Annotated in this window: 100 protein-coding genes, 3 tRNA genes and 1 pseudogene (2 of these 104 cut by a window edge); 47 read left to right on the forward strand and 57 right to left on the reverse strand. The window is 37.1% G+C overall.

Features of this window, described 5'->3' with window-relative positions; all coding sequences use genetic code 11:
* Window positions 1–236: the 5' end (the start) of a phosphoribosylaminoimidazolesuccinocarboxamide synthase gene (gene purC / locus PQG54_RS04085; protein WP_271788747.1), read on the reverse strand. It extends 535 nt beyond the left edge of the window; only the first 236 of its 771 coding nucleotides appear in the window; its start codon is at window positions 234–236; the stop codon falls past the left edge of the window.
* A 133-nt stretch (window positions 237–369) separates the two neighbouring features.
* Window positions 370–1,725 carry an adenylosuccinate lyase gene (gene purB, locus PQG54_RS04090; protein WP_271788746.1) on the reverse strand — a complete coding sequence of 452 codons (1,356 nt, stop codon included), beginning with the start codon at window positions 1,723–1,725 and terminating at the stop codon, window positions 370–372.
* A gap of 245 nt (window positions 1,726–1,970) precedes the next feature.
* On the opposite strand from purB, the gene PQG54_RS04095 reads away from it, so the two are divergent.
* Entirely contained in the window at window positions 1,971–3,980 is a 2,010-nt protein-coding gene (locus tag PQG54_RS04095) for a lytic transglycosylase domain-containing protein (RefSeq protein WP_271788745.1), read from the forward strand.
* 29 nt (window positions 3,981–4,009) lie between these two features.
* Entirely contained in the window at window positions 4,010–4,507 is a 498-nt protein-coding gene (locus tag PQG54_RS04100) for a CinA family protein (RefSeq protein WP_271788744.1), read from the forward strand.
* 67 nt (window positions 4,508–4,574) lie between these two features.
* Here the strand turns inward: PQG54_RS04100 and PQG54_RS04105 are convergent, their stop codons facing one another.
* From PQG54_RS04105 to PQG54_RS04140, 8 genes and pseudogenes are all read right to left on the reverse strand, one after another.
* On the reverse strand, window positions 4,575–5,060 hold the full coding sequence (locus PQG54_RS04105) for a hypothetical protein (RefSeq protein ID WP_271788743.1): 486 nt from the start codon (window positions 5,058–5,060) through the stop codon (window positions 4,575–4,577).
* 160 nt (window positions 5,061–5,220) lie between these two features.
* Window positions 5,221–5,673: a type II toxin-antitoxin system RatA family toxin gene (locus PQG54_RS04110; RefSeq protein WP_271788742.1), complete on the reverse strand. Its 453-nt coding sequence runs from the start codon at window positions 5,671–5,673 to the stop codon at window positions 5,221–5,223.
* Window positions 5,674–5,704: 31 nt separating this feature from the next.
* Window positions 5,705–6,640: a lipoyl synthase gene (lipA, locus tag PQG54_RS04115; protein WP_271788741.1), complete on the reverse strand. Its 936-nt coding sequence runs from the start codon at window positions 6,638–6,640 to the stop codon at window positions 5,705–5,707.
* A gap of 58 nt (window positions 6,641–6,698) precedes the next feature.
* Window positions 6,699–7,556 carry an indole-3-glycerol phosphate synthase TrpC gene (trpC, locus tag PQG54_RS04120; RefSeq protein ID WP_271788740.1) on the reverse strand — a complete coding sequence of 286 codons (858 nt, stop codon included), beginning with the start codon at window positions 7,554–7,556 and terminating at the stop codon, window positions 6,699–6,701.
* A gap of 15 nt (window positions 7,557–7,571) precedes the next feature.
* Window positions 7,572–8,669, reverse strand: coding sequence for an anthranilate phosphoribosyltransferase (gene trpD, locus PQG54_RS04125; protein ID WP_408869478.1), 1,098 nt, complete (start codon window positions 8,667–8,669; stop codon window positions 7,572–7,574).
* Window positions 8,670–8,675: 6 nt separating this feature from the next.
* A pseudogene (locus PQG54_RS04130) lies at window positions 8,676–9,257 on the reverse strand (anthranilate synthase component II); the annotation flags it as partial.
* 39 nt (window positions 9,258–9,296) lie between these two features.
* On the reverse strand, window positions 9,297–10,820 hold the full coding sequence (gene trpE / locus PQG54_RS04135; protein WP_271788739.1) for an anthranilate synthase component I: 1,524 nt from the start codon (window positions 10,818–10,820) through the stop codon (window positions 9,297–9,299).
* A gap of 17 nt (window positions 10,821–10,837) precedes the next feature.
* Window positions 10,838–12,760 (reverse strand): peptidylprolyl isomerase, encoded by a 1,923-nt coding sequence (locus PQG54_RS04140; RefSeq protein ID WP_271788738.1) that lies wholly within the window; start codon window positions 12,758–12,760, stop codon window positions 10,838–10,840.
* Window positions 12,761–12,962: 202 nt separating this feature from the next.
* On the opposite strand from PQG54_RS04140, the gene tpiA reads away from it, so the two are divergent.
* Genes tpiA through kdsA form a run of 4 tightly spaced genes read left to right on the forward strand, consistent with a single transcriptional unit; the run spans window position 12,963 to window position 16,627 of the window.
* Window positions 12,963–13,712 carry a triose-phosphate isomerase gene (tpiA, locus tag PQG54_RS04145; protein WP_271788737.1) on the forward strand — a complete coding sequence of 250 codons (750 nt, stop codon included), beginning with the start codon at window positions 12,963–12,965 and terminating at the stop codon, window positions 13,710–13,712.
* A 47-nt stretch (window positions 13,713–13,759) separates the two neighbouring features.
* The gene (gene secG, locus PQG54_RS04150) at window positions 13,760–14,113 is read left to right on the forward strand and encodes a preprotein translocase subunit SecG (protein WP_271788736.1); all 354 of its coding nucleotides are present in this window, start codon (window positions 13,760–13,762) and stop codon (window positions 14,111–14,113) included.
* Between the two features lie 55 nt (window positions 14,114–14,168).
* Window positions 14,169–15,800 carry a CTP synthase gene (locus tag PQG54_RS04155; protein ID WP_271788735.1) on the forward strand — a complete coding sequence of 544 codons (1,632 nt, stop codon included), beginning with the start codon at window positions 14,169–14,171 and terminating at the stop codon, window positions 15,798–15,800.
* Window positions 15,797–16,627, forward strand: coding sequence for a 3-deoxy-8-phosphooctulonate synthase (gene kdsA, locus PQG54_RS04160; RefSeq protein WP_271788734.1), 831 nt, complete (start codon window positions 15,797–15,799; stop codon window positions 16,625–16,627). Before PQG54_RS04155 ends, kdsA begins: the two co-directional genes overlap by 4 nt.
* Here kdsA and PQG54_RS04165 read toward each other — a convergent pair.
* The gene (locus PQG54_RS04165; RefSeq protein ID WP_271788733.1) at window positions 16,611–17,090 is read right to left on the reverse strand and encodes a DUF3429 domain-containing protein; all 480 of its coding nucleotides are present in this window, start codon (window positions 17,088–17,090) and stop codon (window positions 16,611–16,613) included. The genes kdsA and PQG54_RS04165 overlap by 17 nt on opposite strands.
* Window positions 17,091–17,305: 215 nt before the next feature.
* Here PQG54_RS04165 and eno point away from each other — a divergent pair, with 215 nt between their 5' ends.
* Both eno and PQG54_RS04175 read left to right on the forward strand, forming a co-directional pair.
* Complete coding sequence (gene eno, locus PQG54_RS04170) at window positions 17,306–18,595, forward strand: phosphopyruvate hydratase (RefSeq protein WP_271788732.1); 1,290 nt, start codon at window positions 17,306–17,308, stop codon at window positions 18,593–18,595.
* A 78-nt stretch (window positions 18,596–18,673) separates the two neighbouring features.
* Window positions 18,674–19,003 (forward strand): FtsB family cell division protein, encoded by a 330-nt coding sequence (locus PQG54_RS04175; protein ID WP_271788731.1) that lies wholly within the window; start codon window positions 18,674–18,676, stop codon window positions 19,001–19,003.
* An 86-nt stretch (window positions 19,004–19,089) separates the two neighbouring features.
* Here the strand turns inward: PQG54_RS04175 and rpmG are convergent, their stop codons facing one another.
* The 4 genes from rpmG to PQG54_RS04195 form a co-directional block, all read right to left on the reverse strand.
* Window positions 19,090–19,257 (reverse strand): 50S ribosomal protein L33, encoded by a 168-nt coding sequence (gene rpmG / locus PQG54_RS04180; protein WP_008853818.1) that lies wholly within the window; start codon window positions 19,255–19,257, stop codon window positions 19,090–19,092.
* Between the two features lie 192 nt (window positions 19,258–19,449).
* Window positions 19,450–20,844: a dethiobiotin synthase gene (gene bioD, locus PQG54_RS04185; protein WP_271788730.1), complete on the reverse strand. Its 1,395-nt coding sequence runs from the start codon at window positions 20,842–20,844 to the stop codon at window positions 19,450–19,452.
* The gene (locus PQG54_RS04190; RefSeq protein ID WP_271788729.1) at window positions 20,841–21,506 is read right to left on the reverse strand and encodes an alpha/beta fold hydrolase; all 666 of its coding nucleotides are present in this window, start codon (window positions 21,504–21,506) and stop codon (window positions 20,841–20,843) included. The genes bioD and PQG54_RS04190 overlap by 4 nt, the downstream gene beginning before the upstream one ends.
* Complete coding sequence (locus PQG54_RS04195; RefSeq protein WP_271788728.1) at window positions 21,503–22,690, reverse strand: aminotransferase class I/II-fold pyridoxal phosphate-dependent enzyme; 1,188 nt, start codon at window positions 22,688–22,690, stop codon at window positions 21,503–21,505. Before PQG54_RS04195 ends, PQG54_RS04190 begins: the two co-directional genes overlap by 4 nt.
* Window positions 22,691–22,767: 77 nt before the next feature.
* On the opposite strand from PQG54_RS04195, the gene PQG54_RS04200 reads away from it, so the two are divergent.
* Entirely contained in the window at window positions 22,768–24,015 is a 1,248-nt protein-coding gene (locus tag PQG54_RS04200) for an adenosylmethionine--8-amino-7-oxononanoate transaminase (protein ID WP_271788727.1), read from the forward strand.
* A gap of 12 nt (window positions 24,016–24,027) precedes the next feature.
* Here PQG54_RS04200 and PQG54_RS04205 read toward each other — a convergent pair whose 3' ends face one another.
* From PQG54_RS04205 to uvrC, 3 genes are all read right to left on the reverse strand, one after another.
* Window positions 24,028–24,702: a hypothetical protein gene (locus tag PQG54_RS04205; protein ID WP_271788726.1), complete on the reverse strand. Its 675-nt coding sequence runs from the start codon at window positions 24,700–24,702 to the stop codon at window positions 24,028–24,030.
* Window positions 24,703–24,799: 97 nt separating this feature from the next.
* On the reverse strand, window positions 24,800–25,372 hold the full coding sequence (pgsA, locus tag PQG54_RS04210; RefSeq protein ID WP_271788725.1) for a CDP-diacylglycerol--glycerol-3-phosphate 3-phosphatidyltransferase: 573 nt from the start codon (window positions 25,370–25,372) through the stop codon (window positions 24,800–24,802).
* A gap of 96 nt (window positions 25,373–25,468) precedes the next feature.
* Window positions 25,469–27,340: an excinuclease ABC subunit UvrC gene (gene uvrC / locus PQG54_RS04215; RefSeq protein ID WP_271788724.1), complete on the reverse strand. Its 1,872-nt coding sequence runs from the start codon at window positions 27,338–27,340 to the stop codon at window positions 25,469–25,471.
* Between the two features lie 381 nt (window positions 27,341–27,721).
* On the opposite strand from uvrC, the gene xth reads away from it, so the two are divergent.
* Complete coding sequence (gene xth, locus PQG54_RS04220) at window positions 27,722–28,528, forward strand: exodeoxyribonuclease III (RefSeq protein WP_271788723.1); 807 nt, start codon at window positions 27,722–27,724, stop codon at window positions 28,526–28,528.
* Between the two features lie 29 nt (window positions 28,529–28,557).
* Here xth and PQG54_RS04225 read toward each other — a convergent pair whose 3' ends face one another.
* Complete coding sequence (locus PQG54_RS04225; RefSeq protein WP_271788722.1) at window positions 28,558–29,277, reverse strand: response regulator transcription factor; 720 nt, start codon at window positions 29,275–29,277, stop codon at window positions 28,558–28,560.
* 170 nt (window positions 29,278–29,447) lie between these two features.
* Between PQG54_RS04225 and PQG54_RS04230 the strand changes: the two genes are divergently transcribed.
* Complete coding sequence (locus PQG54_RS04230) at window positions 29,448–30,689, forward strand: cation:proton antiporter (RefSeq protein ID WP_271788721.1); 1,242 nt, start codon at window positions 29,448–29,450, stop codon at window positions 30,687–30,689.
* Here PQG54_RS04230 and PQG54_RS04235 read toward each other — a convergent pair whose 3' ends face one another.
* From PQG54_RS04235 to PQG54_RS04250, 4 genes are all read right to left on the reverse strand, one after another.
* Window positions 30,690–31,994 carry an RsmB/NOP family class I SAM-dependent RNA methyltransferase gene (locus PQG54_RS04235; protein WP_271788720.1) on the reverse strand — a complete coding sequence of 435 codons (1,305 nt, stop codon included), beginning with the start codon at window positions 31,992–31,994 and terminating at the stop codon, window positions 30,690–30,692.
* 24 nt (window positions 31,995–32,018) lie between these two features.
* The gene (gene guaB, locus PQG54_RS04240) at window positions 32,019–33,503 is read right to left on the reverse strand and encodes an IMP dehydrogenase (protein WP_271788719.1); all 1,485 of its coding nucleotides are present in this window, start codon (window positions 33,501–33,503) and stop codon (window positions 32,019–32,021) included.
* 133 nt (window positions 33,504–33,636) lie between these two features.
* Window positions 33,637–34,359, reverse strand: a complete 723-nt coding sequence (locus tag PQG54_RS04245; RefSeq protein ID WP_271788718.1) for an RlmE family RNA methyltransferase — start codon at window positions 34,357–34,359, stop codon at window positions 33,637–33,639.
* 26 nt (window positions 34,360–34,385) lie between these two features.
* Window positions 34,386–35,396 carry a Ppx/GppA phosphatase family protein gene (locus PQG54_RS04250; protein ID WP_271788717.1) on the reverse strand — a complete coding sequence of 337 codons (1,011 nt, stop codon included), beginning with the start codon at window positions 35,394–35,396 and terminating at the stop codon, window positions 34,386–34,388.
* A 180-nt stretch (window positions 35,397–35,576) separates the two neighbouring features.
* Here PQG54_RS04250 and PQG54_RS04255 point away from each other — a divergent pair.
* Both PQG54_RS04255 and PQG54_RS04260 read left to right on the forward strand, forming a co-directional pair.
* Window positions 35,577–35,647, forward strand: a tRNA-Gln gene (locus PQG54_RS04255).
* A 37-nt stretch (window positions 35,648–35,684) separates the two neighbouring features.
* Window positions 35,685–36,371, forward strand: a complete 687-nt coding sequence (locus PQG54_RS04260) for an NUDIX hydrolase (protein ID WP_271788716.1) — start codon at window positions 35,685–35,687, stop codon at window positions 36,369–36,371.
* Between the two features lies 1 nt (window position 36,372).
* On the opposite strand, the gene PQG54_RS04265 is transcribed toward PQG54_RS04260, so the two are convergent.
* Both PQG54_RS04265 and rpsD read right to left on the reverse strand, forming a co-directional pair.
* Window positions 36,373–37,920 (reverse strand): peptide chain release factor 3, encoded by a 1,548-nt coding sequence (locus PQG54_RS04265; RefSeq protein ID WP_271788715.1) that lies wholly within the window; start codon window positions 37,918–37,920, stop codon window positions 36,373–36,375.
* A gap of 92 nt (window positions 37,921–38,012) precedes the next feature.
* Window positions 38,013–38,630: a 30S ribosomal protein S4 gene (gene rpsD / locus PQG54_RS04270; RefSeq protein WP_271788714.1), complete on the reverse strand. Its 618-nt coding sequence runs from the start codon at window positions 38,628–38,630 to the stop codon at window positions 38,013–38,015.
* Window positions 38,631–39,102: 472 nt separating this feature from the next.
* Between rpsD and PQG54_RS04275 the strand changes: the two genes are divergently transcribed.
* A complete protein-coding gene (locus PQG54_RS04275) occupies window positions 39,103–41,151 on the forward strand; it encodes a Hint domain-containing protein (protein WP_271788713.1) in 2,049 nt (682 codons plus the stop codon).
* Between the two features lie 256 nt (window positions 41,152–41,407).
* Window positions 41,408–41,941, forward strand: coding sequence for an HdeD family acid-resistance protein (locus PQG54_RS04280; protein ID WP_271788712.1), 534 nt, complete (start codon window positions 41,408–41,410; stop codon window positions 41,939–41,941).
* 12 nt (window positions 41,942–41,953) lie between these two features.
* Here the strand turns inward: PQG54_RS04280 and PQG54_RS04285 are convergent, their stop codons facing one another.
* Window positions 41,954–42,727, reverse strand: a complete 774-nt coding sequence (locus PQG54_RS04285; protein WP_271789521.1) for an RNA methyltransferase — start codon at window positions 42,725–42,727, stop codon at window positions 41,954–41,956.
* Between the two features lies 1 nt (window position 42,728).
* Window positions 42,729–44,084, reverse strand: a complete 1,356-nt coding sequence (gene cysS, locus PQG54_RS04290; RefSeq protein ID WP_271788711.1) for a cysteine--tRNA ligase — start codon at window positions 44,082–44,084, stop codon at window positions 42,729–42,731.
* 101 nt (window positions 44,085–44,185) lie between these two features.
* Here cysS and PQG54_RS04295 point away from each other — a divergent pair, with 101 nt between their 5' ends.
* Complete coding sequence (locus tag PQG54_RS04295; RefSeq protein ID WP_271788710.1) at window positions 44,186–45,568, forward strand: MATE family efflux transporter; 1,383 nt, start codon at window positions 44,186–44,188, stop codon at window positions 45,566–45,568.
* Between the two features lie 121 nt (window positions 45,569–45,689).
* On the opposite strand, the gene PQG54_RS04300 is transcribed toward PQG54_RS04295, so the two are convergent.
* The 6 genes from PQG54_RS04300 to PQG54_RS04325 all read right to left on the reverse strand — a co-directional run bounded on the left by PQG54_RS04300 (window position 45,690) and on the right by PQG54_RS04325 (window position 50,522).
* The gene (locus PQG54_RS04300) at window positions 45,690–46,715 is read right to left on the reverse strand and encodes a lipid A deacylase LpxR family protein (protein WP_271788709.1); all 1,026 of its coding nucleotides are present in this window, start codon (window positions 46,713–46,715) and stop codon (window positions 45,690–45,692) included.
* A 156-nt stretch (window positions 46,716–46,871) separates the two neighbouring features.
* Window positions 46,872–47,558, reverse strand: coding sequence for a DNA polymerase III subunit epsilon (dnaQ, locus tag PQG54_RS04305; protein WP_271788708.1), 687 nt, complete (start codon window positions 47,556–47,558; stop codon window positions 46,872–46,874).
* On the reverse strand, window positions 47,555–48,151 hold the full coding sequence (coaE, locus tag PQG54_RS04310; RefSeq protein WP_271788707.1) for a dephospho-CoA kinase: 597 nt from the start codon (window positions 48,149–48,151) through the stop codon (window positions 47,555–47,557). Before coaE ends, dnaQ begins: the two co-directional genes overlap by 4 nt.
* Window positions 48,152–48,158: 7 nt before the next feature.
* On the reverse strand, window positions 48,159–48,998 hold the full coding sequence (locus PQG54_RS04315; protein WP_271788706.1) for a shikimate dehydrogenase: 840 nt from the start codon (window positions 48,996–48,998) through the stop codon (window positions 48,159–48,161).
* Entirely contained in the window at window positions 48,986–49,762 is a 777-nt protein-coding gene (locus PQG54_RS04320; protein WP_271788705.1) for an N-formylglutamate amidohydrolase, read from the reverse strand. The genes PQG54_RS04315 and PQG54_RS04320 overlap by 13 nt, the downstream gene beginning before the upstream one ends.
* 31 nt (window positions 49,763–49,793) lie before the next feature.
* A complete protein-coding gene (locus PQG54_RS04325; RefSeq protein ID WP_271788704.1) occupies window positions 49,794–50,522 on the reverse strand; it encodes a JAB domain-containing protein in 729 nt (242 codons plus the stop codon).
* A gap of 56 nt (window positions 50,523–50,578) precedes the next feature.
* On the opposite strand from PQG54_RS04325, the gene PQG54_RS04330 reads away from it, so the two are divergent.
* From PQG54_RS04330 to PQG54_RS04355, 6 genes are all read left to right on the forward strand, one after another.
* Window positions 50,579–52,789, forward strand: coding sequence for an ATP-dependent helicase (locus tag PQG54_RS04330; protein ID WP_271788703.1), 2,211 nt, complete (start codon window positions 50,579–50,581; stop codon window positions 52,787–52,789).
* The gene (locus tag PQG54_RS04335; RefSeq protein ID WP_271788702.1) at window positions 52,786–53,691 is read left to right on the forward strand and encodes a 50S ribosomal protein L11 methyltransferase; all 906 of its coding nucleotides are present in this window, start codon (window positions 52,786–52,788) and stop codon (window positions 53,689–53,691) included. Before PQG54_RS04330 ends, PQG54_RS04335 begins: the two co-directional genes overlap by 4 nt.
* Window positions 53,688–54,194, forward strand: coding sequence for a GNAT family N-acetyltransferase (locus tag PQG54_RS04340; RefSeq protein ID WP_271788701.1), 507 nt, complete (start codon window positions 53,688–53,690; stop codon window positions 54,192–54,194). The genes PQG54_RS04335 and PQG54_RS04340 overlap by 4 nt, the downstream gene beginning before the upstream one ends.
* Before the next feature lie 25 nt (window positions 54,195–54,219).
* Window positions 54,220–55,977 carry an aminopeptidase P family protein gene (locus tag PQG54_RS04345; protein WP_271788700.1) on the forward strand — a complete coding sequence of 586 codons (1,758 nt, stop codon included), beginning with the start codon at window positions 54,220–54,222 and terminating at the stop codon, window positions 55,975–55,977.
* Between the two features lie 84 nt (window positions 55,978–56,061).
* Entirely contained in the window at window positions 56,062–57,084 is a 1,023-nt protein-coding gene (locus PQG54_RS04350) for an isocitrate/isopropylmalate dehydrogenase family protein (protein WP_271788699.1), read from the forward strand.
* Window positions 57,085–57,209: 125 nt separating this feature from the next.
* Window positions 57,210–57,551, forward strand: a complete 342-nt coding sequence (locus PQG54_RS04355) for a DoxX family protein (protein ID WP_271788698.1) — start codon at window positions 57,210–57,212, stop codon at window positions 57,549–57,551.
* Between the two features lie 65 nt (window positions 57,552–57,616).
* Here PQG54_RS04355 and PQG54_RS04360 read toward each other — a convergent pair whose 3' ends face one another.
* Both PQG54_RS04360 and PQG54_RS04365 read right to left on the reverse strand, forming a co-directional pair.
* Window positions 57,617–58,084 (reverse strand): hypothetical protein, encoded by a 468-nt coding sequence (locus tag PQG54_RS04360; protein ID WP_271788697.1) that lies wholly within the window; start codon window positions 58,082–58,084, stop codon window positions 57,617–57,619.
* Window position 58,085: 1 nt separating this feature from the next.
* The gene (locus PQG54_RS04365) at window positions 58,086–58,778 is read right to left on the reverse strand and encodes a glycine zipper domain-containing protein (RefSeq protein WP_271788696.1); all 693 of its coding nucleotides are present in this window, start codon (window positions 58,776–58,778) and stop codon (window positions 58,086–58,088) included.
* A gap of 198 nt (window positions 58,779–58,976) precedes the next feature.
* Here PQG54_RS04365 and PQG54_RS04370 point away from each other — a divergent pair, with 198 nt between their 5' ends.
* Complete coding sequence (locus PQG54_RS04370) at window positions 58,977–60,641, forward strand: carboxylesterase/lipase family protein (RefSeq protein WP_271807702.1); 1,665 nt, start codon at window positions 58,977–58,979, stop codon at window positions 60,639–60,641.
* A 12-nt stretch (window positions 60,642–60,653) separates the two neighbouring features.
* On the opposite strand, the gene PQG54_RS04375 is transcribed toward PQG54_RS04370, so the two are convergent.
* Window positions 60,654–61,913 carry a Glu/Leu/Phe/Val family dehydrogenase gene (locus PQG54_RS04375; protein ID WP_271788694.1) on the reverse strand — a complete coding sequence of 420 codons (1,260 nt, stop codon included), beginning with the start codon at window positions 61,911–61,913 and terminating at the stop codon, window positions 60,654–60,656.
* Between the two features lie 196 nt (window positions 61,914–62,109).
* Here PQG54_RS04375 and putA point away from each other — a divergent pair, with 196 nt between their 5' ends.
* The 3 genes from putA to PQG54_RS04390 all read left to right on the forward strand — a co-directional run bounded on the left by putA (window position 62,110) and on the right by PQG54_RS04390 (window position 67,033).
* Entirely contained in the window at window positions 62,110–65,751 is a 3,642-nt protein-coding gene (putA, locus tag PQG54_RS04380) for a bifunctional proline dehydrogenase/L-glutamate gamma-semialdehyde dehydrogenase PutA (RefSeq protein WP_271788693.1), read from the forward strand.
* A gap of 141 nt (window positions 65,752–65,892) precedes the next feature.
* Entirely contained in the window at window positions 65,893–66,423 is a 531-nt protein-coding gene (locus PQG54_RS04385; RefSeq protein WP_271788692.1) for a hypothetical protein, read from the forward strand.
* Window positions 66,392–67,033: an FMN-binding negative transcriptional regulator gene (locus PQG54_RS04390; protein ID WP_271788691.1), complete on the forward strand. Its 642-nt coding sequence runs from the start codon at window positions 66,392–66,394 to the stop codon at window positions 67,031–67,033. The genes PQG54_RS04385 and PQG54_RS04390 overlap by 32 nt, the downstream gene beginning before the upstream one ends.
* Here the strand turns inward: PQG54_RS04390 and PQG54_RS04395 are convergent.
* From PQG54_RS04395 to PQG54_RS04430, 8 genes are read right to left on the reverse strand one after another with little or no spacing between them, the layout of a single operon-like run.
* On the reverse strand, window positions 67,030–68,553 hold the full coding sequence (locus PQG54_RS04395) for a hypothetical protein (protein ID WP_271788690.1): 1,524 nt from the start codon (window positions 68,551–68,553) through the stop codon (window positions 67,030–67,032). The two genes, PQG54_RS04390 and PQG54_RS04395, sit on opposite strands and share 4 nt — an antisense overlap.
* A gap of 41 nt (window positions 68,554–68,594) precedes the next feature.
* Window positions 68,595–70,145, reverse strand: coding sequence for a formylglycine-generating enzyme family protein (locus tag PQG54_RS04400; protein WP_271788689.1), 1,551 nt, complete (start codon window positions 70,143–70,145; stop codon window positions 68,595–68,597).
* Window positions 70,142–71,365, reverse strand: a complete 1,224-nt coding sequence (locus PQG54_RS04405; protein ID WP_271788688.1) for an ABC transporter permease — start codon at window positions 71,363–71,365, stop codon at window positions 70,142–70,144. The genes PQG54_RS04400 and PQG54_RS04405 overlap by 4 nt, the downstream gene beginning before the upstream one ends.
* Entirely contained in the window at window positions 71,362–72,066 is a 705-nt protein-coding gene (locus PQG54_RS04410; RefSeq protein ID WP_271788687.1) for an ABC transporter ATP-binding protein, read from the reverse strand. The genes PQG54_RS04405 and PQG54_RS04410 overlap by 4 nt, the downstream gene beginning before the upstream one ends.
* Window positions 72,067–72,068: 2 nt before the next feature.
* Entirely contained in the window at window positions 72,069–74,060 is a 1,992-nt protein-coding gene (locus PQG54_RS04415) for a vWA domain-containing protein (protein ID WP_271788686.1), read from the reverse strand.
* The gene (locus PQG54_RS04420; RefSeq protein ID WP_271788685.1) at window positions 74,057–75,109 is read right to left on the reverse strand and encodes a hypothetical protein; all 1,053 of its coding nucleotides are present in this window, start codon (window positions 75,107–75,109) and stop codon (window positions 74,057–74,059) included. Before PQG54_RS04420 ends, PQG54_RS04415 begins: the two co-directional genes overlap by 4 nt.
* Window positions 75,106–77,739, reverse strand: coding sequence for a virulence factor SrfC family protein (locus PQG54_RS04425; RefSeq protein ID WP_271788684.1), 2,634 nt, complete (start codon window positions 77,737–77,739; stop codon window positions 75,106–75,108). The genes PQG54_RS04420 and PQG54_RS04425 overlap by 4 nt, the downstream gene beginning before the upstream one ends.
* A 17-nt stretch (window positions 77,740–77,756) precedes the next feature.
* Window positions 77,757–80,693, reverse strand: coding sequence for a virulence factor SrfB (locus PQG54_RS04430; RefSeq protein ID WP_271788683.1), 2,937 nt, complete (start codon window positions 80,691–80,693; stop codon window positions 77,757–77,759).
* Window positions 80,694–80,934: 241 nt separating this feature from the next.
* Here PQG54_RS04430 and PQG54_RS04435 point away from each other — a divergent pair, with 241 nt between their 5' ends.
* Window positions 80,935–82,305, forward strand: coding sequence for a DHA2 family efflux MFS transporter permease subunit (locus tag PQG54_RS04435; RefSeq protein ID WP_271788682.1), 1,371 nt, complete (start codon window positions 80,935–80,937; stop codon window positions 82,303–82,305).
* Between the two features lie 8 nt (window positions 82,306–82,313).
* Entirely contained in the window at window positions 82,314–83,063 is a 750-nt protein-coding gene (locus PQG54_RS04440) for a DUF4184 family protein (protein WP_271788681.1), read from the forward strand.
* 3 nt (window positions 83,064–83,066) lie between these two features.
* Here PQG54_RS04440 and PQG54_RS04445 read toward each other — a convergent pair whose 3' ends face one another.
* The 3 genes from PQG54_RS04445 to thiD are packed head-to-tail and all read right to left on the reverse strand — an operon-like array spanning window position 83,067 to window position 85,814.
* Complete coding sequence (locus tag PQG54_RS04445) at window positions 83,067–84,008, reverse strand: aspartyl protease family protein (RefSeq protein ID WP_271788680.1); 942 nt, start codon at window positions 84,006–84,008, stop codon at window positions 83,067–83,069.
* 1 nt (window position 84,009) lies between these two features.
* Window positions 84,010–84,987 (reverse strand): tyrosine recombinase XerC, encoded by a 978-nt coding sequence (locus tag PQG54_RS04450; RefSeq protein ID WP_271788679.1) that lies wholly within the window; start codon window positions 84,985–84,987, stop codon window positions 84,010–84,012.
* A 29-nt stretch (window positions 84,988–85,016) separates the two neighbouring features.
* On the reverse strand, window positions 85,017–85,814 hold the full coding sequence (thiD, locus tag PQG54_RS04455) for a bifunctional hydroxymethylpyrimidine kinase/phosphomethylpyrimidine kinase (RefSeq protein ID WP_271788678.1): 798 nt from the start codon (window positions 85,812–85,814) through the stop codon (window positions 85,017–85,019).
* A 139-nt stretch (window positions 85,815–85,953) separates the two neighbouring features.
* On the opposite strand from thiD, the gene PQG54_RS04460 reads away from it, so the two are divergent.
* The 3 genes from PQG54_RS04460 (at window position 85,954) to PQG54_RS04470 (ending at window position 89,645) form a co-directional block, all read left to right on the forward strand.
* Window positions 85,954–86,637, forward strand: a complete 684-nt coding sequence (locus tag PQG54_RS04460; RefSeq protein WP_271788677.1) for a DUF421 domain-containing protein — start codon at window positions 85,954–85,956, stop codon at window positions 86,635–86,637.
* A 119-nt stretch (window positions 86,638–86,756) separates the two neighbouring features.
* Entirely contained in the window at window positions 86,757–88,973 is a 2,217-nt protein-coding gene (locus tag PQG54_RS04465; protein ID WP_271788676.1) for a primosomal protein N', read from the forward strand.
* A 12-nt stretch (window positions 88,974–88,985) separates the two neighbouring features.
* Complete coding sequence (locus PQG54_RS04470; RefSeq protein WP_271788675.1) at window positions 88,986–89,645, forward strand: lysozyme inhibitor LprI family protein; 660 nt, start codon at window positions 88,986–88,988, stop codon at window positions 89,643–89,645.
* Window positions 89,646–89,652: 7 nt separating this feature from the next.
* Here the strand turns inward: PQG54_RS04470 and PQG54_RS04475 are convergent, their stop codons facing one another.
* Window positions 89,653–90,405 carry an AraC family transcriptional regulator gene (locus PQG54_RS04475; RefSeq protein ID WP_271788674.1) on the reverse strand — a complete coding sequence of 251 codons (753 nt, stop codon included), beginning with the start codon at window positions 90,403–90,405 and terminating at the stop codon, window positions 89,653–89,655.
* Between the two features lie 186 nt (window positions 90,406–90,591).
* Here PQG54_RS04475 and leuA point away from each other — a divergent pair, with 186 nt between their 5' ends.
* The gene (gene leuA, locus PQG54_RS04480; RefSeq protein ID WP_271788673.1) at window positions 90,592–92,259 is read left to right on the forward strand and encodes a 2-isopropylmalate synthase; all 1,668 of its coding nucleotides are present in this window, start codon (window positions 90,592–90,594) and stop codon (window positions 92,257–92,259) included.
* Between the two features lie 63 nt (window positions 92,260–92,322).
* On the opposite strand, the gene PQG54_RS04485 is transcribed toward leuA, so the two are convergent.
* Window positions 92,323–93,318, reverse strand: coding sequence for a 4-hydroxyproline epimerase (locus PQG54_RS04485; protein ID WP_271788672.1), 996 nt, complete (start codon window positions 93,316–93,318; stop codon window positions 92,323–92,325).
* A 79-nt stretch (window positions 93,319–93,397) separates the two neighbouring features.
* Complete coding sequence (locus PQG54_RS04490; protein WP_271788671.1) at window positions 93,398–94,303, reverse strand: dihydrodipicolinate synthase family protein; 906 nt, start codon at window positions 94,301–94,303, stop codon at window positions 93,398–93,400.
* Window positions 94,304–94,454: 151 nt separating this feature from the next.
* Between PQG54_RS04490 and PQG54_RS04495 the strand changes: the two genes are divergently transcribed.
* The 5 genes from PQG54_RS04495 to PQG54_RS04515 all read left to right on the forward strand — a co-directional run bounded on the left by PQG54_RS04495 (window position 94,455) and on the right by PQG54_RS04515 (window position 100,897).
* The gene (locus tag PQG54_RS04495; protein ID WP_271788670.1) at window positions 94,455–95,699 is read left to right on the forward strand and encodes an NAD(P)/FAD-dependent oxidoreductase; all 1,245 of its coding nucleotides are present in this window, start codon (window positions 94,455–94,457) and stop codon (window positions 95,697–95,699) included.
* Window positions 95,700–95,729: 30 nt separating this feature from the next.
* Window positions 95,730–97,307, forward strand: coding sequence for an aldehyde dehydrogenase (NADP(+)) (locus PQG54_RS04500; RefSeq protein ID WP_271788669.1), 1,578 nt, complete (start codon window positions 95,730–95,732; stop codon window positions 97,305–97,307).
* Window positions 97,308–97,374: 67 nt separating this feature from the next.
* Window positions 97,375–98,985: an APC family permease gene (locus PQG54_RS04505; protein WP_271788668.1), complete on the forward strand. Its 1,611-nt coding sequence runs from the start codon at window positions 97,375–97,377 to the stop codon at window positions 98,983–98,985.
* A 148-nt stretch (window positions 98,986–99,133) separates the two neighbouring features.
* The gene (locus tag PQG54_RS04510) at window positions 99,134–99,820 is read left to right on the forward strand and encodes a GntR family transcriptional regulator (protein ID WP_271788667.1); all 687 of its coding nucleotides are present in this window, start codon (window positions 99,134–99,136) and stop codon (window positions 99,818–99,820) included.
* Window positions 99,821–99,910: 90 nt separating this feature from the next.
* Window positions 99,911–100,897, forward strand: a complete 987-nt coding sequence (locus PQG54_RS04515; RefSeq protein WP_271788666.1) for an MYG1 family protein — start codon at window positions 99,911–99,913, stop codon at window positions 100,895–100,897.
* Between the two features lie 55 nt (window positions 100,898–100,952).
* On the opposite strand, the gene gabD is transcribed toward PQG54_RS04515, so the two are convergent.
* The gene (gabD, locus tag PQG54_RS04520; RefSeq protein WP_271788665.1) at window positions 100,953–102,401 is read right to left on the reverse strand and encodes an NADP-dependent succinate-semialdehyde dehydrogenase; all 1,449 of its coding nucleotides are present in this window, start codon (window positions 102,399–102,401) and stop codon (window positions 100,953–100,955) included.
* 341 nt (window positions 102,402–102,742) lie between these two features.
* Between gabD and PQG54_RS04525 the strand changes: the two genes are divergently transcribed.
* From PQG54_RS04525 to PQG54_RS04535, 3 genes are all read left to right on the forward strand, one after another.
* A complete protein-coding gene (locus PQG54_RS04525) occupies window positions 102,743–103,840 on the forward strand; it encodes a branched-chain amino acid aminotransferase (protein WP_271788664.1) in 1,098 nt (365 codons plus the stop codon).
* A gap of 165 nt (window positions 103,841–104,005) precedes the next feature.
* Window positions 104,006–104,455: a hypothetical protein gene (locus PQG54_RS04530; protein ID WP_271788663.1), complete on the forward strand. Its 450-nt coding sequence runs from the start codon at window positions 104,006–104,008 to the stop codon at window positions 104,453–104,455.
* Window positions 104,456–104,549: 94 nt separating this feature from the next.
* Window positions 104,550–105,029: a hypothetical protein gene (locus PQG54_RS04535; RefSeq protein ID WP_271788662.1), complete on the forward strand. Its 480-nt coding sequence runs from the start codon at window positions 104,550–104,552 to the stop codon at window positions 105,027–105,029.
* A gap of 62 nt (window positions 105,030–105,091) precedes the next feature.
* On the opposite strand, the gene PQG54_RS04540 is transcribed toward PQG54_RS04535, so the two are convergent.
* From PQG54_RS04540 to PQG54_RS04560, 5 genes are read right to left on the reverse strand one after another with little or no spacing between them, the layout of a single operon-like run.
* On the reverse strand, window positions 105,092–105,631 hold the full coding sequence (locus PQG54_RS04540; protein WP_271788661.1) for a hypothetical protein: 540 nt from the start codon (window positions 105,629–105,631) through the stop codon (window positions 105,092–105,094).
* Window positions 105,612–106,727, reverse strand: coding sequence for a hypothetical protein (locus tag PQG54_RS04545; protein ID WP_271788660.1), 1,116 nt, complete (start codon window positions 106,725–106,727; stop codon window positions 105,612–105,614). Before PQG54_RS04545 ends, PQG54_RS04540 begins: the two co-directional genes overlap by 20 nt.
* Before the next feature lie 51 nt (window positions 106,728–106,778).
* Window positions 106,779–108,011: a hypothetical protein gene (locus tag PQG54_RS04550; protein WP_271788659.1), complete on the reverse strand. Its 1,233-nt coding sequence runs from the start codon at window positions 108,009–108,011 to the stop codon at window positions 106,779–106,781.
* Window positions 108,012–108,015: 4 nt separating this feature from the next.
* Complete coding sequence (locus PQG54_RS04555) at window positions 108,016–108,756, reverse strand: hypothetical protein (protein WP_271788658.1); 741 nt, start codon at window positions 108,754–108,756, stop codon at window positions 108,016–108,018.
* The gene (locus PQG54_RS04560) at window positions 108,753–110,540 is read right to left on the reverse strand and encodes a trypsin-like peptidase domain-containing protein (RefSeq protein WP_271788657.1); all 1,788 of its coding nucleotides are present in this window, start codon (window positions 110,538–110,540) and stop codon (window positions 108,753–108,755) included. The genes PQG54_RS04555 and PQG54_RS04560 overlap by 4 nt, the downstream gene beginning before the upstream one ends.
* Before the next feature lie 377 nt (window positions 110,541–110,917).
* On the opposite strand from PQG54_RS04560, the gene PQG54_RS04565 reads away from it, so the two are divergent.
* The 6 genes from PQG54_RS04565 (at window position 110,918) to PQG54_RS04590 (ending at window position 113,565) form a co-directional block, all read left to right on the forward strand.
* Window positions 110,918–111,682, forward strand: a complete 765-nt coding sequence (locus PQG54_RS04565) for an outer membrane protein (protein ID WP_271788656.1) — start codon at window positions 110,918–110,920, stop codon at window positions 111,680–111,682.
* Window positions 111,683–112,178: 496 nt separating this feature from the next.
* Entirely contained in the window at window positions 112,179–112,508 is a 330-nt protein-coding gene (locus tag PQG54_RS04570; RefSeq protein WP_271788655.1) for a hypothetical protein, read from the forward strand.
* Entirely contained in the window at window positions 112,505–112,975 is a 471-nt protein-coding gene (gene gpt, locus PQG54_RS04575) for a xanthine phosphoribosyltransferase (protein WP_271788654.1), read from the forward strand. The genes PQG54_RS04570 and gpt overlap by 4 nt, the downstream gene beginning before the upstream one ends.
* Before the next feature lie 69 nt (window positions 112,976–113,044).
* Window positions 113,045–113,122, forward strand: a tRNA-Pro gene (locus PQG54_RS04580).
* A 54-nt stretch (window positions 113,123–113,176) separates the two neighbouring features.
* The gene (locus PQG54_RS04585) at window positions 113,177–113,482 is read left to right on the forward strand and encodes an ETC complex I subunit (protein ID WP_271788653.1); all 306 of its coding nucleotides are present in this window, start codon (window positions 113,177–113,179) and stop codon (window positions 113,480–113,482) included.
* Between the two features lie 6 nt (window positions 113,483–113,488).
* Window positions 113,489–113,565: transfer RNA gene (locus PQG54_RS04590), tRNA-Arg, on the forward strand.
* A 444-nt stretch (window positions 113,566–114,009) separates the two neighbouring features.
* On the opposite strand, the gene PQG54_RS04595 is transcribed toward PQG54_RS04590, so the two are convergent.
* A complete protein-coding gene (locus tag PQG54_RS04595; protein ID WP_271788652.1) occupies window positions 114,010–114,786 on the reverse strand; it encodes a L,D-transpeptidase family protein in 777 nt (258 codons plus the stop codon).
* Between the two features lie 142 nt (window positions 114,787–114,928).
* Between PQG54_RS04595 and galE the strand changes: the two genes are divergently transcribed.
* Window positions 114,929–115,343: the 5' end (the start) of a UDP-glucose 4-epimerase GalE gene (galE, locus tag PQG54_RS04600; protein WP_271788651.1), read on the forward strand. Its footprint extends 599 nt past the window's final position; only the first 415 of its 1,014 coding nucleotides appear in the window; its start codon is at window positions 114,929–114,931; its stop codon lies beyond the right edge, outside the window.

The following is a 115,343-nucleotide window of genomic DNA, read 5'->3' on the forward strand; positions in this document are numbered from 1 at the left end:
TGTTCGCGCATATTTAAACGACGAACAAAGTGGGTCGGAATGCCAATATCTTCGATTTGTGTCATTAAATATTCGCTGATGCGATTATTTAAAACACCTTTTCCTGTAATAGTTCCTTTTTTGGCACCATTTCCAGCAGTGGCATCATCTTTGAAATATTGAACAATTGTTCCAGGTTCTGGCCCCTCATAGAGGATTTTTGCCTTACCTTCATAAATTTGTCGACGGCGGGTCATAATCGTCCCTTAATATATCGTAATAAAGTTGTAACAATTAAATAATATCAAACGGAATATGTTCTATTATTTAATATCATAGATATCATATTGACAGAATAGCTTGATTTACAAGCTATTTTATCAAAGATAATTAATTCTGTGAGCCAGGACCAGCTTCACCAAATACATTTTGATAAATGTGATCCAGGTTTTGAACATGCATACTGCCGTCCATAGCTTTGTCTAAGATCGAAGAATCTATGCGACCCATAATTTCTGGATCGTTTTCTAAGTTCTCTCTAAAGCTTTTACCTTCAGGTTTACCCAGTTTTGTCCAAGTTTCCATCGCAGAACGTTGCACGATGCGATAAGATTGTTCTCTTGATAATCCAGCACGGGCAAGTGCTAGCAATACTTCACCAGAATGAACAACACCACCAAGGCTTTCGATATTTTCTTGCATACGTTCTGGATAAACAACCATTTTTTCAATAACGCTGGCTAATCTGTTTAAAGCGAAATCAAGCGTAATCGTGCCATCAGGACAAATCATTCGTTCTACGGAAGAATGACTAATATCGCGTTCATGCCATAAAGCAACATTTTCCATCGCAGGAACGACGTGTGAGCGGACAATACGAGCCAAGCCTGTTAAATTTTCTGTCAATACTGGATTGCGTTTATGTGGCATTGCAGAAGATCCCTTTTGATCGGGATGGAAATATTCTTCTGCTTCACGAACTTCAGAGCGTTGAAGATGTCTGATTTCGATTGCTAAACGTTCAATAGAACTGGCGATGACGCCTAATGTCGCAAAGAAAGCTGCATGACGATCACGAGGAATAACTTGGGTTGATACAGGTTCTGCGCTTAGACCAAGTTTCTTGGCAACATAAGTTTCAATTCTTGGATCAATGTGAGCGTAAGTTCCGACAGCACCAGAAATAGCACAAGTCGCAATTTCTTGACGAGCTTGTAATAAACGAGCTTTGTTGCGCGCAAATTCTGCGTAATATCCAGCCAATTTCAAACCAAAAGTCACAGGCTCTGCATGAATAGCGTGGCTACGTCCAATGGTTAACGTATATTTATGTTCGAAAGCACGATTTTTTAATGCTTCTAACACTCTATCCAAATCTTCTAATAAAATATCAGCAGCTTGTGTTAATTGCACGGATAGACATGTATCTAACACGTCAGATGAAGTCATGCCCATATGGACAAAACGACTATCTTCGCCAATATTTTCAGCAAGCCATGTTAAAAATGCAATAACATCATGACGTACTTTTGCTTCAATTGCGTCAATCTTAGCAACATCGTCAGCATTAAACTTAGCCATGGCTTTATCGCCATTTTCACGAATGTTTTTTGCTGATTCTTTAGGGATAAAGTCATATTTAGCCATGGCTTCACAGGCTAGTGCTTCGATTTCAAACCAAATACGATAACGATTTTCAGGTGCCCAAATCGCAGTCATTATAGGGCGGCTATAACGCGGTATCATCCCCGTCGTTCCTTTCTATGTCGATAGCTTAAAAAAAGGTTATATCACAATTTTTATAGCTTTCATCCAGAAATTTATATTTCAATCAATAAATATTTATGGGATAAAATTTAACAATCTTTCCTATACTTATTTTAACCATGATTTTAAAATAGTATAATCTGGACAACCTACAGGTCATATCATCATTTGTGGCACGAAGCATTTACGATCGTTATTCATTTCCATCTAGGCTGATTTTCTAAATGAACATTTCAACATTAAAGTCTTTTTTTAATTTTACCACTGTTTTGAGCGTATTTTCAATTGCTATGGTTGGATGCAGCAGCAGTGATCCTGTTAAATCTCAACCTGCGACACAACCTCAGGACACTCCTTCTTTATATTCTAAAATCCCACAAGCATTTTCAGTTAAAAGTGGAACTGCTGGTCTTGGTTTGGCTGCTGATGCGACGGTGCAGGAAAAGATTAATTTATACTTACAACTTTTGCAACCTAATGGTGGAGATGCCGAAACTTATGCTCAATTTATGAGCAAAAACCCAACCTGGCCGAATCAACCAATCTTTTCAAAAAGAATGCAACAAGCATTACTAACAGAAACAGATAAAAATATTATAGATCAAATTTGTCAAAATCAGTCCATTACGACCGCAGATGCGCTGAGTTTTTGTGCTCAACAATCGAAAATAAGCAGTCATCTTATTCAACAAGCAAAATATGCTTGGACACATACCATTACTAAAACGACTGATGCACAAACTGTAGCGTCTGTTTTTTCAAGTCATTTTACAGCCCAAGACCAATGGGAAAGATTTAATATGCTTGAATCTCGAGGCCTTTTATCCGCAGCATCGCAACAAATACAGTATTTACAACCATCCGAACAAAAAATCGCCTCAGCCATATTGTCTTTACGTAGACAACAACCCACAGCCGAAAATCTGATATCTACCTTAAGCGCTTCCGAATTAAAAAGCCCTGGTTTAGTTTATGCGCGATTGCGTTGGTTAAGAACTCAAAATCGAAATGATGAAGCTGCAAAATTATGGCAAGATGTAGGGTTACAAGTTGAACGTAATTCCGATCAGAAGCGTTTTTGGATTGAGAGAAATAGTTTAATTCACTCTTTGCTGGATAATGGTGATAATAAAACCGCCTATGCTCTGGCATCCGTTGATGCATGTAATAATAATAGCTGTGAGTATGATTCAACGTTTTTAGCAGCCTGGATCGCGTTAAGAAAATTAAATAAAGCTTCAGAATCAGTTGGTTATTTCAAGAAGTTAACACAGGCAAGTTCTGTTATTACGACCAGTCGAGGTTACTATTGGTTGGGTCGTGCTTATCAAGATATGAATAATGCATCCTCAGCAAAGCAAACTTGGCAGCAAGCAGCGCAATATCCAACCACTTTTTATGGCCAGATGGCGATTGCAGAGCTTGAAAATATTCATAATGGAAGTGTGATTTTAAATCCGTCCTTGATCTCTAACGCGATTACCAAATATCTATCAACTATAAAAGAGCCTTCATGGTCTTCGTCAGAGTTAAACTCTTTTAAAAACAATGAATTAATTAGAGCTGCTCAGATATTAGTTGAACAAAATGATTTGGCTCATGCACGGCCATTTATGCTCGCGCAAAACAAAATAAGTTCTTCAACGGTAGAACAAGCTATGAATGCCCGCATCTCTAATCAAATGGGTTTAGCCGATGATGCCGTAACAATAGCACGTTATTCAGGAGCCAAAGGGGTTGTTCTATTAAAAGATGGCTGGCCCCGTCCCTATACTATTCCAGCCTCAAGCCTGCCGTCAGGACTAGAGCTGGGTGTGATGAGACAAGAGAGCAGTTTTAATCCTGTTATCGTCAGCCCATCGAATGCTTATGGTTTAATGCAACTATTGCCTTCAACAGCCAGAGAAGTTGCAGTGCAAATCGGTTTACCAGCCAAAATGGGGGCACCCGGTAATTTAGTCGTGCCAGACAATAATATTAAATTAGGAACTGCTTATTTAGAAAAGTTACTAGTTCGTTTTAATAATGTCATTCCTTATGCTGTTGCTGGATATAATGGTGGGCCTAATCGTGTAAAACAATGGATTGCTCAATATGGTGACCCCGCCAGTAATCCTGATGCACAAAATCAATTAATTGATTGGATAGAGCAAATTCCTTATACTGAAACAAGAAATTACGTGCAAAGAGTGATCGAAAATACCATTATTTATCAAACCAAAATTAATCAGTAAAAATATGTAATATCAAGAGGATAAACATTATGAATAATGATTATTTAAAGCATCAATTATCCTCTTTATGCTCTGAATTTGCACTTTTCTGCCTAAAATCTAACCTAAAATTAGTCACAGCAGAAAGTTGCACTGCGGGTTTAATGAGCGGTTATTTAACAGATTTACCAGGATCCTCTGCTTATATAGAAGGTGGTTTTGTTACCTATTCCAACGAGATGAAAGCAGCTATTTTAGGTGTCAAACAAGAAAGTTTGGAAAAATTTGGTGCAGTCAGTGAACCAGTCGCTCTTGAAATGGTAATAGGAGCGTTGCGAAAGGCTCCGATGGCCAATATCGCTGTAGCGGTTACTGGTTTTGCTGGACCTGATCCTTCTGGTAACAGTAATATTGGGCTTGTATGGATAGCATTACAGAAAGATAAACAACAAGCCACTGCTCATCAATATCATTTTTCTGGAAATAGAGATGAGATAAGGCTGAAGACAATTATCCAGGCTATAAAATTAATGTTACGTTTGTTCTAATGATAAATAACAAGGCCTCTTCATCATTAAGATAAAGAGGCCTTTCTTATTATAGTTTTAGTAACAATTAATATTGTGCAGGAGGCATGTTATTTGGATTTACTGCACCTGGTGCTGCTGGAGGAGCAACTGTATTTCCTGTGCCTGGTGCAACAACAACGCGGCCATTATTCACACGTGTTGCATCTTGCAAACTGTCGCCGTTCAATGTTCTTGTAGTTTGATTGCCTGACAATGGCACTCTTGCGCTTGGAGGTAATTGCATTTCTGGATTTGGAACAACTTGTTGAACAGCACTAGGATTACCGCCGTTATTTACTGTTTGGACTGCTTGTAAGCTACGTGCATTCAAATCAGCTGTTTCTTGGTCACCTTGCATAGCTTGTTGGTTAGCACCATTTTTTTTGTTATGTTTTGTAACTTTTTTGCTATGACGATGCCCTTTGTAGTATTTATGAGCGTCTTGATGCTGAGCTGTCGCAGCCATTGCAATATTTGGAACAGCAAATGCCAATGCTGCAGCAAAAAGGGATAGTTTGAAACTAGAATTCATAATTAACCTCTTACTTAATATTAAGAAAAATTAATATTATAAAATGATATATACCAATTTATTCTATTGTTGAACAAAAAACGATTGTTACAGATGTAGTTATAACACTAAAAAATTACAAGTAGGTAGCTGAATATTTACCAAATATATTTTTTATGTATTACTGTGCCTTTTTGTAACTGTCAGCATAACAGAAATCAGCTCTTTTGACAAACGCAGTCACCATTTTTTGTACAGCTTCATTGAAAACAAGTCCCATCGCCTTTTGCATGATTTTGGATCTAAATTCAAAGTCCACAAAAAAATCAATCATACATCCCTGTGGATCTGGTAAAAACAGCCATTGATTGCTTAAATATTTTAATGGTCCACGATCATATGTAACAACGATCTTATTTTCTTCTCTGAATAAATCCACACGACTGCCGAATACCTCTTTGAATGGACCAAATCCTACTTTTAGATCGGCTAATAACAATCCTTTATCTTTATAACGAATACTGGCACCTGTACACCAAGGTAGGAATTCGGGATATAAATCAACTGCTGCAACCAAATCAAACATTTGTTCAGGACTATAAGTTATAATACGTTTTTCAGCATGAGTAGGCATATAAATTCTTCTTTAACTTTTTTTAATAATTCTAATTTGATAAATGCGTTGATTGTCGTTTGATTTGTAAAATTTTAAAGTCTTCATCAGCGTGATAAGATGAACGTGTTAACGGCGAAGAGCTTACCATCAAAAATCCTTTTGATTTCGCAATATGACTAAATTCTTCAAATTCATCTGGAGTAATATATTGTTTTACTTCTGCATGTTTCAATGTTGGACGTAAATATTGCCCCAGAGTTAAAAAATCTACCTGTGCACAACGTAAATCATCCATAACTTGCAGAATTTCTTCTTTACTTTCTCCTAATCCCAACATCATCCCCGATTTTGTGAAAACATTTGGTTGGTACTGTTTCATTTCATATAGAATTCGCAATGATTGAAAATACCGCGCACCAGGACGAATGGACGGGTATAATCTAGGAACTGTTTCCATATTGTGATTAAATACATCTGGCTGAGCAGAAGAAATTGTTATTAACGCCCCTTCTTTTCTTAAAAAATCTGGCGTTAAAATTTCGATTGTAATAGATGGTGATAGTTTTCTAATTTCGTTAATCACATTTGCAAAATGCTGTGCGCCACCATCTTTTAAGTCGTCTCTATCAACAGAAGTAATTACAACATGGCGAAGATTTAACTTCTTTACCATTAAGGCGGTACGAATTGGCTCCTCTAAATCGACAGGAGAAGGCTTTCCTGTCGCCACGTTGCAAAACGCGCAAGCTCTGGTACAAATACTGCCCAATATCATGATGGTTGCATGACGTTTAGTCCAACACTCACCAATATTGGGACATGCGGCTTCTGTGCAAACTGTATTAAGTTGATGTTTTTTTACTAAATCATCTGTTTCATTAAAAACAGATGATTGACTTACTTTAACTTTTATCCAGCTTGGTTTGGGTAAAAGAGTTGCCGATTGTTTTCGTTCATGTTGCACAAGAATTCGTCTGAACGTCATGTATAACTTCCTTGTAAACTATTTTTGGAACTAGTTTACAAATAATATAAAGAACAATTTAGACTAAACCAAGCAAATTCCTTACTGCTGCTCCTGCATTTTGTTGTGATAATAGACTTTCCCCTACCAATACGGCACTTGCACCCACGGCTTGAACTCTGCGAATATCATCAAAAGTTTTTAAACCACTTTCTGAAACGATAATGCGATCAGGTGGGACTAATGGGGATAAAGCCTCAGTCACGGCTATATCAGTTTGGAGCGTTCTTAAATTTCGATTATTAATACCAATCAAACATACATCCAAGGCTAATGCTCGGTTTAACTCTTCTTCATTATGAACTTCAACCAAAACATCGAGTTCAAGACATTTTGCTAGCTCAACTAATTCGCTTGCTTCTTGATCCTTTAAGGCAGCCAAAATTAACAAAATACAATCCGCATCAATGACACGGCTTTCATAGACTTGCCATGGTTCAAGTATAAAATCTTTGCGTAAAACAGGTAAAGAACAGGCATCCCTGGCGATTTTCAAATCTTCGTTATTACCGTAAAAATAACCAGTTTCTGTTAATACAGATAAACAACTTGCGCCTGCATTTTCATATTGTACAGCAATCATCGCTGGGTCATATTCTTGACGGATAACACCAGCTGAAGGAGAAGCTTTTTTACATTCAGCGATCAGCCCCATTTGTCCTTTTGCCATTTTTTCTTTTAATACGCGGGCAAATCCACGTGTTGGTGTTTTTTTAGACTTAGCTTCTTCTGCAATTTCTTTTAAAGGTTTAATTTTTGCTTTTTGCTCTGTCTCTGCTCTTGTCCTGGCGCAAATTTGAACCAAAACATCTGATAACTCACTTTCAGATTGTAAAATTGCGTTCAGAACGGGATCGGATTTGGATATGTCATTCATAATAATAACTAATGTTTAAATTGAATTTCTTTGCTGAATCTTATGTAATAGCGATAAAGCAGCACCATTATCAATCGTTTCAGCCGCTTTGGAGACTAACCCTTTTAAGATAGTTGGATCGATTTCTCCATGTGAATTGATTAAAGAATAATCTTTTACAATATGTAGTGCAATAGCCGTATTAATCAATACAGTATCACGATAAGCACCCTTTTGACCATTAAATAATGCAAGCATAGAAGCTGCATTTTCTTTTGGTGAACCCCCTGAAATAGCTGATAAAGGTGCAAGTTGTAAACCAGCAGCCTGTATGTTTTGGGTTGATAAAGTTACAGCAGTAATTTTATTATCTTCCAAAGCCATTATTTTAGAAGGTCCGGCTAAGGTGATTTCATCTACGCCTTGTTCTTGTTCTTTTTCGTCCAGAAGACCATGAACAACCCATGCTCTTTCAGACCCTAAATTTTGAAGAACTTGTGCGAAAGGTGTTAACCATTTGGAATCGTAAACGCCAATCATTTGATATTTTACATTTGCTGGGTTTGATAAAGGACCCAACAGGTTAAATATGGTTCGAATACCTAATTCTTTTCGAACGACATTTATTTTATTTAACGCTGGGTGATGCACAAAAGCCGACAGAAAAGAGAGCTTATATTCGTCAAGATGTTGTTTTAGGACGGTTAAATCTGTTTGAGGCTTAATATTTAAGGCTCCTAAGACGTCAACTCCACCTGATCTTGAAGATTGAGCACGATTGCCATGTTTTGCGACTGAAATACCCATAGCAGCCAGAACAAAGCTGACTGCTGTGGAAATATTTAATGTGCTTTGACCATCTCCACCTGTTCCACATACATCCATGGTCAATGGGTCTGATGGTATAATAGGCAACATTTGGTGCCGCATAGATCTTACTGCACCTTCAAGCTCTTCTATCGTGACCCCACGCATGCGCAATGCCATCAAAAACGCAGCAATCTGAGTATCAGAAACGGCGCCTGATAAAATAGCATCAAAAATCTCTGTTGTTTCACAAAGAGAAAAACTTTCTCCATGCAGAGATTTTTGTAAAATCGGTGTAAATAAGAAAGGTAAAGCCTCTTTCTCAATTAAGGCTTTTTTTTTATTCCATTCTTTTGCAGTATCAATAAAGTTTTGTAAAAGTTCATGTCCTTGTTCGGAAGCAATACTTTCAGGATGAAATTGTACAGCGTGTATCGGCAATTCTTTATGTTGAAAAGCCATTAAAATACGGTCTTCTGTAAAAGCTGTTGGTAAAAAGCTATCTGGCAATGTATCCATTTGCACTACTAAAGAATGATATCGGGTCACTCTCAAAGGATTTTTTAATCCTTTAAAAACACCCTCACCCGTGTGAAATATAGGGAATATTTTACCATGTGCAGGATTTTCTTTAACAACTTTTGCACCAAAAGCCTGACCAATCGCTTGATGTCCAAGGCATACGCCTAGTATAGGAATAGTTGGTGCAGCTGCTTTAATTAAATCACAACAAATTCCTGCTTCTGAAGGGCTACATGGTCCAGGTGAAATAACAATCGCTTCAGGTTTTAATTCAATCGCTTCTTTAACAGTAATCGCATCATTGCGATAAACCTGACACTCATGTCCTAAATCTCCAAAATACTGGACAAGATTATAGGTAAAACTATCATAATTATCAATAAATAAAATCATGTGGCACTGCCAATCAATAAAATCTGCATGTTAAATTATTCATTCTGTTACTATATTGGATTTATTTGCTTTGGGGTCAATATTGGGAACAAATAAATGTGCATCTTCAGCGGCACGGAACAAAGCTCTGGCTTTATGTCTTGTTTCTTCATACTCAGCTTCAGGGTCACTATCTGCAACGACACCACAGCCTGCCTGCACATACATCGTATCATCTTTGATTAAGGCGGTTCGTAGACCGATACAAGTATCCATACTGCCATCAGCTCCAAAATATCCAATACATCCCGCATAAGTTGCGCGTTGTGTATGTTCAATTTCATCCAAGATTTCCATTGCTCTAATTTTCGGAGCTCCTGTTAAAGTGCCAGCAGGAAATCCAGCAATCAAAGCGTCTAATGCAGTCAGATTTTCTTTCAGTTTTCCTTCGACATTCGAGGAAATATGCATCACGTGACTAAATCGTTCAATAACGAATTGTTCTGTTACTTTTACAGAACCAATTTCACTCACTCGACCAACATCGTTACGACCCAAATCAATAAGCATTAAATGTTCGGCCAATTCTTTTTGATCGGCTAATAAATCTTGTTCTAATTGCAAATCTTCTTCTGGAGTTTTCCCTCTTGGACGAGTGCCCGCTAATGGTCTAACGGTAACTGTTCCATCGCGAAGCCGAACGAGGATTTCAGGCGATGATCCTACCAAAGCAAAATTTTCCAATTGTAAGCAAAATAGAAATGGTGCTGGATTAATCTTTCTCAAGGAGCGATATAAAGCGATGGGCGGTAATGTAAATGGTATTGAAAAGCGTTGGCTGGGTACAACTTGGAAAGCATCCCCTTCAAAAATATATTCTTTAATTTTGTCAACGGCTTGTTTGAACTCATCTTTGGTAAAAGTCGAAATAGGTGTCTCAGAATGTTTGATTGAGGCTTTATCAATTTTTTTATCTGAAGGCAACGGCTCGTTTAGTGCTGCTTGTGCTTTTTCAAGAAGTTTTTTCGCCCGCTCTTGTTCTTCAGCTGTTTTTCCTCTTAATGGGGCTGCTAATGTCAGTTCATCAAGAACGGTGTCAAAGATTGCAAAGATAGAAGGCCTAACCATAATCCCTTCAGGTAAATTCAAATCATTCTTTGGAGGGTTCGGTAAATGCTCCATTTGTCTGACCATATCATAGCCCAAATAACCAAATATACCCCCTACCATAGGAGGAATATCTTCAGGAATATTCAGTTGACTGTCTGCAATAAAGCGTTGAAGGGATTGAATAGGATGAATATCTTGCGCTATAAATTGGTCAGGATGATTCAATGGGTCTGTATTGATAGACACCTTCCCTTGCTTACATTTCCAAATAACGTCAGGCAATAATCCAATGATAGAATAACGTGCTCTTGATACGCCCCCTTGTACACTTTCAAGCAAGAAAATATTCTTTGGATCTTCCCCTGCGATAGCAGATAATTGCAAAAAAGCAGAAACAGGCGTAATGAGATCAGCTGATTTTGCAGTATAAATTACTGTCTGTTTTTTATTTATAATAAAATCATCGTAAGACACTGAAATATAGTCCTTTTTTAATAATTACCCTGTTTAACAATTGCATCAACGGCTTTTTGATTAACGTCAACTTTGCCTTGTTTATTCACGAAAATAACAAAACTTGAATAAATATCATCCCCATTAGCTTGTATTAAATTATCTTTAAGCTCTTTATAAGCAGAAGAGTTATCTTTGGGGGCTGGTGTTGTAATATTACTTAATGACGCAACATAAAAACTGTCGGGAGATTCTACCATTGTCGTTTGTCCAATCTGCATTGAAAATGCTTGAGATTGCAATTCTGGTGGTAGAGTTTTCAATGGATTAAGGCGTGAAAAAGACTCACTCACTTTGATTGGAAATTGTTGCATTCCTAAATCTTGAATAGGTTTACGATTATCTTGGGCTTGTTTAAAGACCGCTGTTGCAGCAATATTTGCTTGTCTTTTAATATTTTGCTGTTGCCATGAATGTAATACTAAATCTTTGGCTTTATCAAATGCTTCTTGGTGTGCTGGTACAATATCCTCAACAACGAACGCATAGTAAATATTATTCTCACCTAGGATCAAAGATGCTGGAGCATTTTTTGCTTTTGAGAAAATATTAACGAGCATTGTTTTTTTAACCTTTTCATCAGAAGGAAGTGGAGCTGGATTTCCTTGTAATGTTAGGCCTTGTTCATTTAACGTTCCTGTAACAGCAATTATGCCCAAACCACCTAATTTACTCAATTGATCTTCATCAAGCCCTTGGCTTCCTGCTAATACATCTTGGATTTTTTTGATATTATTGGGGAAATCTTGTTTTGACTGGGATTGAACAAGTTCTGATTTAAGTTGATCTTTGACTTGGTCCAACGCAATTTCATGAGGCGGCACAATCCCAGTGACCTTGAAAACACTCCAACCCATAGGGGTTTTAACGGGTGCAGATACTGTATTTACAGCAGCTTTTTGTACAGCATTAGCCAACTCTACTGAGGGAGAAGATTGGGGGGTAAATTCAGGTATTGTGGTTGCAAAACCACTATTTTGCTGTGCTTGTTTTTGAATATTTTCCCAAGTTTCTTTGCCCCATGAAGCTGCAATATTTTCAGCAGCTTTTTGATCTTTGACTGTTACAATTTCAAGGTTCTTTGACTCTGCTTTTTGGAATTCTTTTTTTCTAGAATTGTAATATTGTGAAACCTGTTGGTCAGATATTTCCACCCCTTTTTGGACTGTTTCAGGTGAAATAAAAATTAATTTGATCTTTCTATACTCAGGAACAGTAAATTCTGACAAATGATTTTCATAATATCTTTTTAATACTGCATCTGATGGATTAGCATCAGGTTTATAAGTATTAAACGGCACTTGGATATAATTTAGTTGTCTTGTTTCGTTGCTGAAGGCAAAGATATTTTTAGCCATAATATCTGATGCTGAAGCTCCAGAAACGAGAGGAACTGTCAGGCCAGATATGATTAGTTGATTACGCAACATTTCCAGAAATTGAACTTCGGTCTGGTTAGTTTGTCTGATATATTGATTAAACAACTCCCGATCAAATTTGCCATCTTTTTGAAAAGCGGGAAAAGAAAATACTAGATTTCGCAGTGCTTCATCGGAAACAGCTAGTCCTGACTTTTCTGCTGTAACAATTAAATTATCTTCGATAATCAATTTTTGCAAAGCTTGATCAACCAATCTTGCTCTTACGCCGTTAGGAATTTGGGATTTATCAGAAAATCCTTGTTGTGCAGCATATTGTTGCAGTTGCATGCTTGCTGCCGAATCTAGTTGTTGCAATGTGATGGTTTTATCACCAACCCAAGCCACAACATTGTTATCTCGATGAGACCAAGTGTCGATAATAGTTTCGGCACCCCAACTGATAAATACAAGAAAGATAAGGCCAACGATGACGCGCCCAAACCATGAATCAATAAGTAAATGTCTTAACCGAGACAACATGTAACGTAACCTAAATAATTTAAAGACGAATTAAATACTCTGTAATTATGTAGCAATAACCTATATATGATTAAGCTGCAAAAAAAATGTTATAGCTTTTGAATTATACCAAAATAATATATTGTATGATAACATCTTTTGATTATAAATCGAACCTTTATAATCCAATATAAAGTAATTATTCATTTAGGGAGCATTTAATATGGCTAAACCAATCATTATTGGCAATTGGAAAATGAATGGCTTATCAGAAGAAGCAGATCATATTGTGTCTGTTTTATTGACTTATGCTGAACAAAATCAAAATTTTGCGCCAACAGTTATCTGCCCTCCCTTTACGCAACTCTATCATATTCGCAAACATGTTAAGAACACCCCTTATGCATTAGGTGCTCAGGATTGTCATATCGCTGAAAAAGGTGCTTATACGGGGGATATTTCTGCTGCCATGTTAAAAGATGTTGGCGCAGAATATGTGATATTGGGTCATTCTGAACGCAGAGCTGAACATAAAGAGAGCAATGAACTCGTTAATAAAAAAGCTGTCGCTGCTTATAAATCTGGATTATTACCGATTGTTTGTATTGGTGAAACCAAAGAAGAACGAGACTCTAATCAGTATAAAGATGTCATTGCTAATCAAATCAAAGGATCGTTGCCTGAACATTTTAACGGTCTAGTAGCATACGAGCCCGTATGGGCGATCGGCACAGGTGTATCAGCCAAAAATGAAGATATTGCCGAAGTGATTTTATTTATTCGTGAAAAACTTGTTGCTCAATACGGAGAAAATGGTAAAAAAACACCTATATTATATGGTGGATCAGTTAAACCAAATAATGTAAAAGATATTTTTGCAATTCCCGAGCTGGGTGGTGTATTAGTTGGTGGGGTCAGTTTAATTCCTGAAGACTTCTTGCAACTGGTTACAATTGCTCAAGATTTTATATAATTTAAAAACATCTCTTTCTTGACTGCTAGTGAAAGTATACTAAACACATGATGACTATTCTTCTAATTGTACAATTATTGGTTACTCTTGCATTGATTGGCGTTGTATTAATTCAACGTAGCGAAGGTGGTGGTTTAGGTATCGGAAGCAGTCAAGGAATGGGTTCTTTTATGACTGGGCGTGGTACAACAAATTTGTTAACACGTACCACAGGTATATTGGCAGCGGCTTTTATGGTGTTATGTATCGTTATTGCTATTTTATATAAAAATGAAGCACAAGATAAAAGAAAAAGTCTTTTAGATATCGTTCCACAACAAACAAGTCAATCACAACCAAAACCTGCTGCTCAACCACAACCTCAGCCTCAACAAACTGAGAAAACAACACCAAATAAATAATTTTATTTAACATCTATATAATTAACTCTAGTTAGATCAATATAAAGAAGGCTTCATGACGCGATTTGTGTTTATTACTGGTGGTGTGGTTTCCTCATTAGGGAAAGGCATCGCCTCTGCTGCGTTGGCAAGTTTATTGCAAGCACGTGGTTATTCTGTTCGTTTAAGAAAATTAGATCCTTATTTAAATGTCGATCCAGGCACCATGAGCCCTTATCAGCATGGTGAAGTTTTTGTCACGAATGATGGTGCTGAAACAGATCTAGATTTGGGGCATTATGAACGATTTACTGGGGTTGATGCAACACGTCATGATAACGCAACTTCTGGACGAATTTACTCAGATGTCATGATGCGTGAACGACGTGGGGACTATCTGGGTGCAACTGTACAAGTCATTCCTCATATTACCAATGCGATTAAATCAGTTATTTTACAAGATGCTGATGAAGTTGATTTCATGTTAGTTGAGATCGGTGGAACAGTTGGTGATATCGAAAGTCTACCCTTCCTAGAAGCTATTCGTCAACTTCGAAATGATTTAGGTAATGAGCAAACGCTTTTCATGCATTTGACTTTGGTTCCATGGATTGCTTCTGCTGGCGAATTAAAAACGAAACCAACGCAGCATTCAGTTAAAGAGCTTCAAAATGTTGGGATTCAGCCTCAAATCTTATTATGTCGCTGTGATCGTACTATACCAAAGCACGAACGACAAAAAATAGCTAATTTTTGTAATGTCAGAACTGAGTCTGTAGTCCCTGCACTCGACGTAGATACAATTTATGGTTGTCCAATCGAATATCATAAAGAAGGTTTGGATACAGAAGTTCTTCGTCATTTCAATCTTCCTTATGATAAAGAACCAGATCTGAGTAAATGGTATAAAATTCTAGATGCGCTCAGAAATCCAGAAAGCGAAGTAACCGTTTCAATTGTTGGTAAATATACTGCTTTACTCGATAGTTATAAATCTTTGATCGAGGCTTTACTTCACGGTGGCATAGCCCATAGAGTCAAAGTCAATATTAATTGGATCAAAGCTGAAGATTTAGAAGATTCAGAAGATACAAGCAGTTTTTTTGTAAATTCAAATGCGATTTTGGTTCCTGGTGGATTTGGTGAACGAGGTAGCGAAGGTAAGATCAAAGCTATTCGTTATGCTCGAGAAAACAATATTCCGTTTCTAGGTATTTGTTTTGGTATGCAAATGGCTGTGGTTGAGTGTGCAAGAAATCTTGCTGGTTTACCTAAAGCTTCATCATCGGAATTTGGCCCGACAGATGAACCTCTAGTCGGCTTATTAACAGAATGGATTGATTCTGGACAAGTTAAGCGTCGTTATTCTGGTGATAATATGGGGGGTACCATGCGTCTTGGAGCATATACTGCCGAGCTTACACCTGATTCAAAAGTTGCGGCAATGTACGGTAGTACGACCATTCATGAACGTCACCGCCATCGTTACGAAGTTAATATACATTATCAAGAACAAATTGAACGTGCTGGATTAAAGTTTTCTGGTCTCTCCCCTGATAAAGTGTTGCCAGAGGTGGTCGAATATGAAAATCATCCCTGGTTCATTGCGGTGCAATATCACCCAGAATTAAAATCAAAACCATTTGCCCCTCATCCATTATTTTCGGGCTTCATTGAAGCTGCGATTAAACAGGAAAAATCAAAATGAATTTGAATAAATCAGTTCAAGTTGGCTCTTTAACCATCGCCAATAATCTTCCTTTTACATTGATTGCAGGGCCATGTCAGATTGAATCTCTGGAGCATGCTTTAAAAACTGCACAAAGATTGAAAGAGATTTGCGAAGAGCAACATATTGGATTGATTTATAAAAGTTCTTTTGACAAAGCAAATCGCACCAGCATAAAAACTCAGCGAGGCCTTGGGATAGAACAAGGCCTTGAAATATTGAATGAAGTTAAGGTTAAATTAGGACTGCCGATTCTTACGGACATTCATTTACCTGAGCAATGCGATAAAGTGGCTTTGGTCGCTGATATTTTGCAGATCCCTGCTTTTTTGTGCCGTCAAACTGACTTATTAATCGCTGCTGCACAAACAAATAAAGTAATTAATGTTAAAAAAGGTCAGTTTTTAGCTCCATGGGATATGAGAAATGTTGCTGATAAAATTGCATCTTCAGGAAACGAGAAAATCTTGTTGTGTGATCGAGGAACTTCTTTTGGATATAATACATTAGTCAGCGATATGCGCGGTTTGCCGATTATGGCGCAAACGGGATATCCCGTTGTATTTGATGCGACTCATTCCGTTCAACAGCCTGGTGGAATGGGTAATTCTTCTGGTGGTCAACGTGAATTTGTCAGTTATCTTGCCAAAGCTGCTATGGCTGTTGGTGTGGCTGCATTATTTGTGGAAACGCATGAAGATCCGGACAATGCCCCAAGTGATGGTCCTAATATGATTAAATTAGATGACTTACCTGCACTTTTGCATAAACTGGTTCAAATTGATCGGATTACCAAGGAGTTCTAGAAATTACCGCACCGATGAGGCACAGCTGAATAACAAATGTTGTTAGCCATCTCATCGTTCGATAACCAGTGGGCTGCTCTGTCGGTAAATAGGAATTTCTTTCCAAAAATAAGGTGACTGCAAACCCGATAATAAGAAATAATATGGCCATAGACCATTTATGATAAGCAGTTAAGATAATAGCCAATTCACCAAATAAACAAGGGACCACAGCGATCGATAACCGTTTTTTATCAATCGCGTTAACATTATTATCCAACAAAATCACGGGTTTTTGCATCGAAAGAATCCAATTAATTCCTCCAATAAATGACAATATAATTGTCGCATATCCTACGAAAGCTGGTAATAATATAGGTAACATTGTTTGTGGTGAACAAAACATCATTATTAACACCATCATCACTAGTGGAATAGGTGATAATACCCCCAGTAAAAATGGTAAAAGAGGTATTTGTTTCATTATATCATTCCTCAAACTTATAATTATGTTTCTAAAATAAATTATTGACTATCTAGCAAAAAAATAATTTTTTAACTATAGTAATACTCATTTAACAAAGTTCCTTTGCTAATACATATGCTTTAATATTGCTTAATAATCAAGTTTCAGCAATATTAGATTCATGTGATTTTATTTTCGATAATTTTTAACACTTTTATACGTTAGGATAAAAAATGAGTGCAATTATTGACATCGTAGCACGTGAAATTCTCGATAGTCGTGGCACACCAACCATCGAAGTTGATGTTGAATTAGAAAGCGGTGTTGTTGGACGTGCAGCAGTACCTTCTGGTGCATCTACTGGCGTTCATGAAGCCGTTGAACTTCGTGATGATGATAAAAACCGTTATTTTGGTAAAGGTGTTTTAAAAGCTGTTAATAATGTTAATAGCGAAATCCTAGAAGCATTAGTAGGTATTGAATCACTAGATCAAATGCTTGTTGATGAAGTGATGATTGAGCTCGATGGTACACCAAACAAAGGTCGTTTGGGTGCGAATGCGACTTTGGGTGTTTCAATGGCAACTGCGAAGGCATCTGCTGAAGAATTAGGTATTCCTTTATATCGTTATCTTGGCTCTCCTTATTCTCACGTATTACCAGTTCCCATGATGAATATCGTTAATGGCGGTAAACATGCAGACAATCCTATTGATATTCAAGAATTTATGATTGTTCCTCATGGTGCATCTTCTATCGCTGAAGCTGTCAGAATGGGTGCAGAAGTTTTCCAAGCGCTTAAAAAAGATTTACATGCAGCAGGGTTAAATACGAGCGTTGGTGATGAAGGTGGTTTCGCCCCTAACCTTAAGTCTGCACATGAAGCATTAGAACATATCATGAAAGCGATTGAAAAAGCTGGCTATAAACCTGGCGAAGAAATTTCATTAGCTTTAGATCTTGCTTCATCTGAATTTTATAAAGATGGCAGATATAACATGACTGGCGAAGGAAAAATCTTCAGCTCAAGCGAAATGGTCGATTATATCGTTGGTCTTTGTAACAATTTCCCCATTATTTCAGCTGAAGATGGATGTGCTGAAGATGACTGGGAAGGTTGGGCAGAAATGACCCAAAAATTAGGAAACAAAATCCAACTTGTTGGCGATGATTTATTTGTTACCAACCCTACAAGACTTGCAAAGGGCATTAAACAAAATATTGCAAATTCTTTGTTAGTTAAAGTTAACCAAATTGGAACATTAACTGAAACATTCAGAGCGATGGAATTGGCTCATCGTCATGGTTATTCAACGGTAGTCAGCCATCGTTCAGGTGAAACAGAAGATGCAACCATTGCAGATTTAGCTGTGGCAACCAATGCAGGTCAGATCAAGACTGGTTCTTTGTCTCGTTCAGATCGTATTGCCAAATATAATCAATTGATTAGAATTGAGGAAGATTTGGGTAATGCAGCAAGATATGCTGGTCGTAACGCATTTAAAGCATTAGAAATTTTGTAATCAAATGCTTGACAAAATCGGAACAATTAGATTATTTCCGATTTTGTCACTATATAGAATCATTTAAGGGAATATCGAATGCGTTTTTTTCATTTTGTTAAAAAACTAGTTAAATCAGTTATTCCCCCTATTTTCTTTTTAAGCCTCACTGGCTTTTTTATATGGAATACCTTAAATGGCGACCATGGATTAAAAAGCTATTATGTTCAGCAAAAACTATTGGTTGAAGCTGAACAAGCTCAACAAGATGCTATCTCAGAGCAGCAAACTTGGGGTAGAAGAGTTATTGGGTTAAAAGAAGGTCATTTAGACAAAGATCTATTAGATGAACGCACTCGCGTCATGTTAAGTTTTTCACAGGAAAATGAAATTATCATACCTTATAAAGCAAATGATCATCTCTATTAAGATGCGTTATATATCCAAGGCATAAAAAAAGCTGGCGCAAATAAAATTGCCCAGCTTTTTTATTTGTTCAATTTCGTAGAGAAAAATTATTTAATTTTTGCTTCACGGAAAACAACATGTTTACGAACAACTGGATCGTATTTTTTTAATTCCATTTTACCAGTATGTGCTCTTGCATTCTTTCTGGTTACATAGAAAAAACCTGTTTCAGCAGTTGAAAGTAATTTAATTTGAATTGTGTTACTTTTAGCCATTACATCCTCGTTTTGATCAGCTTATCTTTGTATTAAAATATTGCTTTTATACTAAATGCTTATATTTTATCAAAAGATCAAGTTAAATCTTAAAATCCTATTATTTTCATACAATTTTTTTATCATTTGTCAAATGATATCAAATCATAAATCCCTGTTGATGTTCTTTATACTATAAATTATTCAATAACTCTAATAAAATAATCTGATTTCTTGTTTAAATTGAGCAATAAATTGATCGGTGATCTGATCCATTCGTGGAACCTCTGCAATCATCTTAATATTTCCATGACGTTCTATTGCTTCTTTATTAGCTAGGTTTTGATTACCGTTCAAAATTACCCCAGCAATAGGAATATGGTGATTTCTTAAGACCTCAATTGTCAAAAGGGTATGGTTTAATGTTCCTAATTCGGTTCTTGCAACTATTACAACAGGTAAATTTACTTTTTGCATCATTTGGATCATATATTGAGAGTCTGCGATAGGAACCAAAACTCCTCCTGCTCCTTCAACGATATAAGGTCTATTTTGAGTTGCTAGAAAGAAATCTAGTTTGTTAATATCTAATCGAATCTCTTCGAGTTTAGCTGCTGCTTCTGGAGATAAGGGTTCTTGTAAGGCTACTAGTGGTGGGATTATCTGATTATCACAGGTTTGTGCTAGTATTTGAACTGTTTTGCTATCACCAAAATCGCTCTTCAGCCCTGTTTGCATCGGTTTCCAATAGGTTGCGTTTAATGCTTTAGTTAAACATGCCGAGACGAAGGTTTTACCAACATCTGTATCTGTGCCTGTGACAAAAAATCCCTTTGCTGCATATCGTCTAAAACTACCCAAAGCCACTTCATAGGTCGTATATCCATAATTAAGATCAAATTGGGCAATAATCTTGCGCAATTGTCCTGCTGATAATGGTTTGTGCATGTTAGAAGAAGTATGGGCGCCAATGTTACGCAGCCCTTTAATAAAATCAATTCCATTTTCAACTGATTCTATAATGGTTTCGGCCTGCCAAAAACCACCACCAACTTTAGAAGGCCAATAAGATTCTAGGGTTTTTACATCAGGATAGGATTGAAAAGAATAATGACAATGATTCTGAGTATATAGTTGACGCCATTCTTCAAAGCTCTTTTGAGCCAATGTAGAACATACTAAATATCCATTGGGGTTTAACAATGCTGTAATTGATTGTAATGATTGTTCTAAATTCTCAAACCATTGAAACGCAAGGCTGGAAACAATGAGATCAAAAGAATGCTCCAGATCAATTGCCTCTCCATCCATCACTTTAAATTCAATATTTGGATTGTTATTATATTTTTCTTTGACCCGCTCAATCATGCGAACGGAAATATCGGTAATTAAAAATTGAGCCTTCGGAAATAATTCAGTTAAATATTGGGTTAATAAGCCAGTTCCGCAACCAATTTCTAAAATTGATATCGGTTGAGAGAAATCTATATCCATTGTTTTAATAAAGTTGACTAACCGCTTTACAACAATCTTTTGCATATGGGCTGATTGTTCATAGGACACGGCGTTGTCAAAAGAATGGATGATTTTTTGTTTATAAGAATTCATGATTTCAACGCTACATCTTTAATGATTTTGGCACAAATTTCAGGATGAGAGATAGGAAGAACGTGAGTGTTATCTTTTACCCAATAAATGGGATGGGATTTGAAAGAATCTATCGTCATATCAGAAGATACGACTGGATCACTTTTTGAGGATACTATGGTTAATCTATCCGTAATAGAAGGCAAAACATTTCTAAAATCTTCGGTTTCCAAAGTTCCCAACCCTATTTGTAATGCAGAAGCATTCATTTGATTGGGTACATTGCCAACATATTGACATTGTTGATAAAATTGGGACAGCACTGAATAAACATCTTTATCAATTCCTTTTGACATTAGATGTAAAATACGGGATGGAACACCAGATAAATAATCTTCAGCTTTAGAGAAACGTAGGAAACTATTAATTGCTATATAGTGGTGAAATGTACGTGGAAACTGTTTTAATAAATACAACAAACCCAGAGAGTGCCCTATCGCTATCGTATTAGGAATTTGTTGAGAAAGATCGTGAACGTCATTACTTAATATCGATATATTATTTACAAACCCTAGATCAATATATTCTTTCGAAAATTCATTTAATAGATAACTAACGGGTTCCCAGAAATGTTTAGAAAACCCCCATCCATGTACGAATAGTAAGTGGTATTTTTGGATCATATTCTTTTCCACGAGGATGGCTTTTGTACGATCAACATATGAATTTTCTCAAGTAAATATTGTATATCTTTAGCTTGATGTGCAGCACTCAAGGTCAATCTTAACCGACTACTATTGACAGGAACAGTAGGGGGACGGATGGGTGTGACCCATATTTTTTCTTCTCTTAACGATTGCGTGATTTCTAATGCATTTTCAGCAGATCCAACGATAAGTGGAATAATCTGAGAAACCGTATCTCCCACATCAACTCCCCATTCTGTCAATTGTTGTTTAACTAACAGACATTGTGTTTGTAAGTAGGTACGCTCAGCGTCTAATGTTGGAATCAACTCTAGGGCTGCTGAAATACTACCGCTGACTGCTGGTGGTAAGGCAGTCGTATGAATAAAACCTGAACAATAATTAATTAACCAATCACATAGTGCTTTGGAGCCTGCAATATATGCCCCAAAACTGCCCCAAGCTTTGCTGAATGTGCCCATCGTTAAATCTGCGTAGGAGGATGCTAATCCTTGCCCATGCGTCCCCAGCACTCCTGTAGCATGTGCATCATCTAAGAATAAAAAAGCTTGATATTCATTAGCTAGCCTTCTTAAACCTTGCAAGTCAGCTTGATCCCCATCCATACTAAAAATTGTTTCAGTAATAATTAATTTGCTGCCATTTTCATTTTGAATAGAATCCAATCGTTCTTGCAAATGTCGCATATCATTATGACGGAAACGAATCTGTTTTGTTTGTCCTGCTTTACAGCCATAATGAAGGCTGGCATGATTGAGTTTGTCAGTAATTACCCATACAGGCTTCGGTAAATTTTCCAATAAACATGAGATTACGGCAACATTGGCTTGCCATCCAGAGGCAAATATCAGTGCTGCTTCAGTGCCAAGGAACTTTGCCAAATCAGCTTCTATTATTTCGTGATATGAAGTATGACCAGTCACCAAACGAGAGGCAGAACAGCCGACCCCATATTGTTCAATCCATTCTTGGCTTTTTTGTTCTAAATATGGATTAATAGAAAGACCGAGATAATCATTGCTCGAAAAATTGAGATATTCTTGATTTTGATAGTTTAACCGAACGGAACTTATCGCATCAATTGGTGTCAGATTTCTAAGTATTCCCTGCTGTTTTCTTTTTAATAGAGACTCTTGAAAAAAATTGTCGAAATAATTCATAAAAATAATCTGTTTGAGTTCATGTGAAGATATCGTTAATTTTAACTTTTAATCTTTCTCTTTTATATGCAAAGAAAATGTCTGGTTCAATGCTTAAAAATATTTGGCTACCCTATACACAAATGCAAACCTGCAACAATCCTGTTATTGCTGAAAATACAAAAGGCTCTGTCATTACATTACAAGATGGTACAGAACTGATAGACGGGATCGCCTCTTGGTGGACAGCATGTCACGGATATAATCATCCCTATATTGCTAATCATGTGCAGCAACAGCTACGTAAAATGCCACATATTATGTTTGGTGGTATGGTTCACAAACCCGCAATCAATTTGTCAGCGAAACTAGCAGAATTATTGCCTGGCGATTTGAATAAAGTTTTTTTTACAGAATCTGGCTCTGTTGCGGTGGAAGTCGCGATGAAAATGGCTATTCAATTTTGGTTAAATCAAAATAAAATGGCCAAAACAAAGATTTTGTCCTTTTATGGTGGATATCATGGGGATACAATGGCAACGATGGCAGTTTGTGACCCAGAAGAAGGAATGCATCATTTATTCAAAGACGTGTTACCTCATCAACATATTATTGCTTTGCCAACAACAAAGGAACTACAACAGCAATTCAGCCATTTTTTAGAAAATCACCATCAAGAAACTGCTGCAATGTTGATTGAACCATTGGTTCAAGGGGCTGGAGGAATGTTATTTCACGATCCAGAAATTTTGTTATTTTTACGTCAACAAGCTGATCATTATAATGTTTTGCTTATTTTTGACGAAATTTTTACAGGTCTAGGACGTACAGGCAGTCTTTTTTCATGTAATCAAGCTGACATCGTTCCTGATATTATAACCTTATCCAAAGCCTTGAGCGGTGGAACCATGGCTTTGGCAGCAACAATTGCTAGAGAACGTATATTTAGTGGTTTTCTATCCGATAAAGAGAGTCATGCCTTAATGCATGGACCAACCTTTATGGCTAATCCTTTAGCGTGTTCTTGTGCTAATGCGTCTTTAGATTTATTCAATCAATATGATTGGAAAAATAATGTCAAAAAAATAGAAGCGCAATTGTCTGAAGAATTATCAATTTGCCGTCAATTAGAAGTAGTAAAAGATGTTAGAGTAAAAGGTGCTATCGGTGTTGTAGAACTCTATAAAATCGAGAATATGAATTTACTCAAAAAACAATTATTGCAACATAAGGTTTGGATTAGACCTTTCAGAAATATTCTCTATCTAACCCCATCTTTTACGATCACAACTGCCGAGTTAAGTCAATTAACTCGTGCAATATATGAAGTCTTGATTCAATTATAATAATTAAAATATTTATTTAATAATTTTTTTTTCTTTTTGATCATTTGAATGGTCAGAGTTTGCTTTTGAAGTAGACTCTGATTTATCTTTATTGTTTTTGCTTTTAGACGTTTTTGAATCTGGAACAATTGAGACTTTACCCATTGAGTTAATAACCGTATTTGTTCCATCACCATTTGGAATAATAATTGGAGCATCATTCATATTTTTTTCAATATATTTTGGTGCGTGGTCATCAATATGGTCAGGTAGAGCCCCTTCGTCAATTTTAAGTGTATTAATTGCGGCACCATGCTTAATTAAATTCTTCTCACCAGCACTTAAGTCACCATCTTCTGGGAAGTCAGAGGGTAGAGAATGATTTTGACCTTGTTCATGTTTCACAACGTCTTCATCCGCACCAAAGGCATGGCTGTAATCTGACAAAGAAAAAGATTGTTCATCATTTGCAACGTCACTTAGTGTTGGTAAAGCCGGAGGACGAGATGGCCAAATATTTTCGCCTTGCGGAAGAATCGGTGTCGAAGCAACAGTTTCACCACGAACTTTCATCATGTTTTCAGAATTACCTTGAGGAGCTTCAGGATTACTCCCTGGTAATCTTACCGTATCATCTAAAAATCTATCAAATCCAGAGCAACCACTAAGCAGTAACATCGTTGCCATAAGAGCAGCATAACTCCGCATCTATAGCCTCCAACTTATAATAAAATCAAAACAGACTGCAATTTGCCTGTAATGCAAAAAAATCTCAAGAAAAAAATTACTAGATGAATATCGTATCTTATGATTTACTAACAAATCTTAATCCAGTTTGAATATATTCCCATCCAGTAATCATCGTAAGAATAGCTGAAATCCACAATAAAACAGCCCCTATCATGCTGACGGGAAACCAAGAAATACCAAGCATTTGCGCTGAAGTATCTCCTGCTAAAAGAAATCCCAACGCAATCATTTGTAAGGTTGTTTTCCATTTAGATAATTGTGTTACTGGTAAGCCAATTTGAGATGAGGCTAAAAATTCTCTAAGGCCACTAACCAGAATTTCACGCGCTAATATAATCATTGCAGGAATTAACCCACCATAAGGTAAACGGTCATAACCTGCCATTACAATCAGTAATACACCCACCAATAATTTATCTGCTATTGGATCCATCATTCGACCAAGATCGGATAACTGTTGCCATGCACGAGCAAGCTTGCCATCAAGATAATCTGTTATTCCTGCAAAAATAAATAAAATGCAAGCAAGAAAATCGGTCAATGGGCAGTGGATCATTACCAATACAGCCAATATGGGAATGACTATGATACGAGATAAGGTCAAACAATTAGGTAAATTAAAAAGCATAATTTTCGCAATGCAGACTGGGGATTAATTAGACGAACTTAACGAAACATTTTATTTGTTATACGTTATTTACAAGAAAAATCCTATATCAAAACTTTATTTTTCCTCTCTGTGCCAATTTGGTCGAAAATGACCATAAATAACCTCGGCCATTGCTTGATTAAACCCAGGGATTGCTTGAATATCAGATAGACTTGCACTCTTGACTGCTTTTGCTGATCCAAAATGATTTAAAAGTAGACGTTTACGATGAGATCCTACACCAGGAATATCGTCTAGTTCAGAACGTTGTATGGCTTTTGAACGCCCACTTCTGTGTGTGGTAATTGCAAAGCGATGCGCTTCATCCCTTAATCTTTGTAAATAATATAAAACAGGATCCTGAATAGGCAATTGAAAAGGCTCTTGATCTTGAGTGAAAAACCATTCACGTCCAGCATTACGATCTTTCCCCTTGGCAATACAAATTAATTTTACATTTGTAATTTCTAATTCTGTCAAAATTGAATCAACAGCTGAAAATTGACCTGCCCCACCATCGATTAATAAAATATCAGGCCAATTTTCAGGATCGGTATGTTTGCCTTTGGCAAATCTTCGAGTGAAAACTTCTCGCATCATACCAAAATCATCCCCTGGAGTGATAGACGATTTGATGCTAAATTTCCGATAAGCCGATTTATTAAAACCTTCTGGACCAGCAACAACCATCACACCGTAAGCATGAGTACCCATTAAATGACTATTATCATATATTTCAATTCGTTGAGGCGTTTTAGGTAAGTTAAAAAGATCTCTCACTTGCTCAAGTAATTTTTGTTGAGAGCCTGTTTCTGCAAGTTTACGTTCAAGTGCACCTTTGGCATTTTCAATAGCGTGGTCAATAACGGCTTTTTTTTCACCTTTTTGAGGAATTGATATATTTACTTTATATCCTGCTTTAAGGCTTAAAGCTTTGCGCATTAATGTCATTTCCGATAAAGGAATATTGAGTAAAATCTGTGACGGTGGTGGCTTATTTTCGTAAAACTGACCCATAAATGCAGAAATAATTTCTTCATCAGATTGTCCTTCTATCTGTGTAGGGAAAAAAGCTCTATTTCCATTATTTCTTCCACCTCTAATGAAAAATACTTGGATGCAGCATTGGTTGCCGATTTGGTAAACAGCAATAACATCTGCGTCGCCAATCGATCCTGGATTGATGACGCCATTGCTCTGCACATAAGTAAAAGCGCGAATACGATCCCTTAGCGCGGCTGCACGTTCATATTCCATTTCTGCTGCAGCTTTTTCCATTTGTTGGGCTAAGTCTTGTTGAATTGTTATTGTTTGTCCTGATAAAAAAGCTTTAGCTTGTTCAACCAAATGGGCATATTCTTCTGGCGCTATACGGTCATCACAAGGGCCAGCACAGCGTTTTATTTGATATAACAAACATGGACGTTTACGAGAGTTAAAAACAGCGTCTGTGCATGTTCTAAGTAAAAATATCTTTTGTAATAATTCAACAGTTTGATTAACCGCCCATGCAGAGGCGAATGGACCCCAGTAATTATTTATTTTAGAAGTTTTACCCCTATGTTTATCAATTCTTGGCCATTTATCTTTGCTCATTATTAACCACGGATATGTCTTATCATCGCGCAGTAAAATATTATATCTAGGTTTAAAACTTTTGATTAAGTTAGCTTCCAGCAATAGTGCCTCTGCTTCGGTATATGTGGTAATGATTTCCATAGAAGCTGTTTGTTGCACCATCCGGCGAATACGATCTGATAAACGTGTTAATTGTGTATAGGAATAAACACGCTTTCTGAGATCTTTTGCTTTTCCAACATAAAGTATCTCACCTTCTTTATTCAGCATACGGTAAACACCAGAATCAGAGGGCATGGTTTCTAAAGCTTTTTTAATAGCAGCCACACCTATTGTGATATTAGTTGGATCTAATTCTTGATGAGTCATCAAAATGCTCTTTACTAAATATGGTTTTTCTTTGTTTTAAAACAGTTATTTTAGTTCTCCACTGTTTCTGTGGATAACTATAGGGATGAATATTTAATATATCGATTTAATAGGCAGTTTTTCAACCCTTATCATGTATTGCCTAAAAATTAATCACTTTTAATAAGCTGTTGAATTTAAAATATTTTTTATTAAGAAACAAAAGATCTACAATCTGATATTATTTTGAATAATTAATAATGAATGCAAAAAAAAAATTATCGAATATAGTGGACAAAAATTTTAAAAATGTTAAAAGTCTATTAAAAATTTGCAAATTATACGTTGCAATATCATCATTATCACCAATAGTTCCTTTACTCTATCATTGAAAATACAATAATGCGTATCATTAGCTGGAATATTAATTCTCTAAGGTTGAGATTGCCTTTGTTAAAAGAACTAATTCAACTGGCAGATCCAGATATTATTTGTTTACAAGAAACGAAGGTTCCTGATCCCTTGTTTCCTCGAGATGATATTATAGCATTAGGGTATCCTTATATTGCTTATAAGGGTATGAAAAGTTATAATGGGGTCTGCATTATTTCGAAACACCCTATAAAACAGAGTAATTTAACCCGAAATTGGTGTAATCAAGCTGATTGTCGTCACTTAGCTATTGAGTTTGAATTTGCGGGACAAACAACAATTTTGCATAATTTTTATGTCCCAGCTGGCGGTGATGAACCTGATCCTGATATTAATCCAAAATTTTTACATAAATTAAATTTTTTGAATGAAGTTACCGAATGGTTTAAAGCGAATTTAGCACATAATAGTATCTTGGTTGGGGATTTGAATATTGCCCCTTTGGAGCACGACGTATGGAGTCATAAACAGCTTTTAAAAGTTGTTAGTCACACCCCTATTGAAACAATAAACCTTACCCAATGGCTAGAAACAGGATTTATTGATGCCATGCGTAAAATAACACCACCTGATGCAAAACTCTATACATGGTGGTCATATCGCAACAAAGATTGGGAAAAGTCCAATAGAGGACGTAGACTTGACCATTTATGGATTACCCCTACACTGACCCCCTACCTTCAAACAGTAAAAGTTTTTAAAGAGGTTCGAAACTGGGAAAAGCCATCAGATCACGTCCCTATTTTACTAGAGTTAAATGAAAATCCATCTATTTAAAATTAAACTTATGGATTTCCTATATCAAATTAGAAATCATCTTTTTGTTCAGTAGCAGAGCTTAAACGATACCCGCCAGCTTCTGTTACTAAAAGAGACACATTTGTTGGATCTGGTTCAATTTTCTGACGCAAACGGTAAATATGTGTTTCAAGTGTATGGGTTGTAACTGCAGAATTATATCCCCACACTTCATTTAACAATACTTGCCGAGGCACAGGTCTGGCACCTGAACGATATAAAAATTTTAGGATTGCTGCTTCTTTTTCTGTTAGCCTAATTCGTTTATTGGTTTTATTTTCTTGTAGCAACTTTGCTGATGGTCTAAAAATATAAGGTCCAATCGTAAAAACGGCATCTTCACTATTTTCAAAAATACGCATTTGTGCGCGCAGACGAGCTAGTAATTCTGCGATACGAAATGGTTTAGATACATAATCATTCCCGCCCGCATCTAGACCACGAACGACATCGTTTTCTTCATCTGAACCAGTCAATAAAATGATTGGCGTTCTACATCCTTCTCTACGTAAATAAGCACATAAATCGCATCCATCCCCATCTGGTAACATAACATCTAAAATAATTGCATCAAAATGTTTGTCAGACTTTAAAATTTTAACTTTTGCGTCCTCAACAGTATTGACAGCATGAACATCAAATTCTCCATCTGTTTGTAACTGCTCTGATAATGTTTCAATTAATTTTAAATCATCATCGACAACAAGAATTGGGTGTAATCCAGCCATTAAACAACATCCTTTTATTTAAAATACACCTATAATAAACGAACCATTCATTAAAAATATATGAAAATCATATCAGCTTTAATATCTTATTAATACTACAATTATCACTTATATTATCATAAAAAAAAAGTTATTATAAAAAAAACAATAAACTGCAAAAGAAGAGGCCAATGGATATCTTAACAATTGTATCTTGCTTATTTTTACTGACAGCGATCAGCAGCACAATAAATCATAAGTATTTCCGCCTTCCAATGACGATTGGAATTATGATTATGGCGTTTATATTTTCATTAATTTTATTTGTTTGCGATTATTCGATTACTTTTTTCTCTGGGTATCACTTTGCAAAAGATCTTTTGGCAGATATGGATTTTCCTAAATTGCTTTTAAATGGTGCTTTGGCATTCTTATTATTTGCTGGTAGTCTACATATTAAATTAGACGAGTTGTGGAAAGCGAAATATAATGTTGCCTCTTTGGCAATTTTGGGCACATTGATCTGTATATTCTCTTTGGGGGTTGTTTTCTGGGGTCTATTCTCTCTTTTTTCTGTTTCAATTTCTTTTGTTTGGTGTCTTGTTTTGGGGGCTATCTTGGCGCCAACCGATCCAGTTGCAATCATTAATATGTTAGGAAGACTGGGGCTCCCATACCGTTTACAAGCTATTTTCGCAGGCGAAAGTTTATTTAATGATGGGATAGCCTTGATGGCATTTACCACATTAATTGGTATTGCGACCAGTGAACATTCCCCTAGTGCTGCGGGATTGGCTTTGACTTTTATACAAGAAGTTTTTGGTAGCGGTATTTTAGGTGCTATTACTGCATTCATTACACTGGCGATTATTAAGCGGATTAATAACGATGATATTATTATCTTATTTTCCTTGGCCTTGGCTGCAGGGACGTTTTCTTTAGCGGATCATCTACATATGTCTGGACCTATTGCTGTGGTTGTCAGTGGATTATTAATGGGGGATTATCTTCAAAAACGTCCGTCAAAAGATGATCATGATACTGTCACTGGGTTTTGGCACGTGATTGACGAGATTTTAAATACATTATTATTCTTGTTAATCGGTTTAGAAATAATGGTTATTCCATTTCACTGGCAAACAATCCTAATTGCGTTAACCTGTATTCCATTCCTGATTTTATGCCGTTTCATTGCTGTAGGTCTCAGTGGATCATATTTATTATATAAAGATAGCAATCCAAAAGGGTTAATCTCGATATTAACGTGGGGAGGTTTACGTGGAGGGATTTCGTTAGCAATTGCGCTGTCCCTGCCCAATATATTCCCAAAAAGTGAAATCCTTGTTGTGACTTATATCTGTGTTATTTTCACAGTCATCGTCCAAGGACTCACTATGGAAAAATTAATCAATTATTTTTATAAATTGAAATAATTATTCAGCATCTTTTTGACGTTCCAGCACAGCACAGAAAAAACCATCTGTTTTATATTGTGCTGGGGTCAATTGAAATGTTGGATTATTTGAAAAATCTGCTGGCAGCAACCCATCTGGCGTATCTGGACAAACCAATTTAAATTCTGGATGCGCTTTTAAAAACATCTCTATCTGATCTTGGTTTTCTTTTTGTAGAATAGAGCATGTGGCATAAATTAAACGACCACCCTCTTTAACCATCTTAGCAGCAGAATCTAGAATCTCAGATTGTTTAGCAACCAATTCATTTAAATCATTTTCTTTGAATTTAAGACGAGCGTCTGGATTACGTCTCCAAGTTCCAGTGCCACTGCAAGGCGCATCAACTAATACACGATCAAATGTTTTTACACGTCTTTTAATCCATTTTGCCCCTTCGGCAAATAGATGGGTTTGCACGTTAAAAACACCTGCACGACGAAAACGTTTTTCAGCAGCACTGACCCGAACGGTGTGGACATCAGACGCTATAATTTGTCCTTTATTTTGCATCATCATAGCCATTGCTAATGTTTTACCACCAGCACCAGCACAGAAATCAAGAACACGCATCTGAGATGTAACGCCAGTCATTAATGCGATGAGTTGGCTTCCCTCGTCCTGGATTTCTATGATACCATCTTTGAACAGATTAGTAGATGTAACTGATTGACGACCTTCAACTCGTAATCCCCAAGGAGATAATGGCATATTTTCAGAAGATATGCCCTCTCGTTTTAACATTTCCTTGGCGTTATCACGTTGTTCTTTTAAAAGATTTACGCGTAGATCAAGAGATGCAGGTTCTAGTAATGCAGAAAGTTCACGATCTATATTTTCACCATATTGCTGTTCAAGCATAGGATAGACCCAATCGGGGATCTCATAACGAACTGCCTTTGGCATCTCTTTAAAGAAAAGCTCTTGACCTTCAAGAGATTGTAAATACAAGCCCTCATTTTGTGTTAACGGTAAAGGCGCATAACGTTCACCAGAAAAAAGGTGGCTTACTTCTGTTAATGTTTTACCTGTTAACATTAAATAAGCAGCAACCATCATTCTTGGGTTAATTGGACTGCCGATGCGTTTTAACCACCATTGTAATTTACGATAATGGCGCATCATTTCCCAAATCTGAGCGGAAACATATCGACGATCCCCTCCGCCAATATAACGGCGTTGCCTGAAAAAACGATTGGCCGTTGCATCAGCTGGTGCATGCCTTTGGTTTTGAATAGTTAATAGCAGTTCAATAACCGCAGATATTTGAGCGGAAGGAGTCATAATTCGATACTTATTTACTTTTAATTAATTGTGACGATAGTTCGGAGCTTCACGTGTGATCGTCACATCATGAACGTGGCTCTCTCTTAATCCAGCTCCAGTAATTTTACGGAACTGAACATTTTTCTTCATGGCATCAATGGTTTCATTACCTGTATATCCCATTCCTGCTTTTAATCCACCAACAAGTTGGTGAACAACGGCTTCGGCGGAACCTTTATAAGGCACTTGACCTTCAATCCCTTCTGGAACCAATTTATGGCTGTCTTTGATATCTTGTTGGAAATAACGATCTGCAGAACCTCTGGCCATCGCCCCAAGGCTGCCCATACCGCGATAAGATTTATAGGAACGACCTTGATAGAGAAATACTTCACCAGGGGCTTCATCCGTCCCAGCAAGTAAAGAACCAATCATCACCACATCAGCACCAGCACCAATTGCTTTGACAATATCCCCAGAAGTTCGAATACCACCATCAGCAATCAACGGAATATTTTCACGGTGACACACTTCTGCAACTTCCATCACAGCAGAAAATTGCGGAACGCCAACACCTGCAACAACACGTGTAGTACAAATAGATCCAGGGCCAATACCCACTTTAACAGCATCAGCACCAGCATCAATTAGCGCCTTTGCCCCCTCAGGTGTTGCTATATTTCCTGCAATTAATTGCACATCTGGGTATTCTTTTTTTAAACGTTCAATTGATTTTAATACACCAGAAGAATGACCATGTGCAGTGTCTACAACCAATACATCTACCCCAGCTTCAATTAGGGCCACTCCACGTTGATATCCATCTTCACCAACACCAGTTGCCGCAGCGCAACGTAAACGTCCAAATTGATCTTTGTTGGCCAAAGGATATACGACTGATTTTTCCATATCCTTGACGGTAATGATACCGACACAACGTTCTTGAGTATCTACAACTAATAACTTTTCAATACGATGTTGATGCAATAACTTTTTAACGTCTTCAGGTTTAACACCTTCTTTGACCGTGATTAGATTCTCTTTGGTCATTAATTCTGCAACGGGTTGATTAGGATTGGTTGCAAAACGCACATCTCTGTGGGTGACAATACCTACTAAGCGGCTAGTATTTCGTTCAATGACAGGTAAACCACTAATGTGATTACGCTTCATAATTTCAATCGTCTCGGCCAAAGTATTATCTGGATGAACGGTTACAGGATCAACGACCATTCCTGATTCAAAGCGTTTAACTTGGCGAACTTGATTAGCTTGTTCCTCGATTGTCAGGTTTTTATGAATAACACCAATTCCGCCATTTTGTGCCATAGAAATTGCCATCGCATATTCTGTTACAGTATCCATAGCAGATGAAATCAAAGGGATATTTAAAGAAATAGAACGTGTTAATAACGTTTTTACAATAGTTTGACTGGGCAATACATCAGATTGCGCAGGGATAATTAATACATCATCGAAAGCCAGCGCTTCACGAATCTGTTTGATTTGAAAAGAAGAATTTGCCATCTTGCTGCCCTTTATAGAAATAAAATGATAATACGGAAAAGGGATAACCCAAGTTTTTTTGGGTTCCAACTATTGGCAATTCTTCATACACTTAAAAGTGATTTTCGACAAGCTTTAAAATTATTTTAACGGATTATCCTTCTTGGATTGATGGTTTTCCTTTAAATCCTGTCGCGATCACATAAAGCTCTTTTGACTCTTTACGGCTGGCTGGAGGTTTTGCATGTTTTACAACTTTGAAGTTTTGTTTCAAAGTATCCAACATTCCTTTTTCAGAGCCACCTTGGAAAACTTTGGCAATAAAAATTCCATGAATATCAAGAATATCTAAGGCAAATGCCAAGGCATCTTCGGTTAGATTAATAATACGAATATGATCTGTCGAAGAATGCCCTGTGGTATTGGGTGCCATATCAGACATAACCAAATCGGCTTTACCCCCTAATTTATCAATCAAAATATCCATATTGTCAGGATCGGTAAAATCACCCTGAATAATGTCAGCACCAGGAATAGGATCAACCGCTAGCAAATCAATGCCAACGACTTTGGTTGCTTTACGATGCACCGCAACTTGAGACCATCCACCAGGAGCCGCACCAAGGTCAATGACTTTCAAACCTGGGCGAAGAAACTTAAATTTTTCATCAAGCTCAATAAGTTTAAAGGCTGCTCTAGATCTCCATCCTTGTTGTTGGGCTGCACGAACATAAGGGTCATTTAACTGACGCGTTAACCATCTTTGTTGAGAGGTTGAACGGCCATTACTTTTTTTTAGCTTCACCGTTAAACTGGCAGTAGAAAAGCGAGATTTTTTCTTTTTAGGCGAACTCTCGTTCGCGTTCTTTTCATCCATAATGAACAACTTTATTGGTTTAAAATTTAATTTTTTACAAGAAAATGAGGAAGATTGAAATTATGTTTATTATTTTTAGTCAGTTTATTTTCTTGCATACTAGTAATAATACCATCACGAATACCACGATCCGCAACGACAATATCTTCGGCAGGCCATATTGTATGAATGGCTTCAAAGATAGCACATCCAGGTAGCAAATAGTGTAATTTACTGTGATGAACTGTAGCATAGTCATAAATTTTATTGAATTTACTGACTAAAATGTGACGAATCATATCCTTTACTTGTGTAGTATCCAGCAATAATCCATCAATGGCAGCCCTACTATATTTAGGTTGTTTCAAGATCATGCTGGCCAAAGCGGTTACGGTGCCACTTACGCCAATAAACTGCACTTGCTCGCGTAATATCTCCGCTCTTATTTGATGAATACGTTCAAAATGATTAATTTTATTCATGACAAAATCAACCATTTGATAATATTCATTTAACGTTAGCTTTTTGAATTGTTCTTTTAGAGTAATTACGCCAACAGGGATACTGCAACATCCAATCAATGTTTGCTTGCGCTTGACGGGATCAATCCTAACCCAAGCAATTTCAGTTGACCCCCCACCAATATCAAATAATAATGTTTTTGTTCTATTCCGTCGCAAAACTTTGTCGTGTAGAAAAGTTCTGCATCCACAAACGGCTAACTCAACCTCTTCTCTGGGTGAAATAACGTTGATGTTCAATCCAGTTTCTTGTTTAACTCGATCTAAAAAAGAAGATGCATTCGAAGCGCGTCGACAAGCTTCTGTTGCCACAGCATACAAATTATATGATTTCCTGCGATGAATGCGGGCTGCACAATGATGTAAAGCTATTAATGTACGATCCATAGCAGCATCACTCAAAAGCCCTGTATCATACAATCCTTCACCCAAACGAACGACGCGATTATAATTATCAATAATTCGCCCCCCCCTTTGACCCGAAGAAACAATCAAAAGGCGACAGTTGTTTGTTCCTAAGTCTAATGCTGCGAACATGCCCCTCGTCCAACTTCTATAACAATTTTAAGACTATCTATATTTTCAAGAATATCGTTGAATATTAATGAATTTAAATAATTGTTTGCTTCTTTTATATATTCTATTTTAAATCTATACCATCATATACTTGTCTTATAAATAATTTAATGATAGGTTTTCAACCTAAATTTACGTTATTGGGGGATAGTTTAGCGGTAGAACTATCGGCTCTGACCCGATCAGCCCTGGTTCGAATCCAGGTCCCCCAGATTAAATTCCCAATATATTCAATTAAGGGTCCCTGAAATGCAGTGGGAAACGATCTTTTTAGATTCAGCACTAGCAATAACTATTATTCCAAATCCACAAATTTTATCTATTGAGCTCAAGAATCAAGTGGAAGATATCTGGGAAGAAAAAAGGAAACTATTTCCTTATTTATTTAATGGTAGAATTTTTAATGTTCAAGAATTAACCTCAAATTTAATTACTGGATATTGGACTGAGTATAAATATGTTTTGGCTCAAACAGAAAGACCCGGATTATATTCAGAACTTGCTATTCGATCTCTTGCTGTTATTGGACTTATTCAATGCCCTCAGGGATTTATTATTGGGAAAAGAACAAATAAATCGGTATATCTACCGGGATATTGGCAGTCTGCGCCTGCAGGAACTGTTGAATCACGCGATAGAAATGATGATATTGATTTAACTCAACAACTTTTAGCCGAAGCAAACGAAGAGTTAGGATTAAATACATTCCATCTAACTAATCCTAAAATCATCTCAGCAACGGAACATACAAATACGCACATTATTGATGTTGGAATTTTGTTAAAGACAGAATTATCATTCACAGAAATTTCTGAGTTATGGAAAAATAATAATAATCCAGAATATGACGAGTTATGTTGCTGTGCTTCTTATACTGATTTACCAGAAAACACTTTGCCCACAACTCGTTTTTTAGTTGAGCATTGGTCAGATTAAGTTAAGAAGCAACCCCTATTCCAATCTGCTTAATATCATGGAATGATAGATCTTTATTGGCATCAATAGTACGCTGCATCATAAAATCTGAAGTGGATAAAAATACTGGATCACCATCAATATCATCAGCAATAGCACTACGATTTGAATTAATAAAACGTTCGATAAGTGCTTTATCCCCTTGCACCCAGCGTGCTTGAGAAAAAGATATATTATCAAAGGTAATTTCAACGCTATATTCATGTTTTAAACGCGTTTGTAGAACGTCCAGCTGCAATACGCCTACCACACCAACAATCGGTGCAGAGCCATCTTGGGGTTTAAATAGTTGCACCACACCTTCTTCAGCTAACTCTGTTAATGCTTGCTTTAGTTTTTTTGCTTTCATAGCATCTTTTAAATTAACACGACGTAAGATCTCTGGAGCAAAATAAGGTACACCTGTGAACTGTAAATCTTCACCTTCGGTTAACGTATCCCCAATCCTTAATGTGCCATGATTAGGAATACCAACTACATCCCCCGCAAATGCCTCTTCAGCAAGTTGACGATCTCTAGCAAAGAAGAATTGAGGGGTATGTAATGCAAATGTTTTTCCTGTGCGTGTATGTTTGAGCTTCATCCCTCTTTCAAGACGACCTGAACAAATACGTGCAAAAGCAATACGATCACGATGATTAGGATCCATATTCGCCTGAATTTTGAATACTAATGCTGTCATGGATTCTTCAGTGGCTGCAACTTGACGATCTTGACTGTCCTGATTTCTTGGACTGGGACCAAAGTCTGCTAACGCATCCAATAAATCCGTCACCCCAAGTTCTTTGATCGCACTACCAAAGAACACAGGTGTTAAAAACCCTGCGTTAAAGTCATCCAAGTTAAATTCGGGCAACCCGACTTTGGCTAATTCCACTTCATCTTGCATTTGTAGAATGCGTTCATCAGTATCTGCAACTTCTTCTCTCAATCGCATCGAATCTTGACGCAGATCGTAAGTTCCAAGGAATTTTGCAGCCCTGCCAACAGGCCAAGTTAACGGTGTCGTTTCCAAAGCCAACGCCGAAGCAACTTCATGTAATAAATCGAATGGGTCCTGAGATTCCCTATCCATCTTGTTGATAAAAGTCACAATGGGGATATCCCTAAGACGACAAATCTCAAATAATTTACGTGTTCTTGCCTCGATCCCTTTGGCGGCATCAATCACCATTACTGCAGCATCAACGGCGGTCAGCGTTCGGTATGTATCTTCCGAGAAATCTTCATGGCCTGGAGTATCAAGCAAGTTAAATATACATCCACCATATTCAAAGGTCATTACTGAGGTAACAACGGAAATACCACGGTCTTTTTCAATATTCATCCAGTCAGATCTTGTGCGACGCTGTTCACGTTTTGCACGCACATTTCCAGCCATCTGAATGGCACCCCCAGCATGCAAAATACGCTCTGTCAATGTCGTTTTACCCGCATCTGGATGGGAAATAATAGCAAATGTTCGACGACGAGAGATTTCTTTTTCCAAAGATTGAGCTGAATTTGACATGAAAATACTCAGGTTAAATAGTGGGTTTTAAACACAGAAAAGCCGAGCGTATGTACACCGCTCGGCGACCTTGCAATAACAGCAAAGAATAATTAACGAGAATAGAACTCGATAACTAGGTTTGGTTCCATTGTTACTGGATATGGAACATCATTTAATTTAGGCGTGCGAACAAAGCTGCCTTTCATTTGACGATGGTCTACTTGCAAATATTCTGGTGTATCGCGTTCTTTACTTTGAACAGCGTCAAGAACGATTGCAAGTTGTTTAGATTTTTCTTTAACTTCAACAACATCATTGTCTTTTAAAGAATATGAAGGAATATTTACTTTTTTACCATTAACCAAAATATGACCATGGTTAATAAATTGACGTGCAGCAAATGGCGTAGCTGCAAATTTCAACCGGTAAACAACTGCGTCGAGACGGCGTTCCAAAATATTGATCAAGTTTTCTGAAGTATCCCCTTTACGGCGTGATGCTTCATCATAATAACGACGGAATTGTTTTTCGCTGATGTTACCATAGTAACCCTTCAGCTTTTGTTTAGCCATCAACTGAACGCTAAAGTCAGATGGTTTTGAACGACGGCGTTGACCATGTTGACCTGGACCGTATTCACGTTTATTAATTGGAGATTTTGCACGTCCCCATAAATTAACGCCTAAACGACGGTTAATTTTATACTTACTTTGTATACGTTTACTCATAACGATTTAAAACTTTCTTATACATCTAATACTGCAGAGGCAAACAATACTAACCTTTTATTGTACTGGTAGTTCCCTAAGTCATTAAGGACGGGTCTACGATTTTATTTCCCAAGTTAACCTCTAACTATCTTGGTCAAAACAATAAACCTCTTTCCCAGCAGTAAAAGCTGTATACGAAGATTATTTTAAAAAGTCAAATAGTTAATAAAAATAATCGTTACAAAATGTTATTAATTTAAAATTATATGATAACGCTATGTATTAATAAATATTAATGACAATTAACATATATTAATATTTATTTATTTTTTTTAATAAATTTTTAATAATAGATAATAAATAACTAAGTACTAATTGATAAATAAAACAATTAATTAAAAATATACTTATTCTATATTGTAATTAAAGTCATTGATTACTACATATAATACTAACAATATAATAATAATTAAAGTATAGGAATGATCGAATGGCATCGACAAGCAATGTGAGTACAGGAATAGTTAGTGGTACAACAGTTTCCACTAATGATACTTTAAATATTTATAATAATGGCATTGCTTCTGGTACGACTATCAGTGCCAATGGTAACGTTAGTGTATATAGTGGCGGCATAATTAATAATACCACTATGTATGACAATGCAGGATTAACTATTGTTAATGGTGGTAGTGCATTTAATACAGACATTAAAGCTGGTCATTTATATGCTTTAAGTGGATCAACAAATTATATTGAAAATACGACAGCAACCTATGCGACTATTTCTGTTGCTGATGGCCAAATTGTTAGCACAACTCTTTATGAGGGAGGAACTTTATTCGTCAGCGATAAAGGAATAGCCAGAGATACTATTATTAATAACTATACAGATCTTGGCCTTGGGATCTCTAATAATGGTTCGGCTTATGGCACAATTATCAATAGTGGTGGGACAATGGAGGTTGCCTCCGGAGGGCACGCTTATGATACCACTATCTATGGTTCTGCAACTGTATTAAACAATGGCAACATTTATGATAACACTATTGGTAATGGGGGTGTTTTAACAATAAGTACCGGGGGTAATTTAAGTGGCACTACCACAATTGATTATGGTGGATCTGCAGTAATTTGGTACGGTGCTGGTGGTAGCGCTCAGTTACTCAATCATAATAATGGACAACTCGTTATCACTGGTTTAACGGGTGGGCAAAACCCAACAACAGTTATCAATATTACAACAACGATTGATAGTTTCTCAGGCGAAAAACCTGGAAATTCAGATGCTATTATTTTAGAAGGTATCAATCAAGAAGATGTTGTCAACGTAGCATATGAAGATGCCACAGGAAAGCCTAGTTCAGATCATGTCACCTTAACTTTAAAAGATGGCTCTAAAATTACTATGAACATCATAGGGGCTGAAAATGCAGGTTATAATCTATCCTCTCGAGATGGACAGTTAGTGTATGAAGTATGCTTTTTAACAGGATCTCTTATTAAAACAATCCATGGCGATATTAAAGTGGAAGAGTTACGCGTAGGCGATGAACTAGTCACCTATGATTGGAAAAATAGTAAAGAAGTCACACAAAAAATCAAATGGATAGGATATAAAAACGCTATTGTAAACCCTAATCTTTCTGACGATATAGCTGGTTATCCTGTGCGCATTTTAAAAGATGCGATTGCAGAGAATGTTCCTTATAAAGATTTACTTATTACCCCTGAACATTGCTTGTTTTTTGATGGTAAATTTATTCCTGCCCGTATGTTAGTTAATAATTATAACATTTTTTATGATTATTCGATCACAGATTATATTTATTATCATGTTGAGACAGAGACTCATTCAGTAATTTGGGCGGATGGAATGTTAACAGAAAGCTATCTAGATACTGGTAATCGCCAAACGTTTCATAACTCAAGAGGTAATGTTATTTTATTTTCTCAAGAAAAAATCACTAAAAATTGGGAAAAAGACAGCTGTGCATCTTTGCTGACAGACCGCAACTCTGTTGAACCGTTATTTAATGATTTAGTTGCTAGGGCACAAAATATTGGTTTATCAAAAAGAATAAATGATCTTGTGTTGGATAATGACTCTCAGCTTTATATTACAACGAAAAACGGTAAAACTATCCATCCTCACGCACAAAACAATGATCGTTTTCTCTTTGCTATTCTTTCTGATACAGACAATATTCGGTTAATTTCTCAAAACAGCCGCCCGAGTGATACAATTGGTGCATTTGTCGATGATCGAAGGGAATTAGGCGTTTTGATTGGCAATATTACTTTATTAAGTCAAAATAGTATGAAAACAATCGATACACATTTAAGCCAAAATGATTTAGATGGCTGGCATGGTATCGAAAGTCACTTATATCGTTGGACAAACGGGAATGCTGATTTGCCCTTGGGACTACGTGGTAATAAAAACTCTCAAGAGGTTCATTATAATATCTTAGTTGTTCATGTAGTCGCAGGTGGACCTTATTTATCATTAACACAAGAAATCAAAAAAGTAGCATGAATACAAAACTAAGAATAGCAGCCATGATAAAAAATTGAAAAACTTTTCTATACTTTAATTATTGTTAAATTCACTTTAAATGCACCCCGTTTCAACGAATTGTGGTGCATTTTTCTTAACTGAATTCATGTCGTTATGTAAATGTTTTGCAATATTTACAGAAGGTCGATATTCGATAGTTTTAATATTTTAGCTTGGAAAACTATATTAAAACGCATAGCATAAATAACAAATAACGTTACTTTAGGAGTTTTTAATGGAAGAATTATTTGCACAAAAGTGGAAATGGTTTGTTGGCTTGGGTATTATTACACTTATTTTAGGATGTTTGGCACTCCTTGATACAGTTCTCGTGACAATTGCTGTGGTTATTGCCTTAGGGGTTGTATTAATTCTTACTGGTATTGCTCAAATTTTTCACGCTTGTTACGTCAAAGGTTGGAAAGGTTTTATCTTTTCTGCCTTAGCGGGAATTGTTTATTTAATTGGGGGAATTTTACTTGTTAAAGGACCCGTATTAGGATCACTTATTCTTACAACTTTTCTGGCGGTTTGTTTTTGTTTTGGTGGCATCATGCGAATAATGATTGCATTAAACCATAAATCAACAGGCGGTTGGGGATTTTTAATGTTTAGTGGTATTATGGGTATTATCGTAGGGGCTATGCTCTTTATTCAACCTTTGAGCGGACTATGGTTTATTGGTTTTATGATTGCGTTTGACCTTATTTTTGTTGGTGCTGGTTGGATACAGCTGGGTCTTAATTTAAAAAATAAGATCAAACAATAATATTAATATATATTAATTGTCTTTCTTCGGTCCTCGAACTAATTCAGAGACAATACCATGTAGGGTTCGTAATTCTTGATCTGTCACCTCTCCTCTTTGAAAAAAGTGACGAAGGTTACGAACCATTCCTGGACGCTTTTGCTCATTACGTAAAAAACCACAATGATCGAGTTCTTTTACCAGGTGAGACATAAAATTTTCAAGTTCACCTTTATTGGCAATATGCGTACCGTTTGTTTGTAGTTGACGTTGAGGTGTTTGTTCTGTTGCCATCCACCATTCATAGGCCATAATCATCACGGCTTGAGCCAGATTTAAAGACATAAATCGTGGGTCTAATGGGTATCTGATCCAATAATCTGTATGAGCAAAATCGTCATTTTCTAAACCCGTTCGTTCTGGACCAAACAAGATTCCAACGTTTAAATCTCGATTGGTCATCTCACGCATCTCTAGCGCACCACCACGAGCAGTCAGTAAAGGTTTAATAATGTGACGTGGGCGTGGGCAAGTTGCAAAAACATGATGAAGATCAGCGACTGCGTCTTCAACCGTTTCGAAAATTTGGGCATTATCTAATAAGCGATCAGCACCAGAAGAGGCTCTCCATGCAATAGATTGAGGCCATCCGTCACGAGGCGCAACAAGCCTTAGATGAAATAATCCACCATTTGCCATCGCTCTGGCAACAGTTCCAATATTTTCACCAAGTTGTGGTCTTACTAGAATAACGATTGGAGTATTTCCGATAGGCACTAAATCCGCGCCACCATCTTTACCAGTCATATTATATTTGCCTCCATATTGTGCCATTGGGGCTGTCTTCTAGCACAATGCCTTGGTCTTTTAATTCATCGCGTATACGATCAGCTGTTGTGAAATCTCTCGCTTTTTTAGCAGTATTACGTTGTTCAATTAACGCTTCTATTTGCTGTGCTTTATCTGTATTTTGAAACCATTTCGAGGGTATTGTGTTAAATAACCCCAACTGCTGGCCAGCAGATTTAAGTTGTGTAGCTGCTTCTTTATTCCCCTTTAGTGCTTGATCTGCCAATTGATGCATCACCATCAATGCTTTCGGTGTATTAAGATCATCTGACATAGCCTCTGTAAAAGCTTCTGGTAAATCATCAGTTTGATCTAGATCACTTTCAAAAGCAGATAATGCACGATAAAAGCGATCCATAATTTGTTTTGCTTCTTTTAATCCTGCTTGAGAAAAATTTAATACAGAACGATAATGGGCTTGTAATAACGCAAAACGAATAGCTTCGGGATTATGTTGTGCTAATATTTCACGAATAGTAAAGAAATTCCCCAAAGATTTGGACATTTTTTCACCATCGACTAATAACATGGCATTATGAACCCAAATGTTAGCAAATTGACTTTCTGGAAAACAACATAGACTTTGCGCACATTCATTTTCATGATGAGGAAATAATAAATCATGCCCACCCCCATGAATATCGAAACTTTCCCCGAGATAACGATAGGACATCGCAGAACATTCAATATGCCAACCAGGACGCCCCTTACCCCATGGACTATCCCATCCTGGTTCATCATCATTTGATGGTTTCCATAAAACGAAATCGCCTGGGTGCTTTTTATAGGTTGCAACCTCTACCCTCGCCCCTGCGATTAACTCTTCTGGATTTCTACCTGATAAGTGACCATAATCTTTATAAGAAGGAACAGAAAATAAAACATGTCCCTCGGCTGCATAAGCATGTCCATTCTCTATAAGTTGAGAAATCATTTGTTGAATATCATTAATATGTTCAGTAGCACGCGGTTCAACATCAGGGGGTAATATATACATAGACTGCATATCTTGATGAAAATCTTGGGTGGTTCTTTGTGTTAAAGATTGTATGGATTCATTATTTAATTTTGCACGAGCATTGATTTTGTCATCAACATCTGTGATATTACGAACATATGTAACCTTGGGATATAATGATCTTAGCGTCCTTACTAAAATATCGGCGGTAAGCATTGCCCGTAAATTACCAATATGTAAAAAATCATATACTGTAGGTCCACAAAAATAGAGACGAACATGTAAAGGATCCAAAGCAACAAAAGGAACCACCTTGTGTTGACGACTGTCATATAACGATAAATTTAATTTACTCATTTTTTCTTTTCTTTACTGTCTCTATTTCAAAGCTATCTAATGTTTTTTATTTTCTTTACTCAAAATTACAAGTCTTTTTTCTTTGTTCCATAGATCATCAAATGCAAAATAATACACGAAGTTTCTTTAAGAATGAATTAGTCGCCATTGCTTATATTGCAATCCCTATTGCTTTTGCTCAATTATTTCAAATGGCAATGGGGGTCACTGATACCATATTACTCGGTCATGTTAATAAAGAAACCTTGGCAATTGGGGGATTAACAACCAATATATTCTTTTCGATTTGCATTGTTTTTCAATCTGCTCTCAGTGCTGCTGCGATTTTAATTGCTCAAAATATTGGTGCAAAAAAAATCAAAGATATTTCCAAGATTTATTATACAACCTATATCTTCGGATTACTTTTATGTATTCCTTGTTTTTTTATTTTATATCATTCCAGCACACTTTTACAATGGAATGGGGAACATGATCAGGAAATTTTAGTAAAATCTCGTAATTTTATGCTGATTTTATTATGGGGCTTACCCCCTCTTATTGCTGGTGCTGGATTAATCAGGGTCATTTTACCGGCTTTGAATGCTTCAAAAATTCTTTTGCAAATTACCCCAATTACCGCGGTCATCAATGGTCTATTTAATGCCGCTTTTATCTATGGTCTATGGGGAGCGCCTAAAATGGGACTTTATGGATCTGCATTAGGAACAACTCTGGCTTTATGGATGTCCAGCTTTATTTTGATTGGGGTAGCTCATTGTAAAAAAGATTTAAAACAATATTTATATCCTTTTGCTATTGATTTATCTTTGTTACGCCCTCTTTTTAAATTAGGGTTTCCGATTTGTATCAGCTCAGCTGCGGAAATACTTCTTTTCTTGTTTGCCAATTTTAATGCGACAAAATTAGGAACAGAATCCCTTGCAGCACATCAAATTGCCCTTAGCTTTGCCACATTTACCTTTATGATTCCGTTGGCAATTTCACAAGCTGCAAATGTCAGGGTAAGTTATTGGATTGGGGCGGAAAAGCCATATCGTGCAAAAAGAAGTGGTTTTCTTTCTATTGGATTAAGTGCACTTATTATGAGTTTTGTCTGTGCGATTATCTTTTTCTTCCCCTATTTGGTTGTTCGTCTTTCTCTTGATGCATCTTCTCCGGATAATGCCAATACTGTTGCGATTGCAATTGCGATTATTCAGGTCGTCGGATTATTCCAGGTTGTTGACGGAATACAAACCGTTGCAATGGGGGCTTTGAGAGGACTTAAAGATACCACTATTCCTATGATTTTAGCATTAATTAGCTTTTGGGGAGTTGGATATACATTAAGTGTATGGTTTGCTTTTCATAAACATTTTGGCGCACCAGGTATTTGGGCAGGTATGGGGGTTGGGTTGGCGGTTATTGCCTTCCTAGCAACAGTTAGATTTTACCTACTTACACGCAATCCAAAGAAAATGTTGAGGCGTGCGTTAAGATAATCCTTTAATTTTATATGTCTACTTTTATTTAACAATCGAAGGACTAAAAAGGAATAAATAAGCTAATAAAAAAACCCCATTTTAATGGGGTTTTAAATAAATCTTAACTTATGTAGTTTGATTAGAATTTAAACGATACAGAAACAGATCCATAGTTAAATAGACCGCTTCTTTGTCCTTTAAATTCTTGTGTTTGCCAAGTTTGCGTATAGGCAATTTTATAACCTTTGACGATAATAGCAGCCCCACCAACAATTTCACCAACACCCCATTTTTTAGATACGTGCTGTTGATGAGAATGTGTTGGATCGCCTTGAAGCGTAGAGTTATAAGCAACTGCCTGCCCATCAACCCCGCCAAAAACATACCAATTTACAAAACGCGTTCCAACGTAAGCGTCAGTACCGTCATTGCCAGAACCAATACGAGATGGGCCAAAGTCACTGTCTAATCCTTGACCAAAACGAGCAATTCCACCAAGTTGTGCAAAAGTTTTATAGTTACCTGCTGCACCATTTGCAGAAGGTAATACATCAAAATCAACATTGCCTAATTGTGCAAATTTATAACGCCATGTACGTCCCATTTGCACTTGGAAAACAGGCATATTTTTCAACTGATTGTGCCAACCGTTATTTTTATGATCCCCAATAATACTATGGAAACCATTTTGCACTTGACGTCCCAAAGCACCAGGTCCCATTAAACCAGCTTGAATACCAAAAACACTACGTGTGGTATCAGTATCGCTGATCAAATTAACCGTTGTTAGTAATACGCCAGCATAAGGACGATCATGAGGTAATCGCGCATAAGCTCTGGTATCACTTGGGGTGAACATCATTTGTTGTAAACCCCAATGAATACGTTGCATTCCCTTGCCCAATAAAAATGTATTCATATCTGCGATGGGCGTTGGAAGGCTATCTGTTGGTGATGTCCAACCGACTCTTAATCCATTGGTATAGTAACGATCAGATGTTCCACTTTGAGTTGAAACCGCGTCATTTTCCCATTGTAAAGTTAATGTATTATAAGGGTCTTGTTTTGGGGTTGCATGTGCTGAGGGTGAAGATAAAACAGCACCTGAAACAATAGCTGTCGTTAATAAAAAGCTAGAAACAGATAAGCGTTTTTTATTGCTCATAATATGCCCTATAACCTTACATAAGAAAAATGGAAAACGTTCTTTCTTATCTACGGCTTAAATTTTTAAAAGAAAAGATTTCTTTAGCAGTGTTAACTCATTTAATCGTGTATAGAAACATATTTGCAACGCTGCTATTCAGCGATTGAAGCTGAACTAGCTATCTTGATCCCATAAAGCATTAGATATTTTTTTTTGCAGAAACTTTTGATGAGCTTCAAGTTCTTGTTGAGTGGGTTTGACAAAAATTGGTGTATGCTCTTGTAACTGGCGATATGTTTTTCCAGTTTTTTCTGACCCTTGATTGGCAAACCCAAGCCCTCTTTGCCTTCCTCCTGTTAATTGAATATAAACCTCGGACAGCAGCTTGCAATCCAACAATGCGTTATGAGTTGTACGTTGTGATAAATCAATTGAAAATCGTCGACACAAGGCATCCAAACTATTGGGAGATAGTGGATATTTTGCCCTCGCTAGTTTTAACGTATCAATCATGCGATCTAGTGAAATGATAGGACGTTTGATACGACTGAGTTCGGCATTAACGAATTTAAAATCGAACGGGGCATTATGGGCAACCAACGGATCGTCTTGAATAAATTCTAAAAAATCATTAGCAATTTCTTTGAATTTAGGTTTTCCTTTTAAATCTTCGATCGTCATCCCATGAACTCGCGTTGCTTCGATGGGAATATCTCTTTCTGGATCAACAAGGACGTGATAAAAATTTTCAGTGGGCAAATCGTTAATCAGCTCAATTGCTGCAATTTCAATAATGCGATCTCCCTTATCGGGATCGACACCTGTTGTTTCTGTATCAAATAGAATTGAACGTTGATTCATAATTGACCTGCCTGCATTAAGCGAATAATTTTTTTTACTTGGAAAAATGTGTGTGCTTTGGATAAGCCTGTTTGAATGACAATATTAGCCATTTTACACTTGGTTCTAGATGGGATTTGAGCATCTATAAACGCTCTGGCTTGTTCCCATGTAATTTTATTACGTTTTAATATTCTAATTTTCTGGATATTGACTGGTGCTGCGACCACCAACGTTTTGGTACAAAGTAAATTAATTTTTTTCTCAAAAAGTAATGGCACATCCAAGATACACCATTTAATTCCTCTGGCTTGTGCCAAACGAATAAATTTATCTCTTTCTTGAGCAACCATTGGTAGAATAATTTGTTCAATTTTCTTTAAGTTATTTCGATCTTGAACAATTAAATGACGTAAATAATTCCTATCCAAGGCATTATTTTTAACTGCACCAGGGAAGGTCTGTTCTATCTTTTTTAAGCCCTTGCCATGAGGTGCCTGTATTTGATGAACCACACGATCTGCATCAAAAACTGGGAAACCATATTGTTGGAATAAAGCACATACCGTGCTTTTCCCCATCCCCATACTGCCTGTAACCCCTAATATTTTCATAAGCTGGTTATTTCTTTAAACTATTAGCAACAAACTCTGTTAGTTCATGATCGACAATCGGATCAACACCAAACCATTTTGAAAACCCTAGACGTGCTTGATGCAATAACATTCCAAGACCTTCAACGGTTTTCAACCCCTTTTGTTCAGCAGCTTTTAACAAAGGCGTTATTCTTGGTACATAGACAATATCAGTCACTACCAAATTTTTACTTGCATTTTGTAAATCAAATTGAAAATCTTCTTTACCCTCCATGCCCAAAGACGTTGTGTTGACCAACAGATCAAAACTCCCAAGCTCTTTAGTCCATGACTGCCAATCGATAACTCGTCCAGAATTTAAATCTTGCACAAGCTGTTCTGCACGTTCCAACGTTCGATTGGTTATGGTAATTTGTGCATTTTCTTGCAATAAAGAATAAGCTACGGAACGTGCTGCTCCGCCTGCCCCTAAAATCAAAATCTTTTTATTGGTTAATGTAATACCTGCATCTCTGAGATTAGCAACAAACCCATCCCCATCCGTAGAAGTACCACATATTTTTCCGTCTTCTGTAAACCATAATGTGTTCACCGAACCCATCTTTTTAGCCGTCTCATCGACGATATCACAACATTGATAAGCAGCTTCTTTATGAGGAATGGTGACATTACATCCTTTGAAACCAGCTGCTTTCATAGTTTGAATAACATCTTTAAAATCTTCAGCTTTGACTGCCAAAGGAATATAAGCGCCATCAATCTGATGTCTTTGCAACCAAAAATTATGTAACAAAGGCGAGCGCGAATGTTCAATCGGCCATCCCAATACGGCAGCGATTTTGGCTTTACCTGTTATAATTTGCATTGGGTTTGATACTCCTTTAATGCCATGGGTAATAAAAGCGATAATCGTTCCGCCCATTCAAATTGCTGATCAGTTGATGTGATCAAATCTTGTCGAATTTCTAATTCTAAATAGGGTAAGTTTCTTTGATAAGCATGTGTTGGAACCGTGTAATCATTTTGTTCCGTTAAAGCGTAAGGTTCATTATCACCGATTGGATATTGATAATTTTCTTCAAGTATTTCTTTAAAAATCATAGAAAATTGATTGTTACGACCATGTAAAATCCCAGCATGCCAAGGTCTTTGAAATCCATCATTCATAACTGGGGTAAAACTATGAAGTGAAATAAAAATTGTTTGTATATTTGTTGCCAAACGTTCATCAATTAATGTTGAGATGGTATAATGATAAGGGCTATAAATCTCATTGATACGATCGTGTTTTTGCTCTGAACTAAGGTTTTGGTTGCCCTTTATTAGTGAATTATCACTTTTTTCCGCAATTAAGGAGAGATTATTTTCCCCTCGATTACAATCAATCACTAATCTGGAATAAGTTTGCGTAATAAATGTCGCACCTAGTAATTTCGATAGCTGTTCACCAACGTTTTTAATGCCAATATCCCAAGCAATATGGCGATAGCGATCTTTTTCTGGTAATCCGAGATCTTTAAGTTGATCTGGAATAGCATATCCAGCATGATCGCAAACCATAAAAAAAGGAGATAATGACTTTTCATTCATTATAGAGACAGGGTTGGGATCATGTTGACGCAATAACATTAATGACTCCTTTAATAAAAACAAGTTTTGATTATATGCTAAGATTGGTACTTTTTAAAACACTGAAATATTGAGAATCAAAACAAATAATATGATCGCCTAAATTTAAATCAAAATGATGGGCTGAACTCTGTAGAATCATCGAAAATTTCGTTTCATTTTTTCGCATTAAAGGTGTAAATTCATTACCTACACCATAATAAATTGTGATTAAATGGGTTGCGTAAAGATTTAGTGCTTTTTGTATGATTAATGAAATTGATTTTGTATTTTCATGTAAGATATACTCATCACAGATAAGTTTTTGTTGATTGTTCAGGAAAAGCAACCGCAACATATGTTTGTGATTGTCGTTTTTGTCCATTGGATATTCATTTAAATAAACAATCACATCCTTCCAGCGCTTTAAATAGGGACGGTTATGAAAATCGGGTAAAGTAAACCGTTCGGTTATCTGTTTTAATAATGCAATTAACTGTATTAATTCTTGAGATAATTTCTCTTTTTCTAATAATTCATTCGAAGCAGTAAACACCCCATCCAACGAGCCAAAACTATTAATTAACTGTTTTGCCAATGGCTTTGTATCTCTTCTTGGAATGACTAAATAAAGCAACATTTCGAGAAGCTCGTAATCCTCAAAAGCTTGTCCACCTTTTTGCAATAGCTTTGAGCGCATCCTTCCCCGATGTCCAACGCCATTCAGAGTGGTAAATTGTTTGCTTCTTTTTGAAACAGGCGGTAAAAAAGAATTATTCATCTTAAATCTTGTTTTATGTTGCTTTATAGTAATTCATCAAAGTTATTTACAAAATTATGACCGAGTATCTTAACCAATTAAATCAAGCGCAACGCGAAGCCGTGGAAACCATAGAAGGACCAGTATTAGTTCTGGCTGGTGCAGGTACTGGCAAGACCAGAGTATTAACAACCCGTTTTGCACATATTTTGTTAACTGGCAAAGCATATCCTAATCAAATATTGGCTGTTACCTTTACCAATAAGGCTTCAAAGGAAATGAGTGAGCGAATTGCTCATTTAATTCAACAACCCGTTGATGGACTATGGTTAGGCAGCTTTCATAAGATCTGTGCTAAAATGCTAAGAATTAATGCACATCTTGTGGGATTAACTTCTAATTTCACAATTTTAGATACTGATGACCAAATCAGATTACTTAAACAAATTATTCCTTCTTATCCAATTGATGTAAAAACGACCCCTCCCCAGCTTATTTTGGGAACAATCCAGTCTTGGAAAGATAAAGGCTACTCCTTTGGGAATTTACCCACATCCGAAAAAAATACTCCAGAAAATATTATTATTCAAGAAATATACCACGCCTACCAAGTGCGATTACAGCAATTAAATGCTTGTGATTTTGGGGATTTGATGTTGCATGTTTTTAACATTTTTAATCAACATCTAGAAATCTTACAAAAATATCAACGGTATTTCAAATACATATTGGTGGACGAATATCAAGATACCAATACGATCCAATATTTATGGTTACGACTTTTGGCACAACGATCCGACGAAGTTGCGAATATTTGTTGCGTTGGGGATGACGATCAATCGATCTATTCTTGGCGTGGTGCCGAGGTTGCTAATATTTTGCGATTCGAAAAAGACTTTCCCAATGCCAAAATTATTCGCCTAGAAGAAAATTACAGATCAACTCAACATATTCTTGGTGCAGCTTCGGAATTAATCGATCATAACTCGCAACGTTTGGGAAAGACACTACAAGCAGCAAATGAAACGCTTCAAAATGAAAAAGTGCATATTGCCTCTGTATGGGATTCAGATGAAGAATCACGATTAATTTGTGATCAAATAATTGCTTTACAAAAAGACGGGCATCAATATGGGGATATGGCGATTTTAATGAGAACTGGCTCTCAAACTCGACCATTCGAAGAACGTATGATTATGTTGGGTTTGCCTTATAAAATTATTGGCGGATTACGTTTTTATGAACGTGCAGAAATCCGAGATGCTATTGCTTATATGCGTATCGTTGCCCAGCCGAATGATAATCTGGCTCTTGAAAGAATTATTAATGTGCCCAGAAGAGGTGTCGGCAGCGTCGCATTACAAAAGATACATATGACCGCACGTGAACTTGACGTTCCAATGTTGCAAGCAGTTGATTATTTGCTAATTAACAATCAGCTCAAAGGAAAAATATACACAGAGCTGACACAATTAATGAATCAGTTGGATCAAACCAGAAAGAAAATCGAAACAGAGGGTCACGTCAGTGCCATTGATGATTTGCTAAACACTTGTGGTTATATTGACATGTGGAAACAAGATAAGTCACCCGAAGCTGCTGGTAGGCTGGAAAACATTAAAGAACTTTTCCAAGCAACAGCTGAGTTTCCAACTTTGGTCGAGTTTCTAGAGCATATTTCTTTGATAATGGATAATGATGATTTGTCAGGTGATGATAAAGTTAACTTAATGACCTTGCATGCTGCCAAAGGGTTAGAGTTTAATATTGTTTTCTTGCCTGGTTGGGAAGAAGGGCTTTTCCCTTCTCAGCGCACAATGGATGAAAGTGGCAATTACGGTCTTGAAGAAGAACGCAGGTTGGCTTATGTCGGAATTACCAGAGCCAAACAGCGGTTATTTATTTCTCATGCAGCGAACAGACAGATTTATGGACAATGGCAATCATCTATCCCCAGTCGTTTTGTAGAAGAGCTTTCAGATAAACATACAAAACGAACTTCTCATCTTAAGCAAAGTCAAAATCGTTCAAAAAGAAATAATGATTATTATGATCGTTATTCTTCGCCCAAATTTTCGGCTGAATCTTCACAAGGAACCTCTTATACACAATCCAAACGCTCTTATACCGCACCTCAATCCAAGAATATTCCAGTCGGCAGCCGTGTCTTTCATCAAAAATTTGGACATGGGACTGTTCTCAGCACTGAAAATAATAAACTTGAAGTTGATTTTGATAAATCAGATATTAAACACGTAATTGACAGCTTTGTAACGTTAGAATCATGACATTAAAAACAAAAAGACACGCCTCTGCTCTGGAAACCATTTCTGTTGTTGTTCCAGAAGAACATGTAGAAATCTTTGAAAATGCGTTAGGCACCATTTGTCCAACCGTTGGTATTTTCGAGGAAGATTCCGATAATAATATCTGGCGCTTGGAAGGCATCAAAGATGTTGGTTATGGCGAAGAAGAGCTTGCCAATGCCTTAACCTTAGCCAACAGTATTTCTGGTATTTCCCCTGAGTTACAAAGAAAAACAACCGAGACCGATGGATGGCTGGCCAGAACCTATGAAGCCTTTCCTGAACAAGCCATCGGAAAAAGATTTATCATTCGTGGAACACATTTAGATGATACACCATCCCCTTCTCATCTTGTGTTAACCTTGGATGCAGGGGTTGCATTTGGCTCGGGCGAGCATGGATCAACACGGGGCTGTTTGATTGCGCTTGAAAAAATTGCCCATCTGAAACCACAACGCATTTTAGACCTTGGTTGTGGTTCAGGCATTTTGGCAATGGGTGCTGGGGCTTTATTAAATAAAAAAGTGCTGGCTGTTGATATTGAACCTTGGTCAGTTCGTGCAGCCAAGCAAAATGTTATTCGTAATGGATTAAGAAATTTAATTGTCTGTGAACATGGTAATGGATGGTTATCACCGTCTATTCGTAAAAAAGCCCCCTTTGATCTTGTTTTTGCCAATATTCTAGCACGACCTTTATGCAAAATGGCCAAAGATTTAGCGAAAAATTTGGCTCCTGGTGGGCGAGTTATCCTATCTGGATTACTGGCAACGCAGATCCCTATGGTTTTGATTGCTCATCAACGCCAAGGGCTTAAATTACAAGAAAAAATCATACAAGGCAGCTGGGCCGCATTAATTCTTTATAAGCCGACAAAATCATGACCCATATCAGACATGCTATTCCCTCAGACCTCAGAGGCATCCTTGAAATTACAAATCATGAGATCATTCATGGCACTGCTTTTTGGATGACCATTCCAAGAACTTACCAAGAGCAAGTACAATGGTTTGAAGCCAGAGAAAAAGCTGGCTTTCCCGTTTTTGTTGCGGTTGATGAAACTCAAAAAGTCTTGGGCTTCGCCTCTTATGGCTCATTCAGAGCTTATGACGGATATAAGTATACCGTCGAACATTCAGTATATGTATCCCCTCATGCTCAAGGAAAAGGATTAGGTAAAGCTTTACTCAAAGATCTGATTGCTTATGCTCAACACCATAAAGTTCATGCAATGATTGCCGCTATTACCGAGGGTAATACAGCTTCTGTTCGGTTACATGAATGGTTCGGGTTTAAACATGGTGGGATTTTACCTCAAACAGGAATTAAATTTGATCAATGGTTAAACCTTTTATTTATGTATAAAATTTTAACGACTGAAGACTAAACCTTATTGAAAAGTCCAAGAAACGATGAATTCTGCACAAAAGCTTGCCCAAATACGCGCTATCTTTAAACAACAACAGATTGATGGCTTTATTATTCAACGAGGCGATGAATTTCTGAATGAATATGTCGCACCCTATGCAGAACGTTTGGCTTGGTTGACTGGATTTACTGGCAGTGCAGGTATGGCTGTTATATTAGATCAAAAAGCTGCTGTTTTTTCAGATGGTCGTTATATTTTGCAAATGCAGCAAGAACTTAATCAAGACCATTGGGAAAGTTTTCATATTTCCAAACATCCTCCTCTTCAATGGATTATAGAGCAAAATCAACCCTCTATTAAGCTTGGATATGATCCAAAACTGATGAGTGAAAAAGATTTGAAAGCTTTTGAGCATCCTTCTATCACATTAATTCCAATAGAAGCCAATCCGATCGATGCAATATGGCACGATCAGCCTTCCCCACCTCACCATCCAATTGTTCCTCATGACATTCAATTTTCAGGTCAAGATCATCATGAAAAGATCGAAATTCTCCAACAAGCATTAATTGATAATCAAGAAGATGCGTATATTTTATGCGATCCAGCTTCTATTTGTTGGTTATTAAATATCAGAGGCTCAGATGTGCCTTATACGCCTATTCCACTGGTGTTTGCGATTATTACTCAGAACGAAGTTGCCTTATATGCTGACACTGAACAATATATAAACAATTTATCCGAATTTTTAGGGAATGATGTTCTTTTAAAATCTCATACAGAGTTGGAAACCGACTTAATCGCCTTGGCAAATACGAATATTGCTTTTGATCCAGCGCAAACGCCGATCTGGTTTATACAAACTCTTAAAAAACATGAGGTTACTTTTAGTAAACGGAGCAATCCATGCACGTTGCCCAAATCTCGTAAAAATTTAATTGAACAAGAAGGATCACGTCAAGCCCACCTTAGAGACGCGGTGGCGATGTGTCGCTTTTTATATTGGTTAGAGCATCATGGTGTGGGTCATAGTGAAGTCGAGGTTGCTAAAAAACTTAATGGTTTCAGACAAGAGGCTGGTGGTGATTTCTATAAAGAAGAAAGCTTCCCAGCTATTTCAGGCGTTGGTGCCAATGGTGCAATTATTCACTATCATGCTACCCCTGAAAATTGTTCAATTCTAACAGAAGGTAAAGCTTATTTAATTGATAGCGGTGGGCAATATCTTGACGGCACTACGGATATAACACGCACCATTTGGCTAGGAAAAAATATAGCACCTCAAGATTTAAAAGAGGCCGTAACCTGCGTATTACAAGGGCATATTGCGATATCCTCTGCTATTTTTCCAAAAGGCACTACAGGAAGTCGATTAGACGTTTTGGCACGATATTCCTTGTGGCAAAAAGGATTAGATTACGATCACGGAACGGGTCATGGGGTGGGTAGTTATCTTTCAGTTCACGAAGGCCCTTGTCGTATTTCCTCAATTCCTTTTCCTGTTCCTTTGCAAGAAGGAATGATTATTTCCAATGAACCAGGATATTATCTTTCTGGTCAGTATGGCATTCGTTTGGAAAATTTATTGCTGGTGACCGCCGCCACTCATAATAATTTTTTACAATTTGAACCTTTAACATTGGTGCCTTTTGACAAAAACCTTATTGATACAGAAATGTTATCCAAAAACCAAAAAAATTGGTTAAACCAGTATCATCAACAAGTATTTGATAAAATATCACACCATCTTAATAAGAACGAAAAACAATGGTTACAACAGGTTTGCTCCGATGTAACATAGTTGTTCCTTTTGTATTTATAAAAAAGGATTATAATGGCTTATCAATCGTTGTTTATTACAGTTTAACCTTAAAGGAAATTTTAAATGTCTGATTTAATTCCCGTAACCCTTATCCCTGGTGATGGTATTGGTCCAGAAATTATTGCCTCTACTCTTGAGATTTTAGAAACAATCAAAGCCCCATTTCAATGGGATAAACAATTGGCAGGCATGGCCGCAGTTGATGCCTCTGGTGATCCTTTGCCTCAACAAACGATTGATAGTATTCATAAAACAGGATTGGCGTTAAAAGGTCCTTTGACCACTCCAGTAGGTAAAGGATTCCGTTCAATCAATGTAACCCTTCGTAAAGAATTCGGTTTATATGCCAATGTTCGTCCTACTCGCACCTTAATTCCAGGCGGACGTTTTGAAAATGTTGATATTGTTTTGGTTCGTGAAAATCTTGAAGGGTTTTATGCTGCGATGGAGCATTATATCCCCGTGGGTGATGATCCAAAAGCGATTGCAACTTGCGCTGGATATACTTCCAGAACCGAATGTCGTCGTATTGTAAAATATGCGTTTGACTATGCGGTTAAAAACAATCGTAAAAAAGTGACTTTGGTTCATAAAGCCAATATTCTAAAAGAACTATGCGGTTTATTTTTAGAAGAAGGTCGTAAAGTTGCCAAAGAATATGAAGGTAAAATTGCATGTGAAGAACGTATTGTTGATGCCTGTGCTATGGAATTGGTTTTAAAACCAGAAACCTATGACGTTATTGTAACAACCAATTTGTTTGGTGATATTTTGTCTGATTTAACCTCTGGATTAATCGGTGGTTTGGGAATGCCTCCTGGTGCCAATATTGGTGAGAAAGCAGCCATGTTTGAAGCAGTTCATGGTTCTGCCCCTGATATTGCTGGTAAGAATATGGCTAATCCGTTGGCAGTATTACGTGCATCTGCCATGATGTTGGAATATGTTAATCGTGTTGATTTGGCGAAACGTATTGAATCTGCCATTGAAAAAGTGGTTGTTCATGACAAAGTCCGCACTAAGGATTTGGGCGGGAATGCATCAACCAGCGATATGACTGCTGCATTAAAACGAGCAATCGCTTAATAAAAAACAGGAATGTTATCCTATGTATTGCCCTAGAAATAACATTTTTAATTTTTATATATTTGATATTAACTTTGTTTATAAAAAATATTATACTCAAGGTATGGCTTTTAAAGGAGTTTAAAATGGCTAAGCATTGTAAAAAAATATGGCGCGCTCTTGTCGGATTGGGATTTGCAGCTTGTGGTATCAGTAAGGTTCTAGGAGTGGACATCCAAGCAAAAAGATTTGCGCAATTAAATTGGTCTGAATCTAATATGAAAACTCTTGGTGGCGCTCAGATTGCGGGTGCTGCAATGCTTGGTTGTAAAAAAACATCTAAGCTAGGTGCACTACTTTTGGCTGGGTCTGCATTATGTTTATTGGTAACTGGCTTCAAACATAACAGAAAAGAAGAGCTAGCAATCGACAGCTTTGGTGTTCTTGCTGCTTTATCAATTCTATTTTCTAAAAAATGTAAAAAATAGAAAATATAGCGTATCGTCATGAAGTAAATAGCTCTTTTATAGTTATAAAAGAGCTATTTTTGCATTTACATATTGCCTAGAATATTCGATAAGGCATTGATATCTTGCTGTGAAGGATCAGTTGATACTTTAGCTCGTTTAGCGTTATAATTTGCTAATTGCTTTTCTTTTTGCTTTATCTCTTGTGAACTCATAGAGTGATCCGCTTTTGCTTTTTGAAGCTTTTGACGTACAGCCCATGCTTGACTATCAATCTTGCTCAACTCATTTCGGCGCTGAGCAATATCATTTTGCAACTGATTGGCTTGCTGATAAGATTGTTGTGCTTGCTGTTGTTGTTGTGTGGCGCTTTGTTGTTCGCTACCCAACTGATTTTTTAAATCTTGAGTTCTATTTTGATACCCACCACCCACAGAACATCCAATTCCAGAAAAGAAATTCGCTTGATCTGGATTACAATTTTGCGTAGAAGAACATCCTACTAGAAATAAAAAGCCTGTAAATGGTACGAAAAAACGTAAAGATTGAATCATTTTACCCTCTTGTTTGACTGTATCCAGAGGGTTGAGCCCCCATTCCTGTTGCCAACACATTTTCCGCATATTTTAAGCGACTAATCGCATCATCAGTTTGTTGTGCTTCTTGTGTAAAACGAGGATCTTTTGATAAGGTTGCATATTGATGCATTTGACGGCTTTGCTCTGAATAATAATTAATTTTATTATTCAAATTATTAGATGTTTGCTGAATAGAAGCTAATTTTCGTTGATATTGAGCATTTGTGATTTTCTTAGACGCAATTTGTTGATTCAACGTTGCTAATTGCTTTTGCGCCGCGTCTACTTGCTGTGCTGCTTGTTGTGCATCGGCTTGTGCGGTCAAGGTGATTTGATGTGCAGCAGCAATTTGTTTATTTAAATCGTCTTCTGTCATTTGCTGGCTTTGGGTTCTATCAGCAACCATGTATCCTGCTCCTGTTCCAACGGCTGCCCCGCTTAATGAGCCAATTAACAGTCCTTTTTTACCACCAACAAGTCCCCCTACCAATGCACCCAGAGCAGTACCTGCCACTGCGCCCGTTCCTAACGTATTGTTATACTGCGCATTACGTTGATTTTGTTTATTTTGTTCTGGAGTTAAATTTGGGTTATTTGTTGCACTACATGCTGAGAGCATGATACAAGCCGTACTAACAGCAAGAATTTTTGAAAAATTTAAATTTAACATATATGAATCACCTTAATTTTTTTTATTGTAATTTGATTGTTTTACAATAAATACAAAGCTTATCTATTAATAAATGATGCTTGATATTATATACACAAATGAGGTTGTAATTTTGTCACTTTCATTAAAATCACTTTATCTTTACAAGGCTTCTCTGTAAAAGGATTAGCATTTACTAAATTTCTAAAGACTTATAACATGGTTGTACTAGGCTTACTCAGATCAATATTATTTATAGAGATTATATATTTAACCATGCCAGCGTCTTTTGCTGATACTCAGAAAATACAATCTTATAGTACACCTATTATTTCTGTACAGAATGCAGGGAAAATCCAAGGATATTTTAATGATGGTTTAGCCATTTTTAAAGGAATTCCCTATGCAGCTCCTCCGATTAACTCTTATCGATGGCTTCCGCCTCAACCTGTACAAGAATGGCAAAATATAAAGAAAACTACTGATTTTGCTCCAATGTGCAGTCAAAAACCAAATAGTTGGGACAAAGATCCATCTTTTCACACGGCAAGTGAGGATTGTTTATATTTAAATATCTGGGCCCCTCAATCTTATTTTGCCAACTTAAATAACCAACATTTCTATCCTGTTATGATTTGGATACATGGGGGTGGATTTGTTTCTGGGGGAAGTTCTTTACCAGTTTATGATCCTTCCGAACTTGCGAAACAAGGAATAGTTGTCGTAAGTTTTAACTACCGACTTGGTCGATTTGGATTTTTCACCCATCCTGCCCTGAATAGTGAAAATGAAGAATATAAATCTGCCAATTATGGTTTAATGGATCAAATTGCTGCTTTAAAATGGGTTCAAAACAATATTCCATCTTTTGGTGGTGACAGTAATAACGTGACAATTTTTGGAGAGTCTGCTGGTGGTGCCTCCATTTTATCTTTGATGACTATTCCAGAAGCAAAGGGATTATTTAATAAAGCAATTATTCAATCTGGAACTGGACATACACGTGCCTTCCCTCCTACCCCAAAAGATCAAGCTGAACTCAAAGGCAGCAACTTTACTCAAAAACATCATATTTCAGGGAATGATATCGATATTTTAAAACAATTGAGAGCACTGCCAACCGATGATATTGTGGGTGATCTCAACATTCAAAATTTAAAATCTGATATGTTCGCTGGATTGATTATCGATCAAACACTTTTAACCCAGTCTCTTGAAGATGCATATGAAAAAGGTGATTTTTATCCTGTTCCGTTATTAATCGGAGATAATGATGGCGATGGCGTTTTGCTTTCTAAAGTTACATTACCTGATTTAAATAAAGATTTAGAGACGACCAACGATGAAATTAATCAGATATATAATCCAAACAGAAATAAATCTGAAATGAATGTTGTTCGTCAAATTATTGCAGATATCCAATTTTTAGAACCTACCCGCAGATTAACACAACAATTCGTTAAGAAAAATGTTCCAGTTTATCGTTATCGATTTTCATATATTGCTGATACTGCTCGTTCTTATAGTTCCTATGGGGCGCCACATTTTTCAGAAGTTCCCTTTGTATTCAATAATTTAAATAGTGTTTATCAGTCTGTAAGTAATCAAGACAGGGCAATGGCCAAAGCAATAATGACATCTTGGGTCAATTTTGCCAAGAATGGTAACCCATCAGTTACCGGTTTCCCGAATTTCCTTTCTGTAAATCAAGCCCCTAAACAATTATTGAATTTTTCAATGAGTGGGATTAGGTTCGAAAAAGACCCTTTTGAAAATAGGCTAAATTTTATTGAAAAACTTTTTAATCTTAAAAAATATAAGGCTAACATGCTAGTGCAGGAGATTCCAGCAAAAGTAAATTTACCAAAATATCCTACACGTTAATACATTACAATCTTATGGGAATAAGCCTCTGGCTTGTTTAGCAGCATTGACGCGTCTTAAACCCGCACAAGTTGCAGCCATACGATTGCTTACTTTTAATTCTTTGGCGCTTTTAACCGTATCGTAAAACCCTTTATCCATGATTTTTTTCATACGACTAATAATTTCTTCTTCTTCCCAGAAGAATTGTTGTAAATCTTGAACCCACTCAAAGTAACTGACAGTAACCCCACCAGAGTTACATAAAATATCAGGAATGATGAACACTTCTGGACGTTTGGCGAATACAGCATCTGCTTCAAGAGTTGTAGGACCATTAGCTGCTTCAGCTAGAATTCTACATTCAATTTTATTAGCGATTTCTTCTGTAATAACACGTTCAACAGCTGCGGGAACTAATACATCACATTTAATAGTTAAAATGGCGTTAGGATCAGTCAAGCATTCTGATGAGTATCCTTTTAATACACCATGTTTTGAGACATAGTCTATAATTTCAGGAATATTCAACCCTTTTGGATCATGGTAAGCAGCAGTATGATCGCTGATCGCTAGGATTTTAACACCCAAAGCATGTAATTCATTCGCTGCAACAGAACCAACATTTCCAAATCCTTGAATCACAGCTGTTGATTGAGCAAGATTTAAATTAATTTCTTCTGCTGCACGAACAATTGTATGGGTGACGCCACGACCGGTCGCCTCTCTACGCCCAACAGTTCCACCACAACTCACTGGTTTGCCTGTAACAATTTCTGTTACGGTTTGACCAGCATCATTAGAATAGGTATCCATAAACCAAGCCATGACTTGTTCATTTGTACCAATATCAGGAGCCATCACATCAACGTGTGGACCAACAAAAGGAATTAACTCTTGCATAAAGCGTCTTGATAATGCTTCTAATTCTTTTGGGGATAAAGAATAAGGATCAACACGTACGCCACCTTTTGCACCACCATAAGGCAGATTCATTAATGCGCATTTCCAGCTCATCCATAAAGATAGTGCAGCTACTTCACCAATATCAACATGTGGGGAAAAACGAACCCCACCCTTTGCTGGTCCTAAGCTCAGGTGATGTTGCACACGATAGCCTTCATAAACAACTGTTGACCCATCATCACGATGAATGGGGCAAGTCACTGCAATAGCTCTTTTTGGGTACAGCAACCGATCACGTTGATCGGTTGGAATTTCTAAAATATCTGCTGCTTGTAAGAATTGCTGACGTGCCATGCCAAATACAGGGCCACCATAAATATCGAACATAATCCTTTTATATCCTTAATATTAGTGAAATCTAGCTGGATACTAACCTTAATTTTCGTTCGCGGTAAATAAACTTAAAGTGTTCAATAAAACTTATGAAACCCCTTTAAATTATACTTTAACAAATAGATATTTCATGTAATAACCAGCATAATGGTAATTGTGCTCATCTTGCACTTCAACATCGAGGTTCTCTATGTCTGTTTTTTCTCAATTTGATGATATTGTACATTCACAAGCTCCACTAAGAGCTAAAATTACTGAGGCAACTCGTCGATCTGAAATGGATTGTATTCAATCGCTTATTCAAGAAGCAACAGTATCAGATACGATGAATGCACAGATTAAAAATCATGCAAAAGCACTTACTCAATATCTAAGAAAACACCGCAACTTAAAAGGTGTAGAAACCCTTGTCCAAGAATTCTCTCTTTCTTCTGCTGAAGGTGTTGCATTGATGTGCCTTGCAGAAGCATTATTGCGTATTCCAGATGTCGAAACACGTGATGCATTGATTCGTGATAAAATCAGTACTGGGGATTGGACGTCTCATGCTGGTTTTAAAAAACCGATCTTTACGAATGCTGCGGCGTGGGGATTGGCTATTACGGGAAAGTTGGTCACGCCAGTTAAAGAAGGCAATCTTGCTGCGGCACTTACCAAGTTAGCAAAACGCCGCGGTGAAAATGTTATCCGCCTTAGCCTTGATAGGGCAATGCGTATGATGGGTGAACAGTTTGTACTTGGGCAAACAATCGAAGATGCTTTAAAAAATAGTAAAAAATTAGAAAAAATTGGTTTTCGTTACTCATATGATATGCTTGGTGAGGCTGCAATTACTAAAGAAGATGCAGAAAATTATCGTATTGATTATGAAAATGCACTTCATGCCATCGGCAAATCTACTCAAGGGAGCAGCGTATATGAGCGCGCGGGATTATCCATTAAATTATCCGCATTACATCCACGATATTCCCGTGCGCAACATGACAGAGTCATGGCAGAATTATTACCCACTTTAACAAACTTAATTCTTTTGGCGCGACAATATAATGTTGGTATTAATATTGATGCAGAAGAAAGTGAACGTCTCGAACTTTCACTCGATTTAATGGAAGCCATTTGCCGGCATCCAGAACTACAAAATTGGAATGGTATTGGGTTTGTTGTCCAAGCCTATGGTCGTAGATGTCCTTATGTGCTTGATTATTTAATTGATCTCGCCCGCCGTACTAATCGCCGTTTAATGATCCGTTTGGTCAAAGGTGCTTATTGGGACAGTGAAATCAAAAAAGCTCAAGTTGAAGGGCAATCGGACTTCCCTGTTTATACCAGAAAAATTTACACTGATATCAGTTATATTGCCTGCGCACGTAAATTATTAGCTCATCGTGATGCCGTTTTCCCGCAATTTGCAACCCATAACGTCAGAACATTGACAACTATTTATGCGCTTGCTGGTAAAAATTACGATCCAGAACAATATGAATTCCAATGCTTACATGGGATGGGTGAACAATTATATAGCAAGGTTGTTCAGGCAGAACATTTATCAAGACCTTGTAGAATTTATGCACCTGTTGGCACACATGAGACTTTATTGGCTTATTTAGTACGTCGTTTATTAGAAAATGGTGCAAATTCTTCCTTTGTTAATCAAATTGGTAATGAGTCAATTTCCATCGATCAACTTATTGCTGATCCTGTAGCTGAAGCATTAAAAATTAATCCAGTTGGTAGCCCTCATGCTTCAATCAAAGCACCTTTAGCTATTTATGGAAAAGACAGATTAAATTCAAAGGGAATTGATTTTAACGATGAATTTACCCTAGAAGCCCTATCTAAAGCGCTCAATTCGTCGCCAACGACTTGGGAGTCTTTACCGATCGTCGCAGGCAAGGCGATTAAAGCAAAAAACAAAGCTATTGATGTGTTAAACCCAGCCAATCATCAAGATAAAGTTGGAACAGTTGTCGAGGCATCCACTGAAGAAGTTAATCAAGCTTTTCAATCTGCCGTCAAAGCAGCCAAAGATTGGGCTGAAACTTCACCTGAACAAAGAGCGGCTCCGTTATTAAAAGCTGCTGACCTTTTAGAGGGACAACTCTATTCTTTATTAGGGTTGATTGTTCGAGAAGCAGGTAAATCTTTTCTGAATGCATTGGCAGAAGTTAGAGAAGCTGTTGATTTCTTAAGATATTATGCCAAAACCATTGAAAAAGAATATAATAACAAAACACATATTGCTTTGGGTGGTCCAGTCGTTTGTATCAGTCCTTGGAACTTCCCTCTTGCTATTTTCCTTGGACAAGTTTCTGCTGCTTTAGCTGCAGGTAATCCCGTGTTGGCTAAACCTGCCGAAGAAACCCCTTTAATTGCTGCAAAAGCGGTTCAAATTCTTCATGAAGCAGGTATCCCTGTTGAAGTCCTACAATTATTACCTGGTAAAGGGGATATTGGTGCAGCCTTAGTTTCTCATAAAGACGTTCATGGAGTAATGTTTACAGGATCAACAGCCGTAGCCCGTGAGATTTCTAAAAGCCTTGCAAATAGAAGATCCCCTGCTGGTGACATTATTCCTTTTGTTGCAGAAACGGGTGGACAGAATTCTTTAATTGTCGATTCTTCTGCGCTTGCTGAACAAGTCGTGGTTGATATTATTGCTTCTGCTTTTGACAGTGCTGGTCAACGTTGTTCAGCATTACGTGTATTATGCGTTCAAGAAGACTGTGCAGATCGTGTTGTGACCATGTTACGTGGTGCAACCAATGAATTAGTTGTTGGAAACCCCATTACTCTTAAAACAGATATTGGTCCTGTTATCAATCAAGAAGCTTTGGATCGTTTGAATAAACATGTCGAGTATATGAAGGGTAAAGGATTTAAAGTCTGGTCGTTACCATTACCTGAACAAGCCAAAAATGGCACTTTCATGATGCCAACCATTGTCGAAATCAATCAAATTTCAGATATTCCTGACGAAGTCTTCGGTCCTGTTTTGCACGTCATTCGTTATAAACGTAATCAACTCGATCATTTAATTGATACCATCAATAATACTGGCTTTGGACTGACCTTTGGGGTGCATTCTCGTATTGGTGAAATGATCGAAAACACAACCAATAAAATCCACGCAGGTAATATTTATATCAACCGTAATATTATTGGTGCCATTGTTGGTGTTCAACCTTTTGGCGGCAGAGGTCTTTCTGGAACAGGTCCAAAAGCTGGTGCGCCTTTTATTATCAGAAGATTGTTAAAACAATGCCCTTCTTATACAGCTTTACCAAAACAAACACCTCCAACAGTTGCACAACAATGGATTAGATGGCTTGAACAACATCAACCTGAGTTTGCTCATACAGCCCATGAGCTTTTATCTCATTGTTTAGTCGGCAATTCAGTTGAATTAAAAGGCCCAGTTGGAGAAGAAAATATCTATAAACTTTCCCCTCGTGGTGCGGTATTATGCGTTGCAAAAACACAAGATATCTTGCTCCGCCAAATAACACTTGCGCTTGGATCTGGTAATTCGGTTTTATTACTTGCTTCAAACGAAATTACCCACTGGTATGAACATTTACCACAACAGCTTGTCGCTCAAATTACCAAAGTCAATGCAGCAAATCAAAAACCTTGCTCTGTTATTTTAGGCGAAAAAGACTTCTCTGAATTTGAGCAAGCACGTCAAAAATTGTCATTTACTGAACATGGTATTGTGTCTGCATTTGATGTCAGTGAAAATTTGAACCCAAGTGACTTCTTAATGGAAGAACAATCTGTGAGTATTAATACAACTGCTGCAGGGGGTAATGCGTCCCTGATGACAATTGAATAATATCTAAAAAAAAGGAGGATTAAAAGATCCTCCTTTTTCCTATAATCGACTTTTATGATGATCTCATTAAAATATCTATATATTCAACTCTATTACTGCCAGTCGTCCCAAAAAATAAGTAATGATTTAATCAGTCATTATATGGATCATTTTGAAAATGCTTCACTAGAGCTTTTTGAAAATTTATATCAAGAAACACATTTTGAATCTTTATTACTGTCTATTATTCAAAAAACAGACCCTAGTTTTAATAAAGATAATTTAGAATGTGAAGTTCTGACTGCTTTCTTTTTCTTATATTTTTTATATGCATATCAAGACCAAAAAATACAACCTATTGAATTATTAGATATATTTAGTAAAATAGAAGCTAAATTTTTATCTAAACTACCCATATATCCCGATAAAGCAATTAAATATCCAGGTTGGCTTGATCTTTACGACGCGCTTGATTGGTGCGATGAAACATGGGATTTTAATAACTCGCCTCATCTTTTGGAAGCTGTGCAAACGCAAATAGAGATTATTCAACAATGGTTGGGCAAACTTCCTCAATATACATATACTCGTGTAATTAAGGATAAAATTTCTAAATATCAACATGAGGCCAATTTATTATTAATTTCACCTAAGGACAAAAATGTATATCCCAGAACATTTCAAAGAAAATGATTTACAGTTGTTACATACTGCAATCAAAGACATTCAAGTTGCACATATTATTACTCAACATTCTTATGGAGTTGAAGCCAGCTTTGTTCCTCTTTTTTTAGATACACAACAAGAAGAAAAAGGTGTTTTATATGGACATATTGCCAAAGCAAATACGCAATGGAAAGAGCCTCTGACAAATGATGAAGCACTTGTTATTTTTACAGGTGCAAATCATTATATCACCCCATCATGGTATCCTGCGAAACAAACACACCACAAAGTTGTACCAACATGGAATTATGTTATGGTCCATGTTCGAGGAAAAATAGAATTTATTCAAGACCCTCAAGAGTTATTATCTATTGTTACAAAAATAACGGATATTAATGAAAAGCGATTTAACGAGCCTTGGCATGTCCGAGATGCCCCCACAGATTATATTCAATCCATGTTGAAAGCCATTATCGGAATCAGAATTACGATTACGGAGATTAAAGGAAAATATAAATTAAGCCAAAATTATAATGAAGATACTCAACAAAGCATTATCAATGGTTTACGAGAAACCAAAGATAACGATGGAATAAAAGTTGCTCAGCTTATGCAGGATCAGTTAAACAATAATTAATTCTTATGAATCAAATCATTTCTTACATACACATAAGAGTTGTTGGGTAGCCTCGTATATTCTATCTTCATAAAATCAAGAACACATGGCATGTATTTTTCAGCTGGAAATTGCCCCCAAACTATATAATTATCAAAGTATATTACTGGTGGTTTTTCAAGAGGTAAATCTTTGCAAATATCTCTTTCGTATCCATTCCAAGAATGCTGTGCGTAATCTGCTTCCCAAGGTAAATAAGCATGATATTTTTTTATAGGTAATCTATTTGCATAGATGTAGACATCAGGATTATATGGAATAACTAATATACGTTCGTCTGCCTTAGTGTATTTTTGAATCTCTGAAGTAAAGCCTAAATCAAGTCTTTCTCCAAATAATTTCCAAGTTATATTTTTTCGTTTATCCATGGTTTCACCAAAAGGTGAAGACGTAGCATATTTACCATGAACAACCATTATTGACATTATTAAAACTGATGAAAAAATTGATAATATTGGTTTATTTTCTGTTTTTCGTACAAAAGACAAAATAAACAATCCAAAACTTGCTATTAAGAATGCTCCATTTTGAAAACCTACGCTGCCTCTTAATTGCAAAGTTAATACGCCTAATATTATAATTAATGCACTCATTTTATAGGCTGATATACAAAATAAAATAATACTACCAAGAATAAAAGTATATACAACTAAATTAGATATTAAATGGTCGTTACAAAAACTTGGTATAAAACTATCTATTAACGTTTTCAATCCAACAGATACATAGTTGATATAGTAAAATTGATTTAATACAAAATGGTAAACTATCAATCCCTTCAAGTCACCATAAATCAATAGCCACATCATAACAAGCAGGTTAGCAAAGCAACAACCTAACAGACTGAATAAAAAAATCTTACGATACTCATGATGCTTGCAAATGCTTATATATGCAACCACTATAAAAAAAGTTAAAGGCACAAAGCTAAAACTATAAGCAGTAGCAGGCAATAACCCAATAGCTGCCCCACCAATAAAAGCATGAATCGTAAGTATTGGACTCTTACAAAGCATTGGAAATATTACAGTTGCTAAACCAATGACTGTTAAAGCCCCACCAACAGTCCAATAGCTATCTAAATACAATCCTTGTACTGTCCAAACACTGGACATCGCAAAAAACCATAATGCTGTAGCAAGCAAACGCTGGTGTAGGTTATTAAAAATTGGGCTGTAAAAAATACTTATTCCAGACATGGCTATAAAAAAAGTAGAAACTAATCGAAGCAACCAAATTTTACTAAACCCTACAATTTGTCCGAGTAACCAAGTTACTAAGAAAATTAAAGGGCCATGTTCATCAATGTAATCACGATACAATATATCATGGTGTTGGATGGTTATTGCACCTAAAAAATGTCCAGTTTCATCCCCAAAAGGCAAAAAACCTATTCCAACAATATTACGATAGATATAGAATGATATCGAAATAAAAAATAATACAAAACAAATTATAATGTTTTTATCTAATTTTAACACGATTTATCCTTATTATATTAAATGTTAAAATGAGTAGTTTTTTATTCTTTATCTCGTGCCTGTGTAGCAGGAATTGCGCTGATTTGTTTGGTTACATAATCAACAGTCCATTGTTTTTTCGGAGTAGACAATAAATTCTGTGTTTGATCCGCAAAAAAAGCTAGATTATCAAGTTGTCTGGTTTTAAAGGCAGTGATAACCATTGAAAATTGTTTGGTTTTATCTATCGCAGAAGATGCATCTGCAATTTGCCGTATAAGGTCTAAATATCCTTCTACAGAATTTTTCATGATCTTTTTGTGATTGTTAATATTAGCTGTAATTCCAGCTTTTTGCTTTTCATTAAGCATTTTCAATGTAGATAAAGATTCTTCCAACATGTGAATAGTATGTTGATGCTCCCATATATTCATTGCCAATGCAGCTGAAGCCTCTATTTGTGCACGCATCGTTGCAGTTTGGGCATCATTTCTAGCTCTGGCATCGGAATCTAATTGGGCTCCTATACGATCTAATCCTGCTTTGGTAGTAGCATCAGTCGTTTGATTTTTTAAATTATTAATCAATTGATGCGTATCAGAGGAAATATTTTCAGATTTTTGTAACAATTCTGCAAATTGACTCTGTGCTTGATTAGTTTCTTGTAAACTGCCTAAACTTGGGGCTGCAATAACAACTCGAAAACCCATTGTCGCTAATTTGGTGGGCTCATTGCTATTAGCATCATATAAAGGGATTTCTTCACGCAAAGCCGTATTAAGATCAGATGGATTGAAATTATAATTCCCTCCCTTAACAACAATCCCGCCTGTTTGACCATGTAAGCGCCCTACTCTGTTCAAATGATAATAATCTTGCATCATTTGCCCAACTTCACCCAACATATCATATAATCCCAAAGGATTAGGTTTCATCGCCCCAACAGCTTGAACTTGACCATTCGCTAGCTCTGAACCCGCCATAACATATTGTTCGATCCCTTCTGGCATTGGCCAGGTGGGCTCCAAGAATTCTGTATTGCTGACTTTATTCCCACCTTGAGCCGCATAATACCATTCAGATTCTGTTGGTAAACGAATAAAGCCATAGCTAGTATCGCGTTTGGGCAAATCTTTTTTAGCATTTTGTAAAAGCCAAATAGACCATTTCTTTGAAAAATCTTGGGCATCGAACCAAGACACATTATTCATCGCTTTTTGCCCCGCTTGATCTGCCTTGGGGCAAGTGCCGTTATTCATAATTGCATCATATTGGTTACGCGTAACATCGTACTTGCCAATATAATAGACCTTAACACCTGTTTTAGAGGATGAAAACGGTGCTGATAGAGGGGATTGATGGATATAATTACTATATCCTTGATCTGCACTCGTTTGTCCCATTTGTACAGGAATATCATCCAATACGCCTCCTTCAGACGGCACTTCAATAGCCCTAAATACCATTGCGCCACCACAAGGCATCGGTAATGTAAAATCATCAGGTAAAGGATGAGGATCAATGAGATTTTTTGTCCATGAAGGATCTGCTGCAAAAGCAGGTAACGAGGTCAATCCCCCTATAATGGCTAAACCATAAATGATTAATTTCATAATGCAGTGACCCCTTCCCAAGGTTGAATTTTTGCAGCACGATTCCCTGATAATAAACTGACAATAATACCCCCCATGACCGTTAGTCCTAAGGCACCAAAAATAATCCAGTTATTCAGTAAAAATAAAGCATGATTTGGAGGCAAGACAGAGCTAAATAACATATTAATGAGTTGACCAGCACCATAGGCTGCACCCAATGCAATAATAGCCCCTGATAATGCGAGGATAATGGCTTGCACCAAGGGAAATAAAATTAAATCCAAGGCACTAAATCCATTAAATCGTAACAAAGCCAATGATTTTCTTTTTCGTTCTGTATTCGCCCATAAACCAGCGCCAAGCGAAATACATAGCCCACATCCACCCAAAGAAGCAACACAGATAAATAGCAAAGATAAACGTTTATCCAACGATAATAGCCCTTCGACGTCCCCTGCTTTGGAAATAATATCGATCCCAGATTTACGTAAATCAGCATCCAACGTGGGCAACTCATTAATATTATGCGTATATAAACGAAAACCCGAATAAATTGTTTGCGTAGGCAAAGGCAAATCTTTTAATTGTGGCGACCAATCTTTGATCCCGTCTTGATAATTTTCTATGCCAACTGCCAAAGATAAGGTCACATAAGCACTATCCTGATCCGTAATTGAAGGCGGAACAATCCCTATAATCTTAAGAGGAAATTGAACTTGTTGTTTTTGTCCATTCAAAATACGATTTAAATAAGCTGTAATCTCATCCCCTTTTTTAACATGTAAATGGTTGGCTGCTGACTGTGATAAAATAATTTCCTGATTATTTTCTATAAAAGGATGAATATCTTTTAATAAAGGATCATTTTTAATTGTAGGTGTTAACATGATATGTCGACCACTGCCCAAGTCACCTTGTTTTTCCATAAATAAACTGGCAGCCAGCGTTCTGGTTCTGGGGGCAAGGAACTGAACATCTTTTCTATTGGCAAGTTGCTTTAGTGTTTGATCCGTGAAACTACGGTTCGAGATATTAACGATCTCTCTGGCATGAGGATCTTCCAACAATGTTTGTCGGACACTCGTTAAAACACCACTACGCAAGCCAGCAATTACGATCAAAGGCGCTAATACTGCAACGATACCAAGCACTAAACACAAAGACAAAATGGGTTCACTCTTTAAATCTTTCCAAGCAAATTTTGCTGACAAAGCCCCATGAAAACGCTTATATTTCATAAATATAACCTAGTGATTTGATTTTGGGGGTCCATCTCGCAAGGAAATTCAGTTAACCCATATTGCAATGTTCTTTTGGTATCGTGAGAGGTCATAATCAACGCAGCCCCAGTTTCTTGAATAGTCTCTATCAATAATTCTAATATTCCGTCAGCCAAAGAAGGATGCACCGACGCTGTGGGTTCATCAGCCAAGACAATCAAAGGATGGTTTATTAATGCCCGAGCAACAGCTACTCTCTGCCTTTGCCCCACGGAAACCTGATGAGGTTTATGGGATAGAATGGTGTTAATTTCCAATCTATGAACCAAATAAAGAAACCAATCTTGATCTTTTTTACCAATCAAACCCTGAGGCATCAAAATATTTTCTTGAATAGTCAAAAAAGGAATAAGCCCAGCCGTTTGTGGAATAAAGCCAAATAAAGCGGCTCTTAACATTGCCAAATCGTCACGTTTATTCCGCTTCCATTTCTCTAAAATATCCACTTTGTCACAAAGAAATATTTTGCCACGGTCAGGTTTCAATGCCAAAGATAGCATCCCAAGCATCGTGCTTTTTCCACAACCAGAGGGTCCGGAAATTAAAATCTTATCCCCTAAACAAATACTAGCTGTAGCAATCTCTATGGTAATCCCGCCAGAAAACTGACGGGATATTTTTTTAAGATAAAAAACTTCCTTCGTCTGCTTTTTCGACATTGTTAAGGTAAAGCCTCTAACGGAACGGGAAATACCGCTTCGCCTGGATCATTATTCCCACTTAAATTGACCCATAAATCTGGATGTGCTTGATATTCTTGATAAAGACGTAAGCGACTTTCAACATTATTTAAGATGGTTCTTTGGGCAATAGCACCCATTGCCAACCAATCCTTTTCTGAAATATTCATAATATCAGATTTATAAGGTAAATCTTGGAGATACTCGCCAAGCATTCCGCCAATTTGCTCAGATTGTGCAATTTTAGAAGGGTCTCTGGCAGCAGCTGCAAACGCAGAGCGTAATTGCGTAAAGAAAGTTTGTGGTTCTGTACGACCAGCTAGTCCAGTTTTAAGAATAATTTGTAAAGCTTGTGCTAAATCAGAAAGCTGGTTTCGGGTCAATAAGACACGAACCTCAACAGATTTCTTCATGGGATTAGATAAATCTCGATCCGTAGTATAACTAGATACCACATCTGGAACTGATGTTTTTTCCTCTTTTCCAACATAAGCCAACTTCATTGCTTGGCTTACAACCTGTAACTGTTTTTGTATAGCTTGTTGTTTGGGATTATTCGCATCAGGATTTAATCCCGCAACTGGACGACCTGTTGTATTGGATACTTGTTGCAACAAAGATGTTGATAAGGTTTGAATAACCTCTGCAAAAGCCTCAGGCGTTCCACCTTTCACAGGGAAATATAGGGAGCCAGCTGTTCCATATTTACTCAACGCACGATATTGTTTTTCGGCGGTTTTATGATCATTATTTTTTTGCCCTGCAGGCGTTAATAAATGAACCACAAATACTGCAACGCCTTTAGATTCCGCCAGCTGTCTGATTTCTTCAATACCTAATTTTGTTATACTATTAGGATGATCTGCGCCTCTGGCACCCGCATCTGTAACCAGAATCAAATAACGACCTGCGGATTGATTCCAATCCACCTCATCCAAAGCCGTTTTAATCCCTGCAATTGCATCTTCGTCAAAGGATTTAGAGGATACTTCGGCATCATGAACAATTGAAATCGAATCATTAATAATATCTATTGGCTTATCAAAATCAGGTTTGGCATAAACTTTGGTTTCATATTCTAATCCAGGATTATCTTTTAAACTGTCACGATATGCAACCAAGCCAAAACGAAAATTATCTTTGACCGCAGTATTTTGAATGCGATCAACAATTGATTTAACTGCCTTTTGTGTTTGTTCAATATAAGGTTCCATACTGATCGTCGTATCCATTACAAATACGAGGCTAGCCTTAAAATTTCTTAAATTTGCAGGCGATGCATTCGTTTGACCAGTGGGTTGTGAAGGAGCAGAAATAACATGCAACAACCGTAATGGTGGACCACTAGGGCGTTCAATCTGTTGTGCATCCAGAATAGGTAATAAATAAAAATTCTTGGTAATATCAACGTAATTGGTTGGCTCCATGGCAATGACTTTGTCAGAATTACCCCCCAGAGCCGCTTGCGTTAATTCTTTAGATTTTTGTGAAAGATTAGGATCTGTAATCAGCTCCTTTTCATCTTGTTCTGTTTTTAAGAATAAAGAGCGCTCTCTGCCTGCTGGATTTGTGAAAGCTCCCACCAATGTATGTGACCAATTCACAGATTTATCGGCTGGAATCCAGCCTGCTACATGTCCTCTAATATCATGCCCGACTTGAATCCAGTCTTCTTTTCCTTGTGCATCTTTATGCCGTTGATACACATAAAAAACCTTAAATCCCTCTAATGGTTTTGAATTTTCCTGTGAAGGTTCAGGAGAAATTACGCCACCAGGTCGTGAAATCACACGTTGATAAAGTGTATGTTTCCCTTCCATCAACAACGGCACTGTCGGGGCAGCATCTTTATTCAATGTTGGAGATATTGGTGCGGTATCAGGGGTTTCTGCATAAACATATAAACTGCCTGCAAAGACGACAATAATTGCAACACTGGTTTGTAGTAGCAAACGAAAATGAGTTAATTTCATTTCCAGAAATCCTTTAAAGTTAAACGTGCCATATCATCTCCGCTCTCTGCTTTTTTCGTTAGCCACTCTTTTAAAGATGCTCTGGGGGCTTCTGCTTCTTTTGATCCACCCTCTACGGCTTTTTGAAAATATCTTGCCGCTTCCCTCATGTCTGGACTTGGAATAGCACCACCTTCTTTAAAATTAACAGGGCTATATAAAAGTCCCAATGTTAACATCGCCGTAACGTCCCCTTTGGAAGCAGCATTTTCCAATAATAAAACGGCATCATCATATTGTTTGGCTTCAAGCCGTCGTTTGCCTTCTTTGGTAATTAACACTGTATTGGGTGCTTTATTAATCACATCAGGAACAGACATCTTTTGTAATGTTTCTGCAAAGGAAGGTTCTGGTTTAGGAGCTGCTGGAGGTTGAGTTTTAGCAATCTCTGGTGCCTTAGGTTGTTCTTTTTTAGGCTCTTCTTTCTTAACAACTTGCTCTTTCTTTGCTTCAGGCTGCGGTTTTTTGTGCTGAATATACCAAAAGGCTCCACCAGCACCTGCAATAACAAAAATTGCAGCAATAGATGCAATAAATGGCATTGAAGAAGAACTTTTTGATTCTTCATGAAGCAAAGGTGCTTCCTCCTCAATCACTGGTTCGGATTGAACGATAGGTTCAGGCTGAATTTCAGGTTGGATTTGGATTTCTTCTTTTTCTTCAATAATAGATGTCGTTTTAGAAGAAGCTCCAATCGTATTAATCACCCCTTTACTATTCCCTCTTCTGGCAATAATTTCAGGCCAAATAACTGTGGCGACACATTCAAGCTCTGGGATTTTAATTTGATATGGACTATCTGGTTCTAAAATATCACCAAGACTGTCAGCATCAATCGTTAATAACAGATCATTCCCTTCAACAGCTTGTTGCAAGACTGGTTGTGAAGCAATAGAGGAAAATTGAGGAAATGAAATCGTTAATTTATTTCCATAATGCTCTGCTTGTCCAACAACGGCAATAACTGCTTCCCCAGGCGCAGAAGCAAAAACTTTTAATTGAGAACTCATTTGTCTTTATGCTCCAATACTGAAATAATTCTGCCTAATAACTCATTTGCTGCTGGATCTATACCATTCAATTCAGAAGCTCCTGCATTTTCTTCAAAAATTTGCACTAATGCAGAAATCCAATCTCTGACAAAACGTTCATTATAAGGTGTTGGTTGCTCTGGCAATATTAATATTCCTTTGAGCTCTTCTTTGGGAGTAAAAACATGCTCATCTTTTAACCCTCGGGTCATTGGACGTTGGTCAAGAGGAACATCGTAATATCCCAACCAATTCACAAAATTACCTATTTCAATTTCTGCTAATAATGCTTGTGTTTCGCCTCTCAAAGACGCACTGCCTGTTAGCGATGCATTTTTTCGTAATTTATCAGCCAATTGATCGCGCAAGTTGAGTCGTCTAGATAATAATGCAATATCTGCTGTTAAAGCGACCAATTGCTCTGAAGGAACGAGGTAAGTTTCTGTAACATGTTCTTGCCCTGCAAAATGTTCCATAGCATTGTTCCATTTTGCCAATGCAAGGTCAGCATATTGCTCATGTCGATCTTTTGCGCTCTCTTGTTCTTCCGTAGTCGATTGTTGGGGTGCATCTTCTTCAGCATTAGGGAACATATCTTGAAACAAGCTATCAACATCACTGGCTCTCCCCATCAAAAACTTCTGATTACTGGATTGAGTCTCTAAATTACGCCATGCTTCTATCATTTGATCGCGTGTCACTTGCAGGCAAGATAATAATGGACCAAACATTTGAACAGCAACGCATTTCATCAAAGAACGAGCAATGGTTTGACCTTCTAATGATGCTTTTTTAATCGCTTCTTCTTTATTACCACTATGATAATATGGGGCTATAGACCGAGATAAATTAGCACAAAATTGCTCTAATTGTGCAGAGATTTGCTCAAACTTTAACCGACCATCACAAACTTGACCTAACGCTTGGGCTAGATAAGAGATACCACCATCATTTGGCATTAAGACCGCTTCCCAAGCATTCTCAGGATTAGCAATATAACGTTGAATAGAGCTATTCGATAAATATGCTTGTTTCATTGTTTCAACTAATGATTGTGATTTTGAAGCGATACCAGACTCTTTTTCAACGCCATCAATTTGCTTATAATCCATTATTGCTGGAAATTTAATTGCAGGGCTACGTAACCAATATACATTATTGAAAGGTTGTAGATTTTTCCAATCTTCGACCCAGCTGCTTGTTTTAAAAAAATCAAGCAAGCTTGCGTTAATCCGAGCCGTCCAACGAAATCCAGAAGAAGGTGCATCCCCATCTTTTTGTTCAAATTCGCGATCAAACTTGGTTAAAACAATGAATAAATTATCCCGTTGTTTGGCTCTGTCAGCTGATGTCGCACCAATACTGCTTTTAATCCACCCATCAATCATACCTGGCAGTGTAGAAACGCTTTGTATAGAATCCCCAATACATAAAAGCATTGCCGAGATTTCTCGTTCTGCTTCGTAGCGTTGAAATAGATAAGCGACTTTACCTCTTAAAAATAATCGTCCCAAAGCCTCTGGTGCTTGCAAAAAATCTTGAGGGTCATAAATAATTTCCCGAGACCTAGCCCCAGGAAAGTCTAATAAATCCGTTTCTTCTAAAAATGACCAAGGCGCGTCCCCTACGGGAACGGTAATCTCTGCTGTTAACGCCGTAACAATTGAACGATCAATCGTTACAGTTTTTTGATCTGGGGTGAATAACGCAACACTATCACCATGATCGGATTGTCCAAGTGTGAAAAGTGTTTCCACATTTAAGATGCTTCTTTCCCTGGGGCGTAACGCATCTGTTGCACAATGCACAAAATCTGGTTGACCTAGTTGTTCCAAGGTAACAAATAATGAGCGTGCTAAATTGGTAAATTGAGGTAAGCCATTCCATAAAGGTGAAAATAAACTAACGGACTCACTGGCAGGTAAATGAGGAACAAGCAATTTTAATTTGTCCCAATATCCATCCCCTAATTTTTCCAAGCGTTGATAATCAGGGTATAAAGCCTGCAAATACTCCATTAATCCTTCGATATCATCTAAATCTATAACAGCGTTAGTCGTATTCGCGCTTGCCCCAGCAGCATCAAATAAAGCATCGATCTGTTTATCTTCCATCGATAATTCTTTGACCTTAAAATCCTCCAAGGATGTATTGGTCAAGATCTTAATAATGTCCACTGCGGACAATAACCGTAAAGGCACAGGCATATTATCTTGTATCACCTGAGGTGTTCTGGTGGTAAAACGAGAAACCAACCCTGTTGATTCATTCCCTCCTTGAGGATTCATATCTTGCAGAAAGTTTAGCTTTTCATTTTGATAATGAGCCTCCAAAGTTTTCCCTGGCTTAGTAGCCAAACTTGAAACTAAATAAGACTTTCCAGACTGAGATGCCCCGAACACAGCAATGGCTGGTGGTTGACGACAGGCTCGGTTTAATTGACGTGCTTGACGGCGAAATCGTCGTAACGTTGCTTTGAGACGTTCACCGTCCCCTTTGACTGCTTTTGGGTTATCATCAAACCAAGACAAAGCTTGGTCAGAGGCTTTTAAAACCTCACTGTTACGCGCTTGTAGTGTTTGGATCATTTCTTGATTATCTTTAACCATCTTAATCATATCTTTCCTTAAGCTAACGTAAAGCGACCTGTATCTCGCCAATATCCTTCGACATTTTGCATGGTTTGCAATCGTAAGGATAAAATTCGAGGCGGATATTGTTCACCCTTTTGGTCTGTTACTTCTGCAATTTTAAATTGCTCTCTACCTGAATAATCATTTTGTGCTTGTTCTTTGTCAAAATCGATATCTTGTCGCACAATCTTAACGGTCAGAGGTAAAGATACTTTATTAAACCCAGGGAAATTACCAAATTCTAGTGTATATAAAGGAGACGCTGGCCAGCGTTCTATGCCCAGCTGTCTGAAACCAATACGGGTAGTATTTTCAAAATCGTTAATTGTAAAGCCCACATCTTCAGAGGCTTGACCTTCTAAATCAATATTTGAAAGCCATACATTTTTATTACGCAATTGACCATTTTTTTCTAAACGTCCAATAAAGCGCGCTGTGGAATACATTTTCAAATCTCGCGCTCTAAGGACAAAATTTTGTAACTTTCCCTCTGCTTGTAAACAAAGTGAAGCCCCCACAACAACCGTTGTCTTGGGGTCGCTAATTCTGTTCCTTGCGTCACGAAAAGCATAATAAGCACCCACACGGTAATGATACATACCAACAATACGATGCGGGGGCACAGGCATAGCAGCTTTAATCATATCAACAACACGTCTGAACCGTGATGGTCGTCCTGAAACTAACAAAACATCACAATTATACGACCAAATCGCTTCACATAAATTCGATATAACTTCACCCATAACGTGCGATATCGACGCCTCAATATGTTGAACTTTAATTGCAATTTTTACATCAGAAATATTGAAATTGAGAGCACCTGCTAATTCTGCTTGGCGATGAATATAACTGGCAGAGCGATTAATCGTTTCTTTATCCTGCCCAAGAACCTCCCTGACATAAAAAGGCGTTAACCCTTCTATACTACGATCGGTCATTGCTTCATATTCTTTTAAAACAGCAATAGCGATAGGTTCTAAAATAGTACTAACAAATAATTTTCTTAAATGACGCTCTTGTTCAGATTGTCCACCCCAATCTTGACCAATCATTCGGCTTAATAATGCCTGCGTATCCTGAACCCCTGCTTGTTGTAATGCCTCTGCTAAAGGAGGCAAAACCACATGAGTAATTAAATGTTCTAATATATCATCCCCAGCAACTTTGAAGCTCTCTCTAAATTCTTGCTTAGGGCAAATGGTTTCTCCAGAAGGAACAGTATAAGAGCTAATCATTAAATCAGTCGTGCCACCACCAATATCTAAACTAGCTACTCTGATGGAGGGTTCAAGCTGTTCATTTCGATCTGCATTAGGGCGTAACCGACCATGTAACCGCATAAATTCATCCACATTCCCACCTAAACGTTCTGTGATCTCATTATAAAGCCAGACAATTTGCGTAGCCGTTGCCTCGTCCAAACGACATTGTAGTTGTGGACGCGTATTCCATGAAAGACCAAGCATTTTCCAGCATAAATCAATGGCTGCCTTGGTTCTGTTTTGTAATATCTTTTGTTCGGCTACGGGCATCCCAGGGGGCATAGTCAACACAATAGATCGTAACCTGCGCATCAATGTTTTATCTTGGCGCTGTTCTCTATTTTGAGGAGAATTCATTTGCAAACGGGCTTGCATCAAGATTTCGACAAACATAAACGTAAATAAAGAACTGCGAGAGAAATTTGGTTGAGTAGCAATATTCTGCCCTGATGCTCGTTCTTCATCGGATAAGACACGCCCTTCAGGTGAAATCATTGCCATAAACGCCCCATTGACAGGTGGATCAATAATCCGCCCACCATCACTGATTGAACGGCTGTTATATCGCCAGCTTTGTAACGATAAACGGCTGTCCCATATATACCGCTTAGGAGAAGAAAGCCCAGTTAACCCTTCATTTCCAATACGCATCCCTGCTAAATGAGCCGCTTCAAATCCAACTCGGACAGGGCTTGGCCAAAAAAATGCTTTTGTTCTGCCTGAACGACGGGAAAGCAAATCATTACCAAAATTTGCCTTAGCAAACTCAATGCAACTTGGGAAAGGTTGATCATATTCTAAATAAGGTCGTGATAAATCCCTCAAGGTCAGAGGGTAACTATTAGAAAAATTTAGGTCTTGCCCTAAATGATCTTCAATTAAAATACCACAACTGCGTGAGTTCCCTAGATCTAGAACCAAATCAACTTCTACAACATTTTGGATATTCTTTTCTGTATTGCCATCTAGCAAATGAATAGTTGGCATATTCTGGATAATTTGTAAAATCTGTAAAAAAGTTTGATAAACAGCATAATGCCAACAATAATATGGACGATCTGCGAATGATTTTTGCGCAGCTTTTTCCTGAGCTTCTTGTTGAACCTTTAACAGCCAATCGCCAACCCAAGCCTCATTTAAAAACCAAGCGATTTCTTGTAACGAAGAAACAAACTTGAAATGATCTTGTCGTTGGCTATCTTCAAAAGTTGGTGCATTATACACACCATCTTCATGTAGTTCCTCTAAACTAGTATCAAAAACCAAATCAAGACGTATTTCACCCTCTTCAAGCTCTGCAAAGCGACCACGCACCCAGTTTCCAGGCCCTTTACGGAACAATTTATCCCCACCTTGTTCAGCAGAAAGTAATGCGAAAAAAGGTAAAGGAAGCCATTGTTTTTGTAAGAGTTGAACAACAGATTTCCAAGAAACATCATAAATCTGATCTTCTGGAGGAACACGACCTGTCAAGGGATCTTTAATAACTCCAGTTTCTGTATCTTCTTGCAAAGCATGTAATATATAGCGTGGGCTACCATCTTCGTATTCACCGTTACGTTCTTCCCAAAACCAACATCGAATATTCTTGATCTGTTCAGTTGAAAATAATACGGGCCAAAATTGCAATCCACTCTCGGGTATTAACGTGATGGTACGGTTCATACGCTGTTTACTCTTCTACCATTAATTAACAAATCATTTGTAAGTTACTATGAGCCAAGCGGCAAATAATATCAATTTATAACATGAATTATGCTTCATTTTTAACAACACAAACATCTATTTTGAGCTATAATAGCTTTTTTTTTGCAATAAAATGCATATAAAAGCCATAAATTATATTTATAGACACTTGAATTAATCGTCTGAATTCAAATCAACAAACGAATATTTTTACATACTCATGAACGCTGTTAATCAAGATAAACAAAAGACCTTGTTACCAATTGTTGCCGCCATTGCTTTTTTTATGGCGTCATTAGATACAACTTCTGTTAACACGATTATACCGTATTTATCGACCATCTTTCATTCGCCATTAGCAACAACCAAAAATATTATTATATTTTATATGATTGCGAATTCTTTGTTCATTCCTTTGACGGGCGTTCTGTGTCAAAAATATAGCTGTCGGACGATTTTTTGTATTGCTTTGTTCATCTTTACCCTTGGCTCCTTACTTTGTGGAATATCAAACACCATGAATGAGCTTTTGGCTGCCAGAATTATACAGGGAATGGGTGGAGCATTAATGCTGCCTGTTGGGCGATTGGCGGTTATACAAACTTTTCCCAAAGATCAGTTAATCAAAGCATTAAGTATGGTAACAATCCCTGGATTGATGGGGCCATTAATAGGTCCTATTGTTGGCGGTATTATTGCTTCTTATTTGAATTGGTCGGTCATTTTCTTTATTAATATTCCATTTGGAATTGCTGGTATTTATTTCGCATTGAAACATTTTCCAACTCAAAATGACAAAAATGTCCGGATTGATATATGGGGATATTTTATTTTTGCAGCTGGGATTGCGTTGGTCACTTATGCACTCAGCTTATATAGTGAAACAACAGCCTATACGCTCCCCACGATTATTTTTTGTGTTGGATTAGTATTACTTGGTGCTTATTGGATTAGATCTTTGTATCATGATTATCCTTTATTCAGCCCAAAATTATTTAAAATTAAAAGTTTTTCCATTGGCATTTTAGGAAATTTGGTTGCTCGCCTAGGATGTGGTGCCGTGCCCTTTATGATTCCTTTGATGTTACAAAGATTATTGGGTTTATCACCCGTTGCTTGTGGTGTTGCAATGTTACCCTTGGCAATATCTGCCATGGTTGCAAAACCTTTTGTTTCAAAATCGATCAAATTAATGGGCTATCGTAATTTTCTATTTATAAATACCCTTGCCTTAAGTGCTTCATATGTTTCTTATTGTCTGATTAATGAACATTCTGGATGGGTTTTAATCTCTGTTTTAATGTTCATCACAGGGTTTGTAAATTCAATGCAGTTTACTGCAATGAATACCGTCACTGTATTAGATCTATCCCCTAAAAGACAACCTGCAGGCAGCTGTTTATTATCAACCGTTATGCAAGTTTCAATGGCTTCTGGCGTTGCGATTTCTGCTATTCTATTAACTTTGGATGAGACAGTTCATCTTCATGCTTTGCCTGCTACTCATTTTCATTTTACGTGGCTATATCTTGGAATCATTACGGTTATTAGTGCCTTTATTTTTGTTTTATTACCTAATAAAAGAATTTAGATCGCATCATGCCTTGGACATTTTCCCATCCAGCCGTTGTTTTTCCAATCAAACAATCTAAAATAGGAAAATTCCTTAATTTACCAGCGTTGATAATTGGCAGCATATTCCCTGACCTTTTTTACTCTGTTGGTTTATTCAAACTGGCTACGAAAGCTCATCATATTATCGGCTGGTTTTATACGGCATTTCCATTATGTGTCTTACTTTTTATTATACTTTCGATATTTTCAACTAATTTGAACAAAATACTTCCCATAACTATAGAACCATGTAAACAATGGGGTCGTTCAAATTGTCTTATCATTATTTTTTCTTTATTTATTGGTGCCGTTACACACATAGTTTGGGATGGGTTTACCCATGAAACAGGAAACTTTGTTAAAAATATTCATTTCTTACAATATAATCTGATTGAGACGATCTCAAATAGGCAAGAACTACGAATATATAAATTCTTACAATATGCTGGTTCGGTTTTAGGATTGTTATATCTTTGTTTAAAATACACACAATATCAAAAAAAGTTAAATCCTGATGAGCAAAAACAAAATATTATCAAACTGTATCAGCTTTGTAAGTTAGCCATACTTTCAATTGGAATAAGCCTCCCTTTTGCATATTTTCTTACTCGACAATACAAAATTTTTAATATCAATAAATTTATCTTTAATGAGTTAAGAATTGCTGAATTAGTTTTCTTTGCATTCATCTTTATAATCGCTTTATGGATTAAGTATCGTAAGAATGAAACCTGATACTTATTTTTTTTTATCCGCTGGGTTATTCATAAAGTATAATTTTTGACGAGAATAAGATACCCAAACATGACGAGATGCGAACCAATCTGATCCGATCAGCATATTCATTGAATCATAAAGCTGGGAAACGGTTAAGATTGGATTATGCTCTATATCTTGCCCCAACTGAAATGTTTTGAATTTATGCCAATAATAGCGAGAGCTGCGCATATCGACACCACTGGCTATTCCACCAGGATCTTTGGTTAAAACATGATAAGGCACACCGATTTTTATGGCTGTTTCAAACGAAACAATTCGGGAACGCGCGCCACTATCTAATAATGCCACCAACGGTTTACCATCCACTTTAACCGTAACAAAAGGACGATGACCTATCATTTTCAATGCTACTGATTGCATTTCATCGCCCCAAAAAGGAGGCACGTGACACAGCATAGAATTAGATTCGATATGCCAAAAAGACAATATTCCTGATTTGATATTAAAATCCAAATCAAAATGGGACAATATATCCCCACCAATTAACCCTATCACTGGAATATCTAGCTTTGGATAAGTTGGTAAATTTCCCAAAGGTACAGACAAAGGCCCAATCGTTAATTGTCCCAATTTCATTTGCCGAATAAACACATTTTTGACAAGCTCTTGCCCACCTCTTGGACCTTGAACAACCGTTTGACGATTAGGATCAATGGGCAGGTTTAATAATTTTGCCCCTTCTGGAAAGATTAAGCTGCCCTCTGACCCAGTATCCACCACCATATTAAATGGATGTCCATTAATGCTGACGGTAACCAATAAAAAACCACCAACATCTTTTAAAGATGCTTGTCCCAGTTTTTCATAATCACACGAAGTTTGAGCTTGCACATCATTGGAGGCTGCACTGTGTAACAAAATAAAAAGGCTAAAAAAACAAAATATTAGCGTTTTTTTCATATTATTTATCCTGACGTGCACGGGGATGCGCATTTTCCCATATTTTTAACAAATGTGCCTCATCCATCAATGTGTATTTCTGTGTTGTTGAAAGGCTTACATGCCCCAGTAATGTTTGGATAGTCCTTAAATCTCCGCCATTTTGCATAATGTGCGTGGCAAAAGAATGGCGTAAAGCATGAGGTGTTGCCAGATCAGATAATCCCATCATACGACGATATTCTCGCATTGTTTTTTGTGCAATCGAAGGATTTAATCGTTTGCCACGTAATCCAATGAAAACAGGATTTTTTCCTTCTGAAATGCCAGGATATTGTTTTTTCCATTGCATTAGTGCTTCTGCAACCATCGGTAAAATTGGGATCAGGCGCTCTTTGTTTCCTTTACCGGTAACTCGTAATACGCCCCCTTCTTCATCCAGCCTTGAATGATGTAAATCTATCCAATCCAGCCCTAATGCTTCTGATAACCGCAAACCACAACCATACAGTAACGTAAATAAAGCAATGTCTCTGCCTTGAGCAATCGGCGATTGATCGACAATCGCAATATCTTTGGATAGTGCCATTGCCTCTTCTTGCGATAAAGGATGAGGCAAAATCTGTTTCGTTTTTGGCGTACTAAGTAATGTTGCAGCACTATTTTCAACTTGGTGATAAAGCGCTAGATAACGATAAAACGACTTAAGAGCCGACAAACGGCGACGACGTGTGCGAATAGCGGCATCTTGCGTATGGCGACCATGTCCTAATCGTGGGTTATTTGACGCTTTGTCATTTTCATCAGCTAACCAAGAACGCAAATCTTTGTGACTTATGATCGATAAAGTATCTTTGGTAGGCTCTTCACCAACATGCTGTGTTAGAAAACCCAAAAATCGTGTTAGATCTTGTTGATATGCTATCAAGCTGTGTTCCGAAGCTCTGCGGCTATCTTTCATCCATCCTAAAAATTGTTGTAATAATTCAAAAGCCCGCATTAACTTTACCCTGATCTACAATTGATCTTTTACTTCCATAAATTACAAAAATGATGCAATGGACCATGCCCGTGACCAACAGATAATTGATGACTTGATTGCAACGCCTGTTCTAAAAATGCCTTAGCTTTTTCAACTGCCTTCGGAACAGTCATCGTGGGTAATAAGGCTGTAATTGCTGAAGATAACGTACATCCAGTTCCATGATCATTTTTCGTTATAATCCGTTCGCCAACGAATTCATAGGTTTCTTGTGAATTACATAATACATCACGACAAATATTACCCGTTAAATGACCGCCTTTTAACAAAACCCATCGCGGATTTAGTTGTAATATATTCTTTGCTTCTACTTCCATTTCATCCAAAGAAATCGGTTCTTTTTTATTCAATAAAACGCAAGCCTCTGGAATATTGGGGGTGACTATCGTTACTTGAGGGAGCAAAATATCTCTGATCGCGGCAACAGCGGTTTCATCAATCAAAGGATCACCACTTTTCGCCACCATAACAGGATCCAAAACCACGTTTTTAACATTATATTGTTTTAGCTTCGAGGCCACGACTTTAACAATGTCAGCATTTGCCAACATTCCGATTTTGACAGCATCTACAGCAATATCATCAAACACAGCATCAATTTGCTCCCCAACAAATTCTGCGTCCATTGTTCGATAAGACCTGACCCCTTGAGTATTTTGAGCAACGACGGCTGTAATCACAGACATTGCATAGGTTCCAAGTGCAGAAAAAGTTTTAATATCTGCTTGGATACCCGCCCCACCGCTGGGATCTGTACCTGCAATTGTCAAAATATTTTTAACCATCAACCCTATTCCCCTAGAATTATATTATTCATCTTTAACTAAATATTTGGTATAACTCAGAAATAACTTTTAATAAATTGCTTATCTTTTATACTTTATAATTTAAATTGAGTATTGTCTTGATAATAAAGAGGCTTTGATGACCTATTTCGCATTAGTTTTTCTTAAATTTATACTCGGCTTTATCATTGTCATTTGTTATTTCAATCTTTCGGGTAAGACTCAAATCTCTCAAATGTCACCGATTGATTTAATCGGAAATTTTATCCTCGGTGGTATTATAGGTGGCGTTATTTATAGCGATACAATACCTGTTTACACCTATGTATTAGTATTAATCATTGGCACTTTTTTAATGCATATATTAAACAAAGTCGCAAAAGAATTTGAAATGTTTCGATCTTTTACATTGGGTGATCCTATAATTATCATCAAAAATGGTCAATTGATGATCGATACAATTAATAACAAACATAATAAAATTGATATTATTAACCTGTTATCCATTTTACATTCCAGAGGTATTGGCTCTATTCAAGAAATTCATTACGCCCAAGTTGAACCTAATGGACAATTGACCATTATTGAAAAAGACCAACACGAGCCTTCTATCGTCTTGATATTAAGAGGTGAAATACAACGTTTGCCCTTAGAATTATTTGATACGGATAATGATTTTATTGTGCACTTACTCGAAAATAATGATCTGAAATTAGAAGAAGTCTTTATTGCGGAATATTATAGTCAAACAATTATTATTACACTCAACAGCAGAAAAAAAGTTACGGTTCCTGTAACGCTAAAACTAAAAGAATCAAATTAGATATTTCACACTTTATGCCAAATCATATAATTTAAAATAATTCATAATCTTAAGTTTGCCACCCGACCATTTATCAGAGTATAAATGTAATTATATATCATTAAATCATTCTGAGTATTATGTGTCCTCATATTCTACCTGTATTATTACCTTATCCTTTCATAGAACCTTTTTATTATCAAGTTCCGCTCGAACTTGAACATAGCTCTCTTATACCTGGTACAATCGTCATCGTTCCATTGAATAATCGCGAAGAAATTGGTGTTATTTGGGAAAAACATGCTTTACCAAAAGGCATTGCCTTACCCGAGGAAGAACCTAAAAAAATAAAAAAAATAAAGTCAATTATTTCAATTATACCTATTCCTCCATTACCTTCTATCCTACTCCAATTTATAGATTGGGTTGCTGCCTATACATTATCACCACCAGGGCTAGTATTAGCCATTGCTTTACGTGGCATTCAAACCTATGCTTCAACCAACGCCCCTAAAACAGGATGGGTTTTATCTGATCTACCAACAGATAAACTCCGTATAACCCCTGCCCGTGAGAAAATTCTTCAATTTTTAAGGGGTAAAGAATCCCCATTTACCACTGGCTTCTTAGTGGACGCATTACAAGTCAGTTCTAGTGTCATTCAAAATCTTGCCAAAGCGGGTATTCTAGAAGAAAAATTACTCCCCTATCATTCTCCTTTCTTGGAACCCGATCCCTCTTTTCATATCCCGCAATTATCAGAAGAGCAACAAGAGGCTGCTGATTTTCTAAGCACAAAAGTCAATAACAAAGAATTCTCTGTTACTTTATTACAAGGGGTCACAGGTTCAGGAAAAACCGAAGTTTATATGCAGGCCATCGCGACTTGTATTGAACAAGGGCAACAGGTTTTAATATTACTTCCTGAAATTGCACTCTCTTCACAATGGGTAGAACGATTTGAAAAACGTTTTGGCGTTAAGCCTGCACTTTGGCATTCTGACTTAACTAACAAACAACGAAAACTTACTTGGCAAGCCGTTATCAAAAATGAAGTATCTGTTCTCGTCGGCGCAAGGTCAGCTTTGTTCCTCCCCTTTACCCATTTGGGTCTAATCATCATTGATGAAGAGCATGAAACTTCTTTTAAACAAGAAGAAAATATTATTTACCATGCCAGAGATATGGCCATTGTTCGAGCCAGACTATCCAATTGCCCCGCTGTGTTAGTCTCAGCGACCCCATCACTCGAAACGCTGACCAATGCGTATCATCACAAATATCATCACTTAACCTTGACCGCACGTCACGGCGGAGCATCCATGCCTGATGTGCAAATTGTCGATTTACGGGCTACTCCACCCCATAGAGGCTTATTTTTATCGCCACCGTTAATCACTGCCACTCAACAACGCTTAGAAAAAGGCGAACAAGTTCTATTCTTTTTAAATCGTCGAGGATATGCGCCATTGACGCTTTGTCGTGCTTGTGGTCATCGCCTTGAGTGTCCTCATTGTTCAGCGTGGTTAGTCGAACATCGCAGCACTCAACGACTGGTTTGCCATCATTGTGAATATTTTATTCCTATTCCCAAAGAATGTCCTCACTGCGCTGCTCCAGATAGTATGGTTCCGATTGGACCAGGGATAGAACGAATTACAGAAGAAGCACGCGCATCGTTTCCTGATGCCAAAATCCTTGTAATGTCCAGTGATAATTTAACCAGCCCCAAAGCCACCGCAGAAGCCATCCGTCAGATTGATAAAAAAGAAGTTAATTTGATTATCGGCACCCAGATTGTCGCCAAAGGCTGGCACTTTCCTTTCTTAACGTTAGTGGGTGTGATTGATGCTGATCTTGGACTAAGTGGTGCTGATTTACGAGCCTCTGAAAAAACATTGCAACTGCTACACCAAGTTGGAGGTCGAGCTGGACGCGCACAATCTCCAGGGATCGTCATGTTACAAAGCTACCTTGCCGATCATCCCGTCATGGAAACATTGGTTAAAGGTGATTTTAATGAATTTATGTTACAAGAAGCCGCAGAACGACAAATGGGATTTTGGCCGCCTTATGGTCGTCTGGCTGCAATTATTGTCAGTGCAGATACGAATGATGAAGCCATGCAAATTGCTTATGAACTTGGACAAAACGCCCCACAAATGGAAGGTGTCATAGTCCTTGGCCCTGCCCCTGCACCTTTGGCTTTACTACGCAATCGCTATCGGCAACGGTTGTTACTCAGAACACAAAAACATATCGCTATTCAACCGATTTTACATCAATGGCTATCCAGCGTAAAAGCTAAGAAAAGCGTTAAGATTGATGTGGATATTGATCCCATCTCATTTTTATAAAGATTACATAAGATGCTATTAAAAAATTCTTTTTTAATTATAACCCTTTTCGGATTTCTATTCTGTGCAAAAACTTCCCTTGCCAGAGAAGCCTGCAACGATGGCAGTCCTATGACAGCAGACATTATGAATTGTCTTATGATTGATTATGAAAAAAGTGATAAGCAATTAAACACGCTGTATCATACCATAATACAAAATTTATCAGTTCCCGAACAGAAACAACTTAAATCGTCACAAATCAAATGGATTAAAAGTAAAGATGAGTGTAATCGATTCTATAATGATATGGAATATGGACATGAAGGTCGTTTTTCTGTTGTTGTTTGTCAAACTCAGAAAACAGATAGCCGTATCAAATATCTCACTATTTACCAACAATGTTATCAAGTGAGTTCTCAACATTCAAATATAAAAAGCTGTTTATGGGATGAATATCAAAAATTAGATCAACAACTCAACCTAGTTTATAAACAAGTTTTATCCAAATCTTCCAATGAAAAGCAAAAAGATATCAAAAAAGACGAAAGAGAGTGGATTAAAGAAAAAGATATTGCTTGTAATAAATACAAAAATATTAATGACAAAAATTCAAGTAGAATTGAATGTCTTATTGAAAGAACACAAGAACAAGTATCCATACTTGAATCTCAATTAAAGGAAAATGAATAAGAAATATTTAACCCTTACCAGTCACCTTATTCACATAATCCCTCGGCGTAAATCCCAGCCTCTGTTTAAACACGGTGGTAAACGCGCTGGGGCTATCATATCCGACTTGCAAAGCAACCTGAGTAATCGGTTCGCCAGAGGTTAACAGTTCCAAAGCAACTTGCATCCGTTTTCTACGGAGCCATTCGACAAAGCTCAACCCTGTTTGTTTATAAAATTGACGCGTAACGGTTCGATCACTTACCTTTAATCGTTTAGAAAAATCCGCCACAGACCAAGGGTAGTCTAGATTTTTAGATATATAGCGACAGATTTCTTGATACTCAGCATCTTTAGGATAAGGCAGTTCAAAGGCATATAAATCCGACAAAGAACGTAATTCATTTAAAAAAAGCTCAATCGTCCATTCTTCAATAGAATGAGGTAAATAATGACTATCGATCCCAACCAGTTTGGGCATCAACGCATGCATTAACGGCGAAATATTCACAACTTGAGTTTTATAGGGAAAATCAGCACGCGCAAACGGATCAACATAGATACTATATAAAGACGTATCTTTAAGCATTGTCAGCTTATGCATCGATCCTGCAATAATCCAAATACCATCTTTTTCTGTAATGACCGAGCAGCTTGTCTGTGTTTCTACTCGAATCAGCCCTTTTTTGATGACCAGTAATTGCACACACTCATGCCGATGCAGTTTGTCTTCAAACTGCTCACTCGAAAAATGATATTCTTTGACGGATAAAAGGGTCAAAACAGACAAACCATTCATGCTATATATTATCGAACATACGATAATTTACAGCAATTTTAATGCCAACAACAGAACAAATTGTCCATTTTGAGCAAAAACATGTCTGGACTTCAAAAGCGAATCAAATTGACCTTGGTTATACTATTCTTAATCGTCATGAATAAAGACATTTAAAAGGTAAAACCAATGTTGACTAATCCAGAAACAAAATACCGTCCATTTAACGCATTCCCTTTTCCTGAACGCACATGGCCGAATAACACCATTACCAAGGCTCCGATTTGGTGTGCTGTGGATATGCGTGATGGCAATCAATCTTTAATCAACCCTATGGATCATGATCGTAAAATTCGGTTTTTTAAATTATTAGTCGATTGTGGCTTTAAACATATTGAAGTCGGCTTTCCATCCGCCTCTGAGACAGAATTTAACTTTGTTCGTTACTTAATTGACAACAACATGATCCCTGAAGATGTCACTATTCAGGTATTAACGGCTGCCAGACCAGAATTGATCGAACGCACTTTTGAAGCGTTAAAAGGTGCAAAAAAAGTCGTCATTCACGTCTATAACGCCATTGCGGAAATCTTCAGACGAATTGTGTTCAATAAATCTCAAGACGAAATTATCGATATGGCCACGACAGCCACACAATTAGTGGTCGATCATTGTAATAAAAATCCAGAAACTCATTGGACATTTGAATATTCGCCCGAGAATTTTTCGTTGGCTGAAATCGATTACGCCATTCGTATTTGTGAAGCGGTGGCTGATGTATGGAAACCTTCCGAACAAAGACCAATGATTATCAATTTACCCAGCTCTGTAGAAGCCAGCACTCCGAACGTCTTTGCCGATCAGATCGAATATTTTTGCACGCATTTTTCACAAAGAGACAAAGTATGCATCAGCGTCCATCCTCATAATGACCGCGGCACCGCCATTGCAACCGCAGAATTATCCTTACTAGCCGGTGCTGATCGTATCGAAGGTTGCTTATTTGGTAATGGCGAACGTACAGGCAATGCTGATTTGGTTGTATTGGCTTTGAATCTATATTCCCAAGGGATCCATCCTAACCTTGATTTCCATGATATTAAACATATTGGTGAAGTGGTCAAAGAATGTAACGAGCTTCCAATTCATCCAAGACATCCTTATGTTGGTGATTTAGTATTTAGTGCATTTTCTGGTAGCCACCAAGATGCCATTAAAAAAGGCTTTCAAAATCGCCAAAAACAAAATCATACTTATTGGGAAATGCCTTATTTGCCAATTGACCCTGCTGATTTGGGATGTAGCTATGAAGCCGTCATTCGCGTGAACAGCCAATCTGGAAAAAGTGGCGCTGCTTGGATTTTACAACAAAATCATGGAATTGAATTGCCACCGCATTTACAACGCGAATTTAGTACTATTATCCAACAAAAAACAGATCAATCAGGTCATGAATTAACCCCTGCTGAAATCTGGTCTATTTTCCGTGAACATTATGGCTTAACAGGTCAAAACAAATTGACTTTGCAAGAATTCAATGTCGAGCAAAATGCGCCCAACAGCACTAAATTGAAATTAACATTGAATATTGATGGTAAAAAATCAACAATGGAAGGTGAAGGTAACGGTGTATTATCCGCAGGAACAGCAATCTTAAAAGAAAAAACCCATCTAGATTTTCGTATTGTAGAATATAATGAACATACTTTAGGGAAAAATAGTGATAGTCGTTCAATAAGCTATATTAAATGTTCTAATAAAACGGGTGAGAGCTTCTGGGGAGTTGCGATCGATAACGATATTCTTAGCTCTTCTTTGAAAGCATTATTAAACGCAGTCAGTAAATTTGTCGGCTAATCTAATGTAAAAATAAGTTTCTGATATAAATTTGAAATATCAGAAACTTAATAATGGTATTAATTAAACGATTTGAAATCCTTTGTGAAAAGGATCTTCTTTATTAATCCAAATTGTATTAAATCCCGTTGAAATGGCACTGCCTTGAATTAATGGAAGAATAGCAGGTTTTCCATTAATATCCGTTTCTGCTGCAATGGTTGCGATGAACTTACTATGAATATAGCTTTCATGAGTAAAGGCTTCTCCGACAGACAATTGTTTTTTATGCCATAAATGCGCTATTCTTGCCGAAGTTCCTGTACCACAAGGACTGCGATCAATGGCTTTGTCCCCATAGAATACAGCGTTACGACCACGTAAACGATCAGTTTGAGGATCAGCCCATAACACATGGCTGACGCCTTTAATGGTTGGATCCAAAGGATGCACTGGTTGAATAGCGTCTCGCATTAACGCACGGACAATCGGACTATATTTCAAAATTGCAGCTGCGCCAAGTTGATCGATGCTGTGATAATTTCCTTGAGGCTCAACGATTGCGTAAAAATTTCCACCGTACGCCACATCAACGGTTAATTGACCAAGCTCGGGAACATCAATCACAATCCCTGTTGCTTCAACAAAAGCAGGAATATTATGAATGGTCACAGCCGTAACTTTGTTACCTTCATATTGATAATCAATTTCGATAATCCCAGCAGGCACTTCTAATCTTAATTTACCAGGTATTCTGGGTTGTATTAATCCATGTTCTAACCCAAAAGTGACCAATCCAATCGTGCCATGCCCACACATTGGTAAGCAACCACTGGTTTCAATAAATAAAATCCCAGCATCAGTATCTTCTTGTGTAGGAGGATATAAAAATCCACCTGACATCATATCATGCCCACGAGGTTCGAAACATAAGCCTGTTCTAATCCAGTCAAAACGATTTAGAAAATCTTGTCGACGTTCGCTCATATTTTTCCCTTTTAATAAGGGCGCGCCACCCGCAACCAATCGCACAGGATTTCCAGCGGTATGTCCATCTACACAAAAAAAAGTATGCTGCATGTTATTATTTTTCAATTCAAGTAAGGGAACAGAATATAAGCATCATCTGGGGCGAATTTTACCCCAGAGTTATATAGACCTAAGCCGCAGTCGATAACAAAGTTGGACGTGTTTTCGCTGCTTGTTCTACCATATCAATGATTTCTTTACGACGAGCGCCTTCTAATACATAACGTGGTTTACGGACACGTTCATTACCACGACCCATAATTTGTTCAGCAAGCTTAATACATTGAACCAAATCATGTTCTGCATCCAGATGTAACAAAGGCATAAACCAACGATAAATTGCCAATGCAGTTTTTAAATCACCTTTTTCTAAAGCAGCTACCAAAGCAACTGATTCTTGAGGAAATGCACTGGTTAAACCAGAAATCCAGCCTTTTGCGCCTAATAATAACCCTTCGTAAGCCACATCATCCAACCCTGCCATCATTAAATAACGATCGCCAAAGGCATTATATAAATCTGTGTAACGTTTTGTATCAGGAGAGCTCTCTTTAACTGCAACAATATTTTTCACTTCAGTCAATTGTGACAAAACATTCGCACCGATATTCACGCGATATGCGTTGGGATTGTTATAAAGCATTAATGGTAAATCTGTTGCTGCAGCAATGTCTTTGAAATGTGCAACCAATTCGTTTTCTTTAGGCACATATACCATTGCTGGTAAAACCATCAAACAATCTGCACCGATTCGAGTAGCTTCTTTGGCAAATTTAACGCCACGGCCTGTCGTCATTTCAGAGATTCCCACAATAATAGGAACGCGTTTATTCACGACTTCACATGCTGCTTCTAAAACGCGAATCTTTTCTTCTGGTTCCAAAGAGTTATTTTCACCACAAGTACCCATGACGACCAACCCGTGAACGCCGTCTTTGATCAGTGCATCTAATACATCTTGAGTCGCTTTGATATCAATAGAAAGATCAGGAGCAAACTGTGTTGTTGCTGCTGGGAAAACGCCGGTCCATTTCATTGTGTATTTCCTTGTTCGATTTAAATGAAATTCTCTTCAGAATGTTACTTGTATTTTTTCACAAACAGGTTGTAATCTAATACATATTGTATATCGTATACGAAATACGAATATATTTGTATATAAAATTTTTGTGAGAAGCGAAAAAATTATGGCCAATATGCAAAATAACGAAATGGTAATTATTGGCGGCGGTATTATCGGCTTGCTCAGTGCAATTCATTTGCAACGTGCTGGTTTGACCGTCACGATCATCCAAGATCAGCAATTTCCAGCCTCTTATGGGAATGCTGGACATATCGCTATTGAACAAGTTATGCCATTGGCGAATCGTGAAAATGCCCTCACTGGATATAAAAGACTTTTTTGTATGGAGGGTGCATTGGATATTGGTTGGCAATATCCACATAAATGGCTTCCTTGGTTTGCAAACTATTTAAAAGCCAGTTTTTCAGAAAAACAAGTTAATGAAGGTAAAGAATCGATCAAATCTCTTTTGAATCATTCTGTTGCATCATGGGAAAGATTAGTCAATTTGATTAACCAACCCGATTTGTTGATGATTGATGGCCATTATGTGATTTACCATAACAAGGATAAAGGGAAACAAGGCTGTAATAATTGGCAAAACGCTGATATCGGTACAGCCAGCGTTCATTCTATGGACAAACAAACCTTAGAACGAATCAGCCAACAACTCAGCACCCAACCTGTGAATGGTCTTTGTTTTGATAAAACAGGACAAATCAAAAATGTATCAACATTGTTAGAGGTTTGTAAGAATCATTTCATTGAACATGGTGGGATATTTAAATATGAGCATGTCACCTCCATTCAACCTGATAATGGACAGACTAAAATTACATTCGGTAACAATATTGCTATCACAAATCAAAACGTTTTGATTTGTGCTGGAGCAAGGTCTGGCGAATTATTAAAAAATATGGGGGAATATTTTCCTGTCATTGCCGAGCGCGGTTATCATATTGAATGGGAGCATGACGGCTCTTATGATTTACCACCACTGGTTTTTGAAGATCATTCCTTTATTGTCACGCGGTTTGAAAACCGTTTACGTTTAGCATCTTTTGTTGAATTTACTCAATTCAGCGCCAAGCCAGATGAACGTAAATGGGGAAAATTAGAAGAATATGCCAATAAATTTGGGTTTTCAAGAAAATCAGAATTTAAACGGTGGGTTGGATCACGCCCGACTTTACCAGACTATCGACCTATCATTGGAAAAAGTAAGAAAAATCCTGGTTTATTTTTTGCCTTTGGTCATCAACATCTTGGACTAACGCTGGCTGCCATTACTGGCGAGATCATTACCGATCTAGTCATGGGTAAACAACCATCAGTCTCAATATCCGCTTTTCGACCTGATCGATTTTAATGTTCATCACCCTTTAGGAGAAATTATTTAATGCATATTACTGGAAATCTTTTGATTGCTGGACAAGCTGTTCAAACTTCAAAAACATACAAAGCAATTAATCCTGTAACCAATCAAGAATTAGATACTGAATTTTATTGTGCAGATCAGGAAAATATAGATCAAGCATGTAAAGCGGCTTTTGAAGCTTTCGATCATTATCGCTCTTTACCTTTGGAAAAACGCGCACAATTTTTGGATAATATTGCTGATAATATTGAAGCATTGGGGGATGTGTTAACCAATCAAACACGCCTTGAAACAGGCCTTCCAGAAGCTCGCGTCAAAGGCGAAACGGGTCGTACCGTCAATCAATTACGTTTATTTTCCAGTGTCGTCCGTCAAGGAGATTGGATGGATTTACGTTTTGATCCTGCTTTACCAGACCGTGCGCCATTGCCTCGTCCTGACTTACGTCAAATTCGGATTGCGGTTGGCCCCGTTGCTGTATTTGGTGCCAGCAATTTTCCTCTTGCCTTTTCAGTGGCCGGTGGTGATACTGCCTCTGCACTGGCTGCGGGTTGCCCTGTTGTGGTGAAAGCTCACCCCTCTCATCCAGGAACCAGCGAGTTAATTGGTCAAGCTATTGCCAAAGCCGTTAAAGATTGTGGCTTGCCAAATGGAGTTTTCTCATTAATCGGTGGAACAAGTAACGATGTTGGCGAAGCATTAGTAAAAAACCCTTATATTTGTGCCGTTGGGTTCACAGGGTCAATGGGTGGTGGCACAGCATTAATGCGCTTTGCTGCTGAACGTTCAGTTCCTATTCCTGTTTTTGCCGAAATGGGAAGTATTAATCCAGTCTACTTGTTTGACCATGCATTACAAAATCGTGCTGAATCTATTGCCAAAGGATTTATTGGTTCTTTGAGCATGAGTGCAGGACAACTTTGCACCAATCCAGGATTAATCATTGCTAAATCAGGTGCGGCGTTGGATAGTTTTTTAACCAATGTTCAAAAAGAGCTTGCTCAAACCCCGACCTCTACAATGCTCAGCCCTTCTATTCATCAAGCGTTTTTAGAAGGCATACAACGATTAACAACGACCACAAATGTTAATTTGATTGGTCAAGGTCAAGACAATTCTTCACCTAATCAATGTCAAAGCATCGTTTGTCAAACGGACGCTCAAACCTTTATCAAAACACCTTTTTTATCAGAGGAGATATTCGGTGCTGCTGCTTTGATTGTGACGTATGACACGATCGACGAGCTTCATCAAATTACAGAGAATTTACAAGGTCAGCTCACAGTAACTTTACATATAGATCAAGAAGATATTCAAACAGCGCATGCTTTCTTACCCATTATGGAACGTAAAGCAGGTCGTATTTTAGTCAATGGATGGCCAACGGGTGTAGAAGTCTCTTCAACAATGGTTCATGGTGGCCCCTTTCCAGCAACCAGCGACAGCCGTATGACCTCTGTTGGCACCGCTGCAATTGAACGTTTTCTGCGCCCTGTTTGTTACCAAAACTTCCCCTCCTCCTTATTACCTACGCCACTACAAGATTCTTCGATCTCTGAATTTAATCATCGTATCGATGGCAAATACGTCAAGAAATAATCTCAAAAAGCCAAGGACATTACGGAAATATAGGAAAATCTATGATATAAGCTAAAGGAAATGCAATATGAATAAGCATTCTAAACATTTTAAAAAATCACTATCGCTACTTGACCTTATGATGATTGGGTTGGGATCTATTTTCGGCTCTGGATGGTTATTAGCCGCATCCCATGTCTCCACGATTGCTGGCCCAGCTGGTATCTTATCTTGGGTTATTGGAGGGTTTGCGGTTTTGCTACTTGGGTTTATTTTTTGTGAACTTGGTGCAGCCCTACCCCATGCTGGCGGTGTTGTAAGCTATCCTGCTTATTCGCATGGATCCGTTGTTGGATTTTTAACGGGATTAATTACGATCATTGCATATTCCAGCTTAATTTCAATCGAAGCGATTGCTGCGCGACAATATGCGTCTGCATGGTTTCCATTTTTAAGTGCAAATAGTGCTGGCGATGCCACGTTGATTGGTTGGATTATTCAAGCTGTATTACTAGCAGGCATGTTTTATTTAAATTTGGTCGGCGTAAAAACTTTTGCCAAAGTCAATAATATTCTCAGTGTATTTAAGTTCATCGTCCCAACTTTGATTATTGTTTGCTTGCTCTATTTCTCTAGCTCTGCCAATTTTACCAGCGCTGGATTTGCACCTTTTGGCAGCAAAGGAATAGAAGAAGCGATTTCAACGGGTGGTGTTATTTTTGCTTATCTTGGATTAACGCCCATCGTTGCAGCAGCTGCTGAAGTGAAAAACCCACAACGTAGCATCCCTTATGCTTTGGTAGGGTGTATCGTATTATCCACGATTATTTATGTTTTGCTTCAAGCGTCTTTCATCGGCAGTATCCCAAGCAGTTATATCAATCATGGATGGGGATCAATCAGCAGCTCTTTCGTATTACCATTCCACGATATTGCTTTGATCTTAGGGATTGGCTGGTTGGCTAAACTGGTGGTTGTTGACGCGATCATCTCACCAAGCGGCACTGGCAATATTTATATGAATACAACCTCCAGAGTTATTTTTGCATGGGCAAAAGATGGGTCTTTTTTCAGTAAATTCGCTCATGTTGATGAAAAATCTGGGGTTCCAACACCAGCATTATGGTTAACATTTGCTTTATCTATATTTTGGACTTTGCCCTTTCCATCTTGGAAAGCACTGATTGGGGTTGTGTCTTCTGCATTAATGCTCAGCTATGCGCTTGCTCCCATTTCCGCTGCATCATTGCGTAAAACTTCTGCACAAATCGAACGTCCTTTTTACCTAAAAGGAATGGGTATTTTATCTCCGATTGCTTTTGTGATTGCATCATTAATTGTATATTGGTCAGGTTGGCAAACCGTTTCTTGGTTGTTGGGTTCTCAAATCCTATTGGGATGTGTTTATGTCATTTCTAAAATGATTGCAAAAGATCGAACAATCTATACGAATTTGAAATCAGGTGCTTGGTTGATGATCTATTACTCGGGGATGATAATGGTTTCTGCCATGGGAGATTTCGGTGGATGGGAATTATTGTCTCATGCCGAAGGATTAAGCACGGTCACAATTATGGCATTAATTTCATACTTTATCGGGGTGAATACTGGCTTGAGCCCCGTCACTCATCAATTAGAGGATCATTCGTTAATCATAGATGAATACCCAGAAAAAGAGTTGGTTGAAGCACGAGTTTAAATTTATTTTATAATGAGTATAAAGTGAAGGTTTGTAAGGATTCACTTTATACAATACATTCTCTATCTCATTGTACAATTTGCTTTAAGAATGGATTTAATGTATATTGTATACAATATATTATTTTAAATTGGATTTTATTGTTTAAATGCAAGTCCCTCGCGCGGATATTTCATCACATAAACCAACCATAATCGTGCAATCTATTGCAGATCAAGTTTATAATTTTGTCAGAAGAAATATCCTTATTGGAGAATTCGCACCTCTATCCCCAATTCGTCAAGATATCATTGCCGCCCAATTAGGGGTCAGCAAAATTCCCCTACGCGAAGCTTTGGCAAAACTAGAACATGATGGGTTGGTACAATCTAGCCCTAATAAGGGTTTTTTTGTTCGTCCGATTAGTGCCGCTGAGGCAAGAGAAGTTTTCCTATTACGGTTGAAACTTGAACCTGATGCCACTGTTGAAGGTTCCCTGGCAGCGACCAAAGAAAACCAAGAAGATGCCAAGCAGGCTTTGCTGGAATTAGAAGCGGTGCAAAGCCAAGTGGGCAATCCAGAGCATGTTCGATATAATCGTAAATTCCATATTGCTTTGATGTCCCCCAGCATGGGACAAATCACCTATCACATTATTAATCAGATCAGTATCTTGGCTGAACGATATGTAAGATTGCATATTGAACCCTATGGACGAGAAAAACACGCTATTCAGGCGCATCGAGCATTATTTGAAGCATGGTTAGAAAAAGATACTAAATTAGTGAGAAAACTTGCCAAAGAACATTTGCAAAGCACTTTGCATGATTTGGAAGATGAGCTAAAGCATCAATAAAAAATCAATTTAGTCTCGCATCCCTTTTCTTTTTTCTTTATGATGCTTATTTATATCTTACTAATACTATAATCTCAAACAGGAGCAACTATGCCTGACGCAATGATAACCCTTTCTGATTCGTTAACAGAAGGACTGATGGATCGTAACAAAGAACTTTTAATTGTTACCCATAACGGTCGTTTCCATATTGATGATGTATTCGCCTTTACGACCTTGGCCATCGCGTTAGACCTTGATAATCGCCCTTTTAAAGTCGAAAGAACTCGAGATACCGACATCATTGAAAAAGCCGATATTGTTTTTGATGTGGGTGGTATTTTCGATGGTAAACGCCGTTTTGATCATCATCAAATTGGCGCACCAGAACGAGATATTAAACAAACGCCGAAAGGGATCGAAGGCACCATCCCCTACAGCTCTGCTGGATTAATATGGCGTGCATTTGGATTGGATGTAATACAAAAGCTTGCTCCTGACCTTGATGATAAATCACGCAAAATAGCGCATAACGTTATCGAAAAAGCGCTTGTTATTCCGATTGATGCCATCGATAATGGAAAAATGCACCCTGAAAATGGATTGAATTTCTCTTCTATTATTAATGTCTTTAACCCACCATGGGATACAGATGATTCATCAACTCAGTTAGAACGCTTTTTTGAAGCATCAAAAATTGTTCGCACAGTACTGATCTATCAATTAAATATCGAGTTTGCTCGCCTCAGAGCGATTGGATGTACTGAAGAAGCCTATAAAGAAAGTCCCGATAAACGTATTTTAATGCTTCCTCGTTGGATGCCTCATATTTATCCAATTTTTGCGAACGCATGGGGAACTCAATTAGTCATCTATCCTGCTGAAAATGAATGGCGGATTGGAACAGTGCCTATTCGTATGCATGGAAATGATCGCCGCAAACTATTTCCAGCCAGCTGGGGTGGACTTGAAGGTGAAGCATTAACCGCAGAAACAGGTATCCCCGGATCTAAATTCGTTCACAAAGGCTTATTCATAGCAGTTGCAGAAACAAAAGAAGCAGCCATTGCAATGGCTGAGAAAACATTAGGCGGTTAAGCCTTTAACACTTTAAAGGCTATTTAGATTTTTCTAAATAGCCTTTTTCTTTGACTTATTGATTAATGCTTACACACAAATATTTAATTTCAAGATAATCATCCATACCGTATTTAGAGCCTTCACGACCTAAACCAGAAGCTTTAACGCCACCAAAAGGTGCCATTTCATTTGAAATTAAGCCGGTGTTAATGCCAACCATTCCATACTCTAGTTCTTCTGAAACTTTGATAATTCGAGACATATCATTTGCATAAAGATATGAGGCTAAACCAAATTCAGTATCATTTGCTAAACGAACCACTTCTTCATCTGTTTCAAAACAGAATACAGGTGCTAAAGGTCCAAATGTTTCTTCTTTTGATACGGCTGCACTGGCTGGAACATTCGCAAGAATAGTAGGTTCAAAGAAATTACCGCCCAAAGCTTTGCCACCAGCAGCAATTTTTGCACCTTTTGAAACAGCGTCTTCAATATGTTCTTGAACTTTTGCCACCGCTTTGGCATCAATCATTGGCCCGATTGTAACGCCTGCTTCGGTTCCGTTACCAATTTTTAATTTACCCACAGCAACTTTTAATTTTTCAACAAAGGCATCATAGACCCCTTTTTGAACATAGAGACGGTTTGCACAAACGCATGTTTGTCCAGCATTTCTATATTTAGAAATCATTGCACCTTCGACAGCAGCATCCAGATCAGCATCATCAAACACGATAAAAGGTGCATTGCCACCCAATTCCATTGATGTTTTCTTTACCGTTGAAGCACAGTTTCTCATCAGTTCTGCACCAATTTCAGTAGATCCTGTGAAGGTCAATTTACGGACAATTGGATTTTCACAAAGCTCATCACCAATAGCTTTTGCGGCACCTGTGATGATATTAAGAACCCCTGCTGGGACGCCAGCTTCTTCAGCCAAAACAGCTAATGCAAAAGCAGAATATGGGGTTGCGGTTGCTGGTTTTAATACCATTGTACAACCCACCGCCAATGCAGCACCTGCTTTGCGGGTAATCATCGCATTGGGGAAGTTCCACGGAGTAATTGCAGCAGTCACGCCAATAGGTTGTTTTAAAACGATCACTCGTTTATCACCCATATGACCAGGAATTACATCACCATAAACACGTTTGGCTTCTTCAGCAAACCATTCAAGATAAGACGCACCGTAAGCAATCTCTCCTTTGGCTTCTGCCAAAGGCTTACCTTGTTCTAAGGTCAATAGCAAAGCAAGGTCTTCTTGGTTTTTCATCACCAGATCATACCAACGACGCAAAATGACAGAACGTTCTTTGGCTGTTTTTTTACGCCATTGAATTTGCGCTTTTTCTGCTGCTTCGATTGCTCTACGAGTTTCATCTGTACCCATTTTAGGCACAGTACCAATCACATCATTTGTCGCAGGATTTGTTACATTAATCGTTTGACCACTATCTGCATCTAGCCATTGTCCATTAATATAACATTGTTGACGAAATAAGGATGGGTTTTTTAAATTCATAATAATTTCTTTCGCGTTTTATCTAGTATTTATCGTGATTGATTAAAATTATCATTCAGATGATAAAATAGTATATCTATTTTCAATCATTGAATTATAATTTTTATATTTCTCACCTTAATAAATTAACCTATTCTAGTCGTTAATCCTATATATAATAAAATCACATTCAAGTGCGTTATATTTTTATAGATAAAATTGCTATTTTTTATAAAATATGTTTGTTTAGTGACCATAGTAACAAATAAAATTTTTAAAAGCTATTGCATATAAAAGAATTTTGTTATTCTATATTTTGTAATAAAATTACATAAACCAGTTAATTAAAGAAAGATAAGAAAATGAGCTCTGAAAAAAGCCTTTCTATTACAATTGAACAAAATCCATCTCCTGCATCAGAAGCACACAGACAATCTATTTTACAAGATCCTGGTTTCGGAAAAGTTTTTACAGACCACATGCTGCTTATTCGTTATAGCGAAGAAAAAGGCTGGCATGATGCACATATCAAGCCCTATGGAAATATTAGCCTAGACCCCGCTGTTTGTGTTTTTCATTATGCACAAGAAATTTTCGAAGGGTTAAAAGCATATAAAGCAAAAGATGGACGTATTTTATTGTTCCGTCCAGAAGCCAATGCACAACGCTTTATTAATTCAGCTAAACGTATGGCGATGGCCCCTTTACCAGAAGCGTATTTTTTACAAGCCATTCATGAATTTGTTAAAATGGAACAAAATTGGATTCCAGACCAGTCTGTGGGTACTTTATATTTACGCCCCTTTATGATCGCCAGCACACCGTATCTTGGCGTAAAAGCTTCTCCTGATTATTTATTTATGTTAATTGCCTCCCCTGCAGGTTCTTATTTCTCCAAAGGTGCAAAACCTGTAACCGTATGGGTTTCAGAATTTTATACACGTGCTGCATCTGGCGGAACAGGTGAAGCAAAATGCGGTGGGAACTATGCGGCAAGCTTACTTGCACAACAAGAAGCGACTAAGAATGGCTGCGATCAACTTGTTTTCTTAGATGCTGCCGAGCATAAATGGATCGAAGAAATGGGCGGAATGAACATTTTCTTTGTTATGGATGACGGTTCATTATTGACCCCTCCTTTAAGTGGCACGATTTTACCTGGTGTAACACGTAATTCCATTATCACCCTTGCAAAAGAAAAAGGTTTAACGGTTCGTGAAGATCGTTATTCTGCTGAACAATGGATCAAAGATATTCAAAGTGGCAAAATCCGTGAAGTATTTGCCTGTGGGACTGCAGCAGTTGTTACTCCAATTGGGTTCGTTAAAAACAAAGACGGTGAATACCAAATTCACGATGGAAATCCTGGCAAATTAACCCAAGAAATTCACAAAATGCTTGTTGATATTCAATATGGCAATGCACCAGATACACATAACTGGGTTAAAGAAGTAAAATAAAATTAATTATTTTAACACCTTCTGTCTCTGATTATTTCAAATCAGAAGGTGGATTTTGAACTTACATTTCTAACAAGATGCATTAATACACTATAAAAACTTGCATAATTATTTGGATAATATATTCTCGAAGTGTCAAATTTATTTATGGAGACACAAAATATTATGAAAATGATCACTAGAAAATTGATTCTATCATTAGGTATATGCGCTGGTTTGTTAACTGCTGGTATGTCTGCATCACACGTGCATGCCCAACCAGTTGGTGGAAACATGGCCAGTGCAATGGCTGCTTTTGATAAATTAACACCAGAACAACAAAAAGAACAGCTTGTACAATCTAAAAAAATGATCGAAGCTCGCATGGATCAAATGATTAAACAAGCATCTACTCCTGAACAAAAACAACAACTTGAGGCTGCCAAAACCAAAGCTTTAGAACAAGTCGATGCAATGGCCAAAATGACCCCTGAAGAACGCAAAGCATTAGTTGCAAAAGCCCAAGAAAATGTTAACCAACAAATTAACAAACTAACACCCGAACAATTAAAACAATTAACACCTGAACAAAGAGCTGCTTTGGAAAAATATAAAGCAACGCAAGGTTCAAAATAATCTTTAACTTAAAAGGCTTTATTATTTATAAGGCCTTTTTCCACATAAACCATTATTAAATTCTGCCCTTAATCTTATTGGGGATACAACAATAATGAATCTAGTTTTCAAAAAAATCTTACTATGCTTTGGCGCATATGTTGGCTTATTAATCGCTAGCACGTCTATATCCTTTGTATATGCACAGCAGCCTTCGCGTGAAGAGATAGCCAAAAAGATGGCTGCGTTTGAAAAATTGACAAAAATTGAACAACAAAAAGAATTTGCTAATATAAAAAAAATAATTGCTGCAAGAGCAGATCAAGAGATTAAACAAGCATCTACTCCAAAATGGAAAGAAATACTTGAAGAAAACAAGCAGGAAAATCTAGCGAGAATTGATGCGATGGCAAAAATGACACCAAAAGAGCTGCACGCATATCATGAAAAAATGCTAACAGAGTTCGACGCGTCGATGAAAAAACAAAGAACACCTCTAACTCCTGAAGAATTAACCCCAGAAAAAAAAGCCGATATCATTGCCAGAGCTAAAGCTGCTTTAGAAAAAGCTAAGGCAACACAAGGTCAAGAGTAATCGCCAAATATTAAATAAGCTCTTTAAAAATTAAGTAATTTATATGAACCCATATAATTTCATTAATAATCTTTAAATTGAGCTTTCTCTACACATTGATGAAACTTTGCCAGCATGTTGGGTAATCCTGATAAATCAACCATTGAAACGGGTGCTTTTTGATATTCTAAAAATGCAATTTGACCATAAGATAAGGCCCGCAACAAACGTTTAAAATCAGTTTCACTTAATCTATTCATAGACATATTTTTATCCATGGCTTGCAAGGTGAAAATGAAATGTTGCTTACCCACTGTAATCGCTGCTTTAGAATTTGTTTTGGGGACTAAGGTTCCTTGTTTATCCCAAAGTAATAACCCTACGCCTTCATGATTACTTTTAAATCCTAATAACAAATCATTCGAAAGCGCAAAACACGCTGTGCTTTTTTTAGTTTGTTCGTCAGTATAGTGAAACGCAGACCAATTTCCTTCTTTTCCATCTAATTGATATACAGGCTCTGTTGCATGAACAGTGACTGATCCTATAAAAATACCCGTCGCCAATATTAATTTTTTTAACATCACCCAAATACCATTTAATTTATCGTTTGAAAATTCCAATGACACCTTTACCATCACGCACATCATCATCTTTATACAGACATGTTGCCTCTTTATCATTTGATCTTGTACAAATCTGTGTTCCTCGAACCAAATTAAAACCGCCCTTACAATTTTCTGGCTGTTTGATAACCAGCTTATCACCTTGAAAAGATGCAGAAAGAGGACCTTGGCATGTTATATCATCCATTGTTGTAATGATTTGATTGCCCCCACCTGAATTATCAAAACATACTTGCCAAATCTTTATGGGTGTCCATTTATCTGTGCCTCTAGCAACTAATTTCAATGGTGTTGTTAAATGCCAACACCCATTTAACATTGACTTATCTTTTTTCTCCCAAGCCTCTTTGGGCAAAGGAGTTAATTTTGGCGTTTGTTGAGGTTCCAAAGAGCGAACAGGCGGAATTTTACATTGTTTTTTTAACAATACCAAAGATTTTGATAACTCATCTTGTTTTTTATTTAATGCCTGATTTTTGTTTTGCCCATTCAAAGCCTCTTTTACTTCTTGAATCTTTGGATAGGTTGCATAACAGACTTGATCTGAATGGTGATATATGCTCAATAATAAAGAAGTTAAAACGCCTGTGAATAATGCCAGTAAAGCAGTTACCCACGGAAATTTAGACCAAAGTAACAGTCGTGTTTTCCGCGATATATTTGATTGTTCATTTATCAAAGGATTATAAAATCCATTGCCCCCTGAATATCCCCAAGCTGTTATTACAGGATGACCATCGACGAGATAAATATATTCTGATGAAGGGAAATATCCATAATTTGGGAAAAATCGTAATAATAACGAATTCGGATGCAGATGCGCAACTTTAGAAATATCAATCAACATAGATTGAATAACTTGAATAACTTGTTTTTGTTTAGCCTCAGATAATGCTCTCCAAGGGACGACTTCCTCACCCTCTGCATACCAATAAAGCATTTCGTTTATCATTTTAGGTTCAGTAAAAAGTAGCGCATGTTGAGGACTAACAAATTGAGAAATCTCAGCTGTTATTGTTTTATATAATCCAGCCATTTCTGGATTTAAAAGCGTGAATTGATCCGAAGGGTGATGTGTTAAAATTAATGTCATCTTTAGTTCTTTTAGACCTTCACCCTTTTTATATTTTTAATTCGAAATCAATTAACGCTTAAATGTACCTGTTGATCGATGGCCTTCTGCATCAATATAAGTGCAGTTTGCTTCTTTATCATTTATCCGTGTGCAAACATTTCGCCCTGGAATCAAATGAAATGCACCTTGACAATCTGTCGGTTGATTTAACACCAACTGATTACCTTGGAATTGAACATTTAACGGCCCTGTGCAAGTGCCACCATCTTTGCGAGTAAGAACTTGTCGACCAGCGCCACCACTTGAGTTGAAACATAACGTCCAATTTGTGACGGGTTGATGGGACATTCTGAATAATCGTTGCTCATATAGCTCTAAATGAGTTGTCAAATGCCAACATCCATTCAACATTGATTTATCTTTTTTATCCCAAGCATCTTTCGGTAAATCTGCCTTTTTCTCAGGTTTTGGCTGAGGGATATCTTGTTTTTTAGGTGTATTTTGATCGGGCAACGGCTCTGTTTCTGGAACAGGTGGTAAATCTGGAACTTTTGGATCTTCTGGCAAAGGATTTAACTTTGGGACTTCTTGGGGCTCCAAAGGCTGCACAGGAGGAATTTTGCATTGTTTTTTTAATAATTCTAGCGACTTTAATAACTGGTCACGTTTTTTATTCAGAGCTTGATTATTATCTTGTTCTTTAAGCGCATCTTCAACATCTTTAGCTAATGGGTAGGTCGTATAACAGACTTTATCTGAATGACAATACATATTCCATAATAAGGACGTTAAAATTCCTGCTGATAAAGCAGTCAAAGCTGTAACCCAAGGAAAAACTAACCATCTATTTTTTTGGTTTGGTTGAACAGAAGAAAGCACTGATGCCAAAGGATCGTAACTGCCTTTTTCCCCTGAATACCCCCACCCTGTCAAAACTGGCTTTCCATCCACCGCATATAGATAATCTAGAGATGGAATTTGTCGATATTGGTCAAAATGTTGAGCAATCATCATATTAGGATGATCTTGGATCTCACTACGAATATCCAATAAAATTGACTGCGTCGCTTGTAATAGTTTTTCTTGTTGAGTTGAATTTAACTTATTCCACGGCGTAAATTCCTGCCCTTCGGCACTCCAACGAACTGCATCACGGATATGTTCTGGACGGGCAAAAAGCGCAGCATGTTCAGGGCTAGTAACTCTTGAAATTTCTTGAACCAAACGATCATATAGCCCTACTTCTCTGTCACATAAGGGCGTTAATTGATCGTTAGTTTGCCTGCTTAAGACGACAACCATATTATTATCTTCCTCTAACAGACAAAGAACGATTTCTAAGCATCATTGCTATTAAAGGGACTAACAACAACAGCAAAATCAATGGTCCAAGCCAATAATAACGACAATATTGCATGGGAATTACCCCTTCCCACCATGGTAAAAACGTCAATATTAACAGCAATAAAACCGCAAACAACCAAGGCCAATAAGAAATAATTCCTCGATTATGATTGGCTAAATTTGGAGCGGGTAAAATCGACATAGATTTATACCCTTGCTGATCGCCTTTTGCTGTTACGAATGCCGCTTTCTTATCGGTTTCATTGGATTGATGCCCCCATGCAACCATAGCTGGACCATAAGGTGTCTCTATAATATACTCATCCGTAGGGTAACTAAGCGCTTGTGCTAATATAGCACCTTTTTGTCGTTGCACAACGTCAGATGATTGAACCATTCTTTGTGCCAATTGCTTGGCTTGAGCAATTAAACGATGAGCATTTTGTAGTAGAGCATCCCTTGAACCAGCAGAATATGCCAAAGAATTTAAATCAGCTGGTAAATACCAATCCACTTCCCCTCTTTGTCGATCAATCACGGGTTCTAATAATAATCCTGCACATTGAGGACTGATTTCATGTTTTAGTATTTGAAATAATACTTCCCATTGTTCTAAAACAAGTTGCCCACCAACCCCTAGAGGTTGAACAGCGTTAAAATTCGTCGTAGTAACAGGTTTCCCCGTAATAAATTGTAAGTTCATGGCTTATCTCCATGAGGTGTAGAGGGCTTGTCGGATTTGTTTTCTGGCGTTGTAGAGGGCTTCATTTCCTCTTTAGGTTTAGAAGGCTCTGCTTTTGAAGGTGTTGGAGGTGCATTTCCCTGCTTCTCTTGTTTATTTGGGGTTTCAGGCTGTTTTTCAGGATTACCATTTCCAGAAACAACACCGTCTTTACAAGCCCCTGACTGTACTTGAATAGGAATATTAGCAGCTTGTAATGCCCTGATAATCGAATCAGATTTTTGGGCATAATTACTGTGAGAGGATGTTTTACTATCCATTGTTACAAACGTATTGACCCCAACCACACGTCCACATAGATCAACTAACTCGCCTCCTGAATTTCCAGGAGAAACCATGGCACTATGAGGAATGACTTTCTCGCCTTTGGCATTTTCTTGAATGGCGTTAACTTCCCCTTTGGTCAACACAACCCCAGGAATAGCATTTACATCCCCCTGAGCCAGTTTTTTCAAAGCACCATCTTGTCGAATAATAATCCCAGGATATCCAGCAGCGACCACCGTTTGTAAAGGCTGTGCCTCTAATGAAAAAACCAAAGGTTGTTGGGGTGGGGCATCTTCTATTTTCAAAACAGCAAGATCAAATGAGTTTACATCTTCAGAATGATTACTCGTCGAAACAATATGTGCCGCCTTTAATTGCCCCAAGGCTTTGTTGGTGACTAAAACCGTGTTATTTTCAGCATTTTCAACAACATGTCGATTAGTCACGATTAAATCAGGCGTTATGAAAAAACCACTTCCTGAAGAAATAGTTTGATCCCCATCTTCATCTTGACCTTTCACTAAAATAAAGACTGTGCTTTTTTCCAGTAATTCTGGCAAACTACCTTGGAAATTTTGACCATTAGATTTCATCGGTGCGGATGAATGATCTAGGCTTTTGTTCAATTCAGGTGCAGCCCTGCTTTTATCCAAATCACAAGGAGGCGTTTTTAACTGTTCCTCTAACTTTTTGATTTCATCCTCTAAGGCTTTATTTTTCTGTTCTATTTCGGGTTTTTTACGAACAAGTTCTTGCGCTTCAATCACAGGGACTTTGGCAATTTTTGTAGGACGCTCTGCATATAAAATTCGCCATCCAAGCAGCAACCCAATGATAAAGAATAAAATAGCTGCCACTAATCGAGTTATAAATAACGGAAGTCCCCCTTTGAGTCCAACAAACTTCTTTGAATTATTCAAGTTATGTTTGATATCCGAAGCAGCTTCTTTTGACACAATAGAATCATCAGCCACATCGTTCAAAGTTGATGTAGATTCTGTATCAGCATTCTTGTCTTGTAATGGAGTTAAAGGAAATAAAGATAAACCTGAACCTGAACCCTGAGCATTGGCTAAGGATTGTATTCCCCAATTTTTTAAAATAATTTTATCATCTGCAATCAAAATATCTTGTTTATCTTGTAGATGAAGAGCAACTTTTAATAATTTACTTTCTTTACTATCTTGGGAATAGGCCTGGGATAAGCTGGAAACAGCTTCTGATATTTGTTGATTTATATAATCTTGTTCAGCCTCGGAAGGGAGTTGAGGCTCGGTTTTAGTATCGATATACCAACTTATAAAAGATTGTTTAGGATCTTTGCTAACAGTAACTGTTGGCTCAGCCAAACAAATTTTTGGACAATTTGTTCGTAAAATCTGTGAAATCTGTTCATAATACTCATAAATGGAACGATCATTAAAATCTACTTCCTCTGACGAATTAAAAACTGTTTTTCCAAGAAGGTAAAGCGCCATTATATTCCCGATATGAATAATACAAAATTGTTATCACTTTAATTCATTCTCTATTCCTTGCCAAGCAACTCTTGTTATTGTTTAGTTATTTATGTTCCTTTTATATAACCATAAATTAGATTGTTTTTAATCACTTTTTTAGTTTAGATGCGAAATCCCCAACGACCTTTTCATAATTTAAATTAAATATTTGCTTTACTCTAATTAAAATTATTTTAATTTTTATAAATTAAACACATAAATAATTGTATGATTTATTAATCAAAATTATAATAAAATACAAATACCTCCTATTTATTTCAAAGAACAAAAGATATTAATCTAAGTAACTTTTTAATTTTGGAATCATATCATGAAAAAATATTTTTATCTTTTTTGTGCATCATCTTTATCTTTTTTTTTGTATTCAAAATGGCTTTGCTGAGACAACAAACCCTAAAAGTGGTTTTTATATTACTGGGAAGGTTGGAGCGTCAATTTTACAACAAAAAAAACAAAGTTATAACGGACGTTATCAACATTACGACTACGATTATTACAGTAACTCATATACTCTTTATAATGGCACTTACAATAGTAGATCAGGAGGAACACATACTAATACAAGATTAGGAGGTGGCATTTCTGTTGGTTATAATTTCGACAATTATTTTAAAGTCCCCATTCGAGCAGAAATTGATGTAATGGCACGTATGAAAGATAGTTCACATTATTTAAGTGATCGATACAGCTATCACTACGACTGGATGCCAAAAATCAACGAAGATCAACATGTAGATAATAAAGTCCAATTAAATACATTTATGTTTAATGCTTTTTATGATTTTAAAAATAAATCTGCTTTTACACCCTATCTTATGGCAGGTGTTGGTCTGGGATCATTTAGACACACATCAATATTAACCGACGAAATAGCATCGTATGGCTCAGATGACGACATGTCCTATAATAAATTCAGAATGAGAAAAAATTCACGTACTAAAAATAATTTTGCATGGAATGCTGGGGTTGGTGTTCGATACAAAATTAATGATAGCTTTGATTTAGATTTCAGTTATAGATATTTAGATGCTGGGAAATCATCGCTTACAATGTGGCGTGGATCAGCATCTGTGTATTCTAATGGTGGTTTTGAAAAATAAAAAACAAAAGTTATAACTCAAGACATAATGCTTGGGTTAACTTATAATTTCTAAGAATAATTTCAGAGAAACATACTCCTCTTTTTCAGTCTTCTATCAAATATTAATTCTGTTTGATATTGAAGACACAACACGTGGCTAGATTCAGGTAAATACCTAAGTTTAATATTTACCTGTGTAAATAGGCTCTTTATAGCTCTTTATTGAATAATGTTAAAAAGATTAATTGCCAACACCATGTAAAATAGCTCATGCATATTTACACCATTACATACAATTGATCATATTCAATGAATACCTTAGGTAAAATATTTTCTATACCTGATATAACCCTACAAACTGCCTTACCAATAAAACTCTTTATCTTAATAAGTTAATTTTAAAGAAAAAGAAAAACGAAATGAATAATTCGCTGTAACCCTTATTTTTACCTTTATTTCTGTCTTGAATTTTAATAGGTTATATTTTTTCTCCAACTAATTTATAAAAATTTACAATGGCAACAGTTTCCTCTTCTTTTTCTTTTGATATACGTGCAGGAACGATTATCCAAGCGGTCATCGTTTCTTCACCTGGACATTATATATTAAAGGTTAATTTTGGTTCAATCATAGGTATTCGTAATTGTATACTACATACTGCACCACATATTCATGCAGAATCACTTTTGGAACAGCATGTGTGTGCCATCATTAATTTTCCAGAATTTAAGAAAAATATCAAAACGCTAAAGACGATATTGCTTTGTATGCCTGATATCCACGGATATTACATCCCTATTCAACCCGATCATTGCATCCCTAACGGAGGTTCTTTATTTTTATGACAACACATTATATGACCATTTCATGGGATCAACTGCACCGAGATGCTCGCACGCTTTGTGAACGCCTCAGCCATAAAAAATTCAAAGGAATTGTCGCCGTTACCAGAGGTGGAATGGTTCCCGCTGCAATCATTGCCAGAGAACTGGAATGTCGATTAATTGAAACTGTTTCGATCATAAGTTATGACGAAGAAGAACAAGGTGAGCTTAAAATTATCAAACAACCAACTGTTGCAGGTGATGGTGAGGGATTCTTGATCGTCGATGATTTAGTTGATTCGGGCATCACTGCAAAAGCCATTCGTAAATTACTACCAAAAGCTTATTTTGTTTGTTTATACGCAAAACCAGCAGGAAAACCCTGTGCCGATGATTTTATTATGGAAGTTCAACAGGATACTTGGATTTTATTTCCTTGGGATTCAGCCCCAGCTTTTGCCCCGCCGTTGATTAAGAATAAAAATTAATAAAAAATGAATTTTTTTTATAAAAAAGACTTGCGTTCTTTATCAGAACCGTCTAATTAAATGTTCATTCGGGGTGTGGCGCAGCCTGGCTAGCGCGCTTGTTTTGGGTACAAGAGGCCCCCGGTTCGAATCCGGGCTCCCCGACCATCAATAAACTCTAACTTTAAAAAGTTAGAGATTCCTAAGAACAAAGAGGATTATATGGCAAAGGCTCGTATTTACAAACGCGCCAAAAAGGCAACACAATCAGGGCATGCTCATCATTTATGGGTTCTTGATTATGGACAATCCTCTTCTCGCTCTCACGATCCTGTTACAGGATGGGTTGGAAGTAACGATACTCAAGTTCAAGTTAGTATTTCTTTCCAAACTAAAGAGCAAGCAATTGCTTACGCTGAACGTAAGTCTATAGACTATAATATAGAAGAACCAGGATCAACACGTTACGTAGTTAAAAATTATGAAGACAATTTTCATAATAATCGCAAAATGAACTGGACACATTAGTTTTAAGCGCCCTTAGCTCAGCAGGATAGAGCAACAGCCTTCTAAGCTGTGGGCCGCTGGTTCGAATCCAGCAGGGCGCACCATAACTTATGCAATTAGTTTAAAATTGATATATTTACTTTTAACTGAGTTAAATATCCTAAATCTTAGTTTTCCAACACATCGTTAATTAATTCAAAATAAAAAATTAATTTAGAATATTTTAATATATAGTTTATGTTCTTAAAAAATCTATATTTGCTAAGAAGAATCAAAATATTCTTCAAAATGAATATCTACATTACATTTATACACCATGTCAGCCTGAAAAATTATTGTACATAGTAATATTTATAATTATGATACTAACTACCAGTAAAGATACGTTAGCAATAATCTTTTTTGACACTCTCATTATTGATACAAAGAAAATGACTTTATCCGTAAATAACAAAAATATTAGCCTGAGCAAAATTACTTTTGTTTGTTACAGCGCCTCCGCCTCACTATTTAAATAAAAATATTTATCTGTAATGAGATTGAATATCCTATTCATATTTTGCTATTTTCGGTAAATCCCATTTATAAATATTTTGTTTATATATATCGTTTGGCAATAAAATAAAAACAGGATCGTTATGTTTATCTAACCAACTTAGTAATTCCTCCATATTCTGTTCATCCATAGCAGTACAACCCGCAGTTGTTGCAGTCGCTGCTTGTCGAAGATGCACAAAGATACAGCTACCTGCTTTGGGTATATTCTGAGGATTATATTTTAAAACAAATCCCAATTTATATAATTGATCTCCATTCAAATGGATGTCGCGTCGCATTGGTTCAGTGGAATCTTTGACAGGATCAAAAGTGATTTGTTGTTGATTTATAATGCGATTGTAATAAGCCGACTGACTATTATCGATACAATAATCATCTTTTGTTAATGTCTGGTATGGATAAGACGAGTTAGATTTGGGGGCATACCCAAAACTTTGTCCAATTTGATAAATACCAGCTGGGCTGCGCATATCCCCTTCTGTTTTTATTGTTTTTTTATTGTGCAGCTTGGGCATCCCCGCCCCCCATGCTACTCCATTTTTTCCTAAGGACACGGTGAAAGGATTTCCAACAGAAATCCAATGATGGTGTTGATATTGAAATCTGAACAACATACCATGATTAACATTCCAACCATCGGATAAAACCAAAATTAATTGTTGATTTTTTTTCCATGTAATCTCTGATTGCCTATTACCTTGCGTCGCACAAGAACATAAAAAGATCAAACCAAAAACGTTTGTCGATATACGAATAAGAAGATTCATATTGATACTATCATACTAAGGATTATTCTTGAAAAGCATATACTATTTTATCTTAAAAAGAAGATGTTTCATTAATTTAGATTTAATTATATAATTTTGAGTATTATCTAATAATCATTTCTTTTATAAAAGGTTTCTTAAAATGAAAATCTTAGTGACTGGTGGTTGTGGCTATATTGGCAGCCATACTTGCGTTCAATTAATCAACCAAGGCTATACGCCAATTATCATCGATAATCTTTGTAACAGTAAGGAAATGGTTTTAGATCGTATCGAAGAAATCACAGGGCAAAAGCCCAAATTTTATCAAGGTGACATTCGCGATAAAGCGTTATTAAAAACAATTTTTGCAGAAAATCAAATTGATAGTGTTATTCATTTTGCAGGATTAAAAGCAGTTGGTGAATCTGTCCACAAACCTTTAGAATATTATAATTGTAATGTTTATGGTTCTTTAATTTTATTCGAAGCAATGCGTGAAGCAAACGTAAAGAAAATTATCTTTAGTTCTTCTGCCACGGTTTATGGAACACAACCAATTGTCCCTTATGTTGAAA

The sequence above is a fragment of the Commensalibacter communis genome (assembly GCF_947179015.1).
GTDB classification, from domain to species: Bacteria; Pseudomonadota; Alphaproteobacteria; order Acetobacterales; family Acetobacteraceae; genus Commensalibacter; species Commensalibacter communis.

Excerpts from the sequence above, each read along its gene's own strand:
- purB (WP_271788746.1), bottom strand. The coding sequence starts at position 1,725 with ATGATACCGCGTTATAGCCGCCCTATAATGACTGCGATTTGGGCACCT.
- PQG54_RS04095 (WP_271788745.1), top strand. The coding sequence starts at position 1,971 with ATGAACATTTCAACATTAAAGTCTTTTTTTAATTTTACCACTGTTTTG.
- PQG54_RS04100 (WP_271788744.1), top strand. The coding sequence starts at position 4,010 with ATGAATAATGATTATTTAAAGCATCAATTATCCTCTTTATGCTCTGAA.
- PQG54_RS04105 (WP_271788743.1), bottom strand. The coding sequence starts at position 5,060 with ATGAATTCTAGTTTCAAACTATCCCTTTTTGCTGCAGCATTGGCATTT.
- PQG54_RS04110 (WP_271788742.1), bottom strand. The coding sequence starts at position 5,673 with ATGCCTACTCATGCTGAAAAACGTATTATAACTTATAGTCCTGAACAA.
- lipA (WP_271788741.1), bottom strand. The coding sequence starts at position 6,640 with ATGACGTTCAGACGAATTCTTGTGCAACATGAACGAAAACAATCGGCA.
- trpC (WP_271788740.1), bottom strand. The coding sequence starts at position 7,556 with ATGAATGACATATCCAAATCCGATCCCGTTCTGAACGCAATTTTACAA.
- PQG54_RS04140 (WP_271788738.1), bottom strand. The coding sequence starts at position 12,760 with ATGTTGTCTCGGTTAAGACATTTACTTATTGATTCATGGTTTGGGCGC.
- tpiA (WP_271788737.1), top strand. The coding sequence starts at position 12,963 with ATGGCTAAACCAATCATTATTGGCAATTGGAAAATGAATGGCTTATCA.
- secG (WP_271788736.1), top strand. The coding sequence starts at position 13,760 with ATGATGACTATTCTTCTAATTGTACAATTATTGGTTACTCTTGCATTG.
- PQG54_RS04155 (WP_271788735.1), top strand. The coding sequence starts at position 14,169 with ATGACGCGATTTGTGTTTATTACTGGTGGTGTGGTTTCCTCATTAGGG.
- kdsA (WP_271788734.1), top strand. The coding sequence starts at position 15,797 with ATGAATTTGAATAAATCAGTTCAAGTTGGCTCTTTAACCATCGCCAAT.
- PQG54_RS04165 (WP_271788733.1), bottom strand. The coding sequence starts at position 17,090 with ATGAAACAAATACCTCTTTTACCATTTTTACTGGGGGTATTATCACCT.
- eno (WP_271788732.1), top strand. The coding sequence starts at position 17,306 with ATGAGTGCAATTATTGACATCGTAGCACGTGAAATTCTCGATAGTCGT.
- PQG54_RS04175 (WP_271788731.1), top strand. The coding sequence starts at position 18,674 with ATGCGTTTTTTTCATTTTGTTAAAAAACTAGTTAAATCAGTTATTCCC.
- rpmG (WP_008853818.1), bottom strand. The coding sequence starts at position 19,257 with ATGGCTAAAAGTAACACAATTCAAATTAAATTACTTTCAACTGCTGAA.
- bioD (WP_271788730.1), bottom strand. The coding sequence starts at position 20,844 with ATGAATTCTTATAAACAAAAAATCATCCATTCTTTTGACAACGCCGTG.
- PQG54_RS04190 (WP_271788729.1), bottom strand. The coding sequence starts at position 21,506 with ATGATCCAAAAATACCACTTACTATTCGTACATGGATGGGGGTTTTCT.
- PQG54_RS04195 (WP_271788728.1), bottom strand. The coding sequence starts at position 22,690 with ATGAATTATTTCGACAATTTTTTTCAAGAGTCTCTATTAAAAAGAAAA.
- PQG54_RS04200 (WP_271788727.1), top strand. The coding sequence starts at position 22,768 with ATGTCTGGTTCAATGCTTAAAAATATTTGGCTACCCTATACACAAATG.
- PQG54_RS04205 (WP_271788726.1), bottom strand. The coding sequence starts at position 24,702 with ATGCGGAGTTATGCTGCTCTTATGGCAACGATGTTACTGCTTAGTGGT.
- pgsA (WP_271788725.1), bottom strand. The coding sequence starts at position 25,372 with ATGCTTTTTAATTTACCTAATTGTTTGACCTTATCTCGTATCATAGTC.
- uvrC (WP_271788724.1), bottom strand. The coding sequence starts at position 27,340 with ATGACTCATCAAGAATTAGATCCAACTAATATCACAATAGGTGTGGCT.
- xth (WP_271788723.1), top strand. The coding sequence starts at position 27,722 with ATGCGTATCATTAGCTGGAATATTAATTCTCTAAGGTTGAGATTGCCT.
- PQG54_RS04225 (WP_271788722.1), bottom strand. The coding sequence starts at position 29,277 with ATGGCTGGATTACACCCAATTCTTGTTGTCGATGATGATTTAAAATTA.
- PQG54_RS04230 (WP_271788721.1), top strand. The coding sequence starts at position 29,448 with ATGGATATCTTAACAATTGTATCTTGCTTATTTTTACTGACAGCGATC.
- PQG54_RS04235 (WP_271788720.1), bottom strand. The coding sequence starts at position 31,994 with ATGACTCCTTCCGCTCAAATATCTGCGGTTATTGAACTGCTATTAACT.
- guaB (WP_271788719.1), bottom strand. The coding sequence starts at position 33,503 with ATGGCAAATTCTTCTTTTCAAATCAAACAGATTCGTGAAGCGCTGGCT.
- PQG54_RS04245 (WP_271788718.1), bottom strand. The coding sequence starts at position 34,359 with ATGGATGAAAAGAACGCGAACGAGAGTTCGCCTAAAAAGAAAAAATCT.
- PQG54_RS04250 (WP_271788717.1), bottom strand. The coding sequence starts at position 35,396 with ATGTTCGCAGCATTAGACTTAGGAACAAACAACTGTCGCCTTTTGATT.
- PQG54_RS04260 (WP_271788716.1), top strand. The coding sequence starts at position 35,685 with ATGCAGTGGGAAACGATCTTTTTAGATTCAGCACTAGCAATAACTATT.
- PQG54_RS04265 (WP_271788715.1), bottom strand. The coding sequence starts at position 37,920 with ATGTCAAATTCAGCTCAATCTTTGGAAAAAGAAATCTCTCGTCGTCGA.
- rpsD (WP_271788714.1), bottom strand. The coding sequence starts at position 38,630 with ATGAGTAAACGTATACAAAGTAAGTATAAAATTAACCGTCGTTTAGGC.
- PQG54_RS04275 (WP_271788713.1), top strand. The coding sequence starts at position 39,103 with ATGGCATCGACAAGCAATGTGAGTACAGGAATAGTTAGTGGTACAACA.
- PQG54_RS04280 (WP_271788712.1), top strand. The coding sequence starts at position 41,408 with ATGGAAGAATTATTTGCACAAAAGTGGAAATGGTTTGTTGGCTTGGGT.
- PQG54_RS04285 (WP_271789521.1), bottom strand. The coding sequence starts at position 42,727 with ATGACTGGTAAAGATGGTGGCGCGGATTTAGTGCCTATCGGAAATACT.
- cysS (WP_271788711.1), bottom strand. The coding sequence starts at position 44,084 with ATGAGTAAATTAAATTTATCGTTATATGACAGTCGTCAACACAAGGTG.
- PQG54_RS04295 (WP_271788710.1), top strand. The coding sequence starts at position 44,186 with ATGCAAAATAATACACGAAGTTTCTTTAAGAATGAATTAGTCGCCATT.
- PQG54_RS04300 (WP_271788709.1), bottom strand. The coding sequence starts at position 46,715 with ATGAGCAATAAAAAACGCTTATCTGTTTCTAGCTTTTTATTAACGACA.
- dnaQ (WP_271788708.1), bottom strand. The coding sequence starts at position 47,558 with ATGAATCAACGTTCAATTCTATTTGATACAGAAACAACAGGTGTCGAT.
- coaE (WP_271788707.1), bottom strand. The coding sequence starts at position 48,151 with ATGAAAATATTAGGGGTTACAGGCAGTATGGGGATGGGGAAAAGCACG.
- PQG54_RS04315 (WP_271788706.1), bottom strand. The coding sequence starts at position 48,998 with ATGCAAATTATAACAGGTAAAGCCAAAATCGCTGCCGTATTGGGATGG.
- PQG54_RS04320 (WP_271788705.1), bottom strand. The coding sequence starts at position 49,762 with ATGTTATTGCGTCAACATGATCCCAACCCTGTCTCTATAATGAATGAA.
- PQG54_RS04325 (WP_271788704.1), bottom strand. The coding sequence starts at position 50,522 with ATGAATAATTCTTTTTTACCGCCTGTTTCAAAAAGAAGCAAACAATTT.
- PQG54_RS04330 (WP_271788703.1), top strand. The coding sequence starts at position 50,579 with ATGACCGAGTATCTTAACCAATTAAATCAAGCGCAACGCGAAGCCGTG.
- PQG54_RS04335 (WP_271788702.1), top strand. The coding sequence starts at position 52,786 with ATGACATTAAAAACAAAAAGACACGCCTCTGCTCTGGAAACCATTTCT.
- PQG54_RS04340 (WP_271788701.1), top strand. The coding sequence starts at position 53,688 with ATGACCCATATCAGACATGCTATTCCCTCAGACCTCAGAGGCATCCTT.
- PQG54_RS04345 (WP_271788700.1), top strand. The coding sequence starts at position 54,220 with ATGAATTCTGCACAAAAGCTTGCCCAAATACGCGCTATCTTTAAACAA.
- PQG54_RS04350 (WP_271788699.1), top strand. The coding sequence starts at position 56,062 with ATGTCTGATTTAATTCCCGTAACCCTTATCCCTGGTGATGGTATTGGT.
- PQG54_RS04355 (WP_271788698.1), top strand. The coding sequence starts at position 57,210 with ATGGCTAAGCATTGTAAAAAAATATGGCGCGCTCTTGTCGGATTGGGA.
- PQG54_RS04360 (WP_271788697.1), bottom strand. The coding sequence starts at position 58,084 with ATGATTCAATCTTTACGTTTTTTCGTACCATTTACAGGCTTTTTATTT.
- PQG54_RS04365 (WP_271788696.1), bottom strand. The coding sequence starts at position 58,778 with ATGTTAAATTTAAATTTTTCAAAAATTCTTGCTGTTAGTACGGCTTGT.
- PQG54_RS04370 (WP_271807702.1), top strand. The coding sequence starts at position 58,977 with ATGGTTGTACTAGGCTTACTCAGATCAATATTATTTATAGAGATTATA.
- PQG54_RS04375 (WP_271788694.1), bottom strand. The coding sequence starts at position 61,913 with ATGTTCGATATTTATGGTGGCCCTGTATTTGGCATGGCACGTCAGCAA.
- putA (WP_271788693.1), top strand. The coding sequence starts at position 62,110 with ATGTCTGTTTTTTCTCAATTTGATGATATTGTACATTCACAAGCTCCA.
- PQG54_RS04385 (WP_271788692.1), top strand. The coding sequence starts at position 65,893 with ATGGATCATTTTGAAAATGCTTCACTAGAGCTTTTTGAAAATTTATAT.
- PQG54_RS04390 (WP_271788691.1), top strand. The coding sequence starts at position 66,392 with ATGTATATCCCAGAACATTTCAAAGAAAATGATTTACAGTTGTTACAT.
- PQG54_RS04400 (WP_271788689.1), bottom strand. The coding sequence starts at position 70,145 with ATGAAATTAATCATTTATGGTTTAGCCATTATAGGGGGATTGACCTCG.
- PQG54_RS04405 (WP_271788688.1), bottom strand. The coding sequence starts at position 71,365 with ATGAAATATAAGCGTTTTCATGGGGCTTTGTCAGCAAAATTTGCTTGG.
- PQG54_RS04410 (WP_271788687.1), bottom strand. The coding sequence starts at position 72,066 with ATGTCGAAAAAGCAGACGAAGGAAGTTTTTTATCTTAAAAAAATATCC.
- PQG54_RS04415 (WP_271788686.1), bottom strand. The coding sequence starts at position 74,060 with ATGAAATTAACTCATTTTCGTTTGCTACTACAAACCAGTGTTGCAATT.
- PQG54_RS04420 (WP_271788685.1), bottom strand. The coding sequence starts at position 75,109 with ATGAGTTCTCAATTAAAAGTTTTTGCTTCTGCGCCTGGGGAAGCAGTT.
- PQG54_RS04425 (WP_271788684.1), bottom strand. The coding sequence starts at position 77,739 with ATGGTTAAAGATAATCAAGAAATGATCCAAACACTACAAGCGCGTAAC.
- PQG54_RS04430 (WP_271788683.1), bottom strand. The coding sequence starts at position 80,693 with ATGAACCGTACCATCACGTTAATACCCGAGAGTGGATTGCAATTTTGG.
- PQG54_RS04435 (WP_271788682.1), top strand. The coding sequence starts at position 80,935 with ATGAACGCTGTTAATCAAGATAAACAAAAGACCTTGTTACCAATTGTT.
- PQG54_RS04440 (WP_271788681.1), top strand. The coding sequence starts at position 82,314 with ATGCCTTGGACATTTTCCCATCCAGCCGTTGTTTTTCCAATCAAACAA.
- PQG54_RS04445 (WP_271788680.1), bottom strand. The coding sequence starts at position 84,008 with ATGAAAAAAACGCTAATATTTTGTTTTTTTAGCCTTTTTATTTTGTTA.
- PQG54_RS04450 (WP_271788679.1), bottom strand. The coding sequence starts at position 84,987 with ATGCGGGCTTTTGAATTATTACAACAATTTTTAGGATGGATGAAAGAT.
- thiD (WP_271788678.1), bottom strand. The coding sequence starts at position 85,814 with ATGGTTAAAAATATTTTGACAATTGCAGGTACAGATCCCAGCGGTGGG.
- PQG54_RS04460 (WP_271788677.1), top strand. The coding sequence starts at position 85,954 with ATGACCTATTTCGCATTAGTTTTTCTTAAATTTATACTCGGCTTTATC.
- PQG54_RS04465 (WP_271788676.1), top strand. The coding sequence starts at position 86,757 with ATGTGTCCTCATATTCTACCTGTATTATTACCTTATCCTTTCATAGAA.
- PQG54_RS04470 (WP_271788675.1), top strand. The coding sequence starts at position 88,986 with ATGCTATTAAAAAATTCTTTTTTAATTATAACCCTTTTCGGATTTCTA.
- leuA (WP_271788673.1), top strand. The coding sequence starts at position 90,592 with ATGTTGACTAATCCAGAAACAAAATACCGTCCATTTAACGCATTCCCT.
- PQG54_RS04485 (WP_271788672.1), bottom strand. The coding sequence starts at position 93,318 with ATGCAGCATACTTTTTTTTGTGTAGATGGACATACCGCTGGAAATCCT.
- PQG54_RS04490 (WP_271788671.1), bottom strand. The coding sequence starts at position 94,303 with ATGAAATGGACCGGCGTTTTCCCAGCAGCAACAACACAGTTTGCTCCT.
- PQG54_RS04495 (WP_271788670.1), top strand. The coding sequence starts at position 94,455 with ATGGCCAATATGCAAAATAACGAAATGGTAATTATTGGCGGCGGTATT.
- PQG54_RS04500 (WP_271788669.1), top strand. The coding sequence starts at position 95,730 with ATGCATATTACTGGAAATCTTTTGATTGCTGGACAAGCTGTTCAAACT.
- PQG54_RS04505 (WP_271788668.1), top strand. The coding sequence starts at position 97,375 with ATGAATAAGCATTCTAAACATTTTAAAAAATCACTATCGCTACTTGAC.
- PQG54_RS04510 (WP_271788667.1), top strand. The coding sequence starts at position 99,134 with ATGCAAGTCCCTCGCGCGGATATTTCATCACATAAACCAACCATAATC.
- PQG54_RS04515 (WP_271788666.1), top strand. The coding sequence starts at position 99,911 with ATGCCTGACGCAATGATAACCCTTTCTGATTCGTTAACAGAAGGACTG.
- gabD (WP_271788665.1), bottom strand. The coding sequence starts at position 102,401 with ATGAATTTAAAAAACCCATCCTTATTTCGTCAACAATGTTATATTAAT.
- PQG54_RS04525 (WP_271788664.1), top strand. The coding sequence starts at position 102,743 with ATGAGCTCTGAAAAAAGCCTTTCTATTACAATTGAACAAAATCCATCT.
- PQG54_RS04530 (WP_271788663.1), top strand. The coding sequence starts at position 104,006 with ATGAAAATGATCACTAGAAAATTGATTCTATCATTAGGTATATGCGCT.
- PQG54_RS04535 (WP_271788662.1), top strand. The coding sequence starts at position 104,550 with ATGAATCTAGTTTTCAAAAAAATCTTACTATGCTTTGGCGCATATGTT.
- PQG54_RS04545 (WP_271788660.1), bottom strand. The coding sequence starts at position 106,727 with ATGACATTAATTTTAACACATCACCCTTCGGATCAATTCACGCTTTTA.
- PQG54_RS04550 (WP_271788659.1), bottom strand. The coding sequence starts at position 108,011 with ATGGTTGTCGTCTTAAGCAGGCAAACTAACGATCAATTAACGCCCTTA.
- PQG54_RS04555 (WP_271788658.1), bottom strand. The coding sequence starts at position 108,756 with ATGAACTTACAATTTATTACGGGGAAACCTGTTACTACGACGAATTTT.
- PQG54_RS04560 (WP_271788657.1), bottom strand. The coding sequence starts at position 110,540 with ATGGCGCTTTACCTTCTTGGAAAAACAGTTTTTAATTCGTCAGAGGAA.
- PQG54_RS04570 (WP_271788655.1), top strand. The coding sequence starts at position 112,179 with ATGGCAACAGTTTCCTCTTCTTTTTCTTTTGATATACGTGCAGGAACG.
- gpt (WP_271788654.1), top strand. The coding sequence starts at position 112,505 with ATGACAACACATTATATGACCATTTCATGGGATCAACTGCACCGAGAT.
- PQG54_RS04585 (WP_271788653.1), top strand. The coding sequence starts at position 113,177 with ATGGCAAAGGCTCGTATTTACAAACGCGCCAAAAAGGCAACACAATCA.
- PQG54_RS04595 (WP_271788652.1), bottom strand. The coding sequence starts at position 114,786 with ATGAATCTTCTTATTCGTATATCGACAAACGTTTTTGGTTTGATCTTT.